This window comes from Terrabacter aeriphilus, from assembly GCF_039542985.1.
Taxonomy (GTDB): domain Bacteria; phylum Actinomycetota; class Actinomycetes; order Actinomycetales; family Dermatophilaceae; genus Terrabacter; species Terrabacter aeriphilus.
Genome location: NZ_BAABIW010000014.1, coordinates 334,380 through 449,722 on the forward strand (window position 1 = coordinate 334,380; position 115,343 = coordinate 449,722).

Annotated in this window: 101 protein-coding genes and 1 tRNA gene (2 of these 102 cut by a window edge); 62 read left to right on the top strand and 40 right to left on the bottom strand. The window is 73.9% G+C overall.

From position 1 onward, the window contains the following. Window positions 1-639: the 3' portion of a molybdopterin-synthase adenylyltransferase MoeB gene (gene moeB / locus ABD979_RS10800; protein WP_345507467.1), read on the top strand. It extends 540 nt beyond the left edge of the window; 639 of the gene's 1,179 nt are visible here — the last part of the coding sequence; its start codon lies off the left edge, out of view; it ends in the stop codon at window positions 637-639. Window positions 640-649: 10 nt separating this feature from the next. Next, window positions 650-1,417 (top strand): MGMT family protein, encoded by a 768-nt coding sequence (locus tag ABD979_RS10805; RefSeq protein ID WP_345507468.1) that lies wholly within the window; start codon window positions 650-652, stop codon window positions 1,415-1,417. Here the strand turns inward: ABD979_RS10805 and ABD979_RS10810 are convergent. Next, complete coding sequence (locus tag ABD979_RS10810) at window positions 1,414-2,760, bottom strand: FUSC family protein (protein WP_345507469.1); 1,347 nt, start codon at window positions 2,758-2,760, stop codon at window positions 1,414-1,416. The two genes, ABD979_RS10805 and ABD979_RS10810, sit on opposite strands and share 4 nt — an antisense overlap. A gap of 200 nt (window positions 2,761-2,960) precedes the next feature. On the opposite strand from ABD979_RS10810, the gene ABD979_RS10815 reads away from it, so the two are divergent. Further along, complete coding sequence (locus ABD979_RS10815; RefSeq protein ID WP_345507470.1) at window positions 2,961-3,458, top strand: Fur family transcriptional regulator; 498 nt, start codon at window positions 2,961-2,963, stop codon at window positions 3,456-3,458. 19 nt (window positions 3,459-3,477) lie between these two features. Beyond that, window positions 3,478-5,754: a catalase/peroxidase HPI gene (gene katG / locus ABD979_RS10820; protein WP_345507471.1), complete on the top strand. Its 2,277-nt coding sequence runs from the start codon at window positions 3,478-3,480 to the stop codon at window positions 5,752-5,754. A gap of 100 nt (window positions 5,755-5,854) precedes the next feature. On the opposite strand, the gene ABD979_RS10825 is transcribed toward katG, so the two are convergent. Beyond that, entirely contained in the window at window positions 5,855-6,175 is a 321-nt protein-coding gene (locus ABD979_RS10825; RefSeq protein ID WP_345507472.1) for a DUF1062 domain-containing protein, read from the bottom strand. Between the two features lie 324 nt (window positions 6,176-6,499). Between ABD979_RS10825 and ABD979_RS10830 the strand changes: the two genes are divergently transcribed. Together ABD979_RS10830 and ABD979_RS10835 are read left to right on the top strand one after the other, a co-directional pair. Next, on the top strand, window positions 6,500-9,739 hold the full coding sequence (locus ABD979_RS10830; protein WP_345507473.1) for an ATP-dependent helicase: 3,240 nt from the start codon (window positions 6,500-6,502) through the stop codon (window positions 9,737-9,739). Beyond that, on the top strand, window positions 9,736-13,290 hold the full coding sequence (locus ABD979_RS10835) for an ATP-dependent helicase (RefSeq protein WP_345507474.1): 3,555 nt from the start codon (window positions 9,736-9,738) through the stop codon (window positions 13,288-13,290). The genes ABD979_RS10830 and ABD979_RS10835 overlap by 4 nt, the downstream gene beginning before the upstream one ends. A 42-nt stretch (window positions 13,291-13,332) precedes the next feature. Here the strand turns inward: ABD979_RS10835 and ABD979_RS10840 are convergent, their stop codons facing one another. Next, on the bottom strand, window positions 13,333-14,910 hold the full coding sequence (locus tag ABD979_RS10840; RefSeq protein ID WP_345507475.1) for a phosphotransferase: 1,578 nt from the start codon (window positions 14,908-14,910) through the stop codon (window positions 13,333-13,335). Between the two features lie 85 nt (window positions 14,911-14,995). On the opposite strand from ABD979_RS10840, the gene nudC reads away from it, so the two are divergent. Then, window positions 14,996-16,144, top strand: a complete 1,149-nt coding sequence (gene nudC, locus ABD979_RS10845) for an NAD(+) diphosphatase (protein WP_345507476.1) — start codon at window positions 14,996-14,998, stop codon at window positions 16,142-16,144. Window positions 16,145-16,168: 24 nt separating this feature from the next. On the opposite strand, the gene ABD979_RS10850 is transcribed toward nudC, so the two are convergent. Next, complete coding sequence (locus tag ABD979_RS10850) at window positions 16,169-16,438, bottom strand: mycoredoxin (RefSeq protein ID WP_345507477.1); 270 nt, start codon at window positions 16,436-16,438, stop codon at window positions 16,169-16,171. A 94-nt stretch (window positions 16,439-16,532) separates the two neighbouring features. Between ABD979_RS10850 and ppk2 the strand changes: the two genes are divergently transcribed. The 6 genes from ppk2 (at window position 16,533) to ABD979_RS10880 (ending at window position 21,078) form a co-directional block, all read left to right on the top strand. Next, complete coding sequence (gene ppk2 / locus ABD979_RS10855) at window positions 16,533-17,372, top strand: polyphosphate kinase 2 (RefSeq protein ID WP_345507478.1); 840 nt, start codon at window positions 16,533-16,535, stop codon at window positions 17,370-17,372. Continuing rightward, a complete protein-coding gene (locus tag ABD979_RS10860; protein WP_345507614.1) occupies window positions 17,369-19,510 on the top strand; it encodes an ATP-dependent DNA helicase UvrD2 in 2,142 nt (713 codons plus the stop codon). Before ppk2 ends, ABD979_RS10860 begins: the two co-directional genes overlap by 4 nt. A gap of 142 nt (window positions 19,511-19,652) precedes the next feature. Next, window positions 19,653-19,913: a hypothetical protein gene (locus ABD979_RS10865; protein WP_345507479.1), complete on the top strand. Its 261-nt coding sequence runs from the start codon at window positions 19,653-19,655 to the stop codon at window positions 19,911-19,913. Window positions 19,914-20,207: 294 nt separating this feature from the next. Next, window positions 20,208-20,495: a WhiB family transcriptional regulator gene (locus ABD979_RS10870; protein WP_345507480.1), complete on the top strand. Its 288-nt coding sequence runs from the start codon at window positions 20,208-20,210 to the stop codon at window positions 20,493-20,495. A 74-nt stretch (window positions 20,496-20,569) separates the two neighbouring features. Beyond that, a complete protein-coding gene (locus ABD979_RS10875) occupies window positions 20,570-20,704 on the top strand; it encodes a hypothetical protein (protein ID WP_345507481.1) in 135 nt (44 codons plus the stop codon). A 134-nt stretch (window positions 20,705-20,838) separates the two neighbouring features. Then, on the top strand, window positions 20,839-21,078 hold the full coding sequence (locus tag ABD979_RS10880; protein ID WP_345507482.1) for a hypothetical protein: 240 nt from the start codon (window positions 20,839-20,841) through the stop codon (window positions 21,076-21,078). 11 nt (window positions 21,079-21,089) lie between these two features. Here the strand turns inward: ABD979_RS10880 and ABD979_RS10885 are convergent, their stop codons facing one another. The 3 genes from ABD979_RS10885 to ABD979_RS10895 form a co-directional block, all read right to left on the bottom strand. After that, on the bottom strand, window positions 21,090-22,421 hold the full coding sequence (locus tag ABD979_RS10885; protein WP_345507483.1) for an ABC1 kinase family protein: 1,332 nt from the start codon (window positions 22,419-22,421) through the stop codon (window positions 21,090-21,092). 188 nt (window positions 22,422-22,609) lie between these two features. After that, window positions 22,610-23,878 (bottom strand): hypothetical protein, encoded by a 1,269-nt coding sequence (locus ABD979_RS10890; RefSeq protein ID WP_345507484.1) that lies wholly within the window; start codon window positions 23,876-23,878, stop codon window positions 22,610-22,612. Between the two features lie 214 nt (window positions 23,879-24,092). Beyond that, window positions 24,093-24,254 carry a DUF5679 domain-containing protein gene (locus ABD979_RS10895; RefSeq protein WP_020143053.1) on the bottom strand — a complete coding sequence of 54 codons (162 nt, stop codon included), beginning with the start codon at window positions 24,252-24,254 and terminating at the stop codon, window positions 24,093-24,095. Between the two features lie 179 nt (window positions 24,255-24,433). On the opposite strand from ABD979_RS10895, the gene ABD979_RS10900 reads away from it, so the two are divergent. Continuing rightward, window positions 24,434-24,985: a M48 metallopeptidase family protein gene (locus ABD979_RS10900; RefSeq protein ID WP_345507485.1), complete on the top strand. Its 552-nt coding sequence runs from the start codon at window positions 24,434-24,436 to the stop codon at window positions 24,983-24,985. Window positions 24,986-25,044: 59 nt separating this feature from the next. On the opposite strand, the gene ABD979_RS10905 is transcribed toward ABD979_RS10900, so the two are convergent. Both ABD979_RS10905 and ABD979_RS10910 read right to left on the bottom strand, forming a co-directional pair. Further along, window positions 25,045-25,611, bottom strand: coding sequence for an NUDIX hydrolase (locus ABD979_RS10905; RefSeq protein WP_345507486.1), 567 nt, complete (start codon window positions 25,609-25,611; stop codon window positions 25,045-25,047). A gap of 71 nt (window positions 25,612-25,682) precedes the next feature. Beyond that, window positions 25,683-27,494: a zinc-dependent metalloprotease gene (locus ABD979_RS10910; protein ID WP_345507487.1), complete on the bottom strand. Its 1,812-nt coding sequence runs from the start codon at window positions 27,492-27,494 to the stop codon at window positions 25,683-25,685. A 119-nt stretch (window positions 27,495-27,613) separates the two neighbouring features. Between ABD979_RS10910 and ABD979_RS10915 the strand changes: the two genes are divergently transcribed. Together ABD979_RS10915 and ABD979_RS10920 are read left to right on the top strand one after the other, a co-directional pair. Continuing rightward, the gene (locus ABD979_RS10915) at window positions 27,614-28,072 is read left to right on the top strand and encodes a molybdenum cofactor biosynthesis protein MoaE (RefSeq protein ID WP_345507488.1); all 459 of its coding nucleotides are present in this window, start codon (window positions 27,614-27,616) and stop codon (window positions 28,070-28,072) included. Between the two features lie 14 nt (window positions 28,073-28,086). Next, entirely contained in the window at window positions 28,087-29,199 is a 1,113-nt protein-coding gene (locus ABD979_RS10920) for a YlbL family protein (protein ID WP_345507489.1), read from the top strand. Between the two features lie 18 nt (window positions 29,200-29,217). Here ABD979_RS10920 and ABD979_RS10925 read toward each other — a convergent pair whose 3' ends face one another. Continuing rightward, window positions 29,218-29,757: a PPA1309 family protein gene (locus ABD979_RS10925; protein ID WP_345507490.1), complete on the bottom strand. Its 540-nt coding sequence runs from the start codon at window positions 29,755-29,757 to the stop codon at window positions 29,218-29,220. A gap of 230 nt (window positions 29,758-29,987) precedes the next feature. Here ABD979_RS10925 and ABD979_RS10930 point away from each other — a divergent pair, with 230 nt between their 5' ends. Both ABD979_RS10930 and ABD979_RS10935 read left to right on the top strand, forming a co-directional pair. Then, a complete protein-coding gene (locus ABD979_RS10930) occupies window positions 29,988-33,029 on the top strand; it encodes a UPF0182 family membrane protein (RefSeq protein WP_345507491.1) in 3,042 nt (1,013 codons plus the stop codon). A 138-nt stretch (window positions 33,030-33,167) separates the two neighbouring features. Continuing rightward, window positions 33,168-33,244: transfer RNA gene (locus tag ABD979_RS10935), tRNA-Met, on the top strand. Window positions 33,245-33,352: 108 nt separating this feature from the next. On the opposite strand, the gene ABD979_RS10940 is transcribed toward ABD979_RS10935, so the two are convergent. After that, window positions 33,353-35,050 carry an aminotransferase class V-fold PLP-dependent enzyme gene (locus ABD979_RS10940; protein WP_345507492.1) on the bottom strand — a complete coding sequence of 566 codons (1,698 nt, stop codon included), beginning with the start codon at window positions 35,048-35,050 and terminating at the stop codon, window positions 33,353-33,355. A gap of 81 nt (window positions 35,051-35,131) precedes the next feature. Beyond that, on the bottom strand, window positions 35,132-35,548 hold the full coding sequence (locus ABD979_RS10945) for a hypothetical protein (protein WP_345507493.1): 417 nt from the start codon (window positions 35,546-35,548) through the stop codon (window positions 35,132-35,134). Window positions 35,549-35,665: 117 nt separating this feature from the next. On the opposite strand from ABD979_RS10945, the gene ABD979_RS10950 reads away from it, so the two are divergent. Together ABD979_RS10950 and ABD979_RS10955 are read left to right on the top strand one after the other, a co-directional pair. Beyond that, complete coding sequence (locus tag ABD979_RS10950; RefSeq protein ID WP_345507494.1) at window positions 35,666-36,970, top strand: M16 family metallopeptidase; 1,305 nt, start codon at window positions 35,666-35,668, stop codon at window positions 36,968-36,970. Next, window positions 36,967-38,355: a M16 family metallopeptidase gene (locus ABD979_RS10955; RefSeq protein WP_345507495.1), complete on the top strand. Its 1,389-nt coding sequence runs from the start codon at window positions 36,967-36,969 to the stop codon at window positions 38,353-38,355. The genes ABD979_RS10950 and ABD979_RS10955 overlap by 4 nt, the downstream gene beginning before the upstream one ends. A gap of 27 nt (window positions 38,356-38,382) precedes the next feature. Here the strand turns inward: ABD979_RS10955 and ABD979_RS10960 are convergent, their stop codons facing one another. The 5 genes from ABD979_RS10960 to ABD979_RS10980 are packed head-to-tail and all read right to left on the bottom strand — an operon-like array spanning window position 38,383 to window position 42,719. Further along, window positions 38,383-38,955 carry a GNAT family N-acetyltransferase gene (locus ABD979_RS10960; protein ID WP_345507496.1) on the bottom strand — a complete coding sequence of 191 codons (573 nt, stop codon included), beginning with the start codon at window positions 38,953-38,955 and terminating at the stop codon, window positions 38,383-38,385. Next, window positions 38,956-39,744: a histidinol-phosphatase gene (gene hisN / locus ABD979_RS10965; protein ID WP_345507497.1), complete on the bottom strand. Its 789-nt coding sequence runs from the start codon at window positions 39,742-39,744 to the stop codon at window positions 38,956-38,958. 35 nt (window positions 39,745-39,779) lie between these two features. After that, a complete protein-coding gene (rsgA, locus tag ABD979_RS10970) occupies window positions 39,780-40,823 on the bottom strand; it encodes a ribosome small subunit-dependent GTPase A (protein WP_345507498.1) in 1,044 nt (347 codons plus the stop codon). Continuing rightward, the gene (gene aroA, locus ABD979_RS10975; RefSeq protein ID WP_345507499.1) at window positions 40,820-42,157 is read right to left on the bottom strand and encodes a 3-phosphoshikimate 1-carboxyvinyltransferase; all 1,338 of its coding nucleotides are present in this window, start codon (window positions 42,155-42,157) and stop codon (window positions 40,820-40,822) included. The genes rsgA and aroA overlap by 4 nt, the downstream gene beginning before the upstream one ends. A gap of 31 nt (window positions 42,158-42,188) precedes the next feature. Next, the gene (locus ABD979_RS10980) at window positions 42,189-42,719 is read right to left on the bottom strand and encodes a DoxX family membrane protein (RefSeq protein WP_345507500.1); all 531 of its coding nucleotides are present in this window, start codon (window positions 42,717-42,719) and stop codon (window positions 42,189-42,191) included. A gap of 172 nt (window positions 42,720-42,891) precedes the next feature. Here ABD979_RS10980 and ABD979_RS10985 point away from each other — a divergent pair, with 172 nt between their 5' ends. From ABD979_RS10985 to rsrA, 4 genes are read left to right on the top strand one after another with little or no spacing between them, the layout of a single operon-like run. Continuing rightward, complete coding sequence (locus tag ABD979_RS10985; protein WP_345507501.1) at window positions 42,892-43,725, top strand: SOS response-associated peptidase; 834 nt, start codon at window positions 42,892-42,894, stop codon at window positions 43,723-43,725. Continuing rightward, entirely contained in the window at window positions 43,722-44,363 is a 642-nt protein-coding gene (locus ABD979_RS10990) for an alpha/beta hydrolase family protein (RefSeq protein ID WP_345507502.1), read from the top strand. The genes ABD979_RS10985 and ABD979_RS10990 overlap by 4 nt, the downstream gene beginning before the upstream one ends. Before the next feature lie 17 nt (window positions 44,364-44,380). Next, on the top strand, window positions 44,381-45,223 hold the full coding sequence (locus tag ABD979_RS10995) for a sigma-70 family RNA polymerase sigma factor (RefSeq protein ID WP_425583962.1): 843 nt from the start codon (window positions 44,381-44,383) through the stop codon (window positions 45,221-45,223). Continuing rightward, the gene (gene rsrA / locus ABD979_RS11000) at window positions 45,220-45,498 is read left to right on the top strand and encodes a mycothiol system anti-sigma-R factor (protein WP_345507504.1); all 279 of its coding nucleotides are present in this window, start codon (window positions 45,220-45,222) and stop codon (window positions 45,496-45,498) included. Before ABD979_RS10995 ends, rsrA begins: the two co-directional genes overlap by 4 nt. A gap of 120 nt (window positions 45,499-45,618) precedes the next feature. On the opposite strand, the gene ABD979_RS20085 is transcribed toward rsrA, so the two are convergent. Then, a complete protein-coding gene (locus ABD979_RS20085) occupies window positions 45,619-45,693 on the bottom strand; it encodes a 50S ribosomal protein bL37 (protein ID WP_369791897.1) in 75 nt (24 codons plus the stop codon). Between the two features lie 448 nt (window positions 45,694-46,141). On the opposite strand from ABD979_RS20085, the gene ABD979_RS11010 reads away from it, so the two are divergent. The 3 genes from ABD979_RS11010 to ABD979_RS11020 all read left to right on the top strand — a co-directional run bounded on the left by ABD979_RS11010 (window position 46,142) and on the right by ABD979_RS11020 (window position 50,156). Then, window positions 46,142-47,461 carry an HD-GYP domain-containing protein gene (locus tag ABD979_RS11010; protein WP_345507506.1) on the top strand — a complete coding sequence of 440 codons (1,320 nt, stop codon included), beginning with the start codon at window positions 46,142-46,144 and terminating at the stop codon, window positions 47,459-47,461. After that, window positions 47,458-48,753 carry an HD-GYP domain-containing protein gene (locus ABD979_RS11015; protein ID WP_345507507.1) on the top strand — a complete coding sequence of 432 codons (1,296 nt, stop codon included), beginning with the start codon at window positions 47,458-47,460 and terminating at the stop codon, window positions 48,751-48,753. Before ABD979_RS11010 ends, ABD979_RS11015 begins: the two co-directional genes overlap by 4 nt. A 197-nt stretch (window positions 48,754-48,950) precedes the next feature. Beyond that, window positions 48,951-50,156, top strand: coding sequence for an NAD(P)-dependent malic enzyme (locus ABD979_RS11020; protein ID WP_345507508.1), 1,206 nt, complete (start codon window positions 48,951-48,953; stop codon window positions 50,154-50,156). A 26-nt stretch (window positions 50,157-50,182) separates the two neighbouring features. Here ABD979_RS11020 and ABD979_RS11025 read toward each other — a convergent pair whose 3' ends face one another. From ABD979_RS11025 to ABD979_RS11035, 3 genes are read right to left on the bottom strand one after another with little or no spacing between them, the layout of a single operon-like run. Continuing rightward, window positions 50,183-50,806, bottom strand: coding sequence for an energy-coupling factor transporter transmembrane component T family protein (locus ABD979_RS11025; RefSeq protein ID WP_345507509.1), 624 nt, complete (start codon window positions 50,804-50,806; stop codon window positions 50,183-50,185). Then, window positions 50,803-51,513 (bottom strand): energy-coupling factor ABC transporter ATP-binding protein, encoded by a 711-nt coding sequence (locus ABD979_RS11030; RefSeq protein ID WP_345507510.1) that lies wholly within the window; start codon window positions 51,511-51,513, stop codon window positions 50,803-50,805. The genes ABD979_RS11025 and ABD979_RS11030 overlap by 4 nt, the downstream gene beginning before the upstream one ends. After that, window positions 51,510-52,178 (bottom strand): biotin transporter BioY, encoded by a 669-nt coding sequence (locus tag ABD979_RS11035; protein ID WP_345507511.1) that lies wholly within the window; start codon window positions 52,176-52,178, stop codon window positions 51,510-51,512. The genes ABD979_RS11030 and ABD979_RS11035 overlap by 4 nt, the downstream gene beginning before the upstream one ends. Before the next feature lie 102 nt (window positions 52,179-52,280). On the opposite strand from ABD979_RS11035, the gene ABD979_RS11040 reads away from it, so the two are divergent. Beyond that, entirely contained in the window at window positions 52,281-53,255 is a 975-nt protein-coding gene (locus ABD979_RS11040) for a zinc-binding dehydrogenase (RefSeq protein ID WP_345507512.1), read from the top strand. Between the two features lie 15 nt (window positions 53,256-53,270). On the opposite strand, the gene ABD979_RS11045 is transcribed toward ABD979_RS11040, so the two are convergent. Together ABD979_RS11045 and cofD are read right to left on the bottom strand one after the other, a co-directional pair. Then, window positions 53,271-54,419, bottom strand: coding sequence for a coenzyme F420-0:L-glutamate ligase (locus tag ABD979_RS11045; RefSeq protein ID WP_345507513.1), 1,149 nt, complete (start codon window positions 54,417-54,419; stop codon window positions 53,271-53,273). Further along, window positions 54,416-55,399 (bottom strand): 2-phospho-L-lactate transferase, encoded by a 984-nt coding sequence (gene cofD, locus ABD979_RS11050; protein WP_345507514.1) that lies wholly within the window; start codon window positions 55,397-55,399, stop codon window positions 54,416-54,418. Before cofD ends, ABD979_RS11045 begins: the two co-directional genes overlap by 4 nt. A 241-nt stretch (window positions 55,400-55,640) precedes the next feature. Between cofD and ABD979_RS11055 the strand changes: the two genes are divergently transcribed. Genes ABD979_RS11055 through ABD979_RS11065 form a run of 3 tightly spaced genes read left to right on the top strand, consistent with a single transcriptional unit; the run spans window position 55,641 to window position 60,767 of the window. Continuing rightward, complete coding sequence (locus ABD979_RS11055; RefSeq protein WP_345507515.1) at window positions 55,641-55,910, top strand: WhiB family transcriptional regulator; 270 nt, start codon at window positions 55,641-55,643, stop codon at window positions 55,908-55,910. A 49-nt stretch (window positions 55,911-55,959) separates the two neighbouring features. Next, a complete protein-coding gene (locus ABD979_RS11060; protein ID WP_345507516.1) occupies window positions 55,960-59,304 on the top strand; it encodes a glycosyltransferase in 3,345 nt (1,114 codons plus the stop codon). Next, window positions 59,301-60,767 carry a DUF5719 family protein gene (locus ABD979_RS11065; protein ID WP_345507517.1) on the top strand — a complete coding sequence of 489 codons (1,467 nt, stop codon included), beginning with the start codon at window positions 59,301-59,303 and terminating at the stop codon, window positions 60,765-60,767. The genes ABD979_RS11060 and ABD979_RS11065 overlap by 4 nt, the downstream gene beginning before the upstream one ends. Window positions 60,768-60,825: 58 nt before the next feature. Here ABD979_RS11065 and ABD979_RS11070 read toward each other — a convergent pair whose 3' ends face one another. Beyond that, window positions 60,826-61,260, bottom strand: coding sequence for a metallopeptidase family protein (locus tag ABD979_RS11070; protein WP_345507518.1), 435 nt, complete (start codon window positions 61,258-61,260; stop codon window positions 60,826-60,828). 103 nt (window positions 61,261-61,363) lie between these two features. On the opposite strand from ABD979_RS11070, the gene ABD979_RS11075 reads away from it, so the two are divergent. The 7 genes from ABD979_RS11075 (at window position 61,364) to ahcY (ending at window position 68,817) form a co-directional block, all read left to right on the top strand. Then, complete coding sequence (locus ABD979_RS11075) at window positions 61,364-61,771, top strand: DUF3499 domain-containing protein (protein ID WP_345507519.1); 408 nt, start codon at window positions 61,364-61,366, stop codon at window positions 61,769-61,771. 8 nt (window positions 61,772-61,779) lie between these two features. Continuing rightward, on the top strand, window positions 61,780-63,267 hold the full coding sequence (locus ABD979_RS11080; protein ID WP_345507520.1) for a phosphomannomutase/phosphoglucomutase: 1,488 nt from the start codon (window positions 61,780-61,782) through the stop codon (window positions 63,265-63,267). Beyond that, complete coding sequence (locus ABD979_RS11085; protein ID WP_345507521.1) at window positions 63,264-63,473, top strand: Trm112 family protein; 210 nt, start codon at window positions 63,264-63,266, stop codon at window positions 63,471-63,473. Before ABD979_RS11080 ends, ABD979_RS11085 begins: the two co-directional genes overlap by 4 nt. A 5-nt stretch (window positions 63,474-63,478) precedes the next feature. Beyond that, window positions 63,479-64,663, top strand: coding sequence for an SIS domain-containing protein (locus ABD979_RS11090; protein ID WP_345507522.1), 1,185 nt, complete (start codon window positions 63,479-63,481; stop codon window positions 64,661-64,663). 60 nt (window positions 64,664-64,723) lie between these two features. Next, complete coding sequence (locus ABD979_RS11095; protein WP_345507523.1) at window positions 64,724-66,121, top strand: mycothione reductase; 1,398 nt, start codon at window positions 64,724-64,726, stop codon at window positions 66,119-66,121. A gap of 42 nt (window positions 66,122-66,163) precedes the next feature. After that, window positions 66,164-67,102, top strand: a complete 939-nt coding sequence (locus ABD979_RS11100; RefSeq protein WP_345507524.1) for a DUF808 domain-containing protein — start codon at window positions 66,164-66,166, stop codon at window positions 67,100-67,102. A 278-nt stretch (window positions 67,103-67,380) separates the two neighbouring features. Continuing rightward, window positions 67,381-68,817 (top strand): adenosylhomocysteinase, encoded by a 1,437-nt coding sequence (gene ahcY, locus ABD979_RS11105; RefSeq protein WP_345507525.1) that lies wholly within the window; start codon window positions 67,381-67,383, stop codon window positions 68,815-68,817. Window positions 68,818-68,916: 99 nt separating this feature from the next. Here ahcY and ABD979_RS11110 read toward each other — a convergent pair whose 3' ends face one another. Beyond that, window positions 68,917-70,395, bottom strand: a complete 1,479-nt coding sequence (locus tag ABD979_RS11110) for a hypothetical protein (protein WP_345507526.1) — start codon at window positions 70,393-70,395, stop codon at window positions 68,917-68,919. A gap of 129 nt (window positions 70,396-70,524) precedes the next feature. On the opposite strand from ABD979_RS11110, the gene ABD979_RS11115 reads away from it, so the two are divergent. The 9 genes from ABD979_RS11115 (at window position 70,525) to secA (ending at window position 82,372) form a co-directional block, all read left to right on the top strand. Then, window positions 70,525-71,085, top strand: a complete 561-nt coding sequence (locus ABD979_RS11115) for a hypothetical protein (protein ID WP_345507527.1) — start codon at window positions 70,525-70,527, stop codon at window positions 71,083-71,085. Window positions 71,086-71,211: 126 nt separating this feature from the next. Further along, window positions 71,212-71,889, top strand: a complete 678-nt coding sequence (gene mtrA, locus ABD979_RS11120; protein ID WP_345507528.1) for an MtrAB system response regulator MtrA — start codon at window positions 71,212-71,214, stop codon at window positions 71,887-71,889. Window positions 71,890-71,891: 2 nt separating this feature from the next. Continuing rightward, window positions 71,892-73,646, top strand: a complete 1,755-nt coding sequence (gene mtrB / locus ABD979_RS11125) for an MtrAB system histidine kinase MtrB (protein ID WP_345507529.1) — start codon at window positions 71,892-71,894, stop codon at window positions 73,644-73,646. Continuing rightward, window positions 73,643-75,451 (top strand): LpqB family beta-propeller domain-containing protein, encoded by a 1,809-nt coding sequence (locus ABD979_RS11130; protein ID WP_345507530.1) that lies wholly within the window; start codon window positions 73,643-73,645, stop codon window positions 75,449-75,451. The genes mtrB and ABD979_RS11130 overlap by 4 nt, the downstream gene beginning before the upstream one ends. A 136-nt stretch (window positions 75,452-75,587) precedes the next feature. Continuing rightward, window positions 75,588-76,403 (top strand): ComF family protein, encoded by an 816-nt coding sequence (locus ABD979_RS11135; protein ID WP_345507531.1) that lies wholly within the window; start codon window positions 75,588-75,590, stop codon window positions 76,401-76,403. 269 nt (window positions 76,404-76,672) lie between these two features. Beyond that, entirely contained in the window at window positions 76,673-77,311 is a 639-nt protein-coding gene (gene hpf, locus ABD979_RS11140; RefSeq protein WP_345507532.1) for a ribosome hibernation-promoting factor, HPF/YfiA family, read from the top strand. Window positions 77,312-77,463: 152 nt separating this feature from the next. After that, complete coding sequence (locus ABD979_RS11145) at window positions 77,464-78,150, top strand: response regulator (RefSeq protein WP_345507533.1); 687 nt, start codon at window positions 77,464-77,466, stop codon at window positions 78,148-78,150. Window positions 78,151-78,160: 10 nt separating this feature from the next. Next, a complete protein-coding gene (locus ABD979_RS11150) occupies window positions 78,161-79,366 on the top strand; it encodes a winged helix-turn-helix domain-containing protein (RefSeq protein WP_345507534.1) in 1,206 nt (401 codons plus the stop codon). Window positions 79,367-79,543: 177 nt separating this feature from the next. Continuing rightward, on the top strand, window positions 79,544-82,372 hold the full coding sequence (gene secA / locus ABD979_RS11155; RefSeq protein ID WP_345507535.1) for a preprotein translocase subunit SecA: 2,829 nt from the start codon (window positions 79,544-79,546) through the stop codon (window positions 82,370-82,372). A 27-nt stretch (window positions 82,373-82,399) separates the two neighbouring features. On the opposite strand, the gene ABD979_RS11160 is transcribed toward secA, so the two are convergent. Together ABD979_RS11160 and ABD979_RS11165 are read right to left on the bottom strand one after the other, a co-directional pair. Next, entirely contained in the window at window positions 82,400-82,897 is a 498-nt protein-coding gene (locus ABD979_RS11160; RefSeq protein ID WP_345507536.1) for an Rv3235 family protein, read from the bottom strand. Further along, window positions 82,887-83,825, bottom strand: a complete 939-nt coding sequence (locus ABD979_RS11165; protein ID WP_345507537.1) for a LysM peptidoglycan-binding domain-containing protein — start codon at window positions 83,823-83,825, stop codon at window positions 82,887-82,889. The genes ABD979_RS11160 and ABD979_RS11165 overlap by 11 nt, the downstream gene beginning before the upstream one ends. 100 nt (window positions 83,826-83,925) lie before the next feature. Here ABD979_RS11165 and ABD979_RS11170 point away from each other — a divergent pair, with 100 nt between their 5' ends. Further along, window positions 83,926-84,477 (top strand): hypothetical protein, encoded by a 552-nt coding sequence (locus ABD979_RS11170; protein ID WP_345507538.1) that lies wholly within the window; start codon window positions 83,926-83,928, stop codon window positions 84,475-84,477. Between the two features lie 18 nt (window positions 84,478-84,495). Here the strand turns inward: ABD979_RS11170 and ABD979_RS11175 are convergent, their stop codons facing one another. Further along, window positions 84,496-84,723 (bottom strand): helix-turn-helix domain-containing protein, encoded by a 228-nt coding sequence (locus ABD979_RS11175; RefSeq protein ID WP_345507539.1) that lies wholly within the window; start codon window positions 84,721-84,723, stop codon window positions 84,496-84,498. 322 nt (window positions 84,724-85,045) lie between these two features. On the opposite strand from ABD979_RS11175, the gene ABD979_RS11180 reads away from it, so the two are divergent. Beyond that, window positions 85,046-85,708: a CpaB family protein gene (locus ABD979_RS11180; RefSeq protein ID WP_345507540.1), complete on the top strand. Its 663-nt coding sequence runs from the start codon at window positions 85,046-85,048 to the stop codon at window positions 85,706-85,708. Then, the gene (locus tag ABD979_RS11185; protein ID WP_345507541.1) at window positions 85,705-87,300 is read left to right on the top strand and encodes a CpaE/TadZ family protein; all 1,596 of its coding nucleotides are present in this window, start codon (window positions 85,705-85,707) and stop codon (window positions 87,298-87,300) included. Before ABD979_RS11180 ends, ABD979_RS11185 begins: the two co-directional genes overlap by 4 nt. Here the strand turns inward: ABD979_RS11185 and ABD979_RS11190 are convergent. Then, window positions 87,290-88,639, bottom strand: coding sequence for a hypothetical protein (locus tag ABD979_RS11190; protein ID WP_345507542.1), 1,350 nt, complete (start codon window positions 88,637-88,639; stop codon window positions 87,290-87,292). The genes ABD979_RS11185 and ABD979_RS11190 overlap by 11 nt on opposite strands. A 2-nt stretch (window positions 88,640-88,641) precedes the next feature. Continuing rightward, window positions 88,642-89,040: a hypothetical protein gene (locus tag ABD979_RS11195; RefSeq protein ID WP_345507543.1), complete on the bottom strand. Its 399-nt coding sequence runs from the start codon at window positions 89,038-89,040 to the stop codon at window positions 88,642-88,644. 40 nt (window positions 89,041-89,080) lie between these two features. On the opposite strand from ABD979_RS11195, the gene ABD979_RS11200 reads away from it, so the two are divergent. The 6 genes from ABD979_RS11200 to pruA all read left to right on the top strand — a co-directional run bounded on the left by ABD979_RS11200 (window position 89,081) and on the right by pruA (window position 94,632). After that, window positions 89,081-90,502 carry a WS/DGAT/MGAT family O-acyltransferase gene (locus ABD979_RS11200; protein ID WP_345507544.1) on the top strand — a complete coding sequence of 474 codons (1,422 nt, stop codon included), beginning with the start codon at window positions 89,081-89,083 and terminating at the stop codon, window positions 90,500-90,502. Further along, a complete protein-coding gene (locus ABD979_RS11205; RefSeq protein ID WP_345507545.1) occupies window positions 90,502-90,945 on the top strand; it encodes a DUF6912 family protein in 444 nt (147 codons plus the stop codon). Before ABD979_RS11200 ends, ABD979_RS11205 begins: the two co-directional genes overlap by 1 nt. A 6-nt stretch (window positions 90,946-90,951) precedes the next feature. Then, window positions 90,952-91,470, top strand: coding sequence for an NUDIX domain-containing protein (locus ABD979_RS11210; protein ID WP_345507546.1), 519 nt, complete (start codon window positions 90,952-90,954; stop codon window positions 91,468-91,470). Between the two features lie 89 nt (window positions 91,471-91,559). After that, complete coding sequence (locus tag ABD979_RS11215; RefSeq protein ID WP_345507547.1) at window positions 91,560-92,273, top strand: SGNH/GDSL hydrolase family protein; 714 nt, start codon at window positions 91,560-91,562, stop codon at window positions 92,271-92,273. A 128-nt stretch (window positions 92,274-92,401) separates the two neighbouring features. Then, on the top strand, window positions 92,402-92,812 hold the full coding sequence (locus tag ABD979_RS11220) for a DUF4870 domain-containing protein (RefSeq protein WP_345507548.1): 411 nt from the start codon (window positions 92,402-92,404) through the stop codon (window positions 92,810-92,812). Between the two features lie 191 nt (window positions 92,813-93,003). Further along, window positions 93,004-94,632, top strand: coding sequence for an L-glutamate gamma-semialdehyde dehydrogenase (gene pruA / locus ABD979_RS11225; protein ID WP_345507549.1), 1,629 nt, complete (start codon window positions 93,004-93,006; stop codon window positions 94,630-94,632). 110 nt (window positions 94,633-94,742) lie between these two features. On the opposite strand, the gene ABD979_RS11230 is transcribed toward pruA, so the two are convergent. From ABD979_RS11230 to ABD979_RS11240, 3 genes are all read right to left on the bottom strand, one after another. Further along, complete coding sequence (locus ABD979_RS11230) at window positions 94,743-95,240, bottom strand: DUF2505 domain-containing protein (protein WP_345507550.1); 498 nt, start codon at window positions 95,238-95,240, stop codon at window positions 94,743-94,745. A gap of 407 nt (window positions 95,241-95,647) precedes the next feature. Next, window positions 95,648-96,127 (bottom strand): hypothetical protein, encoded by a 480-nt coding sequence (locus ABD979_RS11235; protein ID WP_345507551.1) that lies wholly within the window; start codon window positions 96,125-96,127, stop codon window positions 95,648-95,650. After that, window positions 96,124-96,357, bottom strand: coding sequence for a hypothetical protein (locus ABD979_RS11240; RefSeq protein WP_345507552.1), 234 nt, complete (start codon window positions 96,355-96,357; stop codon window positions 96,124-96,126). The genes ABD979_RS11235 and ABD979_RS11240 overlap by 4 nt, the downstream gene beginning before the upstream one ends. Window positions 96,358-96,514: 157 nt before the next feature. Here ABD979_RS11240 and ABD979_RS11245 point away from each other — a divergent pair, with 157 nt between their 5' ends. Further along, window positions 96,515-101,707, top strand: coding sequence for an NAD-glutamate dehydrogenase (locus ABD979_RS11245; protein WP_345507553.1), 5,193 nt, complete (start codon window positions 96,515-96,517; stop codon window positions 101,705-101,707). A 122-nt stretch (window positions 101,708-101,829) separates the two neighbouring features. Next, complete coding sequence (locus ABD979_RS11250; RefSeq protein ID WP_345507554.1) at window positions 101,830-103,317, top strand: sensor histidine kinase; 1,488 nt, start codon at window positions 101,830-101,832, stop codon at window positions 103,315-103,317. A gap of 87 nt (window positions 103,318-103,404) precedes the next feature. On the opposite strand, the gene ABD979_RS11255 is transcribed toward ABD979_RS11250, so the two are convergent. Continuing rightward, window positions 103,405-103,653 carry a WhiB family transcriptional regulator gene (locus ABD979_RS11255; RefSeq protein ID WP_030194844.1) on the bottom strand — a complete coding sequence of 83 codons (249 nt, stop codon included), beginning with the start codon at window positions 103,651-103,653 and terminating at the stop codon, window positions 103,405-103,407. A gap of 340 nt (window positions 103,654-103,993) precedes the next feature. Here ABD979_RS11255 and ABD979_RS11260 point away from each other — a divergent pair, with 340 nt between their 5' ends. Continuing rightward, window positions 103,994-104,395 (top strand): hypothetical protein, encoded by a 402-nt coding sequence (locus ABD979_RS11260; protein ID WP_345507555.1) that lies wholly within the window; start codon window positions 103,994-103,996, stop codon window positions 104,393-104,395. Here ABD979_RS11260 and ABD979_RS11265 read toward each other — a convergent pair. The 5 genes from ABD979_RS11265 to ABD979_RS11285 all read right to left on the bottom strand — a co-directional run bounded on the left by ABD979_RS11265 (window position 104,388) and on the right by ABD979_RS11285 (window position 111,568). After that, window positions 104,388-105,275, bottom strand: a complete 888-nt coding sequence (locus tag ABD979_RS11265) for a GDSL-type esterase/lipase family protein (protein WP_345507556.1) — start codon at window positions 105,273-105,275, stop codon at window positions 104,388-104,390. The two genes, ABD979_RS11260 and ABD979_RS11265, sit on opposite strands and share 8 nt — an antisense overlap. 4 nt (window positions 105,276-105,279) lie before the next feature. Continuing rightward, window positions 105,280-105,456, bottom strand: a complete 177-nt coding sequence (locus ABD979_RS11270) for a DUF6104 family protein (protein WP_345507558.1) — start codon at window positions 105,454-105,456, stop codon at window positions 105,280-105,282. A gap of 157 nt (window positions 105,457-105,613) precedes the next feature. Then, complete coding sequence (locus ABD979_RS11275) at window positions 105,614-109,507, bottom strand: multifunctional oxoglutarate decarboxylase/oxoglutarate dehydrogenase thiamine pyrophosphate-binding subunit/dihydrolipoyllysine-residue succinyltransferase subunit (RefSeq protein WP_345507559.1); 3,894 nt, start codon at window positions 109,505-109,507, stop codon at window positions 105,614-105,616. 214 nt (window positions 109,508-109,721) lie between these two features. After that, on the bottom strand, window positions 109,722-110,534 hold the full coding sequence (locus ABD979_RS11280) for an ABC transporter permease (RefSeq protein ID WP_345507560.1): 813 nt from the start codon (window positions 110,532-110,534) through the stop codon (window positions 109,722-109,724). After that, on the bottom strand, window positions 110,531-111,568 hold the full coding sequence (locus ABD979_RS11285; RefSeq protein ID WP_345507561.1) for an ABC transporter ATP-binding protein: 1,038 nt from the start codon (window positions 111,566-111,568) through the stop codon (window positions 110,531-110,533). Before ABD979_RS11285 ends, ABD979_RS11280 begins: the two co-directional genes overlap by 4 nt. 174 nt (window positions 111,569-111,742) lie before the next feature. On the opposite strand from ABD979_RS11285, the gene ABD979_RS11290 reads away from it, so the two are divergent. Together ABD979_RS11290 and ABD979_RS11295 are read left to right on the top strand one after the other, a co-directional pair. After that, window positions 111,743-113,119 carry a hemolysin family protein gene (locus ABD979_RS11290; protein WP_345507562.1) on the top strand — a complete coding sequence of 459 codons (1,377 nt, stop codon included), beginning with the start codon at window positions 111,743-111,745 and terminating at the stop codon, window positions 113,117-113,119. Then, window positions 113,116-114,153 (top strand): hemolysin family protein, encoded by a 1,038-nt coding sequence (locus ABD979_RS11295; protein WP_345507563.1) that lies wholly within the window; start codon window positions 113,116-113,118, stop codon window positions 114,151-114,153. The genes ABD979_RS11290 and ABD979_RS11295 overlap by 4 nt, the downstream gene beginning before the upstream one ends. Window positions 114,154-114,181: 28 nt before the next feature. On the opposite strand, the gene ABD979_RS11300 is transcribed toward ABD979_RS11295, so the two are convergent. Further along, entirely contained in the window at window positions 114,182-114,802 is a 621-nt protein-coding gene (locus ABD979_RS11300; RefSeq protein WP_345507564.1) for an ASCH domain-containing protein, read from the bottom strand. 267 nt (window positions 114,803-115,069) lie between these two features. Here ABD979_RS11300 and ABD979_RS11305 point away from each other — a divergent pair, with 267 nt between their 5' ends. Continuing rightward, window positions 115,070-115,343: the 5' portion of a hypothetical protein gene (locus ABD979_RS11305; RefSeq protein WP_345507565.1), read on the top strand. It continues 215 nt past the right edge of the window; 274 of the gene's 489 nt are visible here — the first part of the coding sequence; the start codon lies at window positions 115,070-115,072; its stop codon lies beyond the right edge, outside the window.

Sequence of the window (115,343 nt, forward strand, 5' to 3'; positions counted from 1 at the left end):
TACCGCTGCGTCTTCCCCGACCCGCCGCCTCCCGGGTCGGTGCCGAGCTGCGCGGAGGGCGGCGTGCTCGGCGTGCTCTGCGCGGCCATCGGGTCGATCCAGTCGACGGAGGCGATCAAGCTCCTCCTCGGCATCGGCGAGCCGCTCGTCGGGCGGCTCATGGTGCACGACGCGCTCCGCCAGACCTGGGACTCGCTCACCGTCCGGGCCGACCCGCAGTGCCCGGTCTGCGGCGAGGATCCGACCGTCACGGAGCTCGTCGACTACGTCGAGTTCTGCGGCGTCCCCGGCGCCGCGACCGCCCACGAGGGCGACCTGCCGAGCGTCACCGTGCTCGAGATGGTCGACGAGCTCGCGGCCCCGCAGCCGCCCCTGCTCGTCGACGTGCGCGGCGAGGAGGAGCGCTCCATCGCGTCGATCCCCGGCGCGGTGCCCATCCACCTCGACCGCTTCCGTTCTGGCGAGGCGTTCGGTGAGCTGCCCACGGACAGAAGGGTGCTCATCCACTGCAAGGTCGGCGGACGTTCCGCGGAGGCGACGCGACTGGCCCTGCGCGCGGGCTTCACCGACGTCGCGAACGTCGAGGGCGGCATACTCGCGTACCTGCGGGAGGTCGACCCGAGCCAGCCCGAGTACTGAGAGGATCGCCGTGCCGCTGGAGGACCACGCCGGGCGCGTGCTCGACCTCGTCGCGACGATCCCCGAGGGGAGGGTGCTCGCCTACGGCGACATCGCCGGGCACCTGGGCGGCATGGGGCCGCGCACGGTGGGCACGGTGATGAGCCGCTACGGCTCCGAGGTGCCGTGGTGGCGCGTCATCCGGTCGGACGGACGCCCGCCGCAGGGCCTCGAGGACGAGGCGCTCGAGCACTGGCGGGCCGAGGGCACGCCCATGGTGCGCGGGCTCGTCGCGGGTGGGCGCGCCGACATGTCCCGCGCCCGCTGGGACCTCGGCGGGGCCGCGGCGACGTCCGCGCCGGCCGGCGTGACCGGCGGGGGCGACCCGGCCCGGCGTGGTGGGCTCCACCACGTGGAGATCTGGGTCGACGACATCGCTGCCGCCAAGCGCGAGTGGGGCTGGCTCCTCGCGCGGCTCGGCTACCACCTGGGCGACGACTGGGGCCACGGCCAGGCCTGGGAGCTCGGCTCGCTCTACGTGGTCGTCGAGGCCGGCCCCGACATCGTCGCGGGCCGCCACGAGCGCACGCGCGCAGGCCTGAACCACCTGGCCTTCCACGGCGGTTCGCGGGTCGAGGTCGACGCGCTCGTCGACGCCTGCGGCGCCGGAGGGTGGACCCTGATGTTCCCCGACACGCACCCGTATGCCGGTGGGTCGCAGCACTATGCCGCCTACCTCGAGAGCGGGGAGGGCTTCGAGGTGGAGCTCGTCGCGGAGGATCCCGGGGCGGCGCGCTAGTCGCCGCGGGTCCGTCGACCGGCCCGACGGTCGGCCCGCCGGTCGGACCGGCGGGCGCGCCCGCGTTCGACCCCTCGGGGGTACGGGCGGTCGGGGTGCAGGAGGACGTCGTCGACGATCCGCGGGAGCTGCGCGAGCCGGCGGTGGCGCTGCTGCTCCTTCCACCGCTCGTGCACGCGGGCGCGGTCCTCGAGGTCGAGCCGCGCGAGCACCTGCTCGACGGCGGCGAGGATCGAGCCCCGGAGCAGCCACGACGACGCGTCCTCGCGGGCCCGCACGAGGATGAGCTCGGTGAGGATGGCCTGCGTCTCACGCAGGATGTCGAGGCTCTGCGCGAGCGCCTGCTCGGTGTCCTCCTCGCGCCCGTCGGCCTCGGCGAGCACGAGCCCGGCGAACGCGCGCACGCACTCGGCCGTGTCGGTCAGGACGACCCCGAACGCCTGCCGCAGCTCGTCGCCGTAGGGGTCGTCGGGCGCGTCGCGGGGAGGCAGCTCTGCGAGGAGCACCGCGAAGAGCGCCCGGATGGCGAGCAGGCAGTGCTCGAACGTGTCGAGGGCCGAGGACAGCACCGGCCCGACGTCGAGCGTGCCCAGGGCGCGCGGGTTGAAGCGGCGGCTGTCGTCGAGGCGGCGGATGGCCTCGGTGGCCCGGGCCACCTCGCGGTTCGCCGACCGCACCCGGTCGATCCAGTCGCCCACGTCGCGACGGCTCAGTGGTCCCGAGGCGAGCGCCTGGGCGGCCGCGCCGAGGGCGGAGGCGGCGGCCTCCGAGACGCGCAGCAGCGCCTGGCGGGCCGCCGCGATCGGCATGGCGGGCGGGTAGAGCAGGTTGAAGGCGACCCCGACGGCAGCGCCGACGAGCGTGTTGACGATGCGCGTCTCGGACGCGATGTCGTGGTTGCTGACGCCGAGGATGAGCATCGCGCTGATCGGCGTCTCGAGCGCCTGGTCGCCGAGCCGGAGCACCTTGGCGAGCAGCAGCGAGGCGGCGATCGCGGCGGCGAGGCTCCACCACGTGAGCCCGCTCCACGTGGAGAGCAGGGTCGCCACGAGGATGCCGCAGAGGACGGCGCCGACGCGCACCGTGCCCATCTTGATCGTCGAGTAGGCCGAGGCCTGGACGACGAGCAGGGCCGTCAGCGGGCCGGTGAGGTCGAGGGTGCCGCCCGTGACGGCCTGCGAGAGCAGGTAGGCCAGCACCGCCGCGGCCGTGAGGCGCAGCACGGTGGCCAGGGTGGGCCGCACACGGGCCGGGACCTCGCCCCACCGGGAGGGCCGGCTCGGCCAGGCCCACGTGGCCAGCTGGTCCCACGTCGGGACGCCGGTGCGCTTCGCTCGTGCCATCGCTGCCCCCGGAGTGCTGCGCTCGAGGCGGTCCGTCGGGCGGCCGGCCCGACCCCGACGCGGCCACCCCCGTCCCAGGCCGTCTCCTCGCATCGTACGAGGCGAGACCCCGCTCCGGCAGGTGGACCCGTCGGCCCACGGTCCCGGCGAGTCCACCCACAAGACTTGATTTGTTCCAGAAAGATCGGAAGACTCGCGGCATGAGCGGTACGGACCTGGAGACGGCGCTGCGCGGCTCCGGCCTGCGGGTGACGCGCCAGCGCGTGGCCGTGCTCTCCGTGCTCCACGACCACCCGCACACCGACACCGACACGGTGATCCGCCGGGTGCGGGCGGTGGCGGGCGACGTGTCGCACCAGGCCGTCTACGACGTGCTGCGGGCCCTCACCGACGCCGGGCTGGTGCGCCGCATCCAGCCGACCGGCTCCGTCGCCCGCTACGAGGTGCGCGTCGGCGACAACCACCACCACGTCGTGTGCCGTTCCTGCGGCGCCATCGCCGACGTCGACTGCGCGGTCGGCGACGCCCCCTGCCTCACGGCATCCGACAGCGGTGGATTCGTGATCGACGAGGCCGAGGTGACGTACTGGGGCACCTGCCCGGCCTGCCGGAGCACCCTCGACCGCCTCGACGGACCTCCGGCCGCACCGGCCCCGACACCCCACCGAACCGACCGACCCGTACGTGACCCCGAGTGACACCCGGAAGGACCCATCCATGACCGACAGCCCGAACGACGTCGCACCCGAGAGCCCCCAGGGGGTGGACCGCAAGGCCGAGGGCGGCTGCCCGGTCATGCACGACTCCGCGACCGCGAGCGGCAGCGAGAGCGAGAACCCGGCGATCGACGCGCCCACCCCGAAGTCCGGCGGTCGCCCGCACGGCCTCAAGGACTGGTGGCCGGACTCGCTCGACCTCACGGTGCTGCGCGCCCACTCGCCGCGGAGCAACCCGCTCGGCGCCGACTTCGACTACGCCGCGGCGTTCTCGCAGCTCGACCTCGACGCCCTCAAGCAGGACGTCGTCGACGTGCTGCACGACTCCCAGGACTGGTGGCCCGCCGACTTCGGCCACTACGGCGGCCTCTTCATCCGCCTGAGCTGGCACGCGGCCGGCACGTACCGCATCTACGACGGCCGTGGCGGCGCGGGCGACGGCGCCCAGCGCTTCGCCCCCCTCAACAGCTGGCCCGACAACGCCAACCTCGACAAGGCCCGCCGCCTGCTGTGGCCGGTCAAGCAGAAGTACGGCCAGAAGATCTCGTGGGCCGACCTGCTCGTCCTCGCCGGCAACGTCGCGCTCGAGGACATGGGCTTCGAGACGTTCGGCTTCGGCTTCGGCCGCCGCGACGTGTGGGAGCCGGAGGAGATCTTCTGGGGGCCGGAGGACACCTGGCTGGGCGACGAGCGGTACGCGGGCGACCGTGAGCTCGACGAGGTGCTCGGTGCCGTCCAGATGGGGCTCATCTACGTCAACCCCGAGGGCCCCAACGGCAACCCCGACCCCGTCGCCTCGGCGCGCGACATCCGCGACACGTTCGCGCGCATGGCGATGAACGACGAGGAGACCGTCGCCCTCATCGCCGGCGGCCACACCTTCGGCAAGACCCACGGCGCCGGCGACCCCGACCTCGTCGGTCGCGAGCCCGAGGCCGCCCCGCTCGAGCAGCAGGGCCTCGGTTGGAAGAGCGAGTTCGGTTCCGGCAAGGGCGCGGACGCCATCACCTCCGGCCTCGAGGTGACGTGGACCCGCACCCCGGTGCGCTGGAGCAACGACTACTTCGAGTTCCTCTTCGCCCACGAGTGGGAGCTGGAGAAGAGCCCGGCCGGCGCCCACCAGTGGGTGGCCAAGGACGCCGAGGCCGTCATCCCCGGCCCGACGCCGGAGTCGCCGAAGCGCCGGCCGACGATGCTGACGAGCGACCTCGCGCTCCGGTTCGACCCGGAGTACGAGAAGATCTCGCGCCGCTTCCTCGAGCACCCCGACGAGTTCGCGCTGGCCTTCGCCAAGGCCTGGTACAAGCTGCTCCACCGCGACATGGGCCCGGTCTCGCGCTACCTCGGCCCGTGGGTGCCGGAGCCGCAGCTGTGGCAGGACCCCGTGCCGCCCGTGGAGGGTCAGCTCGTCTCCGACGCCGACGTCGCGACGCTCAAGGAGAAGGTGCTCGCCTCCGGCCTGTCGGTGAGCCAGCTCGTCTCCACGGCGTGGGCCTCGGCCGCGACGTTCCGCTCCACCGACAAGCGCGGTGGAGCCAACGGCGCCCGCATCCGCCTCGAGCCGCAGCGCGGCTGGACGGTCAACCAGCCCGAGCAGCTGGCATCCGTGCTGGAGACGCTCGAGGGCGTCCAGCGTGACTTCAACGCCGCCGGTGGCGCCCAGGTGTCCCTCGCGGACCTCATCGTGCTCGCCGGCTCGGCCGCCGTCGAGAAGGCCGCGGGCGACGCCGGCGTGCCCGTCACGGTGCCGTTCCACGCCGGTCGCACCGACGCCACCCAGGAGCAGACCGACGTCGAGTCCTTCGCCGTGCTCGAGCCGCGCGCCGACGGCTTCCGCAACTACCTGCGGGAGGGCGTCAAGCTGCAGCCGGAGACGCTCCTCGTCGACCGGGCGTACATGCTCGGCCTCTCGGCCCCCGAGATGACGGTGCTCGTGGGCGGGCTGCGTGCCCTCGGCACCAATGTCGGCGGCACGGCGCACGGCGTGCTCACCGACCGTCCCGGCGTGCTGACCAACGACTTCTTCACCAACCTGCTGTCCGCGGGCACGCAGTGGAAGGCGTCGGCCACCGAGGAGAACGTCTACGACATCCGCGACGTGAAGTCGGGCGAGCTGCGGTGGACCGCGACCCCGGTCGACCTCGTCTTCGGCTCGAACTCCCAGCTGCGTGCGCTCTCCGAGGTGTACGCGAGCTCCGACGCGACGGAGAAGTTCGTCCACGACTTCGTCGCCGCGTGGACGAAGGTCATGGAGGCAGACCGCTTCGACCTGTCGTGAGCTGAGCACGCCGATCGGGCCCGGGACGAGCAGGTATGCCGTCCCGGGCCCGACGCGCGCCCGCGGGCCCTCGGCGGGGCTGGGCCCGAGATCCCCGCGCTCACCGCCGCAACGTGCAGGCGAAGTCGCTCGCGCGCCGGGCGCGCAGCGGGACCGACGGCACGAGGTCGCCCGCGTCGAGCAGGCGCACCACCTCGGCCCGCGGGAGCACGAGTCCCTCGGCGACGAGCCGCACCGGCCGCACGGGGATGCGTGCGGTGAAGCGCACCCGCACGTCGGCGCAGACGGCGGGATCGCGGTGCTGCGGCGGGCCGGTGTCGAGCCGCCAGGCACCGTCCCAGCCGAGAGCGATGCGGTTGCGCCGCCCGGACGGTCCCGTCCTGCAGCACCGCCGGTCGTGCGGAAGCGGTCCCCGGTGCACGCGTGGCACCAACGGACGACCCTGGGCAGGCAGGTGGGCACGACGGCCCAGTGAGTGGGCACGGAGAGGCACCGGTTTCCTGTGAGGAGTTCGAAGGCAGAAGGAGCACGACGCGCGGGCGCCGTACGACGGTTCAGCGGTCGAGGGGTCTCACAGGAGGTGCATCGGCAGGTCCTCGGGACGCAGGGGCTGGGGCAGCAGCACCGTAGCCACGTCGGCCACCCGGGCTCCACCCCTTTTCCGTCGCTGCCGGGCGGCGGTCGCGGCGGTCGCGGGTGTCGGCGGGTGTCGGCAGGTGTCGGCAGGGCGTGATGGAATCCGGAGGTGGTCATCCTGCGTCGCGCTCCTGCCCTCGCCCCGGCGACGGTGCGCCTCGACGAGCGCCAGCAGGCCGCCCTCGACTCGCGGGCGCGCGTGCTGCGCGTGCTCGGCGGCCCGGGCACGGGCACCTCGACGCTCGCCGTCGAGCTCGTCGTCGACGCGGTGCGGCGGCAGGGGCTGCGCGCCGACTCGTGCCTCGTGCTCACGTCGAGCCGCAGCGCGGCCGCCCGCCTGCGCCAGGACGTCACGGCGCGTCTCGGCGGCACCTCGACGGAGTCGCTCGCCCGCACCTGGCAGGCGTTCGGCTTCGGGGTGCTCCGGGCCGAGGCCGCGCTTCGCGGCGACCCGCCGCCGCGGCTGCTCAACGGCCCCGAGCAGGACGTCATCCTGCGCGACCTGCTCGCCGGGCACGCGGCCGGCGACGTGCCCGGGCCGGCGTGGCCCGCGGGGCTGCACGAGGCGCTGACGACGCGGGGCTTCCGCAACGAGCTGCGCGACCTGCTGATGCGTGCGGTCGAGCTGGGGCAGGGGCCCGACGAGCTCGACCGGCTGGCCACGGAGCACTCCCGCCCGGAGTGGGCTGCGGCCGCCCACGTGCTGCGCGAGTACGACCAGGTCACCGCGTTCAGCCGTCACGGGTCCTACGACCCGGCCTGGGTGCTGACCGCCGTCGCCGAGCTTCTCGACGACGACCCCACGGCGCTCGACCGGCTCAACGAACGCATCCGCCTCGTCGTCGTCGACGACGCCCAGGAGCTGACGTCCGCCGCCGCACGGCTGCTGCGCGTCGTCGCGCGGCCCGGCGGTCCGCGCATCGTGCTGCTCGGTGACCCGGACGCCGCCGTGCAGACCTTCCGCGGCGCCGACCCCCGCTTCCTCGCCGACGGCTGGACCGAGCTGGCGACAGCGGGCCGCGACCCCCGGCTCGCCGGGGGCCTCTTCGACCTGCTCGACGACACCGACGACAGCGAGACCGTCGTGCTCGACCGCGGGCACCGCTTCGGCGCGGCGCTCGCCGGGGTCGCCGACCGGGTCTCGCGGCGCATCGGCGCCCTCGGCGGCGGCGAGCAGCGCCGGTTCGTCCCGGCAGCACCCGGTGGACCGGCGTCCGACCGGGGCTCGGTGGAGGTCGCGCTGCTGCGGTCGGCCGCCCAGGAGACCGCGCACGTGGCGGCCGTGCTGCGTCGCGCGCACCTCGTGGAGGGCCTGCCGTGGACCGACATGGCCGTCGTGGTGCGCGGCTCGGCCCGCGCCGACACGATGCGTCGGCTGCTCGGCCAGGCGGGCGTGCCGGTCGAGGCCGGCTCCGCGGAGGCACCGGTCCGCGACGAGAGCGCGGTGCGACCGCTGCTCGTGCTGCTCGAGGAGGCCATCGCCGTCGCGCGCGCCGAGCACCGCGGCGACGTCCACGCGCTCGACCCCGTGCGCGCGACCGACCTCGTCCTGTCACCCGTCGGCGGCTCCGACACCGTGGCCCTGCGACGGCTCCGACGGTCGTTGCGTCAGGACGAGCTCGCCTCGGGCGGTGGGCGATCCAGCGACGAGCTGCTGGCGGAGCTGCTGCAGCACCCGGCCCGCGCCGCGCTGCTCGGCAGCACCGCCCGTCCGGCGGCCCGTGTGGCCGCAGCGCTCGCGGCCGGGGTGGCCGCGGCCCGCGTCGCCGACGACGGGAGGTGGGCGCGCGGCGTCACGGCCGAGTCGGTGCTGTGGGCGATCTGGGAGGGCGCCGGCGTGGCCGAGGGGTGGCGTCGGCAGGCCCTCGCGGGCGGAACCTCGGGCGAGCGGGCCGACCGCGACCTCGACGCCGTCCTCGCGCTCTTCGATGCCGCGGGCGCCTTCGTCGACCGGCTGCCGACGGCGGGACCCGACAAGTTCCTCGAGCACATCCAGGGCCAGGACGTGCCGGGCGACACCCTGCTCGTCGGCGGCCAGTCCGGTGGGCGGGTCGCCCTGCTCACGCCCCAGACCGCGGCCGGCCGCGAGTGGCGGCTCGTCGTCGTCGCCGGCGTGCAGGAGGGCGTCTGGCCCGACCTGCGGCTGCGCGGCTCGGTGCTCGGCTCGGAAGACCTCGTCGACGTCGTGGCCCGGCGCCCGCTGGGCTTCCGCGCCGCGCAGGCCGCCGTGCGCTACGACGAGACCCGCCTCTTCCTCGTCGCCGTCACCCGGGCGACGGAGCGGCTGCTCGTCACCGCGGTCGGCAACGAGGACGAGCAGCCATCGGTCTACCTCGACCTCGTCGACCCGCCCGCGACGACCCGCCTCGCCGACGAGGTGCGCCCCCACGCCGAGGTGGCGCGCACGATGACGCTGCCGGGACTCGTCGGCGAGCTGCGCCGCGAGGTCGTGAGCCCCGACCCCGGCGTGGCCGAGCCCGCCCTCAACCTGCTCGCCGCGGCCGCGCGCGCCGGCGTGCGCGGCGCAGACCCCGCGACGTGGTGGGCCCTGCGTCCGGTGACGAGCGACCGGCCGGTGCGCCGCCCCGACGAGCCCGTGCCGGTGTCGCCGTCGAAGGTCACCTACTTCTCCGAGTGCGGGCTGCGCTGGTTCCTCACCTCGGTCGGCGGCGAGGGCGTGTCGCTCGGGGCCGCGTCGGTCGGCACCTTCGTGCACGACATCGTGGCCGAGCTGCCCGACGCGCCGCTCGACGTGCTGCACCGTGAGGTCGACGAGCGCTGGGGTCGGCTGGGGCTGCGCCCGGGGTGGGTCACCGAGCGCACGCGCGGGGAGGCACACGACATGGTGGCCCGCTTCGCGGCCTACCGCGACGGGAGCGCGGGGGAGTGGGAGCCCGTCGGCATCGAGACCCCCTTCCGCGTCGAGGTGGGGCGCGCAGTCGTGGCGGGGCGCGTCGACCGCATCGAGCGCGACGCCGAGGGTGGGCTGCGGATCGTCGACCTCAAGACCGGCAAGTCGAAGCCCACGCGCGCCGAGCTCGCCGAGCACGGCCAGCTCGGCGCCTACCAGGTCGCGGTCGAGGAGGGTGGCTTCGGCGACCTCGGGGACCGCAGCGCGGGTGCCGCGCTCGTCTTCATCGGCAAGGGCGGCCTCTCCGGGCTCAAGCCGGGGGTCCTGCCGCAACCGCCGCTGGCCCGCAGCGACGACCCGGGATGGGCCCGCACCCTCGTCGAGCAGACGGCCGAGGGCATGGGCGGCGCGCAGTTCCGGGCGTCGCAGGGCAAGGCGTGCGAGACGTGCCCGGTGCGCTCGTCCTGCCCGGTCCAGCCCGAGGGAGACGCCCTGTGAGCGCCGGGACCGTCGGCGTCGCAGGCGCCGCCGCAGGGTCGCCGTCGGCGTCCAGGTCGCCGGAGTCACAGGGGTCCCCCGGGTCGCCCGGGTCGCCGGGGTCGCTCCCGCAGCACAGCGCCCTCGACATCGCGGCGGCGCTCGAGATGCCGCCGCCCACCGACGAGCAGGCGGCCGTCATCGAGGCCGGCGCCCGCCCGCTCCTCGTCGTCGCGGGGGCGGGCTCGGGCAAGACCGAGACGATGGCCGCCCGCGTCGTCTGGCTCGTCGCGAACGGCCTCGTCGATCCCGACCAGGTGCTCGGCCTCACCTTCACGCGCAAGGCCGCGGCCGAGCTGTCCCAGCGCATCGCCAAGCGCCTGCGTGGGCTCGAGCGCGCCGGCATCTGGACGCCGCCCGCCGACGACGGCACGGGCGCCGAGGTGCTGGGCGGCACGCCGACCGTCTCGACCTACCACGCGTATGCCGGCCGCCTCGTGCGCGAGCACGCCCTGCGCGTCGGCATCGAGCCGGAGTTCCGGGTGCTGACGGAGGCCGGGGCGTGGCAGCTGGCGGCCGAGGCCGTCTCGCGCTGGGACGGGCCGATGGACGACGTCGTCAAGAGCGAGGCGACGGTCATCCAGGCCGTCATGGCGCTCGCCGGTGAGATGGCCGAGCACGTGCGCACGCCCGGCGAGGTGGCCGAGCACCTGGACGCCGTGCTCGAACGCCTCGACGCCCTGCCCGACGGTGAGGGCCGGGGCTCGCTCACGGCCGCCCGCGACGCCGTGGCCGTGCTGCGCGAACGGCGCACCGTGCTGCCCATCGTCGACGCCTTCCTCGCCCTCAAGCGGGAGCGCGAGTCGCTCGACTTCGCCGACCAGATGGCGATCGCGGCCCGCCTCACCCGGGCGGTGCCCGCGGTGGGAGACATCGAGCGCGAGCGGTTCCGAGCCGTGCTGCTCGACGAGTTCCAGGACACCTCGGAGGCCCAGCTCGAGCTGCTGCGCTCGCTCTTCCACCACCCGGGGGTCGCGCTGACGGCGGTCGGCGATCCCAACCAGTCCATCTACGGCTGGCGAGGGGCGAGCGCGACCACCCTGCTGCGCTTCCCGACCGAGTTCGCGGGGGAGCAGGGCCCGGCCGACGTGCTGCCGCTGTCGACGAGCTGGCGCAACGACCGGCTCGTCCTCGAGGCCGCGAACGTCGTCGCCGCGCCGCTCGCCACCGAGCACGTCGTGCCGCTGCGGGCCCGGCCCGGCGCGGGCGAGGGGACGATCGAGACGGCGCGGCTCGACACCGCCGAGGCGGAGGCCGACCACCTCGCCGCGTGGGTGGCCGGGCACTGGTTCAGCCCGAGCGGCCGCCGCACGGGCCGCAGCGCGGCGGTGCTGTGCCGGCGGCGCTCGAGCTTCCCCCTCGTGCTCGAGGCGCTGCGCCGGCGCGCACTGCCGGTCGAGGTCGTCGGGCTGGGCGGGCTCCTCGTCACCCCGGAGGTGAGCGACCTCGTCGCGGCCCTCTGGGTCGTGCAGGACCCGACGCGCGGCGACCAGCTGATGCGCCTGCTCACCGGGCCCGTCCTGCGTCTGGGCGCAGCCGACCTCGCCGGGCTGTGGGCGTGGGCGCGGGAGCTGCACGCGCGAGCCACCCGTGCGGCCACGCCCGCCCCGGCGGAGGCCGCCGGCGACCCGGCGCCCGCGGACGCGGGCACGCCCCCGACGGGCCCTGGCGCGGCGGGGGCGAGCGCCGCGGGAGACGGTGACGGTGTCGCGACCGGCGACACGGAGGCGGTGACGGCCGACGCGTCGTGCGACCGGCACGGCTCCGACCTCGCGGCCGACAGCGCCGACACGGCCACCCTCGTCGAGGCCCTCGACGACCTGCCGCGGCCGGGCTGGGTGGGGCGCGACGGCGCGGGCATCGGCGACGAGGCGCTCGCCCGCCTGCACGGCCTCGGCGAGGTCGTGCGGCGCCTGCGCCGCCTGACGGCCCTGCCGCTCGTCGACCTCGTGGCCGAGGCCGAGGTCGCCATCGGCCTCGACGTCGAGGTGCTCTCGCGCGCCGAGCACACCGCGTCGACCGCACGCGTGCACCTCGATGCCTTCGCGGACGTCGCTGCGCGGTACGCCACGAGCGCCGACCGCCCCACCCTCTCGGGCTTCCTCAGCTGGCTCGACGCCGCGCGCGACCAGGAGCGCGGGCTCGATGCGGGCCACGTCGAGTCGGACGCCGACGCGGTGCAGGTGCTCACCGTCCACGCCGCCAAGGGCCTCGAGTGGGACGTCGTCGCGGTGCCGACCCTCGTCGAGGGCGTCTTCCCGGCCCACGGTGCGACCGCGGTGGCGCCCGTCGCCGACAGCGACCCACCCGCCTACGCCTGCGCGGGTGAGGTCAAGGACAAGGGGTGGCTCGTCGGGCTCGACTCGCTGCCCTACGACCTGCGCGGCGACCGGGCGGGGCTGCCGCACCTGGACTGGCGCGGCGTCCCGGACCGCAAGGCCCTGGGCGTCGCCATCGAGGCGTTCGTGCGCGACGGCGGCCGGCACGCCGTGGCCGAGGAGCGCCGGCTGGCCTACGTGGCGCTGACCCGGGCGCGCACCGCCATGCTGCTGACGACGCACCTGTGGGGCGCGTCCAAGAAGACGCTCTCCGTGCCGTCACGCTTCCTCGGCGAGGTGGAGGCCGCGCTGCCCCACACGGTGCGGCGCACGGTGTGGGCACCCGACCCCGAGCCGGTGGTCGACGCCAAGGGCAAGGCGTCCGCGCCCTCGAACCCCCACCTCGCCGTGCCCGTCTCGCAGCTGTGGCCCCACGACCCGATGGGCGAGCGGCGCTCGGGCCTGCTCGAGGCGCACCGTCGCGTGTCGGCCCTCGTCGAGGCGGGACCGACCGTGCCGCGCGGGGACCCACGAGTCGACGACCTGCGGCTGCTGCTCGCGGAACAGGCCGCCCGTCGGTCGCGCGGCGAGCCGGTGGTCGACGTGCCACGGCACCTCTCCGCCTCCGCGGTGGTGTCGCTCGCCCGCGACGCCGAGGCGTTCGCGATGTCGCTACGCCGCCCGATGCCCAGCGCTCCCGCGGTCGCGGCGCGGCAGGGCACCGCTTTCCACGCGTGGGTGGAGGAGCACTTCGCCCGCGCCGCGATCGTCGACCTCTTCGACCTGCCGGGCAGCGCCGACGAGGGGGCCGCCGACGACGCCGACCTCGACGCGATGAAGCAGCGCTTCCTCGACAGCGAGTGGGCCGACCGCAGGCCCGACGAGGTCGAGCTGTCGATCGAGACCGTCATCGACGGGATCGCCGTCCGCGGCCGCGTCGACGCGGTGTTCCCGCGCGACGACGGCGGGTGGACCGTCGTCGACTGGAAGACCGGCGCCCGTCCCACCGGCCAGGACGCCCGGGTCCGCGCGCTGCAGCTCGGGGCGTATGCCGTCGCCTTCGCCCGGCTGCGCGGGGTGGACGCCGCGCTCGTCGACGCGGCCTTCTACTACGCGGGGGAGGGCGTGACCGTGCGCCCCGACCTGCCGGGCGAGGCCGCGCTCGTCGACCTGCTCCGGACCCTCCCCGACTGACCACCCGTCGAGTGGGCACGGCCCGTCGACGAGGTGGGCGGGTCAGCGGTCCTTCGGGTGCTCGGCCGGGGTGACGGGGACGAAGTCCGAGGCGCCCTCGTGCAGGTCGAGCACGCCGTCGGCCTCCTCGGGCAGCGCCTCGACCTCGTCGATCTCGAAGGCGGAGTCGTCGGCGTCCGCGGCCACGACCGGGACCGGCTGCGACTCCTCCGCGGCGGGCTCCTCGGATCCCTCGGGCTCCGCGGCGCGAGCAGCCGGGTCGGCAGGTTCCGCAGGCGCTGCGTGCGTCTCGGGGGTCTCGGGGGTCTCGAAGGTTTCGGTGGGCTCGGGGGTCGTGGTCGGGCCGTCCGAGGGGTCGGCAGCCGTGACGTCGTCGTCCGACCCGGGCGCGGTGGTCGTCGTCGACGGGTCGGGCTCGCCCAGCTCGTCGACCATCGGGACGGCCTGCGTCTCGCCCAGCATCGGGAAGGGCACGTGCGGCGCGGTGGCGTCCCAGGCCGGCTCCGGCTCGCGGTGCGCGTCGTCGGCACCCGGGGCGGAACCGGCGCCGGGGCCCGAGCCGGGTGGCGAGCCAGCTCCCGTGCCGGGGGCGGTGGCCGGTGGGACGACAGCGGCGGACGACGCTGCCGCGGCCGCCCTCTCCTGGGCGAGCCGGGTGCGCTCGCTGCGACGGGCGTCCTCGGCCGCGCGGCGACGGTCGTCGTCCTCGACCCGTGCGTCGAGGGCGCGCAGCTGCTCGGCCGTGCGCTCCACGACCTCGATCTGGCCCGCGGCGAGCGCCCGGAGCAGGACGCGCAACGGCGTCATCTCCGCGGCGAGGCGGGCCCGGCGCACGAGGGACGCGTCGGGGCGCTCGACGCGCGAGCGCGCGTAGGCCTCGAGCACGGCGTCGAGCGCGGCGGGCGCGGCGACCTCGGCCAGCTCGGCGACGTCGTCGGCAGGGTCGCCGACGCGGCTCTCCTCCCAGCCGAGCACGCCGCGCACCCGGCCGGTCGAGGAGTCGTCGTCGTCGTCGAAGGAGGCGAGCACGTTCTCGCCCGTGAAGGTGCCGTGCACCGCGGTCGGCGCGAAGCGCCACATCGAGACGTCCTCGAGGGCGTGCTCCCAGCGCGTCAGCAGCCCGGTGGGCACGTGCCCCGTGGCCGCGGCGCGGTCGAGCTCGGAGAGCTGCCGGCGCCGGTGCGACTCCGCGTCGTAGGTGGGCCGGCCGGCCTCCTCGAAGACGAGGTGCTCGACGTTGTGGATGTGCGCCAGCGCGCGACCGACGTCATCGGCGAGGGCCCCCGGCGTGAGGCCCGCGAAGTCGAGCGGGCGGCCCGGCAGCCGGAGGTAGACGGCCGCCCGGCCCTCCGGCACGGGGGCATGCCCCCGGACCATCGGCATCGCGACGTCGAGACGGCGCCCGAGGAGGGCCCCGAGCGCGACGCTGTCGTCGAGCATCGCCCCGGCCGCAGGTGTCCGCGGAGCCTTGACGACCCACCGGCGGTGCTGGCTGTCCTGGACGTAGGCGATCTCGAAGAGGTCGCCGGGCCGGGTCACCACGCCCTCGACGTTCACCGGGTCGAGCCCGGGCACGGCCGAGCTCGCCAGCGCGGCGAGGACAAGCGGGCTGCGGGTCACCCCTCCACCGTATGCGGCACGGCGTGCTGAGCGTGGGAGGCGACGCCCGTGCCGGGCCCGTTCGTCGCCGTCCTAGTCTGATCGGGTGGCCCTGACCGACGAGACGTCCGAGACGACCGATACGACGAGCCCGACCAGCCCGACGAGCCCGACGAGCCCGACCAGCCCGACCAGCCCGGCCAGCGCGACCGGCCCGGCACCTGCCGTCGGCTCGCACGCGGGCGACACGGCATCCGGGATCGCTGCCGCGCCGGGCCCGGTTGCCGCCGGTCCCCTCCCGCACCTGGCCCTCGCGCGCCCCTCGCTCGACCGGGTGGCCGACGAGCGCCGTCGGCCCGACGTGCTCGCCGCCCTGCTGGCCGACCCCGCCACCCGGGTGGCCGAGCTGCGGGGCGACCGCCTCGAAGTCACCTCCGAGGGTGCCGACGGGGACGGCGGCCTGGCCCTCGTGCTGCGGGCCCCCGAACCGGCCGACCCGGCCCGGCTGGCCCTGCACCTCGGCCGCGGACCCGACGGCACGGCATACGTCGGCGTCGTCGGTGACGAACCGGACGACGAGGGCGAGGACGCGGCGGACGGGGGAGCCGGCGTGCGCCGGTGGCTCGCGCTGCGGCAGGCGGGGGAGACCCTGGGCCCGCTCGACGCGGGGATCTTCACGACGGTGCTCGCCCTCGCCAACTGGCACGCGACGCACGCGCACTGCCCCCGCTGCGGGTCGGTGACGACGCCCACGCAGGCCGGTTGGGTGCGCCGTTGCGAGCGCGACGGCACCGAGCACTACCCGCGCACCGACCCCGCGGTCATCATGTCGGTCGTCGACCCGGACGACCGCCTCCTCATCGGGCGCGGTGCGCACTGGCCCGAGGGCCGCTTCTCGGTGCTCGCCGGCTTCGTCGAGCCGGGGGAGTCGTTCGAGGCGGCGGTCGCCCGCGAGGTCGCGGAGGAGGTCGGCATCGCCGTGCACGACGTGCGCTACCTCGGCAACCAGCCGTGGCCGTTCCCGTCGTCCGCGATGATCGGCTTCGCCGCCCGGACGACCGAGACCGAGCTGACCCTCGACCCCCTCGAGATGGCCGAGGCGCGTTGGGTGACGCGGGCGGAGTACCGCGCGGCGCTGCGCGACGGCTCGGTGCGCACGCCGAGCGGCATCTCCATCGCCAAGCGCATCATCGAGCACTGGCTCGGCGAGACGGTCGAGTCGGCCGCGGCAGTGCCGGACGGCCGCCGTCACTGACGTCGCTGGAGTCGCCGGGGGTCGTCAGCCGGCGAGGCGGGCGCGCACCTCGGCGAGCGAGGGGTTCGTCGCCGCGCTGCCGTCGGGGAAGACGACGGTCGGCACGGTGCGGTTGCCCCCGTTGACCTGCTCGACGAAGTCGACGTGCTCGGGGCTTCCCTCGATGTCGATCTCGGTGAACGGCACGCCCTCGCGCGTCAGCTGGCCCTTGAGCCGTGCGCAGTAGCCGCACCACGAGGTCGTGAACATCGTGACCGAGCCCTCCGCGGGCGTGACGTCGGGCGTGGCGGGCATGGTGCTCCTCGTGGGTCCGGTGGTCCGACCCGTGCGGGGTCGGACGGTGGGGACGCCCCCTCCGGGCGTCTCCCCTCGGTGCAAGGATGGCTCCATGGCGACGCGCGGTGCAAAACGATCCCCGAAGATGGACCTCGCCGTCTACGAGGCGGAGGTGCGACGCCTCCAGGCCGACCTCGTCGCGTTCCAGGAATGGGTCCGCACGACGGGCCAGCGCGTCGTCGTCGTCTTCGAGGGGCGGGACGCGGCCGGCAAGGGCTCGGCGATCAAGCGCATCACCGAGTACCTCAGCCCCCGCGTGGCCCGCATCGCGGCGCTGCCGGCGCCGACCGACCGGGAGCGCTCGGAGTGGTACTTCCAGCGCTACGTGGCCCACCTGCCGGCCGCCGGCGAGATCGTGCTGTTCGACCGGTCCTGGTACAACCGCGCCGGTGTCGAGCGGGTCATGGGCTTCTGCACCGACGAGCAGCACGCGCGCTTCCTCGAGCAGGCGCCGGTCTTCGAGCGGATGCTCGTCGACGACGGCATCATCCTGCGCAAGTACTGGTTCAGCGTCTCCGACGTGGAGCAGGAGCGCCGGTTCCGCGCGCGCGCGAAGGACCCGATGCGGCAGTGGAAGCTCTCGCCGATGGACCTCGAGTCCATCACCCGGTGGGAGGACTACTCCGAGGCCAAGGACGTCATGATGGCCGCGACGAGCACCGACTGGGCGCCGTGGCACGTGGTGGAGTCCGAGGACAAGCGCCGGTCGCGGGTCAACGTCATGCACCACCTGCTCTCCTCCATCCCGCACGAACAGGTCCGCCCCGACGTCCCGCCCGTGCCCGCGCGGCCCGCGCCCCGTGGCTACGAGCGCCCGCCGCAGGCCGACCAGAACTACGTTCCCGACCACGCCGCGAGAGTGCTCGCCGCAGCGAAGGGTGATCGCTCCTGAGCGCCGCACCGACCGCCGACCAGATCCTCGACGGCCTCGACCCCGAGCAGCGCGAGGTCGCGATGGCCCCGCCCGGCCCGCTGTGCATCCTCGCCGGCGCCGGTACCGGCAAGACCCGCGCCATCACGCACCGCATCGCGTATGCCGTCCACTCCGGGGCGCAGCAGCCGCAGCGCGTGCTCGCCCTGACCTTCACCGCGCGCGCGGCCGGCGAGATGCGCTCACGCCTGCGCGGGCTCGGCGTGCAGGGGGTGCAGGCGCGCACCTTCCACGCCGCGGCCCTGCGCCAGCTGCACTTCTTCTGGCCGCAGGCCATCGGCGGAGCCGCTCCCGAGGTGATGAGCCACAAGGCGCCGGCCGTCGCCGAGGCGGCGAGCCGGCTGCGCCTGCAGTTCGACCGCACCACCATCCGCGACCTCGCCGCCGAGGTCGAGTGGGCCAAGGTCAACCTGCTGACGCCGCAGTCGTATGCCGCCCGGGCCCGCGAGCAGCGCCGCGAGCCGCCCGGCCTCGACCTCACCGCGATGGCGCGCCTCTTCGAGGCCTACGAGGACGTCAAGCAACGGCGTGGCGTCATCGACTTCGAGGACGTGCTCCTGCTGACGGTCGGCATCCTCGACGAGCGCGAGGACATCGCCCGGACGGTGCGCGGGCAGTACCGCCAGTTCGTCGTCGACGAGTACCAGGACGTCAACGACCTGCAGCAGCGCCTCCTCGACCAGTGGCTCGGGGAGCGTGACGACCTCTGCGTCGTGGGCGACCCGGCCCAGACGATCTACTCCTTCACCGGTGCCAGCCCCCGGCACCTCGTGGGTTTCCCCCAGCGCTTCGCCACGGCGCACGTCGTGCGCCTCGTGCGCAACTACCGCTCGACGCCCCAGATCGTGGCGCTCGCGAACACCATCGTGGCCTCGGGCACGCAGGCGGCCCGCGACGGCGCCGTGCGCCTCCTCGCGCAGGGCGAGGCGGGGCCCGAGCCGGAGCTGACCGGTCACCCCGACGACCCGGCGGAGGCCTCGGCCGTCGCCGAGCGCATCCGGGCGCTCGTGGCCGCGGGCCACCCCGCCGGGGAGGTCGCGGTGCTCTTCCGCACGAACGCCCAGTCCGAGGCCTACGAGTCGGCCCTCGCCGACGCCGGCGTGCCCTACCTCGTGCGGGGCGGCGACCGCTTCTTCGCCCGCAAGGAGGTGCGCGACGCCATCCTGCTGCTGCGCGGCGCCGCCCGCAGCGACGACGGCGAGAAGCCGCTGGGCGAGCTGGCCCGCGACGTCATCACGGGAGCCGGCTGGTCGCACGAGCCGCCCGCCGGCGCCGGGGCCACCCGGGAGCGGTGGGAGTCGCTGCTCGCGCTCGCGACCCTCGCCGACGACCTCGCGGCCGCGGTGCCCGACGCCCGGCTGCCCGAGCTCGTCGCGGAGCTCGACCGCCGCGCGGCCGAGCAGCACGCGCCCACCGTCCAGGGCGTCACGTTGGCGAGCCTGCACGCGGCCAAGGGCCTCGAGTGGGACACCGTCTTCCTCGTCGGGGCCTCCGACGGGCTCATCCCGATCTCGATGGCCGAGGGCCCCGACGCCGTGGAGGAGGAGCGGCGCCTGCTCTACGTCGGGCTGACGCGGGCTCGGCGCCAGCTGTTCATCTCGTGGTCCGGGGCCCGCACCCCCGGGGCGCGGTCGACGCGCCGGGTCTCCCGCTTCCTCGCGCCCGCGGCCGGCATCCTCGGGCAGGGCGCCCGCACCGAGGGGCGGCCCGGTGGGTCGCGACGCGCCGCCCCGAAGGTGGCCCGCATCGCGCACTGCCGCAGCTGCGGGGCCGAGCTCGTGCCGGCCGCGCAGCGCAAGACGGGCCGGTGCGACACCTGCCCGCCGACGTACGACGAGGCGACGTACGAGCGGCTGCGCACCTGGCGCATGGCCGTCGCCCGCGAGGCGAGCGTGCCGGCCTTCGTCGTCTTCACCGACGCGACGTTGACCGCGATCGCCGAGAACGAGCCCGCCGACGAGGGTGCGCTGTCGACGATCAGCGGGGTGGGGGCACGCAAGATCGAGCAGTACGGCGCCGACATCCTCGCCATCCTCGGCGGTGCCGACCCGCAGGAGCTGCTCGAAACCCGTTCTGCCGCAGAGGAATCGGGCGCCTGATGGTGGCGAAGGAAAAAGTTTCGGAAAACTTCGTTAAATGAGTTGTTCGGCTCGGAGGCGCACGCGTACCCTTGTCGGAGTCAAGCCCGGTGACCTAGGTGGTCAGCTGGGGCCCGTGAGCAGAAGTGAGGAGGTCGGCCTGATGGACAACACCACGATGACGATGAACGCAGTCTCCTGCGTCCTTTCCGTGCGTCTGCGGCCGACCACCGGCGATGTCCGCCTCGCGGCCGTGCACGCTCCGGAGCAGGGGACCGCTGTGTCCGCCGCCGTCCTCGGCGGCCGCCTCGGCGCCTTCATCGCCCCGACCACGGGAGACGTCTCGGTCGACGACCGCACGTCCGCCCCCTCGTACAAGACCACCGATGTCGCACGCTCCCGTCCTGGGAGGCCCCCGGTCTGACCAGACCTGACGCCTCACAGGCCGCGAACCCGACATCACCGGGTCCGCGGCCTTTTTCGTGTCCCAGCACCGTCTGAGCACCGATCGCCGCTCCGCCCGAAGCACGCACCACACCGCAGAGGAAGCACCCGACCGGGTGCCTGACAGATCAGGGAACAGGGACACGACATGACTCCCCGGATGCCGAGCAGCAGGACCGAGACGCGCACCACCGGTGCCGGTCTGCGGACCAGGCCAGACACGAGTGAGCAGGGGCACCCCGCGACGGGCGCCCTCGAGACGGAGGTGAGAACGATGCAGCTGAGCGAGTTGATCGACATGAGGACCGAGGCCGAGCAGGTCGGCGAGACCATCCCGTGCCGCGACTACGACGCGGAGCTCTGGTTCGCCGAGCGCCCGGAGGACGTCGAGTTCGCCAAGACGCTCTGCGGGCTCTGCCCGGCACGGACCCAGTGCCTCGCCGGGGCCCTCGAGCGACAGGAGCCGTGGGGCGTGTGGGGCGGGCAGCTGCTCGTCCAGGGCGCCATCGTGGCCCGGAAGCGGCCGCGGGGACGTCCGCGCAAGCACCCCGTCGCTGCCTGAGCGTGCGTGACCGCGCATGACCCCCGTGCGGGCAGCCAACGACACCAACCTTTTTCACAGACCAGGAGATCGTCATGAACCAGCTCGAGATGCTGGCTCGCGAGCGCATCACCCAGCGCAGTCAGCGCGAGGACCGCAGCGGCATCCGTCGCAGCGCCCGCCTGATCGCGCAGGAGATCCGCGCCAGTCGACGCCACAGCCAGAAGTGAACGACAGCGCCGAGCGGCGCACTGCAGGACAACTGAATCGAGTGAGCGAGCCGCGGGTGACGCGCACGTCACCCGCGGTTTCGCATGTCCGGGCCCGTCCGGGCGGATACTGCGAGTCAGCGGAAGGAGACGACATGGACGCCCCGAGCACCCCACCCACGGGCCGGACCCCCGACCCCGAGGCCGGACCCGACCCCGACGCGGAGCTCGTCTGCGCCACCTGCGGTGCCACGCCGGCACCCGAGCAGCGGGCGGCCGCCCGGCTGACGTGGAGCCGGGGCAGCGACGGGGGACGCTCCCGCTGGACCTGCGACCGCTGCAGTCGCGAGCACCTGCGCTCCATCGAGGGCAAGCTCGACCCGGCCTGGTGGTGAGCCCGGTCGGCTCAGACCGCCGTGCCGACCGGCGGGAGGTCTGCCCCCGGGAGCAGCTCGTCGACGATCGCGCGGCCGTGCACCGTGCCGCCGAGCTGGCTGAGCACGCCGATGCCGCCGCCCCACACACGATGGATGAGTAGGTACTCCGGCGGCAGGTTGAGCTTGTAGGCCACCGCGTAGTTCGGCTGCCGGGGGTCGTTGATGTGGGCGAAGACGCCGCGGAGCCAGTCACGGCTGAAGGTGAACGTGTCGTCGCGGAACGGGGCCATGAAGGGCTCGAGGTAGTCGAGCAGCCGCTCCGGGTCGAGGTCGATGGTGTTCTTGACGAAGCCGATCTCGCGCAGCCCCTCGAGCACCTGCTCGGCGCTGCCCTCGAGCCCGGTCGTGAGCAGCGGCCCGATCTCCGGCGGCATGCCGTCGGGCAGGCGGTTGACCGCGCCGAAGTCGATGATCCCGAGCCGACCGTCGGGAGTCATCCGGAAGTTGCCCGGGTGCGGGTCGGCGTGGAGCAGCCCGGCACGGGCCGGGCCGGCGAGCAGGAAGCGCAGGTAGAGCTGCGAGGAGCGGTCGCGCTGCTCCGGGGTGCCCTCGGCGATGATCCGCGACAGCGGCACGCCGTCCATCCACTCGGAGACGATGACGTGCTCGCGGCCCTCGACGACCTCGGGGACGTGGAAGTCGGGGTCACCCGCGAAGGCGGCGGCGAAGGTGGCCTGGGAGTCGGCCTCGAGGCGGTAGTCGAGCTCTTCAGCCATGCGGTCACGCAGCTCGTCGAGGATGGGCCCGAGCTCGATGCCCGGCACCCAGCCCGCGGCGACCTTCGCGACGCGACTGATCTGTCGGATGTCGCTCATCAGGGCGGCGCCGGCCCCGGGGTACTGGATCTTGACCGCGACGTCGCGCCCGTCCTTCCAGACGGCCCGGTGCACCTGGCCGATCGAGGCGGAGGCCACCGGCTGGTCGTCGAAGGACTCGAAGCGGCTGCGCCACCGCGTGCCGAGGGAGGTTCGCAGGACCCCGTGCACCGAGCTGGTCGGCATCGGCGGCGCGCTGTCCTGCAGCTTGGTCAAGGTCGCGCGGTAGTGCACCGCGAGCTCCTCGGGCAGGGCCGCCTCGAAGATCGAGAGGGCCTGGCCGAACTTCATCGCGCCGCCCTTGAGCTCGCCGAGCACTTGGAAGAGCTGCTGCGCGGTGCGCGCCTGCAGCTCCGCGGCGACGAGCTCGGCGGGGCGCCCACCGAGCCGTTTGCCGAGGCCGAGGGCGGTGCGCCCGGCGAACCCGAGGGGCACCGCGGCGAGCCGCGCGGAGCGCACCACGGCCTTGCGGGGCAGGTCGGTCATCGGGGGCACCTCCTCGGGTCGTGGGTGTCGGTGTCGGTGTCGTGGCGCTGTCAGGGTCGGTGTCGGCGTTGCCGCCGGCCCGTGCACGTTCGTGGTGGCACGAACGAGCGCGGTCACGGGCCGTGCGGGCCGTGCGGGCCCGCCTCGGCCTCCTCACCCGACTCTATGCGCACGGCCCTGCCGCCACGTCACGGGCGCTCCCCGCGTGCCCCGCTTGTCGAGGGTTGGGCTGTCGAGGGTCGGACGATGAGGTGGCCCGTGCAGAGCGGGTGCACCGGCCACCGCCGGTGGTCGAGCCGGGGCCACGGCGGGCTCACCTCCACCGAGACACCCGGCGGGGGCAGCCGCCCCTGGAGCGCGCCCGAGACGAGCAGCGTGACGCTGCCGACGACGAGCTGGGCCAGACCCGGGGCGAGCGCGTCGTGCGTCCCGTCCACGTCGACGGCGACGGCGACGGACGCCGGGTCTGCCGGGTCTGTTGGATCTGCCGCCTCGTCCGTCTGGGCGGCATCCGTGCCGTCCGGGCCGGTCGCGACGTCCCGGGGCGCCGGCGTCGACGTGCGGCCCTGACCGCCCCACGGGTGCGTCGCCGACGCGACCGTCGCCGACGCGATCGTCGCCACGGACTGGCTCATCACCGTCGGCCACGCCTCGTCACGATCGGCGCGGTGGTGCTCGAGGCACCAGAGGCAGGGCGCGGAGGCGGAGCCGTCGACGACGGGCCCGATGACGGTGCGTGGAGCGGCCGGGGTGACCGGCAGGTGGACGATGCCGCGGCGCAGCCACGGGTCCGCCCGCCGTGGGTCGACCACCGGGGAGCCGACCAGCACCACGAGGTCGGGCCGCGGCCGGTCGGGGGAGGCGAGGGCCCGGTCGACCGCCGCGCGTCCGTGCACGACACGGACTCCGGTGCGGGCGAGGGCCGCGGCGATCTCGGACGCGACGGGCCCGCAGCCGTCGACGACGACGCGCGGCAGCCCGCCCGTCCCGTCCGGTCCCTCCCGGGGCGTCGCGAGGACGCCCGCCCCGAGGTCCGTCCCCGACGGCCGTGCCCGCGTCGCGGCCGGGTTCGCGCCCGGGATCTGGAGCGGGCTCGTGGTCGGGGGTGCTCCCGGGCTCGTTGCCGGGCTCGTTGCCCGGCGCGGGGTGTGGGCCGGGTCGTCGGCGTCGTGCGTGCCGGGACCCGCGCTCTCGGTCAGCACGCCGAGGCGCGCCAGCAGCTCGAGCAGGGTGCGCCACCGCTCGTGGGGGATCCCGGCGTCGAGGGCGAGGTGGTCGACGACGTCGAGGGGGAGGGCGCCGTCGAGCCGGCGCAGGAGGAGGGCCTCGACCGTGTCGATGCCCGAGACCACCGGGCCGTCGGCCAGCACGCCGAACTGGACCTCACCCGGTCGTCGGGTGAGGGGCCGCAGCCAGACGGGGACCCTCGGGTGCGGCGGGATGGGGGCAGCGGACATGGGACCTCCAGACCCGGCGGCGCCCGGCGGGCGCCGACCTCGAGGTCAGGCTCGCACCGCGCGTGACGACGCGAGCGCGTCGTCCACAGCCCCGCCCGAGGGGGCGTCCGGCATCCGGCGGCGGGGGAGCGGGCCGCCGGGCACGCACGAGGGGGCGGGACCGTGTGGTCCCGCCCCCTCGATGGACGGCGTCGGTGACGCCGTCAGGACCTGGTCAGGCCTTGCCCAGGATGCGGTTGAGGTTCGTGCCACAGACGGGGCACTGGCCCTTGGCCATCCGACGGCCGTTGTCGGAAACGACAACCTTGCCCTCGGCCTCGCGCTTCTCCTTGCACTTCACGCAGTAGAACTCGCCCTTGTAGGTCTCGTCAGCCATTGGTGTCTCCTTGATGCTGGCACCCATCCGACGGGTGCCTCGACTCGTTCAACCCTAGAGCACGCTGAGCACGAAATCATGCTCATCCCCCGCTTGGCGCGCCTCGCGCCGATGGGGTATGCCGCGGGCGCGCGGCCGCGCTGCGCGCCGGTGTCGGCCCTCGGGCCTACCCTGCCCTCATGGCGACGGAGCGGCGTGAGGTGGTGCAGACGGTGGTCGACGGCGTGACCGTCGAGGTCCGCCGCAGCGTCCGGCGGCGCCGCACCGTGTCGGCCTACCGCCAGGAGGGGCGGCTCGTCGTGCTCGTGCCGGCTCGCATGAGCCGGGCGGAGGAGGGCGAGTGGGTGCGCACCATGGTGGCCCGGGTCGCCGCCTCCGAGCAGCGCCGCCGGCGCACCGACGGCGACCTCGAGCAGCGGGCGCTCGCGCTCTCCCGCGAGCACCTCGGCGGGCGGGCCGTGCCGACCACCGTGCGGTGGGTGTCCAACCAGAACTCGCGGTGGGGCTCCTGCACCCCGGCCGAGGGCTCGATCCGCTTGTCCGACAAGCTCCGTGGCATGCCCGGGTGGGTCGTCGACTACGTGCTGCTCCACGAGCTCGCCCACCTGCTGCAGCCCGGTCACGGGCCGGAGTTCTGGGCCCTGCTGCAGGACTACCCGCGGCTCGAGCGGGCGCGCGGCTACCTCCAGGGAGTGTCCGCGACGGCGGGCCTCGACCTCAGCGACGACTGAGCGGATCGCCCGGCCGACGCCAGCACGACGGTCAGGACGCGACGGTCAGGACGCGACGGTCAGGACCGGGTCGCCCGGAGGCCGGCCGCGACGAGCGGCGCCAGCTCGTCACGTGTGCCGATGGGCAGCTCGTCGACGGGCCACCAGCGCACGTCGATCGACTCGGTGCTGACGCTCGCCCGCGTGTCGCGCGCCGTCACGGCGGCGAAGCGGATGTCGAGGTGCTCGCGGCAGGTGCCGAAGTCGCCGACGAGCACGTGCCGGTCGAGCTGGACGATCTCGGGCAGCGCCGCGATGTGCGCGATCCCGGACTCCTCGCGTGCCTCGCGCGTGGCGGCGTGCCACACCGACGCGTCACCGGGCTCGTAGTGGCCACCGAACTGGAACCACTCGCGCGCCCGCCGGTGCAGCGTCAGCAGCGCCGACCCGCCGGCCTCGTCGAGGACGATGACGCTCCCGGTGAGGTGGGCGGGCGGCCCGGCCTTGCTCATGGCATCGGGGTGGGCGGCGAGGTGCGCGAGGAAGTCGAGGCGCAGCTGCTCCTGACGGGCGTCGGGCGCGGCCCAGGACTCGAGCCGGGCCACGGCGTCCGCGTGCAGGGTGGCCCACGCCGCGCCTGCGTCCACCGCGCCGGAAGCCGTCGTCGCCGGCCCCGGCGACGAAGACGGATCCGGACACGCGCCTGTGGTGGCGCCCGTCACCGCGGGTCGTCGCCGGGGCGCTCGTCGCGCTCGCCCCCGGCGCCGCGCTCGCGGTCGGCCTCCTCGAGGATGTCGCGCAGCACGGCGTCGAGGTCGGCGCTGATCGTGTCCTCGTCGCCGCCCGTGGGGTCGGACGCGCCCGGGCTGCCCGCCGAGTCGGTCGCACCCGTCGAACCCATCGAGTCCGTCGAGCCTGCCGGCGCGCCGGGCGAGGACTCGCCGGCGGCGCGCTGGACGAAGCCGATCGGGTCGTCGAGGTCGGCCGAGGTGGGCGCGAGGTCGGGGTGCGCCCACCGTCCGTCGCGCAGGTCCGGCCCACCGGCGTTCTCGAGCGCGGCCCAGAGGTTGGCCGCGTCGCGCAGGCGGCGCGGGCGCAGCTCGAGGCCCACGAGCCCGGCGAACGTCTTCTGCGCGGCGCCGCCCACGCGGCGGCGGCGGATGGTCTCGGCCAGGGCAGCGGACTGCGGCAGGTGCCGCGCCGTGGCCCGGTCGGTCACGTGGTCGACCCAGCCCTCGGCGAGGGCGAGGAGGGTCTCGAGCCGGCCGAGGGCGGCTCGCTGGGCCGGCGTGGGCTGGGGCCGGAAGAGGTTGCCCTGCAAGGCCTCCCGCAGTGCCTCGGGGTCCGAGGGGTCGATCGTCGACAGCGCCGACTCGATGGCCTCGGTGTCGATGGTGATGTTGCGGGCGTAGTCCGACACGGCCGAGAGCAGCTGCGGCCCGAGCCACGAGACCTCGGCGAAGAGCCGCACGCGAGCGGCCTCGCGCACCGCGAGGTAGAGGCGCACCTGCGCCACGTCGATCTCGAGCGACTCGGCCAGCTGGGCCACGTTGCCGGGCAGGAGGGCGACGAGGCCGGGCTCGGTCAGGGGCAGGCCCACCTCGGTGCCGCTGACGACCTCGGTGGCGAGGGTGCCGACGGCCTGGCCGAGCTGCGCCGAGAACATCTGCCGGCTGAGGTTGCCGAGCATCGGCGCCCACTGCTCCACCATCTCGCGCGGGTCGAAGCCGGCCGGGAGCCCCTCGGGCAGCGCTTCGCCGAAGGCCTCCGGGCCGAGCTCGCCGACCTGCTTGCGCATCGCGTCGGACGTGGCCGAGGTGACCCCGTCCGAGACCGGCTCGATGAGCTCGAACCAGCGCGGCATGGTCGCGTCGACCCACTCGGCGCGGCTGAACCCCGTCGCCCGCCACGCGGGTGCGGCGAGGGTGGTCTGCTCGTCGAGCCAGAGCGTGGCCACGGCCACGGCGTCGGCGACGACGCGGTCGGCCGCGGGGTCGTGCACGTCGTTGCCGTCGACGGTGAGCACGTGCCGGCGCGCCACCTCGGTGGCGAGGTCGCGCGAGCCGGTCGGCGACTGCTGCGCCGCCATGAACGTGCCGAGCTGGGCACGCATCGCGGCCTGGGTGGCCGGGTCGGTCGGGTCGACGCCCATGCTGCGCATCGCCTCGGCGAGCTCGGGGTTGTCCGCGGCCTCGCCGAGCACCTTCTCGAGCATCGCGCCGAGGTCGGAGGCGTCCATGCCGCCGACGTCGGGCAGGCCACCGAACCCGCCGAACCCACCGAACCCACCGCCGGCACCCGTGCCGGGTGCGGCACCGAAGCCGGCCCCCGAACGGTCCAGCGGGAGCCCGAAGGGGGACTCGCCCGGGCGGCGGCCCTGCGACCCACCCGCACCGGTGTCGCCGGCCGGCCCGGCGCCCCCGGTGTCTCCGGCGCCGGTCTCGCCGGCCCCGCTCGAGGCGTCGGGCTCGCGGGGCTCGTCGTCCCGGTCGCTGCGGTTGTCGTCACCGCGTCCACGGTCGTCGGCCATGCCTGCTCATCCCCACTCGTGCGCGTCACCTGCGGCCGGACGGCCACACACCAAGACAACCACGGATCACCGCCGTTGGTTCCCGGCCCGCGACGCACCCCGGGGCGACCCGGCCTACGATGGCGGGCGTGACGGTCACCCTTGCCGAGATCCGCGAGACACCCCTGTCGGTCGACGAGGTGCTCGCCGGCGTCTCCTCCCCCCGGGCGGGCGGGGTGTGCCTCTTCATCGGCACCGTGCGCGACCACGACCGGCCGGCGCACGCCGACGGCGCCGGGACGACGGATGCCCCGGTCGCCCACCTCGACTACTCCGCCCACCCGCAGGCGGCCGAGGCCGCGCGGGCCCTCGCCGAGCGGCTCGCCGCCGACGGGCGGGCCGTGCGCATCGGCCTCGTCCACCGCGTCGGGCACCTCGAGGTCGGTGACGTCGCCGTCGTCGTCGGGGTGAGCGCCGAGCACCGGGCGGAGGCCTTCGAGGTCTGCCGCGAGCTGATCGACGAGCTGAAGGCCACGGTGCCGATCTGGAAGCACCAGCTCTTCGCCGACGGCGCCGACGAGTGGGTCGGGCTGCCGTGAGGACGATCAAGCGGGTGCCCGAGCAGTCACCCGAGACCGGCACCGCCGTCGGCGCGCCGCAGGCCCGGTCGGCCCGCCTGACGCGCGGCAACAAGGCGGTCCTCGCCGCCTTCTTCCTCTTCCTCGCGATCATGGTGGCCGGCTCGCTCGTGCACCTGCCGTATGCCGTCATGAGCCCCGGCCCGACGCAGAACACCCTCGGCACCTCGCCCGACGGCAAGAAGACGCCGGTCATCTCGATCTCGGGTCTGCCGACCTACCCCACCGAGGGCGCGCTGCGCTTCACGACCGTGCGGGTCGAGGGTGGCCCGGGCTACCCGGTCGACGCCTGGGACGTGCTGCAGGCGTGGATCGACCCGGCCCGCGAGGTCCTGCCCGTCGACGACGTCTTCGACCCCGCGGTCACCCAGGAGCAGGTGGCCGAGGAGAACGCCATCCAGATGGAGGGCTCGCAGGAGGAGGCCACGGCCGTCGCCCTGCGCGCCATCGGTCAGGACGTGCCGACCCACATCGCGGTGGCCGGCCTCGCCGACACCTCGCGGGCCAAGGGCCTGCTGAAGCCCGGCGACCGGTTCGAGCGCATCGGCGACGTGCCCATCACGTCCGCCCAGACGGTCCGTGACGCCCTGCAGAAGGCCAGGCCCGGCGAGTCGGTCACCATCGTCGTCTCGCGGGCCGGCACGGACGTCTCGCTCGAGGTGCCGACGGTGACCGGTCCGGAGGGGCGCACGGCGCTCGGGGTGATCCTCGGCCTCGACCACGACTTCCCGGCCAAGGTCACCATCGACGCGGGCTCGATCGGGGGGCCGTCGGCCGGCCTGATGTTCTCCCTCGGCATCTACGACAAGCTGACGCCCGGGGCGCTCGTCGGCGACCACGAGGTGGCCGGCACCGGCACCATCGACGACGCCGGCACGGTCGGGCCCATCGGCGGCATCCGGCAGAAGCTCGCCGGGGCGCGCGCCGACGGCGCCACCTTCTTCCTCGCCCCCGCCGCGAACTGCGGCGAGGTCGTCGGCCACGAGCCCGACGGGCTCACCGTGCTCAAGGTCGGCACGTTCGACGAGGCCCGCACCGCCGCCGAGGGCATCGCCGCCGGCCGCGCCGGCACGCTGCCCCGCTGCTGACCCGCCGAGCGGGTCGTCTCAGTCGGTGAGCGTGGCGCGGAGCGCCTCGACGAGACCGGGGGCGATGTCCTTGCCCGTGGCCACCGCGTCGTCGGAGTCGTGCTCGCGCTGGCGCAGCAGGCAGATCGACCGACCGTCGCGCAGCACCGCGACGACGAGCCGCACGTCCTTGCGGTCGGGGTGGGCAGCGAGCAGGTCGACCGCCTCCTCGCCGCGGGAGGGCAGCTCACGCTCGGCCTCCGGCGGCACGACCATCCGCTCGATCGCGAAGGCGCACCCGTCGACCTCCGCCGGCCAGGCGATCCGCCCGAGCAGGGTCTCGAGCGAGCTCGTCGCCTGCAGGCCCTCCTGCTCGATGGCCGTCAGGGCCCCCTCCGCGAGGTCCGAGGGGCCCATCTGCGCGCGCAGCTGCGGCTCGCGCTCGAGCAGGTCGGCCGTGCGCACGAGCGCGAAGAGGCGGGCCGGCTGGTCCCAGCCCGCGGCCGCGACGTGGCGCTCCGTGTCGAGGGCGGCGATGGCGAGGGGGTCGATGACGGGCTGCGCGTTCACGGCCCCCATGCTGCCGCATCCGGGCGTCGCGGCTCGCCACCGGTCCGGATGTGACGGCCGGGGGGTCACGTTGCGGTATCGCCCCGGGGGTTGCGGCGCGAGCGCGGGTTATGGTTGCCGCAGGCGGCCACCGGCGGTCGCCCCGGGTCCGTTGCAGGCGCTCCCGAGCGCCCGAGCCGGCCCGCGAGCACCCGAGTCCATCTGAGCCCCTGACCGCCCCAGCACCCAAGGCACTCCACGTGAGCGACAGCAACTTCGGCCCCCCTCCGGGCAACTTCAACGACGACGACTCGGGCAGGCCCCGGCGACCGGACACCGTGGCGCTCCCACCCACGCGACGCCCGCTCGTCACGGCGCTCGTGGTGGCGGCGGCGCTCCTCGTCGTCATCGCCATCGCCGCGCAGTTCTGGACCGAGGTGCTGTGGTACCAGTCGGTCAGCTTCTCGGGCGTCTTCAGCACCCAGGTCATCACCAAGGTGCTCCTCGGCCTCGTCGGGGGGCTGCTCACCGCGGCCATGGTGTGGTCGAGCATCCACCTCGCCTTCCGCAGCCGGCCGATCTACGCGCCGTCGCCCGACACGCAGGCCATGGAGCACTACCGCCAGCTCGTCGAGCCGATGCGCCGCACCGCGACCATCGCGGCACCGCTCGCCGTGGGCCTCTTCGCCGGGCTCTCGGCCGCCACGCAGTGGGACACCTTCCTGCTGTGGCGCAACGGCAGCCCGTTCGGCACGACCGACCCCGAGTTCGGCCTCGACATCGGCTTCTTCGTCTTCGACCTGCCGTGGATCAACTTCGTCGTCGCGTTCCTCACGATGATCCTCGTCATCGGTTTCATCACGGCAGCCTTCACGCACTACCTCTACGGCGGCATCGTCGCCGGTCAGAAGATGCGCTCGACGCAGGCCGCGCGCGTGCACCTCTCGGTCATCGCCGCCGGGCTCGTGCTCGTGCGCGCCGTGGCCTTCTGGGTCGACCGCTACAACCTCGCCACGGCCCAGTCGACGCGCATGACCGGCATCCAGTACACCCAGGCGCACGCGGACATCCCCACCAAGGGCATCCTCGCGATCGCGGCCGTCATGTGCGCGCTGATGTTCCTCACCGTCATCTGGACCCGCACCTGGCGGCTGCCGCTCGTCGGCGTCGCGGTGCTCGCCGTCATCGTCGTGGCGGTCGGCGGCATCTACCCGGCGCTCATCCAGTCGCTCAAGGTGCGCCCGTCGGAGAAGTCGCTCGAGATCCCCTACATCCAGCGCAACATCGACGCGACGCGCGCGGCCTACGGCTTCGACAAGATCGACGTCAAGCCCTACGACTCGAAGACCGTGGCGGCTCCCGGGCAGCTGCGCGGCGACGCGGCGACCGTGCCCGGCATCCGGCTCATCGACCCCAACATCGTCAGCCCGACGTTCAAGCAGCTCGAGGCGAGCAAGGGCTACTACCAGTTCGCCGACGTGCTCGACGTCGACCGCTACAAGATCGACGGCAAGTCGCAGGACACCGTCATCGCCGCCCGCGAGCTCGACCTCACGGGCGTGCCCGACGGCCAGCGCAACTGGCTCAACGACCACACCGTCTACACCCACGGCTACGGCGTCGTCGCGGCGAAGGGCAACACCCGCGAGGACGACGGCCGCCCGACGTTCTTCGAGTCGCAGATCGGCAGCGAGGGCGCGCTCGGCAAGTACGAGCCGCGCATCTACTTCGGCGAGAGCTCGCCGGAGTACTCCGTCGTCGGCGGGGGCAAGCGTGAGTTCGACTACCCGGACCCGCAGGGCACCGGGCAGATCACCTACAGCTACGCCGGCACCGGCGGTGTCGCCCTCGACGCCGTCCGTCGCCTCGCGTATGCCGTCAAGTACCGCGAGATCAACTTCCTCCTCTCCGACGCGGTGACCAACGACTCACGCATCCTCGACCACCGCACGCCGCGGGACCGCGTCCAGCGCGTCGCCCCGTGGCTGACCCTCGACGGCAACGCCTACCCCGCCGTCGTCGACGGCCGCGTGATCTGGGTGCTCGACGGCTACACGACGTCGGCGAACTACCCGTACTCGGAGATGACGACGCTCGACACCGCGACCGAGGACGCCGTGACGAGCACGCGCACCTCGGTGCGCGCCGTGCAGGGCGGGCAGGTCAACTACGTGCGCAACTCGGTCAAGGCGACCGTCGACGCCTACGACGGCACGGTGACGCTCTACCAGTGGGACGAGACCGACCCGGTGCTCAAGGCCTGGATGTCGATCTTCCCCGGCACGGTCAAGCCGCTCACCGACATCAAGGGCTCGCTCATGGAGCACCTGCGCTACCCGGAGGACCTCTTCAAGGTGCAGCGCAACCTGCTCGTGAAGTACCACGACACCGACGCCGCCTCGTTCTACGGCGGCCAGAACTTCTGGCGCATCCCGGACGACCCGACCCAGCAGGGCGCCGACCTGCTGCAACCGCCCTACTACCTGTCGCTCGCCATGCCGGGCCAGCCCGCGCCGGCGTTCTCGCTGACGTCGACGTTCATGCCGACGGGTGACCGCAACGTGCTCTCGGGCTTCCTCGCCGTCGACGGCGACGCCGGCACCGCGGACGGCAAACGGTCGTCGACCTACGGGACGATGCGGCTTCTCGAGACGACGGGTGGCTCGGTCAACGGCCCGGGTCAGGTCTACAACGACATGCGCACCTCGGCGGTGACGTCGAACGACGCCTCGCTCGGCCGTCAGCTGACCCTCGCGCAGTTCATCTCGACGACGTCGTCGACCGGCGCCAACGTCATCTTCGGCAACCAGCTGACCCTGCCCGTCGGCGGTGGGCTGCTCTACGTGCAGCCGATCTACGTCCAGGCGAGGTCGACCGGCTCGGGCACCTACCCCCGCCTGTCGGCGGTCGCCGTCGCCTTCGGCGACAAGATCGCCTGGGCGGGCTCGCTCGACGCCGCGCTCAACGACCTCTTCGGCGGCTCGTCGGGCGCCCAGGCAGGCGACAACGGCGCGTCGGCCCCCACGACGCCCACGCCGGGCTCGACGCCGACCACGGGCGGCACGGGCGGCACGGGCGGCACCCCGACGCCGTCGCAGACGCCCACGTCCGGCGCGACCGGCACGCCGAACTCGGCCGCGCTCACCCAGGCGCTCAAGGACGCGCAAGCGGCCTACACCGAGGGGGAGGCCGCCCTGAAGCGGGGCGACTTCACCGCCTACGGACAGGCGCAGACGCGCCTCAAGGCGGCGCTCGAGCGGGCCGTGGAGGCGTCGCCGCGCTCGGTCGGGTCAGGCAACTGACTGAGGGGATCGAGTCGAAATGACTTGCGGCAGCACGCGATTCGCGTGCTGCCGCTCGTCGTTCGCGCCGAGGCCAGGCGTGCCGGAGCACCCCGATTTGGACCTCTGCGCCCTTTCGCGTAACGTTGCTCTTGCCGACGCGGGGTGGAGCAGCTCGGTAGCTCGCCGGGCTCATAACCCGGAGGTCGCAGGTTCAAATCCTGCCCCCGCTACCAGATGATGTCGGCAGACATCGACACCGATGGCCTCACAGAGATGTGGGGCCATCGGTGTTTTCTGCCTGCTCCCGCCGAGCCGGTCGGGACCGGTCGGGAGGCTCGGGCTCAGCGCGACAGGCTCGCGGCGGGCAGCTCGAACCAGCGCAGGTGGTCGAAGTCGGCGTTGACGTGCGCCGCGTCGCAGCGCTCGCGCGTCGCGGCCGCGAGGACCGCCCGGCCCTCGGCGAGGTGCTCCGCCAGGACCTCCTCGCCGGCCACCTCGGTGCGCGCGGGATGGGTCAGCCGGCCGCCGGAGAACGAGACGTCGTCGAGGCGCAGCGGTGGCTCCACGGGCCCGTTGCGGTGTCGCCACAGGCCGCTCGCCGGCTCGAAGGTGTAGTCGCCGAGGAGGCGCCACCCCTCACGCGCCACGAGGCGCACGGCCTCGATGACGTAGTCGGCGACGACGTCGGAGATGAAGTAGTTGAAGTTGACGCGCACCCAGCCGGGCTTGATGCCCTCGCAGCCGCGGCCGATCTCGCGCTCGAACTCGTGCGACCGCTCGAGGTCGATGCCGAGCAGGTGGTGGCCGTAGGGGCCGGCGCAGGAGCAACCGCCGCGCGCCTGGATGCCGAAGAGGTCGTTGAGGACGGCGACGACGAAGTTGTGGTGCAGGTGGCGCCCACCGTCGGAGCGCACGACGAACGAGACGATCGACAGCCGCTCGGCATCGAGGTTGCCGAGGATCTCGATGGCCGGCTCCTCGCTCCAGGCCTCGACGGCGCGGCGCAGGAAGCGGTCCTCGTGGGCGCGGATCGTCGGGGTCCCGACGGCCTCCTTGAGCTTGAAGACGAGGCCGGCCCGGATCGACTCGATGATCGCCGGGGTGCCGCCCTCCTCCCGGTGCGCCGGGTCGGTGAGGTAGTCGTGCCCGGCCGGGTTGACGTAGGCGACGGTGCCGCCGCCCGGCACGTCGGGCACCCGGTTGGTCATCAGCTCGCGGCGGACGACGAGCACGCCCGGGGTGCTGGGGCCGCCGATGAACTTGTGGGGGCTGAGGAACACGGCGTCCTTGTAGGCGGTCGGCTCGGCGACCCCCCGCCCGCCGCGGCCGTACATCTCGATCTCGACGTAGGGACCGGCCGCCGCGAAGTCCCAGAAGGCGAGGGCGCCGAACTCGTGCAGGAGCGAGGAGATGGCGTCGGTGTCGGTGACGATCCCGGTGACGTTGCTGGCCGCCGAGAAGGAGCCGATGAGCAGCGGGCGGTGCGCGTGCTCGGCCAGGCGCCGGCGCAGCACGTCGAGGTCGACGTGGCCGTCGAGGTCCTGGGGGATGACGACGACGTCGGCCACGCACTCGCGCCACATCACCTCGTTGGAGTGGTGCTCGTAGGGCCCGATGAAGACGACCGGCCGCTCGTCGCGCGGGACGAGCCGCGAGGCGTGCCAGCGGTCCTCGAAGGTGGACGGGACGCGCAGGCCCAGGATGCCGACGAGCTTGTCGATGGCGCCGGTGCAGCCCGAGCCGGCGAAAACGACGACGGTCTCGTCGTCACCGCCGACGGCGTCGCGGATGGTGCGCCGCGCGTCCTCGCGCAGGCGCGTCGTCTGCAGGCCCGTGCCCGAGCTCTCGGTGTGCGTGTTGGCGTAGCGGGGGAGCACCTCGTCGCGGATGAAGTCCTCGATGAAGCCGAGCCCGCGGCCGGATGCCGTGTAGTCGGCATACGTGACCCGGCGCGGCCCGTAGGGCCCGTGCATCACCTGGTCGTCGCCGATGACGCTCGCACGGATCGTCGCCAGCAGGTCGCTCGAGGGTGCGCTCATGCGCAGAACATAGCGCAAGATGATGCTAAATCGCAGTTCAATAACCTGATGTTATCCCGGCGAGAAGGGCGACGAGTGGGCTCACGGGCGCACGCAGAGCACCGTCCCGCGGTCGCCGGCGGCGAGGGCCGAGGTGAAGGCCCGGTCGGAGCCGTGCGCGGCGCAGAGGGCGCGCACCCTCGTCTCGTCCGTGAAGACGTCGCGCTCGACGAGCACGACCCGGCCCGCCGACGAGCCGTCCGAGCAGTCGACGACCCGGACGTCGCCACCGTCGCCGCCTGCGACGCACTGGCCGACGCGGACGTCGCGGGTGCCGTCGTCGTCGGTGAGCGCGCGCACCACGAGGAACGCGAGCACGGCGAGGACGAGGACGCCGTACCGGCGCGCCCCCGACCCGACCCGGCGGGCGAACGTCTCGGGCGCCTCGGGGGGCTCCGGGGTCCCGTGCGGCTCGGGCGGCCCGGGTGGCTGGTCGGGACCCGGTGCGGGTGTGCTCATCGGTGCGGCTCCTCGGGGTCCGGTGGACGGGGTGGACCCGCATTCTCGCCGAGGCCGCGACCGGCACGCACCCCCGTCCGTGCTCACGGGCGCCCCCGGTCGCATAGGGTCGAGCCCGTGACAGCGATCTCCTACCCGCTCGCGCAGCGCACGCTGGCCAACGGCCTGCGCGTCATCGTCAGCGAGGACCACACGGTGCCCAACGTCGCCGTGAACCTGTGGGTCGGCGTGGGGTCGCGCCACGAGACGCCGGGTCGCACCGGCTTCGCGCACCTCTTCGAGCACCTGATGTTCCAGGGCAGTCGCAACGTCGCGTCGGGGGAGCACTTCTCGGCGCTGATGGACGAGGGCGCGCGCCTCAACGCGACGACCTGGTTCGACCGGACGAACTACTTCGAGACGGTGCCGACGGGCGCGCTCGAGCTGGCGCTCTGGCTCGAGGCGGACCGCCACGGCGACCTGCTCGACGCGGTCACGCAGGAGAACCTCGACAACCAGCGCGACGTCGTGAAGGAAGAGAAGCGCCAACGCTACGACAACGTGCCCTACGGCTCGGCGCTCATCGACATCTACGCGACGGTCTTCCCCGAGGACCACCCGTACCACCACCCGACCATCGGCTCGATGGAGGATCTCGACGCCGCCACGCTCGAGGACGTGCACGCCTTCTACCGCGCGCACTACGGGCCCAACAACACGGTGCTCACGCTCGTCGGCGACGTGACGCCGGAGGAGGGCTTCGCGGCCGCCGAGCGCTACTTCGGCCGGTTGCCCGCAATCGAGCTCGAGGCCCGGCCGCGCCACGACCAGCTGCCGCCGCTCGACGGCCCGGTGCGCGTGGACCGCGTCGGCGAGGTGCCCAACGACCGTCTCTACATCGCCTTCCGCCTGCCGGTCGACACGACGCCCGACTACCTCGCGTGCCAGGTCGCCGTCGACGTGCTCGGCGGCCTCGCGAGCTCGCGGCTCATGCGTCGGCTCGTGCGCACCGACGAGACCGCGGTCGCCGTCGGGGGCTGGACGATGGGGCTCGTGGACGGGGTCGGCCTCGGCACCATCACCGTGGACGTCTCGGCCGGAGCCGACGTCGACGCCGTCGAGGCGGCGGTGTGCGACGAGATCGAGCGCTTCGCGGCGGGGGGCCCCGACGCCGCCGAGCTCGAGTCGGTCATCGCCGACACCGAGCGGTCGTGGCTCAGCGCCCTGGCGAGCATCGAGGAGCGCGCCGACCACATCAGCCACCACGCGATGCTCACCGGCGACCCGGCCTACGTCAACACCTTCGTCGAGCGCATCAGGGCCGTCACGGCCGAGCAGGCGCGCGCCGCCGCGGCCCGGTGGCTCGACCCGGCCTCGCGTGCCGTCGTGCGCTACCTCGCCGCCGACACCAGCGACCAGACCGATCCGGAGGAGGTCGCATGACCGCCGTCGCCCGCCCCGTCGTGGCTCCGCCCGAGCCGTGGGCCTTCCCGCCGTCGACGACGCACGACCTGCCGAACGGGCTGCGCCTCGTCACCTACGACGTGCCGGGGCAGTACGTCCTCTCGGTGCGGCTCGGCCTGCCGGTGTCGCTGCGCGACGAGCCGCGCGAGCGCGAGGGCGTCGCCTCGATCATGGCGCGCACCCTCGACGAGGGCACGGAGCGCCACACGGCCGAGGAGTTCGCCCGCCTGCTCGAGCGCAAGGGCGTGAGCTTCGGTGCCGGGATGGCCGACGCCGGCCTCTCGATCGACCTCGACGTCGTCAAGGGCAACGTCGAGCCGGCGCTCGACCTGCTGCGCCAGATCCTCACCGAGCCGGCCTTCCCGCAGCCCGAGGTGGCCCGCCAGGTGCGCACCCGGATCGCGGAGATCGAGCAGGAGCGCTCGGTCGCCTCGCACCGCGCCGGCCTCGAGTTCGTGCGCACCTTCTACGCCCCCGGCGACCGGTCGTCACGCCCGACCGCGGGCACGCGCGAGACGGTCTCGGCGATCAGCCGCGACGACGTCGCCGCCTTCCACGCCCGGCACGTCGTCGCCGCCGGTACCACCATGGTCGTCGCCGGCGACCTCGAGGGCCTCGACGTGCGCGCCCTCGTCGAGGGCGCGCTGGGGGAGTGGGCGTCCGGCCCGAGCCACCGCGACCGCTTCCTCACCCACGCGGCCGCGCTCGCGCCGGACCGCGGCCGCATCGTCCTCGTCTCCCGGCCGGGCTCGGTGCAGACCGAGCTCGTCGTGGGCGCGCCCGGGCCCGACCGCTCCGTCGAGGGCGGGTGGGCTCCCTACCCCGTGCTCGGCTTCGTGCTCGGCGGCTCGCCGAACGCCCGGGTCGACGCGGTGCTGCGCGAGGAGAAGGGCTACACCTACGGCATCCGCTCGAGCTTCCGCCCCCGGCGGCGCGGTGGCGTCTTCCTCACGTCGGGCTCCGTGCGTGCGGACTCCACGGCGGAGTCGCTGCGCCTGCTCCTCGAGATCCTCGAGAGCGGCCGCGAAGGTTTCTCCGACAAGGAGATCCGTTCGGGTGTCGACTTCATCTCCAAGACGGCGCCGGGACGCTACGCGACGGCCGACACGATCGCCGACGAGGCCGTCGGCATGGCGCTCGACGGCCGCACGACCGACTTCACGACGACGAACCTGCGCGACCTCGCCACCGTCGACCGCGCACGCGTCGAGGCGGCCTACGCCCGCTTCGCCGACGGCGCGGGAGTGGGCGCGTCGGGGCCCGGCTCCGGGTGGACGGTCGTCATGGTCGGCGACGCGGCCGCGCACCTGGCTGCGGTGGAGGCGCTCGGCATCGGCGACGTCACCGTCGTGACCGACGCCTGACGCCCGCCCGACCGACGGCTCGTGTCGTCAGTCGTGGGCCGCGACCGGGCGCTCGAGGACGAAGTCGTCCTCGTACGCGCCGCCGACGAGGAAGCGTTTGACGCCCACGCGCTCGAAGCCGCTCTTGCCGTAGAAGCGCTGGGCCCGCTCGTTCTGCTGGTTGACGCCGAGCCACACCCCGGCGGCCCCCCGCGAGCGCGCCCACGCGAGCGAGCTCTCCATGAGCAGCCGCGCGGCGCCCGACCCGTGAGCGTCGGGGACGACGTAGATCTTCGACAGCTCGACCGTGGGCCGGTGTCGGATCGCCCGGCGCACGTCGTCGTCCGACGGCTCGCCGTCGACGAGCATCGCGTAGCCGAGCGGCTCCGTGCCGGACTCCGCGAGGAGCACGAGGCGGCCGGGGTCCGTCACGTGGTCGGCGAAGCGCTCGGCCGAGAGCACGTCCGCCACGAACGCCTCGATGCGCTCCGGGGTCATCGACGGCGGGCACGCCAGCGCGAAGGTGCGCGCGGCGACGTCGGCGAGCGCCGGCACGTCGTCGGCGGTCGCCGTCCTGACGCTCGCTGGAGCGGGCGCCGCGTCCCTCGGTGCCGCACCCACCTACGGCCGCGTCCCGATGCGCCCGAGCACCTCGTCGTGCAGCAGCCCGTTCGTCGCGACCGCGTTGCCGCTCCAGCACCCGTCGCGCCCGTCGAGGCCGGTGAACCGGCCACCCGCCTCCTGCACGATCGGCACGAGCGCGGCCATGTCGTGGACGGCGAGCTCCGGCTCGGCGGCGATGTCCGCCGCGCCCTCGGCGACGAGCATGTAGGACCAGAAGTCGCCGTAGGCGCGGGTGCGCCAGCAGTCGTCCATGAGGTCGAGGAAGTCGTCCCGCCGGCCCCGCGTGCGCCACCCCGCCAAGGAGGAGTACGACAGCGACGCGTCACCGAGTCGGCCCACCTGCGAGACCGAGATCCGCCGGGCCGACGAGATCGAGCGACCGGTCCACGCGCCCGAGCCGCTCGAGGCCCACCACCGACGGTGCAGGGCCGGTGCAGCGACGAGTCCGAGCACCGGCGTCGTGTCGACCACGAGGGCGATCAGGGTGGCCCACACCGGCACCCCGCGCACGAAGTTCTTCGTGCCGTCGATGGGGTCGACGACCCAGCGCCGCGGGCCGTGGCCCGTCGTGTCGAACTCCTCGCCCTGCACGGCGTCGCGCGGCCGGGTGCGCTTCAGCTGCGAGCGCACGAGCTCCTCTGCGGCCCGGTCGGCGTCGGTGACCGGGGTGAGGTCGGGCTTGCTCTCGACGACCAGGTCGGCGGCCCGGAACCGCGACATCGTCACGCGCTCGACGGCATCCGCGAGGACGTGGGCCAGCCGGAGGTCGTCGTCGTAGGAGGTCACCGGGTCAACCTAGCGAACCGCTCTGCGCCGCGTGGTCAGTGCTCCTCGCCGGCCCGGCTCGAGAGGAGCCGCCGCAGCGAGGCGAGGCGCGACGGACCGGCGGCTCCGGCCCTGCCGTCGGCCACCCACGCGTCGAGCGCGCACTCCTCCTCGTCGTGCGTGCAGCCGCGCGGGCAGCCGTCCGTGCCGGCCGCGAGGTCGGGGAAGTGGTCGATGATGCGGTCGACGTCGATGTGGGCGAGACCGAACGAGCGGATGCCCGGAGTGTCGATGACCCACCCGTCGTCGGCGCCGTCGGGCCCGCGCAGCCGCAGCGCCACGGCGTTCGTCGACGTGTGCCGACCCCGTCCCGTGGTGTCGTTGACGACCCCGGTGGCGCGGAGCGCGCCGGGCACGAGGCCGTTGACGAGCGTGCTCTTGCCGACGCCGGAGTGCCCGACGAGCACGGAGACCTTGCCGGAGAGGCGCGCCCGCAGCTGCTCGAGGCCGGTGAAGTGGTCGTCGGCGTGCGAGGTGACGACGTGCTCGACCTCGAGCGGGGTGTAGTTGGCGAGGAACGGTGCCGGGTCGACGAGGTCGGCCTTCGTCAGGGCCAGCAGCGGCTCGAGGTCGGCGTCGTAGGCCGCGACGAGGCAGCGGTCGACCATGCGCGGGCGCGGCTCCGGGTCGGCGAGGGCGGTGACGATGACGATCTGGTCGGCGTTGGCGACGATGATCCGCTCGTAGGGGTCGGTGTCGTCGGCCGTGCGGCGCAGGACAGAGCGCCGTTCCTCGATGCGCACGATGCGGGCGAGGGCATCCGGTCCACCGGCGAGGTCGCCGACGAGCGCGACGTCGTCACCGACGACGACCCGGGTGCGGCCGATCTCGCGCGCCTTCATGGCGGTGACGACCCGCTCCGGCTCCTTGCGGCCCAGCGAACCCTTCGGGATGAGGCAGGTGTAGCGACCGCGGTCGACGCCGATGACCATGGCGACGACGGCGTCGGCGTGCGCCGGCCGCTCCTTCGTGCGGGGCCTCGATCCCTTGCGGCTCGGGCGGACCCGGACGTCACCCTCGTCGAGGTCGCGCCAGCTCATCGGACCGGCACCCCTGGTGCCGCACCCTCGAGCATGCCGGCCCACAACCCGACGAAGTCGGGCAGCGTCTTGCCCGTCGTGCCGATGTCCTCGACGAGGACCCCCGGCACGCGCAGCCCGAGGATGGCGCCGGCCGTCGCCATGCGGTGGTCGTGGTAGCTGCGGAACCGTCCGCCGTGCAGGGCGGCCGGCGCGATCTTCAGGCCGTCCTCGGTCTCGGTCACGGCCGACCCGATGCCGCTCAGCTCGGCGGTGAGCGCCGCCAACCGGTCGGTCTCGTGGCCGCGGATGTGGGCGACCCCGCGGATCCACGTCGGCGTGGACGCGAGCGCCGCGAGCGCCGCGACGGTCGGCGTCAGCTCGGCGGCGTCGTGCAGGTCGATGTCGATGCCGACGAGCTCGTCGCCGCCGACGACGGTCAGGCCCGAGCGGTCGAGGCGAACGTCCGCCCCCATCGTGTCGAGGATCTCGCGGAGCAGGTCGCCGGCCTGGGTCGTGTGCTGCGGCCACCCGGGCACGCGCACCGTGCCTCCGGCGACGAGCGCAGCGGCCACGAACGGCCCGGCGTTGGAGAGGTCGGGCTCGACCGACACGTCGAGCGCGTTGATCTCCGACGGCTCGACCCGCCACGTGTTCGGCTCGCTGTCGTCGACGATCGCCCCGGCGTCGCGCAGGGTCTCGACGGTCATGAGGATGTGCGGCTCGCTCGGCACGGGCTCGCCGTCGTGGTGCACGGTGACGCCCTCGTCGTAGCGGGCTCCCGCGAGGAGCAGGGCCGAGATGAACTGCGAGGACGCCGACGCGTCCAGCGTCACCGCGCCACCCCGCACCCGGCCCCGACCGGCGACGCTGAGCGGCAGGTGGCCGTCCTCGTCGTCGATCGTCACGCCGAGCGTGCGGAGCGCGTCGACGACCGGACCCATCGGCCGCACGCGGGCCTGCGGGTCCCCGTCGAGACGCACGGTCCCGTCGGCGAGGGCGGCCACGGCCGGCAGGAAGCGCATGACGGTGCCCGCGAGGCCGCAGTCGACCGTCACGTCGCCCCGGAGCGACGCCGGCTCCTCGGGCGGCGTGACGACCCAGTCCGCGACGGCCCCGGGCGCCACCTCGCCCTCCGGGGCGACGTCGTCGATCCCGACGCCGAGCGACCGCAGCGCCTGCGCCATGAGCAGCGTGTCGCGCGAGCGCAGCGGTGACCGGAGCCGCGACCGGTCGCTCGCCAACGCGGCCAGCACGAGGTAGCGGTTCGTCAGCGACTTGCTCCCGGGGAGCACGACCGTCGCGTCGAGCGGGCCGGGGGCGAGGGGGGCGGACCAGTCCGCGTCGGTGGGCACGGGGTGGGGCGATGGATGGGCGGGACTCAACTCAGCTCACGACGTCCTGGGCTCGGTGGGCGAGGAGGCGGGCCTCCCGCTTGGCGGTGCGCTGGGCGTGGCGGGCCTCGCGGCGCGTGGTCTTCGTCGCGTGCTGGGCGCGCCAGGCCAGGCCGGGCTTGCCCTCGGTGTCGACGGCGGCGAGGAGCAGTCCGCCGAGCAGGCCGACGTTCTTGAGGAAGAGGCTGCGGCTCGCGGCCTTGCGCGTCGGGTCGCCCTCCTCCCAGAACGCGTGCTCGATGGCGGTCGTCGGCACGATCGACGCGGCGAGCACCGTGGAGGCGAGGCGCGGCATCCGTCCCGTGGCGAGCAGCAGGCCACCGCCGAGCAGGGCGGCGCCGTTGACGCGCACGAAGAGGTCGGGGTCCTTGGCGGCCACCTCGGCTCCCGGCACCTGGCCGGGCACCTTCTGCAGGAGGTGGGCGGCCTGGTCGGTGCGCTCGGCCGGGTGGCGCAGCGCGTCGACCCCCGCGGCGACGAAGACGGACGCGAGCAGCGGACGGGCGAGACGACGGACGATCATGGATGTTCCTCCTCTGGCCGGCGGCGGACGTGCGTCCGCCGGGCCCCTGTGGACGAGTGGAGACCTACGGTAGCGACATACCCCGGGCGCGGTCGTCGGCGCCCGCCACCGCTCGCCGCCGGTCACCGCCGCTCGCCGTCGGGCGGGCCGCCCGCCGCATACGCTGTGGCGCATGTGCGGGAGGTATGCCGCGAGTGCGCGGCCGGACGAGCTCATCGAGGCCTTCGACGTGGACGAGGACCACACCGGCGAGCCGACCCGCAGCGTGCTCAAGAACCCGCAGGACCCGCCGGTCGGGGCCCCGGACTGGAACATGGCGCCCTCGAAGCAGGCACCCGTCGTGCTGACCCGGGCGCCGCGCGGCGATGCCGACGCCGAGCCCCGGCGCCAGCTGCGGCTGCTCACGTGGGGCCTGGTGCCGGCGTGGTCCAAGGACGTGAAGATGGGCCTGCGCATGACGAACGCCCGCGCCGAGTCGGTGCTCGGCACGGGTGCCTTCGCCCGGGCGGCCCGGTCGCGGCGGTGCCTCGTGCCGGCCGACGGCTGGTACGAGTGGCAGGTGTCGCCGACGGCCGTCGACGCCAAGGGCAAGCCGCGCAAGCAGCCGTTCTTCATCCACCGCGCCGACGGCGCCCCCGTCGCCTTCGCCGGGCTCTACGAGTTCTGGCGCGACCGTGAGCTGCCCGACGACGACCCGGACGCCTGGCTCACGACGTTCACGATCGTCACGACGGCCGCCGACCCCGGCATGGACCGGATCCACGACCGTCAGCCGCTCGTGCTCGAGCCCGACCAGTGGGACGAGTGGCTCGACCCGACCGAGACCGACCCCGAGGTCGTGCGGCACCTGCTCGAGTTCGCGAGCCCCGGGCGGTTCGAGGCCCACCCGGTGGGTCGGGGTGTGGGGGCGACGCGCAACAACGGGCCGGGGCTCCTCGAGCCCGCGCCGGCGGAGGAGCTCGAGGGCGTCGTCGACCCGATGACGGGAGAGGTGATCGGCACGTGAGCGGCGCGAACCGCGAGACGGTGCGGGAGGTCGAGACCCCCGGCGGCCCCGGGCGGGTGCACGTGCACCGCCCGCCCAACCCCCGCGGCACCGTCGTTCTCGGGCACGGGGCCGGGGGAGGGCTCGGTGCGATCGACCTCGCCATCGCCCGCGAGGTGCTCGTCGGCGCCGGGTGGGCGGTCGCCCTCGTGGAGCAGCCGTGGCTCGTGGCCGGACGCCGCGTGGCCGGTCGACCGCCTACGCTCGACGCCGCCTGGGTGCCCATCGTCGAGGCCCTCGTGACGGGCCGCGGGCGGCTGCCGCGACCGCTCGTGGTGGGCGGCCGCAGCGCGGGCGCCCGGGTCGCGTGCCGCACCGCGGGCCCCCTCGAGGCGGATGCCGGCCTGCTCCTCAGCTTCCCGCTCCACCTGCCGGCGCGGCCCGAGAAGCTGCGTGCCGACGAGCTCGCCCTCGCCCCCGACCCCTCGTGGGTCGTCCAGGGCGCCGCGGACGCCTTCGGCACCCCGACCGAGCTGCGGGAGCACCTCGCGCCCGGCACCACCCTCATCGAGGTGCCCGGTGGCCACAGCTTCCCGAAGGGGTCGCGCAGCGCGCTCACCGCCGCCGTGACGCAGGTCGCGGGAATGCTGCCCGGCTAGGGGTCGTTGGACCGCACATGGCCACCTGCTCCCTCCCCGCTCCCGAGCGCGCGACGACCCCGCCGTCACGGCTGGGTCATGCGCCGCAACCAGCCGGTCTAGGCTGGGAGGCGATGGCAAAGGACAAGAAGACCGACCCGACGGCCGCGGTGCTCGCCGCCGCGCCCGCAGCCGACCCCGACGACGTCGCCACGCGCGACGCGACGGTCGACGTGACGGCCGAGGCCGAGCACGAGCGCCGCTCGCGGTTCGAGCGGGAGGCGATGCCGCTCCTCGACCAGCTCTACAGCGCGGCCCTGCGCACGACGCGCAACCCGAGCGACGCCGAGGACCTCGTCCAGGAGACGTTCGCGAAGGCCTACGCGGCGTTCCACCAGTACCGGCCCGGCACCAACCTCAAGGCGTGGATGTACCGCATCCTCACCAACACCTACATCAACAGCTACCGCAAGAAGCAGCGCCAGCCGCTCGAGTCGGACGCCGCGCAGATCGAGGACTACCAGCTCGCGCGCGCCGAGTCGCACACGTCGGTGGGCCTGCGCTCGGCCGAGGCCGAGGCGCTCGACCACCTGCCCGACAGCGACGTCAAGCGTGCCCTGCAGCAGATCCCGGAGGAGTTCCGCCTCGCGGTCTACTTCGCCGACGTCGAGGGCTACGCCTACAAGGAGATCGCCGAGATCATGGACACGCCGATCGGCACCGTGATGAGCCGGCTGCACCGCGGTCGCCGCCAGCTGCGCGAGCTCCTCTCGGAGTATGCCGCCGACCGCGGCTTCGTGGCCGCGGGCGCCACGAGCACGGCGAGCACGGCCAAGACGGCGAGCGCGACCGGCGCGCGGACGGAAGGAGCCCGGTCATGAACGAGCCGACGACGGGTGCGGACGCGCGCACCGACTGCTCCGAGGCGCTGCTGCGGGTCTACGAGTACCTCGACGGCGAGCTCGGCCCCGACGACTGCGCGAAGATCCAGGCGCACCTCGACGAGTGCGGCCCGTGCCTGAAGGAGTACGACCTCGACACGACGCTCAAGTCGCTCATCAAGCGCTCGTGCGGGAGCGAGCAGGCGCCCGAGACGCTGCGGCTGACGATCATGTCGCGCATCTCGACGACCGTCATCCGCGTCGACCGCGGCTGACGGACCGGGTCGGACGACGGCATACGGCGTCGCACGGCGTCAGACGACGGCGCGCGCGCCCCCGGACACGACGAAGGCCCGCCCCGAGCTTCTCGGGTGCGGGCCTTTGACGTCTGCGGCTCAGGCGTTGGGCTTGCGGCCGTGGTTGGCGGCGTTGCCCTTGCGGGAGCGGCGCTTGCGGGCGCGCTTGCTCATCGTCGGCTCTCCTTGGTCCTGCGGTTGCTTCGCGCCCGTGCGGGCACGAAGCCCCGATTCTTCCACATCGCTTCGCTCCCACCCAATCGGCTGCGCTGATACGCTCGCGACGTTAAAATCTTGGTATAGATATGCCCACCCGGGGGTATATCTGCTGTTCCTCGATGAATCGGTGAGGCAGGCTACGCGCTGAGGGAAACCTCAATCGTTCTGTGCTGCCGCAACACGCCCCTCCATGGCGCACGCATCCGGAACACCGAGTATCAAGGAGCCCCCCAATGTTTGCTGCTCTGCTGTCTGCCCTCGCCACGAACGACTACGCCACCCGTGCCGTCGCGTACTTCGCCAGCACCTGGTCGTGGGGTGGCTGATTCCTCAGCACCCTTCCATGCACCAGTTCGGTCCTGCCATGTTGCAGGACCGAACTGTTGTCGGGCATGAATAGGTCGTGACCAGTCCCGCCGAGCAGCTGTCGCCCTCGCGGCTCCTGCCGTACTACATCGCCGTCGTCGTCCTCGTCGGGGTGGCGCTCGGGGTGCTCTCGTGGACGCACGGACGCCACCCCCAGCTGGCGCCGCTGCTGCTGCTCGCGGCCATGGGGATCCTCAGCTACAACCTGCGCGAGCCCACCGTCACCACCTCGCGCATCGGGTTCTCGTTCCTGTCGATCATCCTGCTCGCGTCCGGTGCGATCCTCGGGCCCTTCGGGACGTGGTTCGTCGGCGTCGCCTCGCAGCTGATCGAGCGCGACCCCAAGGTGCGGTGGTTCCAGCAGGTCTTCAACATGGCGATGATGGGCATCATCGGCGCGGCCGGGGCCTACGTCTACGTGCTCGTCGGCGGGGCACAGGACCTCGATGCCGTCGAGGGGTTCGGGCAGATCACCCGGGAGGTCGGGCTACCGCTCATCGTGGCCGACGTCGTCCAGTGCCTCACCAACGCCGTGCTGCTCGCCGGCGCCATCACGCTCTTCCGGGGCGTGCCCTTCGGCGTCTTCGCGCGCCGGGTGCTCGCGAGCTCGGGGGTGGCCTACATCGGCTACGGGGTCATCGGCTTCCTCTTCGTCGTGCTCTGGTACCCCGTCGACCTCGGTGCCTTCAGCGCCCTGCTCGTCATGGTGCCGCTCCTCGCTGCTCGCTGGGCCTTCATCCAGTACGGCGAGGAGCTGCGGTCGCACGAGCGCACCATCGACACCCTGGTCACCGCGCTCGGCACCAAGGAGCCGTCCGCCGTCGCCCGCAGCCGGCGTGCGGCCGGCCTCGCCGAGTGGGTCGCCGAGGAGCTCGGGCTCGGCCCGCACCAGATCGGCACCGTGCGGTATGCCGCGACCCTCCACGAGATCGGGCACCTCGGGGTGCCCACCCGACTGCTGCGCCGCGCGCCCGAGGCGCTGAGCGAGGCCGAGCGCCAGACCATCGACCGGCACTGCGTGCTCGGCGCCCGCATGCTCGAAGGCATCGACTTCCTCGAGGACGCGCGCTCCGGCATCCGCCACCAGCACGAGCGCTTCGACGGCGGCGGGCGCCCCGACGGCCTCGTCGGCGCCGACATCCCCATCGCGGCCCGGGTCGTGGCCGTCGCCGCAGCCGTCGAGGTGGTCGCCGGGGCCGACCCGCCCGACCACCGCCAGGAGCTCGTCGCCGACGTGGCCCGCGCCCTGCAGGCCGATCTCGGGCGCTACGACCCCGCCGTCGTGCTCGCGACCGTGGCGGTGCTCGAGAAGCACGGCTGGCCGTCCGCCGTCCTGACCACGGAGGCGGTCTCGTGAACGGCGTCGTGCGCCGCGACCCGATCGCCCTCGCGATCGGTCTGCTCGGCCTCGTCCTGTCGGTCGTCGTCACCATCGCCACCGGAGACGTGCCGGGCATCGACGACCAGGTCGGCGTCGGGGTGGTCGCCGCCTTCGCCGTCACCATCGTGCTCGGGGAGTGGTTCCACCTCTCGGCCTCCGGCTTCCGCGGCTCGGCCCCCATCGCCGCCGCGGCAGCCTTCGCGCTGGCCCTGACGACGGAGGTGCCCGGCGGGCAGCTCGTCGCCTACGGCGGCGCGTTCGTGCTCGCCGTCACCGCCATCGCCATGACCCTCGGGACCGCCACCCGGGTGCTCGCCGGGCGAGAGGTGAGCATCGTCGAGACGACGGGCCGGTTCGTCTCGATCGCCGTGCTCACCGTGCTCTACCGCGGCGTCCACCTCGGCCAGTCCCCGGGCGGGATCGCGCCCGTCGACGGGCTCGTGCCGTGGCAGCGGGCGCTGCTCATGCTGGGGCTCTGCGTCGTGGCCCTGCTCGCCGATGCCGTCTTCACCTCGCTGCTGCGCGCCGTCTCGGCCGCGGCCAACGTGCGGCGCACCCTCGTCGAGGAGCTGCGCTCCTCGCTCGCCATGTCGACCGCGGTCGCCGTCACCGGCGTGCTCGTCGCGCTCGCGGCGCCGTCCCTCGGGATCGCGGCGCTGCCGCTCTTCCTCATGCCGCTCGTGCTGACGCTCTTCGCGTTCCGTCGCTACGTCAGCATCCGCGCGACCTACCTGCAGAGCATCCGCACCCTCTCCCGCCTCACCGACGCCGCGGGCTACACCCCGTCGGGGCACTCCGAGCGGGTCGCCGAGCTCGCCGTGCGGATCGGCCGCGAGCTGGGCCTGTCGGAGCGTGAGCTGCTCGACCTCGAGTACGCCGCGCTGCTGCACGACATTGGCCAGGTCGCCCTCGTCGAGCCGATCCCGGGCGGCGCCACGGTGCTCGCCGCCCCGGCCGACCAGCGCCGCATCGAGGCCGACACCGTCGCCATCGTCCGCGAGACCGGCGTCTTCGAGGGCGTCGCGCACATCCTCGAGCACCAGACGACGCCCTACCGACAGGTGCGCGAGCTGGGGGAGGAGATCCCGCTGACGAGCCGCATCGTCAAGGTCGCCAACGCCTACGAGGACCTCACCGCGGGAGCCCGCAGCGCCCGCGCCCGGGAGGCGGCGGTCGAGCGGATCTACCTCGGGCTGGGCTACGAGTACGACCCGCGGGTCGTCGACGCGCTGCTCAAGTCGACCAGCAGCACCGGCGCGGGCGCCTGAGGGAGCTCCGGCCCGGGGCCGTGAGAGGCCCGTCACACCGGGCCCCGGGGCCTTGCCGTGGTGCACCCCCACCGTGCGAGAGTGGGAGCGCGGGCAACCCCCGTCGCGAGACCGAAGCACGCAGGCCAGACCCCCGGCTCTGTTCCACCAGCCAGGGCGCCTGCCCTTCCGTCCTCCGCGAACGAGGTGTCTCTCCCATGAGTGCGTTGCCGACCCGCCGACCCTTCGACCCGAGCGACGAGGTCTTCCGCGTGCACGAGGGCGGCAAGCTCGCCGTGCACGCGACGTCAGAGCTGCGCGACGCGGCCGACCTCTCGCTGCTCTACACCCCCGGCGTCGCCGAGGTGTCGCTGGCCATCGCCGCCGACCCGGGTCTCGCCCGGGCGTACACGAGCCGCCGCAACACGGTCGCGGTCGTCAGCGACGGCACCGCGGTGCTCGGCCTCGGTGACATCGGCCCCCTCGCGGCGATGCCCGTCATGGAGGGCAAGGCCGTGCTCTTCAAGCACTTCGCGGGTGTCGACGCCGTGCCGGTCTGCATGGAGACCGGCAGCATCGAGCAGATCGTCGACGCCGTGGCCCGGATCGCCCCCACGTACGGCGGGATCAACCTCGAGGACATCTCCGCGCCGCGCTGCTTCGAGATCGAGCGCCGGCTGCAGGAGCGCCTCGACGTCCCGGTCTTCCACGACGACCAGCACGGCACGGCGATCGTCGCCCTCGCCGCGCTGCGCAACGCGGCCGTCGTCGTCGAGAAGGAGCTGACCGGCCTGCGCGTCGTCGTGGCCGGTGCGGGCGCGGCGGGCGTGGCGGTGAGCCGCATCCTGCTCGCCGCCGGGGTGACCGACGTCGTCGTCACCGACTCGCAGGGCGTGCTCGGTCCCGACCGGGAGGGGCTCGCGCCGCACAAGGCCGAGCTGCGCGAGGTGACGAACCCCCGCGGGGTGACCGGCGCGCTCGGCGAGGCGCTGTCGGGCGCGGACGTCTTCATCGGGGTGTCCGGTGGCACGGTCGCCGAGCGCGACCTCATCCGGATGGCGCCACGTGCCGTCATCCTCGCCCTGGCCAACCCCGACCCCGAGGTGCACCCGGTCGTGGCGGCGCGCTTCGCCGAGGTCGTGGCGACCGGACGGTCGGACTTCCCGAACCAGATCAACAACGTGCTGGCCTTCCCGGGCATCTTCCGCGGCGCGCTCGACGCGGGCGCCCGTCGCATCACGGAGGCGATGAAGCTCGAGGCGGCCGCCGCCATCGCCGCTCTCGTCGAGCACCCGACCGCCGACCGGATCGTGCCGAGCGTCTTCGACGAGCGGGTGGCACCCGCCGTGGCCGCGGCGGTCGCCGCCCTCGTCCCGGCGTCGCCGGCAGGGGTGGTCCGTCCGGGACCGTATGCCGTGCGGTGACACCCGCGCGTCGGCGCGTCCGCGCGTCAGGCGTCCTCCGCCGGGTCGGTGAGGCCCCGGGCCGCGAGGGCCTCTCCCGTCGCGCGGGCGTAGGCGACGACGTGCACGACGGTCGGCACGACGACGGCGCGCGGGTCGCGCTCGAGCCCTCGGGCCCGGGCCGACTCGCGCACCGCCGAGAACGACCCGAGCACCCACGGCACCGACCGCACGACGATCCCCAGGGTGAGCGCGACGACCTCGGGGTCGACGAGCCGGCGCAGCGGCCGGGCCGCGCGCACCGCGCCGTCGAGCAGGTCGGTCACCGGCGTCGTCGCGGTGAGGATGCCGGCCGCGACGAAGGCGTTGACGATGCCGAGCACCACGCGGGCGGCATACGGCAGGCCCGTCGACCACCACTGGAAGGCGAGCAGCACGACGAGCACCGGGGCCAGCCCGCGCATCGAGCGGAGCAGCCGGCGCGCGGGCAGCTGCGCGACGAGGACGACCCCGGCGAGGGCGGCGGTGACGACCGCCAGCGGCCACGGCGACGCGACGAACCATGGCAGCAGTCCCACGACCACGACGCCGGCGAGCTTGGGCCACAACGGCATCCGATGAATTAGCGACGTGCCGGGCACGTGCGTGGTGAAGAGTCCCGGCGCGGTCACGGCTCGTCGACCAGGCCGCGGTAGTGGGCCACGGCCGCGGCCGGGTCGCCGTCGAAGACGACCGACCCGCTGTCGACGACGAGGGTGCGGTCGGCCACGAGCGCGAGGTCGAGGTCGTGCGTCGCGAGCACGACCGACTGCGGCAGGGCCTCGAGCACCCGCCGCAGCCGCAGGGTGTTGCGCCGGTCGAGCAGCGTCGACGGCTCGTCGAGCACGAGCAGCGCGGGATCGGTCGCGAGCACGACGGCGAGCGCGAGCAGCTGGCGCTCGCCGCCCGAGAGGTCGTAGACGCTCTGGTCGGCGAGGGCCGTCAGGCCGAAGCGGTCCAGCACGTCGTGGGCCGCGGCTCGGCGGGCCGCGCGGTCGCGGTGCACCCGCCGCAGCGAGAGCTCCACGTCCTCCCGGCCGGTGGGCAGCACGAGCTGCGAGAGCGGGTCGGTGAAGGCGAAGGCGACGCGGCGGCGGACGGCGGCGCCGTCACGCACCGTGTCGAGCCCGTCGACGGTGACGTGGCCCGTCGTCGGCGCCACGAGCCCGTTGAGCAGCCGGAGCAGCGTCGACTTGCCGGAGCCGTTGGCGCCGACGACGGTGACGCGGCGCTCGGTGAGCGTGAGGTCGAGCGGTCCGAGGATCGTGCGCGGGCGACGGTCGGGGGCGCCGTCGCACGGCACCTCGACGCTCGCCCCGGCGACCCGGACCGTCGTCACGCGCGGCGGCGGGCGGGGCGCACGAGGACGTCGGGGAAGGCGCGGTGCACGGCGACGGCCGCGACGACGGCCACGACGGCCTTGAGCAGGTCACCGGGCAGGAACGGCAGGTCGGCGCCGATCGCGGCCGAGAGCGGCAGCTTGAGGTTGACCATGAGCCCGGCGACCCCGAGGGCGTGCACGACGACGACGGAGGTCACGACCGCCGCGACGACGAGCAGCGGCACCCAGAGGGCGCGGCGCACGCGCCGGACGACCGTGCGCGCCGCGAGGCCGACGGCCACGGCGGCGACGACGAACGAGACGAGGTAGCCGGCCGTCGGACCGCTCAGCACCTGCAGCCCCGACTGGCCGGCGCTGAAGACGGGCAGCCCCACGAGGCCGAGGAGCAGGTAGACGAGGACGGCGACGCCGCCGCGGCCCGGGCCCAGCACGAGCCCGGTGAGCAGGACGGCGAGCGTCTGCAGGGTGATCGGCACGCCGAACCCACCGACGGGGATGCCCGGCACCACCGCCGCGGCGACGAGCAGGGCGGTGAAGACGGCGACGAGCGCCACCGAGCGGGGGTCGACGCCGCGCGACCGTCGCGCGCCGCCGGGCCCCGGTCGTGCGGCAGCCGTCGCGGTGCCGGTCGGCTCCGGGCGGACGTGGGTGTTGTCGGTCACGGGCAGGACCCTACCGGGGGTGGCGTGGCCCGCCGCACGCACGACCGGCCGGGCGCCCGCCTGCTCCGCCCGTGCGCCCGCGCCGGTCACTAGGGTGCAGGAATGCTTGCTGCCCACGCCGTCAGTCAGTCCGCCTCCGACCCGCTCTCCGGCCTCGTCGTCGGGGAGCGCCCCGACCCGCAGCCGCGACCCGGCTGGATCGTCGTCGACGTCAAGGCCGCCGCGCTCAACCACCACGACGTCTGGTCGCTGCGCGGTGTCGGGCTGCCGGCGGACCGGCTGCCGATGGTGCTCGGCTGCGACGCCGCAGGCGTCGACCCCGACGGGAACGAGGTCATCGTCCACGCCGTCGTGCCCTCGGAGGGTTGGCAGGGCGACGAGACGCTCGACCCGCGGCGCACCCTGCTGTCGGAGCTGCACGACGGCACGCTCGCCGAGAAGGTGCTCGTGCCTGCCGGCAACGTCGTGCCCAAGCCGGAGGGGATGGCGTGGGAGACCGCGGCGTGCCTCTCGACGGCGTGGCTGACGGCATACCGGATGCTCTTCACGAACTCGGGCGTGCAGCCCGGCGGCACCGTGCTCGTGCAGGGCGCCGGCGGCGGCGTCGCGACCGCGCTGCTCCAGCTCGGCGCGGCGGCGGGCTACCGGATGTGGGCGACCTCGCGCGACGAGGCCCGCGGGCAGCGCGCGCTCGGGATCGGCGCCGATCGCGTCTTCGCCTCGGGGGAGCGGCTGCCCGACCGCGTCGACGCCGTCATGGAGACCGTGGGCGCCGCGACGTGGTCGCACTCGGTCAACGCGCTCCGCCCGGGCGGCACCATCGTCATCTCCGGCGCGACGTCGGGCGACGCGCCCGCCAAGGCCGAGCTGACGAAGATCTTCTTCAAGCAGCTGCGCGTCGTCGGCTCGACGATGGGCACGCGCGAGGAGCTCGGGCGGCTGGCCCGGTTCGTCGGGCAGTCGGGCATCGAGCCGGTCGTCGACTCGGTGCTGCCGCTCGCGCAGGCCCGCGACGGCTTCGCGCGGATGGTCGACGGCGACGTCTTCGGCAAGGTCGTCTTCACCGTCGGCGGGTAGCCGGCGGGGCGCCGGTCAGGCCTGCTCGGTGACGCCCACGACGACGGAGAGCCCGTCAGCCGCGGGCGTGGCCGGGTCGCCGACGAGCCGCTCGCACCACAGCGCCGCCTGCAGCCGGGTGACGAGCGCCCCGAGGTCGTATGCCGTGTCGGCGCCCAGCGTCACCGTGTCGGGTCCCACGTCGGCCGTCGCGCCCTCGCGGTCGTGCACAGCGAGGCGCACGGCCCGCGAGACGGCGCCGATGCGCGTGTCGGGCGCCACGGGGGCGATGCCGACGGCGGCGGACTCGGGGCTGCCCGGCTGCACGCCGAGCGCGGCCCGCACCGCCTCGACCCGGCCGAGGGCGAACCAGTCGCCGGGACCGGTGCGCACGAGGTCGCGGCCGCCGGCGGTGCGGCCGCCGGCAGCGTCGGTGGCGGCGTCGGTGGCGGCGTCGGGGAGGACGACCCCACGCAGCCCGCGCACGACCGCGGCCGGCACGGCCGCGACCTTGCCCTTGACGAGGTCGGCCGCGGCGGCCACCTCGTCGGCCACGGCCCGGCTCGTCACCTCGAGCGGCCGGCCGTCGGCGTCGGTGGCGCCGCGCAGGTCGTCGAGCACGTGCAGCCCGTGGGCGCCGAGCGCGAAGTCGACCTGTCCGACGCGCCAGGGCCGCCCGGCGGTGTCGCTGAGCACGACACCGACGGCGACGCCGTGCCGGGCCCGCAGCGACGCGCACAGGCGCGCGCAGACCTCGTCGGGGTCGTGGGGGAGCAGCAGCCAGCCGCCCCGGTCGCCCGTGTTCGACCCGTCGACCCCGGCGGCGGCCATCACCGGGCCGGCGGTGGCCTCGACGACCCGGGTGACGCGGTCACCGACCGCGCGCTCGGCCACGACGCGACGGCTCTGCTCGCGCACGACGCGGTCCTTGTCGGTGTCGTCGGTGACGAGACCGAGCGACTTGCTCGCGATCTTGCTCGAGACGACGAGCACGTCGCCGTCGCGCAGGCGCACACCGGCGTGGGTCAGCCCGAGGCCGACGACGTCGGCGAGGTCGTCGCCCTCGTGCACCTCCGGGATCCCGGTCAGCGGTAGGAGGGTCACGACGCCCGGGGCCCGGGCGTCGGCCGCCGCGCCGGGGTCGGTCGGGCCGGGACCGGTCGACCCGGGGCCCGGGTCGGTCATGCCCGGCCCGACCCGGGGCGCAGGCGCAGCCCGAGGTCGAGGGCGGCACCGGCCATGGCCGCGGCCGCGTCGGTCGAGCTCATGAGCAGCGGACGGTGCACCACCTCGAGCCCCCGCCGCGAGGTCATCGGGTCGTCCTCGTCGACGAGCCAGCCGTCGAGGAAGTCGGCGTAGAGCCCGGCCACGGCCTCGCTCGTCTCGTCGACCCCGATGGTGCGCAGGCACACGTCGGCGTGGCCGCGGACGGGGCGGCCCCCGACGAGGGGCGAGACGCCGACGACCGGGGCCCGGCTGCCGCGGAGCGCGTCGCGCACCCCGGGCACGCCGAGGATGATGCCGATCGAGACGACGGGGTTGCTCGGCGGGAGCAGCACGACGTCCGCCTCACGGATGGCGTCGAGCACGCCCGGGGCCGGGGTCGCGCGGTCGAGGCCGGCCACGACGAAGCGCTCGGCCGGCAGCTCGGCGCGGTGGCGCACCCACCACTCCTGGAAGTGGATGGCGCGCTGCTCGCCGTCCTCCGACACCACGACGTGGGTCTCGACGGGGGTGTCGGTCATCGGGAGCAGGCGCACGCCCTGCTCGTCCAGCCCCCAGCGGGCGGACAGCCGCTCGACGACCCCGCTGAGCGGCATACCCCGGCCGAGCAGCTGCGAGCGGAAGACGTGCGTGGCGAAGTCCTTGTCGCCGAGGCCGAACCACGTCGGCTCGGCGCCGAGCGCCGCGAGCTCCTGGGCCATGTGGTGCGACTCGTCGGCGCGCCCCCACCCCTGGCCCTCGTGGATGCCGCCGCCGAGCGTGTAGAGGAGCGTGTCGAGGTCGGGGCAGATGCGCAGGCCGAAGAGGGTGATGTCGTCGCCGGTGTTGCCGATGACGGTCAGCTCGACCGGTTCGGTGGACGGGGCGGTGCGGGCGTGGTGGAGCAGGCCGCGGAGGAAACGGGCCCCTCCGACCCCTCCGGCGAGGGCGGTGATGCGCATGCGGCGATCCTCTCAGCCGGCCGTTCGCGGCGCGGTGCTGGGGGTGATCTGTCCGGTTCGTGTAGGCAAATATCACCTGCGGGCTTGACGTGAGGCATATGACACGCATGTAATTTCATCGTTGTCGTCGTCGGATCGCGTCGTTGGGGCACCCGGACTGGTTCGTCCGACGTGCCTGGGTCACGAGGTCGCCGGGTGCAACAAGTGCTGACACAAGTGCAGTCAGGGTCGAGGAGGGGTCATGCACGAGTTGATGGTGGTCTGGTCGGACACGAGCGGCGCAGAGGAGGGTGAGCTCTCCTGGCAGGAGCGTTCGCTGTGTGCCCAGACCGATCCGGAGGCGTTCTTCCCGGAGAAGGGCGGTTCGACGCGCGAGGCCAAGAAGGTCTGCGTGGGGTGTGAGGTGCGCTCCGAGTGCCTCGAGTACGCGCTGTCCAACGACGAGCGCTTCGGCATCTGGGGTGGCCTGTCCGAGCGTGAGCGCCGCAAGCTGAAGAAGCGCGCGGTCTGACCGTGTCGTCCGACCCCGGCATCGCCCAGGTGCCCGGGTGGGCAGAGCCGTGAAGGTGACCACCGTGCCCGACGAGCTCTCCCAGGACCTCCGCACCCCCGCAGGCGCGGGGCGTGCGCCGTCGCCGACGCGCGGGACGACGCCGACCGCACCGGCCGGCTCGTCGGCTCCGACGGCCACCGGCTCCGCCCCTCCCTCGGCGGGGCCCGCCGGGGCGTCGCGCCCCGAGACCGGCGACGCGACCGTCGCCGCCGTCGTCGTCGTGCACGACGGGGCCGACTGGCTCGCGGCGTGCCTCGACGGCCTCGCCGCGCAGACCCTGCCGCCGGAGCGGCTCGTCGTCGTCGACGTCGCGAGCACCGACTCCTCCGCCGCCATCGCGCAGGCGCACTCCGGCGTGCGACGGGCCGTCCCGTCCGTCGAGATCGTGCGCCTCGAGCGCCGCGTGCCGGTGGGGCGTGCCATCGAGGCCGGCATCGCGGCGCTGCCCGCACCGCCTGACCCCGCCTCGAGCTGGGTCTGGGTGCTCCACGACGACGCGGTGCCGCGCCCGACCGCGCTGGAGCGGCTGCTGCGGGCCGGGCTGCGCTCGCGCTCGGTCGGCATCGCCGGCCCCAAGATCGTCAGCGCGGACGACCCCCGTCGCCTCGTCGAGATGGGCATCCAGATCACCCGCACCGGGCGCCGCCTCGCCTCGCCGGCGCGCGGCGAGGCCGACCAGGGCCAGTACGACCACCGCGCCGACGTGCTCGCGGTGAGCACGAACGGCATGCTCGTGCGCCGGGCCGCCTACGACGACCTCGGCGGCTTCGACCCGGCGTTCGTCGACCACGGCGCCGACCTCGACCTCGGCTGGCGCGCGCAGCTGGCCGGTCACCGGGTCGTCGTCGTGCCCGCCGCCGTCGTCAGCGACGCCACGGCCGGGCTCGACGGCAAGCGCCCCGACGCCCCGCGTCCTCGCGAGCTCGAGCGCCGCGGCCGGCGGGCCGCCCGCCAGGTGACGCTCGCTCGGTGCTCCCCGCTGGCGGCGCCCTTCCTCGCGCTGTGGATGGCCCTGTCGGCGGTGCTCGCCTCCGTCATCCTGCTCGTGGCCAAGCGGCCCCGGCAGGCCTGGCGCGAGCTGACCGACGTCACGGCCCTGCTCCACCCCGTCGCCACGCTCGGGGCCCGCTGGCGCGGACGGCGCACCAAGCGCCTGCGCCGCGACCACCTCGGCACCCTCTTCGTCGCGCCCCTCGTGGCGGCGCGCACGACGATCGACCACATCCAGGACGCCATCACCCCGGAGCGCAGCCTGGCCCGTCGCGAGGCGGCGGCCACCACCGAGACCGGGCCCGTCGCCGACGAGTCGGAGTCGCTCGACCAGCTGCCCGCCTCGCTGCCGCGCCGCGTGCTCACGCACCCCGGCGTCCTCGCGACGGGAGTCGTCCTCGCCACCTCCGTGGCGGCCTGGCGCGACACGATCCGCGCCGGGGCCCTCTCACCGACCAACACCGGCGTCGCCGGCGGCGAGCTGCGCCCGGTGACGACCGGCTCGGCGGGGCTGTGGCACGCCTTCCGCGACGCCTGGCACGGTGCCGGTCTCGGCACCGGTGTCGACTCCGGCCCCCACCTCGCGGTGCTCTCCGCCCTCACCTGGCTCGCCGAGCGGGTGCCGGCCGTCGCCGAGAGCCGGTCGAGCGCGGGCGTCACCATCGCCTGGCTGCTCTTCCTCACACCGGCGCTCGCCACCTGGGCCGCCTACCTCGCGGCCCGGGTCGTCACGCCCTCGCGCGTCGCCCAGGCGCTCGCGGCGCTCGCGTGGGGCACCGCCGGCGTCGCCGCCGCCGCGGTCGCGCAGGGCCGGGTCACGGTCGCGGTCGCCCACGTGCTGCTGCCCTTCGTCCTCGCGGGCTTCTGCCTCGCCGCCCGCCGTGACGGCACCTTCACCGCCACCTTCGCGACGGCGCTCGCGGCCGCCGTGCTGGGGGCCTTCGCCCCGCCGCTGCTCGTGCTGACCACGGTGGCGGCCGCGCTGCTGCTGCTCCTCGGCCCGGGCCTGCGCCGGGCCCGCGCGCTCGTGCTGCTCGTCGTGCCGCTCGCCCTGCTGGGGCCGTGGGCCACGCGCTTCGTCGACGACTGGCGGCTCCTGCTCTCCGGTCCGGGGCTCGTCTCCACGACGGGGGAGCGCGGCCCGTGGGACGTCGTGGCGCTCGTCCTCGGCTCGCCCGGCAGCCCGGGCTGGGCCATGTGGCTGGGTGCCCCTGTCGTCGTCCTCGGGCTCCTCGGCCTCGGGGTGCGCGGACGCACCCGGTCGGAGTCGGTCGGCCTGGCCGCCGGCGGCCTGCTCGCGATTGTCGGCCTCGGCGTCTCGCTCCTCGCCGGCCGTGTGGTGCTCGGCTCGGCCGAGACCGGCGTCGGCACCTCGTCGCCCGCGCACCTCTGGTCCGGGATCGGGGTCCAGCTCTGGCTGGCCGGACTGCTCGTCGGCCTCCTCGCCGGCAGCCGCCCCGTGCTCGCCGCGCTGCGCCGCACCGATCGCCGGTGGCGCTTCGCCGCCGCCGTGGTCGTCACGGCCCTCGCCGCCGCACCCGTGCTCGTCGGTGCCGCCCTCTGGGGCGTGCAGGGCACCGGTCGCTCCCTCTCTGTCGGTCGTGCCTCGCTGCCCGCCGTCGCCCTCGAGCAGGCGGGCGGTCCGCTCGCGAACCGCCTCCTGCTGCTGCGCCCCTCGGACGACGTCGTCGACTTCGTGCTCGCCGGCCAGGAGCCGGGCGAGCTGCTGCGCGACCTCGACCGCGCCGGGGCGAGCGTCGACGACAGCCCGCTCGTCGGCGCCGTCGCCGACATCGTCGGCGGTCGCGGCGCCGAGAGCCTCGACGCCGGCGCGCTGGCCCGCCTCGGCATCGGCTTCATCCAGGTGCGCGGCTCGGCCGACACCCCCCTCGCCCGCCGGCTCGACTCCGCCGAAGGCCTCAGCCGCCTCGGCACGAGCGAGCACGGCGTGCTGTGGAAGGTGCAGCCCCTGCCCGCCGCGGCCGGTTCGGCCGCGGCGACGGCACCCTCCCGGGCCCGCCTCGTCGACGCCGACGGGGCCCTGCTCGCCGCCGTGCCCACCGTCGGCCCGCACGCGGCCGTCAGCACGACGCTGGCGACGTCGGCCGTCCCGCGCCGCCTCGTGCTCGCCGAGCCGCCCGAGTGGGCCGACTCGGCACGCGTGACCTTCGCCGGCACGGTCCTCCCGCGGGTGCCCGGCACCGACCAGCCGACGTATGCCGTCCCCGCGACCGCGGGCGACCTCGAGATCGACCTCGCGGCCGCCGAGCCGTGGTGGCGCATCGGGCAGGCTGCCCTGCTCGGCCTCGTCGTCTTCCTCGCCGTGCCCTTCGGCAACCGTCGCTCCAGGAGGCGCGCATGAGCACCCTCACCGGGGTCGTCCGGGTCGGCGCGGTGACGCTCGCCGCGGCGGCGCTCGCCGTCGGGGCCACCCGCGTCAGCGGGTCGGTACAGCTCGCCACCCCCGGTGAGCGCGCCGGGCTGCCGGAGTCCTCGAGCGTGCTCGTGGAGGAGTCCTCGCTCGTGTGCCCGGGGCAGCAGCGCCTCGGTGCCGTCGGCCTGCGCGACGTCCGCGGCAGCGTCACCGTCGCGGCCGCCGCCCCGGCCCCCGGAGTCGTCGACGGCCTCGCGAGCGGCGCGGGCACGGTGCAGCTGCTCTCCGGAACTCGCTCGACCGGTCTGGCGCAGGGTGCCACCCCGGGTGCTCCGGTGAGCGCCGCCGTGCCCGGCGCCGACCTCGTCATGGCCCGGGCCACGGGCACCCTCGCGCCGGGGCTCGTCGCGACCCAGGTCTGGCGCCACACGGGCGACGACGACCGCGGGCTCGCCGTGACCCCCTGCCAGCTGCCGTCCTCGGACGTGTGGCTCGTCGGCGGCGGGGCGGGCCCCTCGCGCACCGAGCGGGTGGTCGTGACCAACCCCGGGGCGAACGCCGTCACGGTGTCGTTCGAGGTGCTCGGCCGCTCGGGTCGGGTCGCCGCGGCCGACGACCGGTCCGTCTCGATCCCGCCGCTGTCGCGCACCGTCGTCTCCCTCGACGCCATCGCCCCGAGCGAGGCCGGCCCCGTCGTCCACGTGAGCGCCACCGGGGGCGTCGTCACCGCGGTGCTCGACGAGCAGTGGATCCTCGGAGCCACCGGGCGCGGCATCGACGACTCGACCCGTGCCGCCGCGCCCGCCACCGACCTCGTCGTGCCCGGCATCGAGACCGGCGGCAGGTCGCTCTGGGCGCGACTGGCCAACCCCGGCGACACCGAGGCCCTGGCCCAGGTGCGCCTCCTCACGGCCACCGGCGCCGTGCAGCCCGACGCCCTGCGCGCCGTGCGCGTGCCGGCCGGCTCGACCGTCGACGTCGCCGTGCCCGTGAACGCCGCCGCGATGGGGCTCGGCGTCCGGTCCGACCAGCCGCTCGTGGCGGCTGCGTGGACCGAGCTGCGGGCGACCACCGGCGACCGCATGGGCGACTTCGCCTGGACGGCGGCCACGCCGGCCCTGCACGGCGTCTCGGGCGTACTGCTCCCGGGTCTCGCCGGCACGAGCAAGCGCGTGCTGCTCACCGCAGGCCCCGCCGGAGCGCAGGTCCAGGTCCGCCTCGGCTCCGGACCCGGGGCGTCCGTCACGACGGTGTCCGTGCCCGCCGACGCCACCCGCGCCGTCGACGCCGGCTCGGCCGACGGCGTGTGGGTCGTGCCGCAGAGCGGCACGGTGCGAGGTGCCGTCTCCGTCGTCGGCGCGGACGCGGGGGTGCCGTTCTTCGGCGTGGCGGCCCTGTCCGACGCGCCGGTGCGGGCGCAGTCGGTGCCGGTGCGCCAGGTGCGCAACTGACCGACGCCGGGCGCGGCACCGGTCCCGGGCGGGTGGGCCACGCCGCGTGCGGCGCGGCCTACTCGCCGAACCCCGGGTCGAGCTCCTCGGGGGAGACCCCGAGCAGCCCGGCGACCTGCTCCGTCACGATGTCGGCGACGAGCGCCGCCACGTCGCGACGGTCCGTCACCCGGGTCTCCACCGGTCGCCGGTAGACCACGATCCGCGCCGGTCGCCCCTCGGTCGCGGGGTAGAGGCGGCCGAGCGGCACCTCGCGGTGGTCCCACGGCGCGGGCCCGGGGGGCACGTCCTCGACCGCGAACTCGACCGTGGGGAAGGCGCGTCCGCACGTCGCCTCGAGGCGGGCCGCTGCGTCGAGCACGTAGTCGTCGAAGGCGTCCCGCCGCGTCGTCATGGCCGGCACGGGCGGCCAGGCGAGCGGCCCGCGGCGACCACGACCGTGACGGTCGCGCACCCGACGGCGGGCCGGGGTGCGGGGCGGGGGACTGTCCACGGCCCCACTCTAGATCGTCGGTGCGGCGGGTCCGTCGACGATCTGCGGGCGGCCCGGCGTGGTGATTCGTCGTGTCACCGGTGGCCGACTAGAGTCGCCGATCGTGGGTCTGACACGTGGTTGCTCGAAGACGGGATGCGCTCGCCCGGCGGTCGCCACCCTGACCTACGCGTATGCGGACCGTGCCGTCGTCGTCGGGCCGCTCGCGACGTATGCCGAGCCGCACACCTACGACCTCTGCCTCGAGCACGCCGAGCGCATGACCGCCCCGCGCGGGTGGGACGTCGTCCGGGTGGGCGGCGAGTTCCCGGAGCCGGTGCTCGCGGCCGACGACCTGCTCGCCCTCGCCGACGCCGTCCGCGAGGCCGGACGGCCGCGGACCCGCCGCCCCGCCGAGTCGCGCCCCCCGGAGAGCCGCACGGCGTCCCGGGGGCAGGCGAGCGCCGAGGCCGAGTCCGGGGCCGTCGAGTCCGGTCGCCGGGGACACCTGCGCATCCTGCGCGACTCCTGACGGCTAGGGTGTTCGCCGTGCCTCATCTCGCTGACTTCGTCAAGGCGTACGACGTGCGCGGACTCGTGCCCGACCAGCTCTCCCCGGACGTCGCCCGGGCCCTCGGCGCCGCGTTCGCCGAGGTCGTCGCGATCCCCGACGGCTCGAGCGGCATCGTCATCGGGCACGACATGCGCCCCAGCTCGCCCGAGCTCTCGGCGGCCTTCGCGGCCGGGGTCACCGCGCGCGGCGTCGACGTCACCCTCATCGGGCTGTGCTCGACCGACGGCCTCTACTACGCCAGCGGTGCCCTCGACCTGCCCGGCGCGATGTTCACGGCGAGCCACAACCCGGCGCAGTACAACGGCATCAAGCTGTGCCGCTCGGCCGCGCGCCCGGTGGGCCAGGACTCCGGCCTCGCCGAGATCCGTGACCTCGCCCAGTGGATGCTCGACGGCGGCACCGGCCTCGCCGAGCCCGTCGGCGGCCCCGGTTCGGTCACGACGCGCGACCTGCTCGGCGACTACGCCGCCTTCCTGCGCGGGCTCGTCGACCTGTCGGGCTCGCGCCCGCTCAAGGTCGTCGTCGACGCCGGCAACGGCATGGGCGGGCACACGGTGCCCGCCGTGCTCGGCACGGGTGCCGGCCTGCCCGAGCTGCCGCTGACGATCGTCCCGCTCTACTTCGAGCTCGACGGCACCTTCCCCAACCACGAGGCCAACCCGCTCGACCCGGCCAACCTCGTCGACCTGCAGGCCGCGGTGCGCGAGCACGGCGCCGACATCGGGCTCGCCTTCGACGGCGACGCCGACCGCTGCTTCGTCGTGGACGCCGACGGCGAGCCGGTCTCGCCGAGCGCCGTCACCGGTCTCGTCGCCGTGCGCGAGATCGCCCGGGCCCGCGCCGGTGGCGACACCGACGTCTCCATCGTGCACAACGTCATCTCGAGCGCCGCGGTCCGCGAGATCGTGCTCGAGGCCGACGCCACCCCGGTGCGCACCCGCGTCGGCCACTCCTTCATCAAGGCCGAGATGGCCCGTGCCGGTGCCGTCTTCGGTGGCGAGCACTCCGCGCACTACTACTTCCGCGACTTCTGGTTCGCCGACACCGGCATGCTCGCCGCCATGCACGTGCTCGCGGCCCTCGGTGAGCAGGACGAGCCGCTCTCGCAGCTCTGCGCCGAGTACGAGCGCTACGTCGCCTCGGGCGAGATCAACTCGACCGTGCAGGACCAGGCCGGTGCCGTCGAGCAGGTGCGGGCGTGGGCGCAGGTGCGCAGCGCGCAGACCGACGAGCTCGACGGCCTGACCGTGCGCAGCCCCGAGGGCGAGGCGCCGACGTGGTGGTTCAACGTGCGCGCGTCGAACACCGAGCCGCTGCTGCGGCTCAACGTCGAGGCCGCCGACCGTGAGACGATGACGCAGGTCCGTGACGAGATGCTCGCCCTCATCCGGTCGGGCGCCGCCGGAGACGATGCGGGCGACCGCCCCGCCGACAGTGCAGGAGCCGCCTCGTGAGCCAGAGCCAGCAGACCATCGAGCCGTGGTTGCGCGGGATCCTGCGCTGCCCCCAGTGCAAGGGTGAGCTCGTCGACGTGCCGGCCGAGGCCGGTGCCGCCGCAGCGACCGAAGAGCTGCGCTGCGACGTGTGCCACCTCGCCTACCCCGTCGAGGGCGGCGTGCCCGTCCTGCTCGTCGACCTCGCCCGCCGCACCGACGGCTGACCGCCGTGGGCGCCGTGTTCGACGAGGGCCGGCTGGACGACGAGGACGCCCTGCGGGCGCTCGACCGCGGCGAGACCCTCCGGGCGCTCGCCGGTGCCGGCGCCCAGGTGCGCCGCACCGCTGCCGCGGCCGGTGAGGCCGGCCTCGACCGGCTGCGGGACGTCGAGCCCCGCGGCGTCGTCGTCGCGGCCGCCGGTGGCTCCGTCGCCGTCGCCGACCTCTTCGAGGCCGTCTCGCGCGGAGCCGCCGCCCTGCCCGTTCAGAGCTGCTCGTCGGGGTCGCTCCCCGGCTGGGTGGGCGCCCTCGACGTCGTGCTCGCCGTCTCGCAGTCGGGTCGAGCGGCCGGCACCCTCGCCCTGGCGGCGGAGGCGGCCCGCCGTGGCGCCTTCCTCGTGACGGTGGGGGCCGCCGACTCGCCCCTCGCCGACGTCTGCGCGCGCGCCCACGGCGTGCACGTGCCCATCGCCGTCGAGGGCTCCTCGTCGCGCACGTCGATGTGGGCGCAGGCGACCCCCGCGCTGCTCGCCGCCGACGCCATGGGCATCGCCTCGACCGGCCAGGCGACGCTGGGGGAGCTCGCCGACGTGCTCGACGCCGCGGCCACCGACGCGCGGCCCGGGTCGGAGTCGTTCGTCAACCCGGCCAAGGTGCTCGCCGTCGAGCTCGCCGAGTCGACGCCGATCGTCCTGGGCGACGGGCCGTTCGGTGACGTCGCGGCCCGGCGCGCCGCGGCGATGATCGGCCGCACCGGCCGCCTCCCCGTCGCGCACGGCTGCCTGCCGGACGCCGCGAGCCAGATCGTCGCCTGCTTCGACGGCCCGCTCGCGCCCGGCGACGCCGGCGACCCTCGCGACGTCGGCGGCTCGAGCGGTTCGGGCTCGCGTCGGGTCGACGACATCTTCGCCGACCCGTTCCTCGACGGGCCCTCGCGGCCCCCGCTCCGGCTCATCATGCTGCGCGACTCCTCGGAGGGTGCCTCGCACCGGCTGGCCGACACCGTCGTCTCGGTCGCCGAGGACGCGGGGGTGCGCGTCTCGCTCGTCGACGCCCCGTCGGCCCACCCGCTGCTGCGGCTCGCCCACCACGTCGCGCTGACCGACTTCGCGGCGAGCTACCTCGCCCTCGGCTTCGGCTTCGACCCGGCCACCTCACCGCACGTCGGCATGCTCCGGGGCGCGCGCGGCGCCTGAGCACGGCACCGGTTGCCGCCTGCGCGCAGCGTGGTCTCCGGCGGCACGTACGCTGCCACCGTGACCTCGCACTTCGACCTCGCCATCATCGGCAGCGGCTCGGGCAACTCGCTCGTGACGCCCGACTTCGACGACAAGCGCGTCGCCGTCATCGAGCACGGCACGTTCGGTGGCACGTGCATCAACGTCGGCTGCATCCCCACGAAGATGTTCGTCTACGCCGCCGACCTCGCCCGGGAGGTGCGCGAGGCGGGTCGCTACGGCGTCGACGCCACGCTCGAGGGCGTCCGCTGGGCCGACGTGCGCGACCGCATCTTCGGGCGCATCGACCCCATCAGCGAGGGCGGCCTGCGCTACCGCGCGGAGGGACCCAACACCACGGCGTTCCTCGGCCACGCGCGCTTCACCGGCGACCGCCGGCTGACGATCGACCTGACCGACGGCGGGGAGGAGACGATCACCGCCGACCAGGTCGTCGTCGCCACCGGCGCGCACCCCGTCGTGCCCGAGGTCGTCACGGCCTCCGGGGTGCCGTTCCACACCTCCGACACCGTGATGCGCATCGACGAGCTGCCCCGCCGCCTGGCCATCGTCGGCGGCGGCTACATCGCGGCCGAGATGGCCCACGTATTCTCCTCCTTCGGCGTGCACGTGACGCTCGTCGCCCGCAGCCCGCAGCTGCTGCGCCACCTCGACGCGGAGATCTCCGAGCGCTTCACCGACCTCGCGCGCGAGCAGTGGGACGTCCGCACCGGCGCGACGGTCGTGAAGGTCGAGCCGCTCGAGCCGAACGGTGGTGCGGGAGTGCGCCTGAGCCTCGACGACGCGTCGACGGTCGAGGCGGACCTGCTCCTCGTCGCCACCGGACGCGAGCCGAGCAGCGCCGGCCTCGACCCGGCCGCCGGCGGCATCCGGGTGCGGGAGGACGGCCGCGTCGAGGTCGACGCCTACGGCCGCACGAGCGCGCCCGGCGTCTGGGCGCTCGGCGACGTGAGCGCGCCCCTGCAGCTCAAGCACGTCGCCAACGCCGAGGCGCGGACCGTCGCGCACAACCTCGTGCACCCCGACGACCTGCGAGCCTTCCCGCACGACCACATCCCGTCGGGCGTCTTCAGCCACCCGCAGATCGCGACCGTGGGGCTCACCCAGGGGGAGTGCATCGACCAGGGACTGCCCCACGTCACGTACGTCCAGAAGTTCGGTGACACCGCATACGGCTGGGCGATGGAGGACACGACGAGCCTCTGCAAGCTCGTCGCGGACCCCACGACGGGGCGGCTGCTCGGCGCGCACCTCATGGGGCCCCAGGCGACCACCCTCATCCAGCCGCTCATCCAGGGGATGTCGTCCGGCACGACGGTGCACGATCTCGCGCGCGGCCAGTACTGGATCCACCCGGCCCTCAGCGAGGTCGTCGAGAACGCCCTGCTCGGGCTGCCCCTCGACGCGCCCACCTGAGCCCGTTCCCAGCGGACTCCCAGCCCACCCTAGGATGACGCCATGGCAGGCGGACTCGTAGCACTCCTCGACGACGTCGCGGCGCTCGTGAAGCTGGCCGCGGCCTCCGTCGACGACGTGGGCGCGGCAGCGGCGAAGGCGAGCGTCAAGGCGACGGGCGTCGTCGTCGACGACACCGCGGTGACGCCGCGCTACGTGCAGGGGCTCTCGCCCGACCGCGAGCTGCCGATCATCAAGCGCATCGCGCTCGGGTCGCTGCGCAACAAGCTGCTCGTCATCCTGCCGATCATCATGGTGCTCAGCCAGTTCGTGCCGTGGCTGCTGACGCCGATCCTCATGGTCGGCGGCACCTACCTCGCCTACGAGGGTGCCGAGAAGGTGTGGGAGATCGTCTCCGGCCACCGCGAGGCCGAGCCCGAGCCCGGCGAGGTCGACGAGAAGGCCGTCGTCTCGGGCGCCGTGCGCACCGACTTCATCCTCTCGGCCGAGATCATGGTGATCGCCCTCAACGAGGTCGACACCGAGCCGTTCGTCTCGCGACTCATCATCCTCGTCATCGTGGCGCTGCTCATCACGGCGCTCGTCTACGGCGTCGTCGGCCTCATCGTCAAGATGGACGACGTCGGCCTGCACCTCGCGCAGCGCGAGTCGGGCGCCTCGCAGCGCATCGGTCGTGGGCTCGTCAAGGGCATGCCGAAGCTGCTGTCCGTGCTCTCGACGGTCGGCATCGCGGCCATGCTCTGGGTCGGTGGGCACATCCTGCTCGTCGGCGTCGACGAGCTCGGCTGGCACGCCCTCTACGACCTCGTGCACCACCTCGAGGAGGGGGTCGCAGGGGTGGCCGGCGTCGGCGGCCTGCTCGCCTGGGTCGTCAACACCCTCGCGTCCGCGCTCATCGGCCTCCTCGTCGGCGCCGTCGTCGTCGCCGTCCTGCACGTCCTCCCGCGACGCAAGCACGACGGGGCGGCGACCGCCCACTGAGGCCCGGGGCGCCACGACGCCGGAGCCACCCCCGGGGGCCGGAGCCAACCCGTCAGCACCGAGGCCGCGGTACGCGCGTGGCTCCGTGCCGCGGGGCCGGCTCGACCCGTCACGGGTGGCTCGGGCCACCGGGAGCGCCCAGGGCTCGACACGGCGGTTCGAGTCCTGCGCAGCCCACCGCTAGACTGGGCGACTGCCGGCGTGGGTGATGACCCGCCAGATGAGCCCAGAGGGGCGCGCCGGGTCTGCAGACCGACGATCAAAGGAATCGATCACTCATGTCCTTCGACTACAAGGTTGCCGACCTGAGCCTCGCCGAGGCCGGCCGACACCAGCTCCGTCTCGCCGAGCACGAGATGCCCGGCCTCATGGCGATCCGTGAGGAGTACGCCGCCGCGCAGCCGCTCAAGGGCGCGCGCATCGCCGGCTCGCTCCACATGACGGTCCAGACGGCCGTGCTCATCGAGACGCTCACCGCGCTCGGCGCCGAGGTCCGCTGGGCCTCCTGCAACATCTACTCGACGCAGGACGAGGCCGCTGCGGCCGTCGTCGTCGGCCCGCAGGGCTCGGCCGACGACCTCCAGGGCGTGCCGGTCTTCGCCTGGAAGGGCGAGACGCTCCCCGAGTACTGGTGGTGCACCGACCAGATCCTCACCTGGCCCGGCGGCGAGGGCCCGAACATGATCCTCGACGACGGTGGCGACGCCACGATGCTCGTCCACAAGGGCCTCGAGTGGGAGAAGGCCGGCCAGGTGCCGCCGACCACCGACGAGGACTCCGAGGAGTTCGGCGTCTTCAAGGAGCTCGTGCGCCAGACGATGGCGACCGAGCCGCAGAAGTGGACGACCGTGGCCGCCGGCATCCAGGGCGTCACCGAGGAGACCACGACGGGCGTGCACCGCCTCTACCAGCTCGCCGAGGCCGGCGAGCTGCTCTTCCCGGCCATCAACGTCAACGACGCGGTGACCAAGAGCAAGTTCGACAACACCTACGGCTGCCGCCACTCGCTCATCGACGGCCTCAACCGCGCCACCGACGTCCTCATCGGCGGCAAGGTCGCCGTCGTCGCCGGCTACGGCGACGTGGGCAAGGGGTGCGCCGAGTCGCTCCGTGGCCAGGGCGCGCGCGTCATCGTCACCGAGATCGACCCGATCTGTGCGCTGCAGGCCGCCATGGAGGGCTTCCAGGTCGCCCGCCTCGAGGACGTCGTCGCGAGCGCCGACATCTTCATCACGACGACGGGCTGCTACGACGTCATCACGGCCGAGCACATGACGCAGATGAAGAACAAGGCGATCGTCGCCAACATCGGCCACTTCGACAACGAGATCGACATGGCCGGCCTCGCCCGCGTGCCCGGCGTGCAGAAGACGCAGATCAAGCCGCAGGTGCACGAGTGGACCTTCGAGAGCGGCAGCTCGATCATCGTGCTGTCCGAGGGTCGCCTGATGAACCTCGGCAACGCCACGGGCCACCCGAGCTTCGTCATGAGCAACAGCTTCAGCAACCAGACCATCGCGCAGATCGAGCTCTTCACGAAGCCCGGCGAGTACGACAAGAAGGTCTACACGCTGCCGAAGCACCTCGACGAGAAGGTCGCGCGCCTGCACCTCGACGCCCTCGGCGTCCAGCTCACCGAGCTAACGAAGGGCCAGGCCGAGTACCTCGGCGTCGACGTCGCGGGCCCGTACAAGCCCGAGCACTACCGGTACTGACGGCCCGCCCCCTCGGGGGCCGAGCCCACCGCCGACGGATGCCGTCCGCCCTCACCGGGCGGGCGGCATCCGTGCGTCCGGTGCCGGTGCCGGCGCGACTCAGCCCGGCGCGCGCAGCAGGAGGTGGTCGCTGCCCCTGGCGGCCACGGTCCAGTGCGTCTGCGCGACGAGCGCCTCGGCGACGGGCAGGTCGGCGGGCACGAGGGCCCAGCGGCAGCCGGTGCGCGCGAGGTAGGCCGTCCAGCCCGGTGCGGCCCGGTGGAAGGCCATGTAGGACTCGACGTGCGCGAGGGAGTAGATCTCCGTGCGCCCGTCGATGGCCGGTCGCACGTTCGGGTGCTTCCAGATGAGCCAGCCGCCGCTGCCGTAGTCGTTGCACACGACCGTGCCCGCAGGCAGGGCCGCGATGGGGCGGTCGAGGTCGTTCGGGCCCCACTGCGGCTGCGCGGCGCGCGCGGGCGCCAGGGCGCCGGCCACCGCGAGCCCGACCGCCGTGAGGGCGAGGGTGAGCGCCACCTCGCGGCGCCGCAGCGGCTCACGGGGCAGGCCCGCGGCGCGCGCGAGGGTCGGGGCCGCGACCGGGGCGAGCACGGCCGCGCCGACCGCGACCGTGCGCACGTAGAGCAGGGCGAGCCCGATGGCGAGGGCAGCGAGGGCGAGCTCGGTCCACGACACCCGGCGGCGGGCGCGGGACCACACGAGCACGGTGATCCCGGCCAGCGCGAGGAAGGCGACGAAGCCGATGTCGCTCAGGGCGGGCGGGCGCCACTCGGTGACGTACTGCGCGTACTCGCGCACCGACGACGGGGCCGCGAGCAGCTCGGGCCCGACCGGGGTCAGCGCCGCCGCGGCGAGGGAGGCCAGCGGCACGAGGGCGAGCCGCAGCCAGGCGCGGCCACGGGCGACGCCGTCGAGGAAGAGCCCGACGAGCGCGGCGACGCCCACGGCGACGCCGACGAACCACATGCCGTGGCTGCAGGCCCACACCCAGGTGAGCGGGACGAGCCACCAGCGGGCCCGGCCGTCGTCCCGGGTGCGCAGCCACGCGCCGGTCGTCACCGTGGCGAGCGCGAAGGAGACGAGGTGGGGGCGCAGCGTCAGGCTCGAGCTCATCGCGACGACGGCGACGAGCACGACGACCGCGGTGACGAGCAGTGGCGCGTGCCGGCGCACGGCGAGCCAGAGGGCGAGGGCGATGCCGGCGCCGCCGAGGGGGAGCAGCCACGAGACGCCGGGCAGCCCGAAGGCCTGCTGGGCGAGGCTCATGACGACCTCGGGGAGCCACTCGTGCAGGCGCCACGGGAGGGTCGACATCGTGCTCCACGGGTCGGCGCCCGAGAACGACCACGTCTCGCGCAGCCGGTCGCCCGCCGCCAGGTGCCAGAACGTGTCGGGGTCGCTCACCGGGCGGGCGAGGGCCACGACGACCGAGAGCACCGCGAGCCCCGGCAGGACCTGCCGCACGAGCAGCGGCAGGGCCGAGCGGCGGGCGGGTCCGGTGGGAGCGACGGGCCCGTCGTGGGTGACGGGCTCGGCGTCATCGCGTCGCGCGTCGCGGGTCGAAGGGGTCGTCGTCACCCGTGAATTCTCGCCGCTGCACGACGGCTCCGGGGGTTTTCGGGTGAATTGCCCCGACCGGCAGCCGATCAGCCGAGCGTGACGGCATGCGACGATGGGATTCCACCGACGTGCACGCAGGGACGACCCATGACCAAGCTTGTGACCGCAGCCCTGGCGCTGGCCCTGACCGTCACGGTGGCCGGGTGCTCACCGGCGGCGGACCCGGCCGGCACCACCGGGACGGGGGGAGCAGGAGTCTCGTCCGGCGCCTCGGTCCCGAGCGACCCGATGTCGTCGGGGACCGTGCCCGACGACGGCTCGTCGGCGACCGCCGGGGTGACCAGCGGGGCGAGCTCCACCCCGGTGCCCGTCGACCAGAGCACGCCGGAGACGGCGATGAGCTCGTGGCTCGGCGCCATGGTGGCCGGCGACGGCGAGACCGTCTGCGCCCTCATGGCGGCCAAGGGCAGGGCCATCCCGAGCATCCCGGGTGCGGCGAAGGCGTGCGGCACCTCGATCGCCCCGACGCTCGAGCAAATCAAGCAGCTCGGGGCCGTCTTCACCGGCCTCACCATCGACGGTGCGACCGTCACCGGTGACGCGGCCACGTTCGAGCGGGCCACGGCGGTGCCGCCCATCGCGGCCACGGTGGTCAAGAACTTCAAGGCCGTGCGCATCGGCGGCAAGTGGTACGTGACGCAGGGCTGACCCGGACGTGGCGCGAGCGGCCCTGAGGGGCCCGCAGCCGTCGGGTGGCCACGGACGGGTGTGTGAAGATGTGGTCATCGATGCACGGGGTCCGCGGTCCGCGGGGATCCCGGGGAGGAGCATGTGGTGAAGGGTCGGGTTCTGGTCGTCGACGACGACCTCGCACTCTCGGAGATGCTCGGGATCGTGCTGCGCAACGAGGGCCTCGAGGTCAGCCACGTGGCCGACGGCTCCGAGGCGGTCGGCGCGTTCCGCGAGTCCCGACCGGACCTCGTGCTGCTCGACGTCATGCTGCCGGGCCTCGACGGCATGGAGGTGTGCCGCCGCATCCGCGCCGAGAGCGGTGTGCCCATCGTCATGCTGACGGCCCGCACCGACACCGTCGACGTCGTCGTCGGGCTCGAGTCGGGGGCCGACGACTACGTCGTCAAGCCGTTCAAGCCGCAGGAGCTCATCGCCCGGGTGCGCGCGCGCCTGCGGCGCGGCGACGAGCCGGCCCCGGAGAAGCTGTCCATCGGGGACCTCGAGATCGACGTCGCGGGCCACTCGGTCAAGCGCGCCGGGCAGGCGCTGTCGCTGACGCCCCTCGAGTTCGACCTGCTCGTCGCCCTCGCCCGCAAGCCGTGGCAGGTCTTCACCCGCGAGGTCCTCCTCGAGCAGGTGTGGGGCTACCGGCACGCCGGCGACACGCGCCTCGTCAACGTCCACGTCCAGCGACTGCGCTCGAAGATCGAGCACGACCCCGAGCGCCCCGAGATCGTCGTCACGGTGCGCGGCGTCGGCTACAAGGCCGGTCCGTCCTAGCCATGAGCGGGCGCGCGGCCCCGAGCGGACTCGCGGGCGTCGTCTCGCGGGTCGGCGCCGTGCTGCGCGCGGGCTGGCAGCGGCTGCTCCACCTGTGGCGGGCCTCCCTCGGCTTCCGCGTCGTCGTCGTCACGATGCTGCTCGGCGTGCTCGTGCTCACCGCCGTCGGCACCTACCTCTACGGCTCCATCGCCCAGGGGCTCGTGGACGGCCGCCAGCGGATCGCGGCCGAGGACAGCCTGCGTGACGCCACCGACGCCCAGCGCAACTTCGACATCACCGACCAGAACGGGTCGGCCGAGGAGCTGACGCAGTTCGCGACGACGCTCGTCAAGCAGTACCGACGGGACGCCGGCAACGAGACCCGCTACGTCGTGCTCTCGCGCCTCGCGAACAACAACGACGGCCTCGTCGTCATGAACGCCATCGAGAGCGGCAGCGTCGGCGTGCGCTTCATCCCCGACGAGCTGCGTGCGCAGGTGGCCGCCCAGCCCAACCGCCAGCACCTGCAGGTGGCCACGATCGAGGAGGGCACCGACACGATCTCGGCCGTCATCGTCGGGCAGCGCATCGACACGGGCGTGGCGGGCGACTACGGGCTCTACTTCATCTACCCGATGCACCGCGAGCGCGAGATCATCAGCTTCATCGGTCAGACCTTCCTCATCGGTGGCGCTGCCCTCATCCTGCTCGTCGGTGCGATCGCCTTCGTCGTCACCCGGCTCGTGGCCGACCCGGTGCGTCGGGCCGCGATCGTCGCCGAGCGCTTCGCGGAGGGCAACCTCAACGAGCGCATGCGCGCCAAGGGGGAGGACGACCTCGCGCGCCTCGGCAACTCCTTCAACGCCATGGCGGCCTCGATCCAGCAGCAGATCGCGCAGCTGGAGAACCTCTCCCGCGTGCAGCAGCGCTTCGTCTCCGACGTCTCGCACGAGCTGCGCACGCCGCTGACGACGATCCGCATGGCGGGCGACCTCATCCACGACTCACGTGGCGACTTCGAGCCGACGGTCGCGCGCTCCGCCGAGCTGCTCCGCGGCGAGCTCGACCGCTTCGAGGAGCTGCTCACCGACCTCCTCGAGATCTCGCGGTTCGACGCGGGCGCCGCCGTGCTGGAGGTCGAGGCGAGCGACCTGCGGGCCTCGGTCGAGCGGGCGGTCGACGCGCACCGCACCCTGGCCTCCCGGCGCGGCACCCAGCTCGTCGTGGTGGCGCCGGCCGACCCGGTCGTGGCCGACATGGACTCGCGCCGCATCGAGCGCATCCTGCGCAACCTCGTCTCCAACGCGATCGAGCACGGCGAGGGCAAGCCGGTCGAGGTGACGGTCGGCGCGAACGACTCCGCCGTCGCGGTCACCGTGCGCGACCACGGGGTCGGGCTGCGGCCCGGCGAGGCCGCGCTCGTCTTCACCCGCTTCTGGCGCGCCGACCCGGCGCGGGCCCGCACGACCGGGGGCACCGGACTCGGCCTCGCCATCGCGCTCGAGGACGCCCGCCTGCACGCCGGGCGGCTCGAGGCGTGGGGGGCCCGCGGCGAGGGGTCGTGCTTCCGCCTCACCCTGCCGCGCAAGGCCGACGCCACGATCACGAGCTCGCCGCTGCCGCTCAGCCCACTCGCCATGGAGGCGGCCCGGGCGCGCGCGGCCGACGACGACGGCTCGGCGCGTGGTGGCCCGGGCGGCGACGGCACGTCCCGTCCCGTCGCCGACGACGACACGGTGCGCCTGCGTCGCATCGTCGTGGAGCGCGCACCGTGAGACGAGGCCGGCACGGCGGACGGCTCGCGGCGCTCGCGGCCGTGGTGCTCCTGCTCGGGGCGTGCGGCTGGGGCGGGCTGCCCGGTACCGGTGACGTCATCGAGGGCCGCGCGCTCGGCGACGTCAACAACGAGCAGGTCCGCGTCATCGCGGTGGGGCCCCTCGACGGTGCGAGCCAGGAGTCGATCGTGCGCGGGTTCCTGCGCGCCGGCGAGGACAACGACGACACGCACGCGACCGGCAAGCTCTTCCTCGAGCCCGCCAGCGTGGACCGCTGGCGCTGGTCGAGCCAGGAGGTCGTCGTCTACGGCGGCGAGCTGACGCTGACCAGGCGCAAGGGCGACCGCGTCGACGTCTCCGCCCCGGTGCTCGCCCGCGTGGCGCCGGACGGCCGCTACGTGGAGCAGCCCCCGGGCGCCCGCGCGCAGCTCAGCCTCGGCCTGACGAAGGTGGGCGGCGAGTGGCGCGTCGAGCTGCCCCGCGACGGTTTCGGTTTGTGGCTCGACGCCGACCAGTTCGCCCGGGTCTACACCAACCGCTACGTCTACTACGTGACGCCGAACGGGCGCGACCTCGTGCCGGACTCGCGCTGGTTCCCGAGCGGCAGCCGGCTCGCGACGACCCTCGCTCGGGCCCAGCTGAGCGCGGTGCCCGAGCACCTCGCGGGCGCGGTGACGACGGGCGTGCCCGGGGGCACCCGGCTCGCCGTCAACGCCGTGCCCGTCGTCAACGGCACGGCGCAGGTCAACCTCAGCAGCCAGGCCCTCTCGGCCGACCCGGCCCGGCGCACGGCCATGTGGGCGCAGCTGACGAAGACGATGCTGCAGATCCCTGCCGTCACGGCCGTCTCGCTCTCGGTCGACACGACCCCGCTCGAGCTGCCCGGCGGGGTCACCACGGTCTCGACGTCGTCGGAGCTCGGCTACGACGTCGTGCCGCGCACCGCGCTCGAGACCGTCCTCGTGCGCCGCGGCGACCTGCTGCGCCGTCTCGACCCGCGCTTCGTGCCGGACGTCAAGTCGGCCAAGCGCCCCGACCTCAAGGCACGTGACGGTGACGTCGACCGCATCCCCGACACATGGCGCAGCCTCGCGCTCTCGGTGGACGGCAAGCAGGTCGCCGCCGTGTCCGACACGCGCGCCGAGCTCTCGCTCTGGCGCTCGACCGAGCCGACGAAGTCGATCGCCCCCTTCGCCACGTCGCTGACGAGGCCCGTCTACGACGCGGACGGTTACCTCTGGGTCGCGGGAGCCGACGCCGCCGGGGACGACCAGGTCTTCGTCCTCGACACCGTCTCGAGCGACCCCCGCGCGACGCCGGAGCCGATCCGCACCCCGTGGCTCGGCGACCGGAGGGTGACGGCGATGGCCGTGGCCGCCGACGCCTCCCGGGTGCTCGTCATCACGACCGACCGTGACGGGCGCGACGTGCAGCTCGGGCTGAGCGGCATCGTCCGCGCCACGAACGGCCAGCCGCTCGCGCTGTCGCCGCCGCTGCGACAGGCGCAGTCGCTGACCCGGATTCAGGACGTCGCCTGGCTCGACTGGGTCAACTACGCCGTGATCGGCCAGGTGCGCGCGGGCGAGCCCATGCGGCCCTGGCTCGCGACGCTCGGGGGAGCGGTCGACGGCACGATGCAGGAGGTCGGCCGGCTGAGCCCGGTGCCCGGTGCGGTCACCATCACGACCGTGGGCGGGCCGCGTGGCCTCGTCATCGTCACGAGCGACGAGCGGGTGCTCGCGCGGGCGGGCTCGACGTGGCGCCAGACGGCCCGCGGCAGCGACGTGCTCGCCCCGGGCGGCTGACCACCCGCCTTACCGCCCGCCCGGCACCCGCCGGGCACCCCGCGTCCGTCCACACCCCCGGTCCGCACGGCGCCGTCGTCCACAGGCGCGGCCGGTCCGGTGCCGCACGACGTCGTCCCGTGGTCTGCTGCCAGGCATGGACCGACTCCGCGCGCTGCCCGGTGCGCTGCCCGGTGCGGTGCTCGACCTCGTGCTGCCTCGCGAGTGCGGCGGGTGCCGGCGCGCCGGCACCCGCTGGTGCGCACGCTGCGCGACCGCCCTCGCCTCCCTCGCCCTCGCGGGTCCCGCCGCCCCTCACTGCCCTTCCGGCTCTTCCGCCTCGCCCGGTACGTTCGGGCCCGCCTGGGTGGTGCCGCACCGACCACCCCCGGGCCTGCCGCCCGTGCACGCCTGGGGCCTCTACGCCGACCCGTTGCGCGCGGCGGTGTCGGCCTGGAAGGACGCGAGGCGCCGCGACCTCGTGCGCGTGCTCGCCCCGCTCCTCGCGGCGTCGCTGGCGGGCGCGCTGGCGGGGTGCGGCTGGCCCGACGGGGTCGTGCTGGTCGTGCCGGTGCCGTCGTCGCGACGGTCGGTGCGAGCGCGGGGCGACACGCCGATGGTCGACCTCTGCGCGGCGGCCGTCGACGCCTGTGCCGCGTCCGTCGAAGCGGGCGCCACGCCCGGGCACGGGGTGGGGGAGCGGGCGCTCCGGCTGGCCCCTGCGCTGCGCCACGCGCGCGGGGTCGCCGACCAGTCCGGTCTCGACACCGCGCAGCGGCGCCGCAACCTCGACGGCGCACTCGCGGTGAAACCGCTGTGGGAGAACGTGATCCGTGGTCGACGCTGCATCCTGGTCGACGACGTGGTGACGACGGGAGCGACGCTCGCCGAGGCAGCCAGGGCCCTGCGCCAGGCCGGCGCGGCGGACGTCGTGGGCGCCACGATGGCGGCCGCGCACCGGACCCGGACGTGACGGGACGCCCGGCGTCGCGGTGTGTCCCGTGTGACTGCTGTGAGGTCGGTCCGGGTTGGCCGGCACGCCTTCCCGCGGGCGGGCGGCCCGACTAGGGTCGGGGCATGACCCCGTCCCACGAGGGGGCCCGACCTCCGGTCGAGTCCCCGGGGCGCGAGAGCGGAAGGGGTGGTGCCGCATCGACCGGCGGGCCCGTCCTAGGTGACGAGAGCCCGGAGCCACACCGAAGCGCACCGCACGCCGAAGACGTGCGCGAACAAGGAGGAACCGTGGAGATCGTCGTCACTGGGCGCCACGTCCAGATCCCCGACCGATTCCGTGAGCAGCTCGACGAACGCCTGGCCAAGGTCCAGGCCCTCGCCCCCAAGGTGCACCGCATCGACGTCGTCGTGACGCACGAGCGCGTGGCGCGGGGCTCGGAGAAGGTCGAGCTCACCTGCCACGCCAAGGGTCCCGTCATCAGGGCGGAGGCGTGTCTCGACGACAAGTACGCCGCCCTCGACGCGGCCGTGGACAAGCTCATGGAACGCCTGAGGCGGGTGCACGACAAGCGGCGCGTCAGCCGCGGACGACGGATCCCCGAGTCGGTGGCGCGCGCCACCGCCCGCATCGACGCCTCCGACGAGCCGACCGCCGAGGCCGAGCCCGCGGCCGGCGACGGCCAGGTCGACGATCTCGAGCGCTTCGGCGCCCTCGGCAACTCGCCCATCGAGGTCCGCGAGAAGGTGCACACGGCCGCCCCGATGTCGCTCGAGGACGCCGTCAACCAGATGGAGCTCGTCGGCCACGACTTCTTCCTCTTCCACGACGCCGACACCGACCGGCCGAGCGTCGTCTACCGCCGCCGTGGCTGGAGCTACGGCGTGCTGCACCTCGAGACCGACTCCGACGTGGCCGCCACCGGGTAGGCCCCGCCGGCAGGACCGCCACACCCGGACGACGTCGGGGCGCCCCCACCGGGCGTCCCGACGTCGTGCGTGCGGGGGAGGGCGCAGGGGGCCGGCGCGCCGCTGGACGGCTCGCCGGGCGCGGTGCCGCCGGTCTTTGCCAAGATGGGCCCGTGACCCCGCCCCCCGACGTCATCCGCGTGCTCATCGTCGACGACCACGCCCTCTACCGGCGCGGGCTGCAGACCGTGCTGGGCACGGAGGACGACATCGACATCGTCGGCGAGGCGGCCGACGGGGTCGAGGCGGTCGACGAGGCGGAGGAGAAGCTGCCCGACGTCATCGTCATGGACGTCGGCATGCCCAAGCGGGGCGGCATCGACGCGTGCCGGGTCATCAAGCAGCGGGTGCCCTCGGCCCGCATCCTCATGCTGACGAGCTCCGACGACGAGTCCAACCTCTTCGAGGCCGTCCGCGCCGGCGCCAACGGCTACCTCCTCAAGGACGTGCCGCCCGAGGAGGTCGCGGCCGGCATCCGGGCGGTCTTCCACGGGCAGTCGCTCATCTCGCCGATGATGGCCTCCAAGCTGCTGACCGAGTTCGCGCAGATGAGCCAGCGCGCGAGCGCCCCGGTGTCGGGGCCCGGCCTCGAGCTGCCCCGCCTGACCGACCGCGAGCTCGGCATCCTGCGGCTCGTCGCGCGCGGCCGGCTCAACCGCGAGATCGCGGGCGAGCTGTTCATCTCCGAGAACACCGTGCGCAACCACATCCGCAACATCCTCGACAAGCTGCAGATGCACTCGCGGATGGAGGCGGCCATGTATGCCGTGCGCCAGCGGCTCATCGACCCCGACGAGTGAGCGGACGGGAATGAGCACGACGGCGCGCACGCTGACGCGCGGCCAGGCGCGCCGGGTCGCCATCGCGGCCCAGGGATTCCTCGACCCGCGCCCGGCTCCCTTCGCGGCCACGACGCGTCATCTCCAGCGCGTCGTCGACCGGGTCGGGGTCGTGCAGATCGACAGCGTCAACGTGCTGGCCCGCAGTCAGTACCTCCCGTTCTTCTCGCGGCTCGGCCCCTACGACACGGCGCTGCTCGACCGGGCCCGCGACCGGGCGCCGCGTCGCCTCGTGGAGTACTGGGCCCACGAGGCGAGCCTCGTGCCTCCCGAGACGTGGCCGCTGCTCGACTTCCGCATGCGCGCGGCCGCCGAGAAGGCGTGGGGCGGCATGCGGCGGATCCTCGAGGAGCGGCCCGGCTTCGTCGACCTGGTACGGGCCGAGGTCGAGGCCGGCGGCCCGATGACCACCCGGGAGGTCGAGACCGCCCTGGCCCACGACCAGCCCCGGCGGACCGACCACTGGGGCTGGAACTGGTCGGAGGTCAAGAACGCCCTCGAGTACCTCTTCTGGGCGGGTCAGATCAGCTCGGCGGGTCGAACGACGCAGTTCGAGCGTCGCTACGCGGCCCTGTCGGCGACGGCCCCGCTCCCGCTGCGGACGGCCTGGACCGACCGCCCCGGCCCGGAGGCCGACCCGGACCGCTTCGTCGAGCTCGTCCGCATCGCGGCTCGTGCGCACGGCGTGGGCACCGAGCTGTGCCTCGCCGACTACTTCCGGATCAAGCGCGAGGACGCGCGCCCGGCCATCGCCCGGCTCGTCGCCGACGGCGAGCTCGTGCCCGTCACCGTGCCCGGCTGGAAACCGGCCTGGCTGCACGCGGAGGCCCGCGTGCCCCGGCGCGTGCACGCGGAGGCGCTGCTCAGCCCCTTCGACTCGCTCGTGTGGCAGCGCGAGCGCATCCTCGCCCTCTGGGACTTCCACTACCGCATCGAGATCTACACGCCGGCGCCGAAGCGGGTGCACGGCTACTACGTGCTGCCGTTCCTGCACGGGGAGTCGCTCGTCGCGCGCTGTGACCTCAAGGCCGACCGGGCCGCCGGCGTGCTGCGCTGCCACCGGGTGACGTGGGAGCCGGGGGCGCCGGCCGAGGCGCGCCCCGCGCTCGTGGCCAACCTCGAGTCCATGGCCGCGTGGCTCGGGCTGGGCCGGGTCGACCTGCCGCCGCCGGGGTGAGCGGGAGGACGCACCCGGCACACGGGCTCGTCGGTCGACGGAACCGCGCCGGCGGGCGGTGCGTTGGTCGTTGTGTCCGGAAGGCGGCTAGCCTAGGCGGGTCCCGTGACCCATCGCGGGCGATGGAGCCCGCCCACCGGGCGAGTCCACACGTTCAGTCGGGAGTGAGATCACCAGATGGCCGTCATCGAGAAGCTGCTTCGCGCCGGCGAAGGCCGGACCCTGAAGAAGCTCCAGGGCATCGCCAAGCAGGTCAACGCCCTCGAGGCGGACTTCGAGAAGCTCACCGACGAGGAGCTGCGCGAGGAGTCCAAGGGCTTCCGCGAGCGGCTCGACAACGGCGAGACGCTCGACATGCTGCTGCCCGAGGCCTTCGCGGCCGTGCGCGAGGCGAGCAAGCGCACCCTCGGCAAGCGCCACTTCGACGTGCAGATCATGGGTGGCGCAGCGCTGCACATGGGCAACGTCGCCGAGATGAAGACCGGTGAGGGCAAGACGCTCGTCGCGACCCTCCCGAGCTACCTCAACGCCCTCTCGGGCAAGGGCGTCCACGTCATCACCGTCAACGACTTCCTCGCCGAGTACCAGTCCGAGCTGATGGGCCGCGTGCACCGCGCGCTCGGCATGGAGACCGGCTGCATCCTCAGCCAGATGACACCCGAGCAGCGTCGCGCCGAGTACGCCAAGGACATCACGTACGGCACGAACAACGAGTTCGGCTTCGACTACCTGCGCGACAACATGGCGTGGGATCCCGCCGAGCTCGTGCAGCGCGGCCACAACTTCTGCATCGTCGACGAGGTCGACTCCATCCTCATCGACGAGGCCCGCACGCCGCTCATCATCTCGGGGCCGGCCGACCTCGCGACGAAGTGGTACGTCGAGTTCGCGCGCATCGCGGCCCGCCTCAACCGCGGTGAGGACGGCCGCGGCGACTACGAGGTCGACGAGAAGAAGCGCACCGTCGGCGTGCTCGAGTCCGGCATCGCGCGTGTTGAGGACCTCCTCGGCATCGACAACCTCTACGACACGGTGAACACGCCGCTCATCGGCTACCTCAACAACTCCATCAAGGCCAAGGAGCTGTTCAAGAAGGACAAGGACTACGTCGTCATGGGCGGCGAGATCCTCATCGTCGACGAGCACACCGGCCGCATGCTCCCCGGCCGTCGCTACAACGAGGGCATGCACCAGGCCATCGAGGCGAAGGAGGGCGTCGAGATCAAGAACGAGAACCAGACGCTCGCCACCATCACGCTGCAGAACTACTTCCGTATGTACGACAAGCTCTCGGGCATGACGGGCACGGCCCAGACCGAGGCCGCCGAGCTCAACTCGATCTACAAGCTGGGCGTCATCCCGATCCCGACGAACCGTCCGATGATCCGCAAGGACCAGGCCGACCTCGTCTACCGCACCGAGGTCGCCAAGTACGACGCCGTCGTCGACGACATCGCCGACAAGTACGCCGTCGGCCAGCCCGTGCTCGTCGGCACCGTCTCGGTCGAGAAGAGCGAGTACCTCTCCCAGCAGCTGAAGAAGCGCGGCATCAAGCACGAGGTGCTCAACGCCAAGCAGCACGAGCGCGAGGCTGCCATCGTTGCGGACGCCGGGCGCAAGGGCGCCGTCACGGTGGCCACGAACATGGCCGGCCGAGGCACCGACATCATGCTCGGTGGCAACTCCGAGTTCCGGGCCGTCGCCGAGCTGAAGAAGCGTGGCCTCGACCCGCACGAGACGCCGGAGGAGTACGAGGCCGCCTGGGACGAGGCGCTGGCCGCGGCCGAGCAGGAGGTCGCGGCGGAGCACGAGGAGGTGACCGCCCTCGGCGGCCTCTACGTGCTCGGCACCGAGCGCCACGAGTCGCGGCGCATCGACAACCAGCTGCGCGGCCGCTCGGGTCGACAGGGAGACCCGGGGGAGTCCCGCTTCTACCTCTCGCTCAACGACGACCTCATGCGGCTGTTCAACTCCGCACTCGTCGACCGGTTCATGCAGACGGCCGGCATGGAGGACTCCGTGCCGATCGAGAGCAAGATGGTCACGAACTCGATCCAGAAGGCCCAGGGCGCGGTCGAGGCGCAGAACTACGAGATCCGCAAGAACGTCCTCAAGTACGACGACGTCATGAACCGCCAGCGCCAGGTCATCTACGACGAGCGCCGCGCCGTGCTCGAGGGCGAGGACCTGCACGAGCAGCTGCGCCTCTTCGTCAACGACGTCGTGAACTCCTACGTCGACGCCGCGACGGCCGACGGCTTCGCCGCCGACTGGGACCTCGAGAAGCTCTGGGACGCGATGCGCCAGGTCTTCCCGCTCTCGCTCACCGTCGCCGACGTCGAGGACATGGCGGGCGGCCGGCAGGCCGTCACGGCCGACCTGCTGCGCGAGCAGCTGATGTCGGACGCGCACCACGCCTACGACCGCCGCGAGGAGTCGCTGGGCTCCGAGACCATGCGCGAGGTGGAGCGCCGCGTGGTCCTCTCGGTGCTCGACCGCAAGTGGCGTGAGCACCTCTACGAGATGGACTACCTCCAGGAGGGCATCGGCCTGCGGGCGATGGCGCAGCGCGACCCGCTCATCGAGTACCAGCGCGAGGGCTTCCAGCTCTTCGAGGCGATGATGGAGTCCATCAAGGAGGAGTCGGTGGCCCACCTCTTCTCCGTCGAGGTGCAGGTGCCCGAGACCGCGCCCGCCGTCGGGGCCTCGCCGATGACCGTCGGGGCGCTCGTCGGCGGCCTCGCCGCCGCGAACGGCGACGCCGCGGCCGACGACGTGACGGGTGCCGCGGCGCCCGCCGGTGCCGGCTCGGCCGGTTCCGACGGATCGGGTGGCTCGGGGGTTCGCGTCTCCGGCGTCGACCTCGACGAGCCCGCCCAGCGGCCGGCCACCCTGCACTACAGCGCCCCGGGCGAGGACGGCCGGGCGGTCGAGACCGGCGGCCAGGAGACGGTCGAGCGCAAGGCCGACCGCCGCGGCAAGAAGGTCAAGCGCAAGCGTCGCTGACGCCGGCCCGATGGCTCGTCCGGTCGCTCACCCGATGGTGAGGGCCGTGACGAGCCATCGGCCGTCCAGCCCCTCGAGGCGCAGCGCGAGTGCCCGCACGCGGCCGTGCGCCACGACGACGGCGCACGCCTCGACCACGCCGTCGGCGGGTTCGCACACGCGGACCCGCCGCACCACGGCCGCACGCTGCGGACCGGGGGCGCGTCGCCGCCCCGCCACCATGGCCTGGCGCGCGAGCACGGCATAGACCGTCGGTGCCGCGTGCCGGATGAGCTGCGGCGCCGGCCGCTGCCCCGACACCACCTCGACGACGGCCTGTGCGAGCCGGGCGACGAAGGGGCCGGGCTCGGGCAGCATCCCGCTGCGCGTGGGCCGGGGGCCGAAGTCCTCGTCGTGCGCCCCGTGGAAGTCGAGGGCGAGCGCGTCCTGGGCGTACGGCGCCTCGCCGTGCCAGGCCTCGTCGGCGGAGATGATCCGCGGCGCCGTCTGCGGGATGCGACGCACCGCGAAGTCGTCAGCCCCCACGGTCGGGCTCCGGAGGGCGCAGCTGCTGCCCGGGCAGCAGCAGGTCGGGGTCGTCGCCGATGACCTCGCGGTTGGCGGCGTACCAGCGGGGCCACTCGCGGGCCGTGCTCGTGGGCGTGGCCCCGGACCCCAGGTGGTGCGCCGCGATCGACCACAGGGTGTCCCCGCGCCTCACGGTGACGAGGTCGTGCACGGCGACGGTCGCGCGCGGGGTCGGGGCGAGCAGCCGGGACCGGTCGCCGTCGTGGGTCCGCAGGGGTCGGGTGGGCACGAAGCCGGGGCCGACCGTGGGGGCGGGATGCGCGCTCGGCGCGACCGTGACGACGGTCGCTGGACGGGTCGGCGGCCGGGTCGGTGAGGGTGCCGCTGAGGGTGCCGGTGAGGGCGTCGGTGTCGTCGTCGGGGTGAAGCCCGGGTCGGGGCCGGGCCGCGGGGCGGGGGGCGAGCCCTCGTGGCCCGCGGACGCGCGAGTCGTGGTCGGAACGACGGCGCCGAGACCCGAGACGGGTGCGGCGGGGAGGACGACCGAGCCGACCGACGCGCTCAGCACGAGGGTCAGGGCGCGGCGGACGACGAGGGGCGTCACCCGCGCCGCCAGGTCCTCGGCGGCCCGGCCGGCCGTGCCCGGCAGCAGCGACGCGACGACCAGCGCCGAGCCGACGGCGAGCCAGCAGGAGAGGCCGGCGCCGACCCAGGCCAGTGCGGTGAGCAGTACGTCGTCCACCCGGGGCGTGGCGCCCGGAGGCCGTGGAGCCCGCGCGAGGGGGAGCAGCACGCTCAGCGTCGCCACCGCGACGGCGACGCCCGTCAGGCCGCCCAGCAGCTCGCCGGTGCGGGACCGGTCGCCCGCACGTCGACGGTGGGCCCGGGCGCCCGCCTCCCACCGGCGTGGCTCGAGCCTGCCCGACGTCGTTCTCGATCGCTGCATGCCTTCATTGAAGGCCGTTTGCCTTCGTTTGGTCAACGGTGCGTGTGCTGGCTTGTGGATTCCGGTGGTGCGAGTCCCCGGGGCGGAGCACAGTGGCCCCATGCGGTGGGACCTGCTCTTCGACGACCTCGAGGCCCAGCTCGGGACCGGTGACGCCCTCGAGCGTGACGCCGAGGTCGCCGACCGCACCCGACGCGAACGGGCCCTGCTCGACCTCCAGGCCAGGCTGCTCGCCCAGACGGGCCCCGGTGCCAAGCCCCTCGGCGTCGTGCTCGGGCCCCGTGAGGTGGCCGGTCGGCTGCTCGACGTCGGCCCCGACTGGGCGCTGCTCGAGACCGGCCCGGGCAGGGAGCTCCTCGTGGCCCTGGCGGCCGTCCGCGCGGTGCGCGGTGCCCGCCCGGGTGCCCGACTGCCCTCGGTGGTGGCCCGACGGTTCACCCTGGGGGCGGCCCTGCGCGCCGTGAGTCGCGACCGGGCGCCGGTGGAGCTGACCGACGTCGACGGGCGCGCGCGGACCGGCACCGTCGACGTCGTGGGTGCCGACCACTTCGACCTGGCCGAGCACCCGGGGGACGAGGTGCGTCGCCCGGGCAACGTCACGGGAACCGTGCTCGTGCCGTTCTCCGCGATCGCGTCGGTGCGCCGGCTCTGAGCGAGCGGCGCACGCGGCTCACTCGTCGCCGGCCGTGCCGAAGGGGTGCGCCTCGACGAACGACTTCGTCTCGGCATACATGCGCTGGATGTAGTTCTCGAGCTCGACCGTCTCGACGCGCCACTGGCCCCGACCGCCGATCTTGATGGCCGGCAGCTCACCCGAGCGGACGAGTGCGTAGGCCTGGGCGGAGGAGATGTTGAGGATCTCCGACACCTCGGTCAGCTGCAGGAACCGCTGTGCCACGTGAACTCCTCATCCGGGCCGCCCAGCGACGGCCTCGACCCCTCCGTACCCTGCGGTACGCCCGCGTGCACGGCCGACCCGGCCGCGGTCGCCCGCCGTGCGACCCGTCCATCCTAGGGAGCCTCGGGGCGGGTCCACGCGGGTTGTCCCCAGATTTGCGCAGTCCGGCACGCGCGCGCTCCACCTGCTGCAAGATGTTGGCGAGCCGTGCGTGACCGCGGCGCCCGGGTCCGGCCGCCGCGGCGGCCTCCCCCCGGCGTCGGGGTGGCGGCGGTGCGGAGCGTTCCGGCGCGTCGCCGGGAGCAGATTCTCAGGGGGCCCCATGACCGAGCTCGTCACCCCGACGGCGGGGCGGCTGCGCCGCCCGTCCTGGCGCGAGCGCCGCCTGCTCGTCGGGCTGCTCCTCGTCGTCGTGGCGACGGTGCTCGGCGCCCGGGCCGTGGCCGGCGCCGGCGACCGCGTGCCCGTCTGGGTCGCTGCCGACAACCTCGTGGCGGGCGACGCCGTGGGCTCTGGGTCGTTCGTGCGGGCGGACGTGCGGCTGGCGGAGGGCACGGCGTCCTACCTCGGGGCCGACGCGCCGCCGCCGGTGGGCTCGTTCCTGCTGCGAGACGTGCGGGCGGGGGAGCTGGTGCCCACCTCGGCGGTGGGGGCGGCCGACGCGGTCGGCGTGCAGCGCGTCACCGTCCGGGTGGACGCCATGGCGACGACGGGACTCGTGCGGGGCAGCCGCGTCGACGTCTTCGTCACCCCCAAGGCGTCGACGACGGCCGGGCGGAGCGTCCCGGCGACGACCAAGGTGCTCTCCTCGGCCGGCGTGGCCGCCGTGCTGACCAGCAGCGGCGGCTTCGGGTCCGGCTCGTTGACCTCCGTCCAGATCTACGTCCCGTCCGAGAAGGTGCAGGCGCTCGTCGAGGCGGTGGACGGGGAGGCGCGCCTCACCCTCGTGCCCTCGGTCGGCGCGGCCACCGGCGGTGCCGGGTGAGCGCCGTCCTCACCGCGCTCGGCCACCGCTGGGAGTCGGTCGTCGCGACGGTGCTCGAGGACGTGCCCGACGTGACGATCGCGCGGCGCTGCGCCGACGTGGCCGAGCTGCTCTCGGTGGCGGAGGCCGGGCTCGGCGAGGTCGCGGTCGTGTCGGCCGACCTGCGCGGCCTCGACCTCGACGTCGTGCACCGCCTCCGGGCCCTGCGACTCCGGGTCGTCGGTGTCCACCCGGCCGAGGACGAGGCGGCCGAGCGCCGCCTGCGCCAGCTGTCCGTCACGACGACGGTGTCGACCGACGCCGACGCGCAGCGGTGGGCCGAGGCGCTCGCCGGCGACGGAGACGGCCGTCAGGCGCCGCAGGACCCGGAGCGCCCCGGTGGTGACGCAGCCCCGTCCTCCGGAAGGGCGGACGCCCTCGCCGGGCCGTCGGGGTGGCGCCCGGCAGGAGCCGGGCCCGTCACGGACCCGTCGGAGGGCGACGGGGAGGGCGCAGGCCCTGCCGGTCCCGATGATCGACGCCGCGCGAGCGGCGCCGGTGGCGCGGGCGGTGCTCCCGACGGGGGCCCGGAGCGAGGCCACGACGGCGACGTCCACGACGGCGACGTCCGCGACGGCAGGGACGACGCCTGCGGCGCTGACATGCGGGGTGGCTCGGCTGGCGACGACGGCGAGGAACGAGCTCGCCGCACGCCCGTCCTCGCGGTGTGGGGGCCGACGGGCGCCCCGGGACGCACGACGATCGCCACGACGCTTGCGGCCGAGCTCGCGGCCCGGGGCGTGAGCTGCCTGCTCGTCGACGCGGACACCTACGGCGGCAGCGTGGCCCAGACCCTGGGCCTGCTCGACGAGGCCCCCGGCATCGCGGCGGCCTGCCGGGCCGCCGACCACGGCACCCTCGACCTCCCCGCCCTCTCGCGGGTGGCGCCGGAGGTGACGGCGGGCCTGCGCGTGCTGACCGGGCTGCCCAAGGCGGAGCGGTGGCCGGAGCTGCGCGCGGCCGCCCTCGAGCGCGTGCTCGAGCTCAGCCGCCTGCTCGTGCAGGTCGTCGTCGTCGACTGCGGCTTCTGCCTCGAGGACGACGCCGAGCTCAGCTACGACACGCTCGCGCCGCGGAGGAACGAGGCCACCCTCACCGCGCTGTCCGTCTCGGACGTCGTCGTGGCCGTCGGCGGGGCCGACCCCGTCGCCCTCCAACGGCTCGTCCGCGGCCTGCAGGAGCTCGGCACCGTGCCCTCGGGCACTCCGGTGACCGTCGTCAACCGCGTGCGCAGCGGCGCCGTGGGCTCCCGGCCCGAGGCTCGCATCGCCGACTCCCTGCTGCGCTTCGCGGGGCTCACCGGGGTGCGGTTCGTGCCCGACGAGGCCCGGGTGCTCGACGACGCCCTGCTGGCGGGGCGGTCGGTCGTCGAGCACGCGCCCGACTCCGCCGTGCGCCACGCGGTGGCCGAGCTCGCGACCGCCCTGCTGCCGTGGACGGCACCCGGTCGCGGCGCCACCTCGGGCAGTCGTGGCGACCGTGCCGACCGCGGCAGTCGTGGCCGGCGCTGGGCGTGGCCGTCGGGCGCCGTGGCGCGGCGGGTCAGGGCGTGAAGAGGATGGTGAGGCCGCCGAGGGTGTAGACGACCATGACGACCATGAGCGGCAGCTGGCCGATGACCGCGGCCCGCCGCTCGAGCACGGTGATGGCGCGCTCGTGCGCGGCGAGCACCCCGAGCAGGTGCCCGACGACGATGCTGACGGCCTGGATGGTGGCGACGAGCGTGGGCCGGATCAGGGTGTCGTCCGGCACGAGGTCCGCGGTGCCGAGCAGGTCGGCGCCCGTCCCCAGGGGGTCGGTGAGCAGCACCCACGCGTACTGCCCCTGGTAGACCCAGAGCGACCAGTAGTGCGCCACGACGTAGCCGCCGGCGATCGGCACGAGCGAGGGGGCGATGTCGCTGACGAACGGGATCGAACGTCGCAGCGGTTCGCCGGCCAGGCGCACCGACAGCGCGGACGCGAGCCAGATCGTCAGTGCCACGAGCCCGAAGAAGCCGAGCAGCGTGGCCGTCTTGAGCAGCGACGACGGCACGGCCGACGACTGGACGAAGGTCGCCCACGACAGGTTCGCGGAGAAGCCGTCGTAGGCGGTGCCCCCGAGCATGACGGCGACCGTGGGCACGAGGCCGCGCTGGCCCCGCAGCTCGTTGATGCCGTGGAGCGGCGTGCGCAGCACCCACCGCCCGTCGGCGCGCCGCCCGAGCGGGGAGAGCCGCCCGAGCAGCGCAGACCACACCTCGAACGGGTCCGCGTGGTCGAACCACGTGCGGCCGAAGACGGCCGCCCCGAGGAGCGACACCGCGACGAAGCCCGCGACGAGCAGCCGGAGGAAGCCGAGGGAGGTGTTCTCCTGGGCGACGAGCTCGACCGAGGTGAAGGAGGCGAGCCCGACGGCGGCCGGCCAGAGGCCCCAGCGGTAGGGCAGCGCCGCGAGGTCGGGCGAGACCCGGGCCAGGCGCAGCAGCCCGGCGTGCAGCGCCCGCAACGGGTTGACGACCCGCCACACCGGGCCGAGCAGCATCGAGGCGAAGGCGAGCCCCACCCAGAGCCAGACGTAGACGACGTGCGGGACGGGGTTGCGGGCCGAGTCCGGGCCGACGACGAGGGCGAGCAGCGTCCAGAGCGTGAGCAGCCCGGCGAGGGCGCGGGCCAGGCCGCGGAACCAGCGCGCGTCGAGGAGGCCGGCGAGCGGGGAGGGGAGGAGCCACCCGTCGGTGGCGCGCAGCCGCGGCTCACGCCAGAGCACCCCGATGGCGACGAACGAGATGAGCAGGGCCGCGGCGGCCGCGACGACGAGGGCCGTGAAGGGCAGCGGCAGGTCGCCCCGGTTGCCGACGCCGTGCGCCGGCAGCAGGGCGGGCAGGAGGGCTGGCAGGACGGCTCCGGCCACGGTCAGCGGACCGCGACGGTGAGCAGCGTCAGGGCCGGCTCGTGGGTCTCGACCTCGAAGCTCCCGGTCTGCGTCGCGGTGAGCCGCAGGGTCGTCGGCACGCCGGCCTTGAGCTGCTCCTCCACGTCGAAGCCGTGGGCGTGCAGCTCGTCGTCGTGGTCGCTCGTCACCACGAGCTCGAGCGTCGCCCCCACGGCGAGGTCGACGAGCGCGGGCGGGGGCGTCACCGTGGTGCCGGTGATGCCCACCTCGAGCCGCGTGACGGCGCCGGAGGTCGCCGCGACCCCACCGCCGCCCGACCCCCCGCCCGAGCCACCGGCCGGTGACGACGCCGAGCAGGCGGTGACGCCGGCGAGGGCGAGGACGCACACGGCATACGGAAGGGCTCGGATCGCACGCATGGCTCCGATCCTAGGTGGGGCCGTCTGGCAGAGTGTCCCCATGTCCGACCGGCTGACCTCGCTCGATGCGTCGTTCCTCTACCTCGAGGAGTCGACGACCGCGATGCACGTCGGGTCGGTCATGGTGTTCCAACCGCCGCGCGAGGGTTTCGACTACGACCAGCTCGTGCGCATCATCGAGAGCCGCATCGGGGCGATCCCGCGGTTCCGGCAGAAGGTGCGCGACGTGCCCGGGCGGATCGCCAACCCGGTGTGGGTCGACGACGAGGCGTTCGACATGAGCTACCACGTGCGCCGGGCCGGCCTGCCCCGACCGGGCAGCGACGAGCAGCTGCAGGACTTCGTCGCCCGCGTGCAGCCGCGCAAGCTCGACCGCACGCGCCCGCTCTGGGAGGTCTACCTCGTCGAGGGCCTCCACGACGGCCGCTTCGCCATCGTGACGAAGACGCACCACGCCCTCATCGACGGGGTCAACGCCCTCGACATCGCGCACGTCATCGTCGACGCCGTCAAGGGCGAGGAGCTCGACGAGGGGGTCGTGCCGTGGGAGCCGGGCCGGTCGCCATCGTCGGTGGAGCTCGTGACCGGCGCGCTCGTCGACGCCGTGCGCCGGCCGACCCAGGTCGTCGACCTCGTGCGCGGCGGCCTCAACGACGCCCTCAACGTCGGCCTGCGGGCGGCCGAGTCGGCGGGCCAGGTGCTCTCGACGGTCGCGCGCACCGCCGCCCGCCCGGCGCCGGACTCGCCGCTCAACGCCGAGGTCGGCTCGGCGCGGCGCTGGGTCATGGTCGCGACCGACCTCGACGACTACCGCGTCGTGCGCCGCCGGCTCGCCCGGGGCGCGTACGCCGAGGACGTGACGATCAACGACGTCGTGCTCGCGACGATCGCCGGTGGCCTGCGCGCCTGGCTGCTCGGACGCGGTGAGGCCGTCAGTCCCCACACGGCGGTCCGTGCCATGGTGCCGGTCAGCATCTACGGCGACGACCCCGCCGGCATGTACGCCAACCAGGTCATGGCCTGCGTCGTCAACCTGCCCGTCGGCGAGCCCGGCGCGTCGATGCGGCTGCACCAGATCGCGTTCGCGATGCGCCAGCAGATGGAGGGCGGGCAGGCCGTCGGCGCGACGTCGCTCGCCAACCTCGCGGGCTTCGCGCCGCCGACGCTGCACGCCCTGGGTGCCCGCCTCGGCTCGGCCATGTCGCGGCGGCTCTACAACGTCATGATCACCAACGTCCCCGGTCCGCAGTCGCCCCTCTACGCCGGCGACGCGGAGATGCTCTCGACCTACCCGGTGACGCCGCTCGCCAAGGGCCAGGCGCTCTCGATCGGCATCACGTCGTACAACGGGGGCGTCTACATCGGGCTCAACGCCGACCGCGACGCGATGCCGGACGTCGACGTGCTCGGACAGTCGATCGTCGACTCGCTCGCCGAGCTGACGAGTGGGAGGGAGTCCTGATGCCCGTCGTCCGCGTCTACGTGCCGCTGGGTCGCGAGTCACTCGAAAAGCTCGTCGTCACAGGCTCGCTCGCTGCCGGGCCCGGAACACCGCGCGTCGCGTATGCCGTCACGCCGCGTCTCGCGTCCAGCGCGCCGGGCCTCGACGTCGAGGACCTCGAGTACGCCGCGTTCTGCGACGCGGTCGAGGCGGCGTCCGGGCTGCGCGCCGCCCCGGCCGACCGTCGCGTCGTCGCCGCGGCGGACGTCGACCCCGGCGCCGTCGTGCCGCGCGACGCGTCGCCGGTCTCGAAGGTGGCGCTGACGGCGGCGGTGCCGCTCTCGCGGATCGCGTCGTTCCACGTCGACGACGAGGTCACGGTCGGGCAGGACGACGAGGCCGACGAGCTGCTCTGGTACGACGTCACCGAGCTCGACGACGTCCACGCCTTCTTCGGCGGCTGACTCCTCGTGGCGCTCGACGAGGTGGTCGCGCTCTACGACGCCGACGGCGAGGTCTGCGGGGCCGCCCCGCGCTCGGTGGTGCGGGCCGACAACCTCCGGCACGCCGCCTCGTCGGTCGTGGTGCGTGACGGTGTCGGCCGCGTCTACGTCCACCGCCGCACCACGACGAAGGACGTTTACCCCGGGCTGCTCGACCTCGCGGCCGGCGGCGTGGTGCTCGCGGGGGAGGACCCCGCCGACGGCGCCGTGCGCGAGGTGGACGAGGAGCTCGGCGTCCACGGGGTGCCGCTGGAGCCGTGCGGGGTGCAGGACTACGCGGACGAGGTGACGCGCTACCGCGCGTTCCGCTTCGTCGTCACGTGGGGCGGGCCGATCCGGTGGCAGCCGGAGGAGGTCTCGTGGGGCGAGTGGGTGACGGTGGCCGAGCTCGTGCGCCGCCTCGACAAGACGCCGCAGGACCTCGTGCCCGACAGCGTCGCGGTGTGGGGTCCCCTCGTGCGGTCCTGGCTCGACGCGCCGGCCTGAGGGGCGTCCCGAGGCGCCGCGCACGGCGACCGTCCCACGTGCTGGGCCGGGGGAGTTGCCGGGCCGGGGTCCCTTGTTACGTTGCGCGGATGGACTTCACCGCTGACGAGTACGCCCGCCGCGACGCCGACCGGGTGCGCGAGATCCTCTCCGGCCCGCCCGTGACGTGGGTGTTCCTCGGCGACAGCATCACCCAGGGCGTGACGCACACGCACGGCTACCGCGGCTACGTCGAGCACGTCACCGAGCGGGTGCGCGGCGAGCTCGGCCGCCGGGGCGACGCCGTCGTCAACTCCGGGGTCTCCGGCGCGACGACCGAAGACCTGCTGCCCGAGTTCCACTGGCGCGCAGGCCGATTCGCGCCTGACATCGTCGTGGTGATGTTCGGCACCAACGACATCGTCGCCGGTGCCGACGGGGTGCGCGCCTTCCGCTACCGCCTCGACCAGATCGTCCAGCGCTCCCGCGACGTCGGCGCGACGGTGGTGCTCCAGACGCCCCCGCCCGTGCTCGCGGAGGGGGCTCGCACCCCGGAGCTCATCGCCCTCTACGCCGAGGCCGTGCGCGAGGTGGCCCGCGACCTCGGGGTGCTCGTCGTGGACCACGCCGCGGCCTGGGCTGCTGCCGCGGCCGAGCAGGACGCGGAGGTCGCGCCCGACGGCTGGCTGAGCGACTCCTTCCACCCGGGCGCCCGCGGCCACCACGAGATGGCGCTCACCCTGCTCGATGCGCTCGGGCTCGCCGCCCACGACAGCGCGGTCTGCTCGCTCTCGATCGACGACCCCGTGGGCGTCTCCGCCTGAGCCGACCCCGTCGCGCGCCCGCACGCACGCCCGGACACCCGGACCCCGCCGCGGGTCAGGGGCGGTTCAGGGTCGGATCAGGGCCGACCCGGGCAGCGCGCGGGCCCGGTCGGCGACAGGATGGACCCATGACAGATCCGATGCACACCCCCTACGGCCAGGGCCTCCCGGCCACCCCCGCGACCACGGGCGAGGAGCGCACGTGGGCCGTGCTCGGCCACCTCGCCGCCATCGTCGCCGCCGTCATCTCCGCCGGTTGGCTGAGCTTCGTCGGGCCCCTCGTCATCTGGGCCATCTACAAGGACCGCAGCGCCTTCGTCCGGCAGGCCGCCGCGGGCTCGTTCAACTTCAACCTCGCGGTCTGGGCGGCCATCGTCGTCGGCTGGGTCATGTTCTTCACGGTGATCCTCATCCCGGTCGCGATCATCGTCTGGGGCGTCGCCGTCGTCGCGGCCCTCGTCTTCCACGTGCGAGCCGCCATGGCGGCCAACCGGGGTGAGCTCTACCGCTACCCCTGGGGCATCACCGTCCTGCGCTGACGCCCGGCACGTGGCCGTCCGGCGCCGACCGTCCGGCGCTGACCGTCCGGCGCTGACCGTCCGGCGCTGACCGTCCGGCCCTGACGGGGCCGGTCGCGGACGTGGAACGATGGGGTGGCCCGCCCACGAGGCGGGCCACCCCATCGCGCCCCCCGTGGGGGCGCACACCGTGCCAACCGCAGGAGAACTTGATGGACGCCGTGACCCACGTGCCCGCCCCGGCCAACGAGCCGGTGCTCGACTACGCGCCCGGCTCGACCGAGCGTGCTGCGCTCGAGGTCGCGCTCGCCGAGCTGGGGTCCACCCAGACCGAGCTGCCCCACACGATCAACGGCGAGCGGGTCGTCGGCACCGGGCGCAAGATCGCCGTCCGGCAGCCGCACGCGCACCGCAAGGTGCTCGGCTCGATGCGCAACGCCACCGTCAAGGAGGGTCGCGCGGCCGTCGAGGCCGCCAAGGCCGCCGCCCCGATGTGGCGCGCCCTGTCGTTCGACGACCGGGCCGCCATCCTGCTCAAGGCGGCCGAGCTGCTCTCCGGCCCGTGGCGCGCGCGGCTCAACGCGGCGACGATGCTCGGCCAGAGCAAGACGGCCTACCAGGCCGAGATCGACGCGGCGTGCGAGCTCATCGACTTCTGGCGGATCAACGTCCACTTCGCCCGGCAGATCCTCGAGCAGCAGCCGCCGCTCAACGCCAAGGGCATCTGGAACCGCTCCGACTACCGCTCGCTCGAGGGCTTCGTCTACGCGATCACGCCCTTCAACTTCACCGCCATCGCCGGCAACCTGCCGACGGCGCCCGCGCTCATGGGCAACACGGTCGTGTGGAAGCCGAGCCCGACGCAGCAGCTGGCCGCCCAGCTGACGATGGAGCTGCTCGAGGAGGCCGGCATGCCGCCGGGCGTCATCAACATGGTGACGGGCGACGGCATCAACGTCAGCAAGGCCGCCCTCACCGACCCCGACCTCGCGGGCATCCACTTCACCGGGTCCACCCCGACGTTCAAGCACCTCTGGCACGAGGTCGGCACGAACCTCGACCGCTACCGCACCTATCCCCGCCTCGTGGGCGAGACCGGCGGCAAGGACTTCATCCTCGCGCACCCGAGCGCCGACCCGGCCGTGCTGCGCACCGCGATGATCCGCGGCGCGTTCGAGTTCCAGGGCCAGAAGTGCTCGGCCGCCTCCCGCGCCTACGTGCCGGCGTCGGTCTGGAAGAAGATCAAGGCCGACCTCGTCGACATCACGAACGGCCTGTCGCAGGGCGACGTCACCGACCTGTCCAACTTCATGGGTGCCGTCATCGACGACCGCGCCTTCGCCAAGCACAAGGACGCCATCGACCGCGCGCACGCCCACCGCGGGATCGACGTCATCGCGGGTGGCACCTACGACGACTCCGTCGGCTACTTCGTGCGCCCGACCGTGCTCGAGATCACGGATGCCGCCGACGAGTCCTTCCGCACCGAGTACTTCGGCCCCATCCTGTCGGTGCACGTCTTCCCGGATGCCCAGTACGACGCCGTGCTCGACCAGATGGAGAGCTTCGCGCCGTACGGGCTGACCGGCTCGATCATCGCCCAGGACCGTCGGGTCATCGCCGACGCCACGGCCCGCCTGCGCTACGCGGCCGGCAACTTCTACGTCAACGACAAGCCGACCGGCGCGGTCGTGGGTCAGCAGCCCTTCGGCGGTGGCCGCGCGTCGGGCACCAACGACAAGGCGGGGGCGGCGCAGAACCTGCTCCGCTGGACGAGCGTCCGCTCGATCAAGGAGACCTTCGTGCCCCCGACGACGCACGCCTACCCGCACATGGGCTGAGGCTCCGAGCAGGTATGCCGCTGGGCCCGTCTCCGGGAGGAGGCGGGCCCAGCCGCGTGTGGGGCGTGTGGGGCGAGTGGCCCTTGTAGCGGCCGTCGACCGTTTCCGCGTCAGGCGCGCTCGGCGAGCCAGGCGGTGCCCGTGCGGCGCTCGCTGCGGATCGAGCTGACGACGGCCGGGGTGGCCGCCTTCTCGACCTTGCCGCCGAAGAGCGGGATTGAGGCCTTGAGGTCACCGTCGACGGCGACCTGGGTGCCGGTACCCGTGGCGATGATGCGGATGACGCCGCGCATGGCGACCGGGGCGCCGGCGACCTCGACCGTCATGGTGCCGTCGCGTGAGCCGTCGGCGGTGGGGCCGCCCCACTCGTAGGTCTCCGTGATCGTCAGGGTCGAGCCGATGACGGACCGGGCGAAGTCGGGCAGGCCGTCGGCGGGCAGGTCACGCTTCGTGACGACGCGGGCGCCATCGGCGACCGGGGTGACGGCGGCCTCGTGGTGCAGCGCGCCGGCGTCGACGCACTTGCGTGCCTGGAATTCCGGGTCGGTGAGCATGGCGTACACCGCGTGGGGCGCCGCGGCATACGTGATCGTCTCGGAGATCTTCATGGCGACACGCTATTGCACGCCCCGACAGCACGCCCCGCCGTGTCGGGCGCCCCGCCGGACCGGCGGCGACGCTCGCCGGGGCCCCCCGCCGCCTGCCGAGGTCGGGCCGCCGGAACCCGGGCCCGCGCGGCTGGACGTGCGCCACGGCGCAGGTGCAGCCGTCGTCGGGCGCGGATGGTGGCTGGAAGTGCGCCACGGCGCACGTGCAGCCGTGTTTGGGCGCGGATGGTGGCTGGAAGTGCGCCACGGCGCAGGTGCAGCCGTGTTTGGGCGCGGATGGTGGCTGGAAGTGCGCCACGGCGCAGGTGCAGCCGTCTTTGGGCGCGGATCGTGGCTGGAAGTGCGCCACGGCGCAGCTGGGGTCTGCCGGGTGGCTCGGCCGGCAGCGTCGTGCGGTTCGCGGGTGGTCAGGCCCCGGTGCGGGCTCGGGCCGAGAGGGCGGCGAGGCGACTCGTCGACGACTCGAGCTCGCGGCGCAGGTGGGCGAGCTCGCGCGAGCGCACCGCGGTGACCCGGTTGAGCCGCTCCTGCAGTCGCTCCCGCTCGCGCAGCCGCGCCCGGGGGTCGGCGCCGCTCGGTCCGGGCCGCTCGACGACGAGGTGGCCGTCGACGACGAGGTCGTGGCGTTCGAGCTCGCCGTCGAGGGCGCGCACGCGGGCAGCAGCCTCGGCCGCCGTCGTCGTCCACGCCTGCAGCAGGCGGCCCACGGCGTCGAGCTCGGTCGCGACCCGCAGCAGCAGCTGCCGCTCGTGGTGCGTCGGGTCGGCGTCCGACCCGCGGGCGGCGCCCTCGAGCTCGCCGATGAGGTCACCGAGCCCGGCGGCCTGGCTCACGAGCGTGCCGCCGAGGGCCGACGTGGCGAGCGGGTCGCCGGGGGAGGGGGTCACCGGAGCCCGTCCCCGAGCAGGCGCTCCTCCGCGGCGTCGGAGAGGGCCCGCAGGGCGTCGGCCGCCTGCTCGACCCAGGCGTCGAGGGCGCGCTGGGTCGGGAGGTCGCCGAGGTCGGGCACGTGCGTCAGGAGCACGTCCGACATGGCAAGCGTCGACGTCCGCACGCGAGCCAGGGCCGCGTCCGTGGCGCGACCGGCGCCGCGCGGCCGGCGGCCTGGCTCGTCCATGGCACCACTCTAGGGACCACGCCGACACGCCCCGCGACGTTCTCCACCGGGGCAGGTGCGGCGGGCGCGGCCGACGGCGCTAGGCTCACATGGTGAGATGCGCGGCACAACGACGTGTCGCCGCACAGGCCACACGGTGAGGAATCCGACAACCGCAATGACTGCGTCACTCGAACAGTCTCGTATCGACGTCCTGAAGGCCGCCGCCGCGGCCGTGGCGCCGCCACCACGACGGGGAAAGGGCCGCTCCACCCCGGACGGCCTGCGGGAGCTCGAGGACTTCCTCTTCGCCTACTACCGCATCGTCGCGACGGAGGACCTCCTGGCCCGCCCGGCCCGTGAGCTCGCGACGATCGCCACGGTGCACCGCGCCTTCGCGCAGGAGCGACCGGTCGGCTCGTTCAACGTGCACGTCTTCAACCCGACCGCCGACGACGAGGGCTGGTCGACGAGCCACACGGTCGTGCAGGTCGTCGTCGACGACATGCCCTTCCTCGTCGACTCCGTCGTCGCCGCCCTCGGTGGCTTCGACCGCGGGGTGCACCTCATCGTCCACCCGCAGATGACCGTGTCACGCACCATCACCGGTGAGCTGCGCTCGGTCATCACCGACGGGTCGACGACCGTCGAGTCGTCGTCCGTCGGGCTCGTGCGCGAGTCGTGGATGCATCTCGAGATCGACCGACTGCCCGCCGATGCGCTGCCCGAGGTCGAGACCCGGCTGCGGCACGTGCTCGAGAACGTGCGCGACTCGGTCGAGGACTGGCCGAAGATGCGCGCGCACGCCCTGACGATCGCGAGCGAGCTGCGCTCCGCGACGCCCCCCGGCACCGACCCGCACCACGCCCGTGAGGCCGCCCGCTTCCTCGAGTGGCTCGCCCACAACAACTTCACCTTCCTCGGCTACCGCGAGTACTCCCTCACGCACGAGGACGGCAACGACGTCTCGCGGCAGGTCCCCGGCACGGGGCTCGGCCTGCTGCGCTACGACCGGCCTTCTGCCGGAACGGGACTCGTGCTGACCCCGGCCGCCAGCCGGGCTGCCCGCGACTCGAGCATCCTCATCATCACGAAGGCCAACTCGCGCGCCACCGTGCACCGCGACGTCTACCTCGACTACATCTCGATCAAGCGCTTCGACGCCCGCGGCGTGTGCGTGGGCGAGCAGCGCTTCCTCGGTCTCTACGCGTCGGCGGCGTACAACGACACGATCCACGACATCCCGCTGCTCGACGTGCGCGCGCAGGAGGTGCTGCGCCTCACCGGCCTCAGCGCCGACAGCCACTCGGGCAAGGACATCCTGCAGATCCTCGAGACCTACCCGCGCGACGAGCTCTTCCAGACGACGCCGGCCCAGCTCGCCGAGATCGCGACGAGCGTCCTGCACCTGCAGGAGCGTCGCAAGACCAAGCTCTTCCTGCGCCGCGACGAGTTCGGCCGCTTCGTGTCGTGCCTCGTCTACCTGCCCCGCGACCGCTACAACACGACGGTGCGGCTGCGCATCGAGTCGATCCTGCTCGAGGCCTTCGGCGGCGAGAACATCGACAACACGACGCGCGTCAGCGAGTCGACCCTGGCCCGCCTGCACTTCGTCGTCCGGATGCCGGCCGGTGCGGACATCCCCGACGTCGACGAGGTGGCCCTCGAGCGCCGCGTCATCGACGCGACCCGCACGTGGGACGAGGACCTCTCCGAGGCGCTCTCCCAGGCTCGTGGGCTCGAGGGGGCGGCGCGCACGATGGCGGCCTACGCGAAGGCGCTGCCCGAGGCGTACAAAGAGGACTTCGACGTCACGACGGCGGTCGACGACCTCGACCGCATCGACGCGCTCGGCGACGGCGACCGCACGACGGCCCTGCACCTCTACGACGACCCGGCGTCCGACGACCCGCGCGAGCGGCGGTTCAAGCTCTACCGCCGCGCCGACCTCTCGCTGACGCAGGTGCTCCCGCTCTTCACCCACCTCGGTGTCGAGGTCACCGACGAGCGCCCCTACGAGGTGCCGGGTCCCGACGGTCGCACGCTGCACATCTTCGACTTCGGCCTGTGCGCCGACGCCACGACGTGGGGCTCCGGCGCCGCCTCTGTGGCCGACGTGCGCGAACGGTTCGAGGAGGCCTTCCGGGCCGTCTGGGACGGTCGCGCGGAGTCCGACGGCTTCAACGCCCTCGTGCTCGCCGCCGGTCTGACGTGGCGCCAGGTCGTCATCCTGCGCACCGTCGCGAAGTACCTGCGCCAGACCGGTTCGACGTTCTCGCAGGACTACGTCGAGTCGGCGCTCGCCGCGAACACCGGCATCGCCCGCAACCTCGTCGAGCTCTTCGAGGCGCGGTTCGACCCGGACGCGTTCCCCGACACCCCGGCCGGTCGCGACAAGCGGGCGGCGCGCGAGAAGGTGGTCGTCGCCCGGGTCAAGGACGCCCTCGACGACGTCGCCAGCCTCGACCACGACCGCATCGTGCGCGCCCTGCTCGGCGTCATCCAGGCGAGCCTGCGCACGAACTTCTACCAGCCCGACGAGAACGGCCACGACAAGTCGTACGTCTCGCTCAAGCTCAACCCCAAGAAGGTGCCCGACCTCCCGGCGCCGCGCCCGATGTACGAGATCTGGGTCTACAGCCCCCGCGTCGAGGGCGTGCACCTGCGCTTCGGCAAGGTCGCGCGTGGCGGCCTGCGCTGGTCGGACCGGCGCGAGGACTTCCGCACCGAGATCCTCGGCCTCGTCAAGGCGCAGATGGTCAAGAACGCCGTCATCGTGCCGACCGGCAGCAAGGGCGGCTTCTACGCCAAGCAGCTGCCCGACCCCGCCGTCGACCGCGCGGCCTGGATGGACGAGGGCATCGGGTCCTACAAGCTGTTCATCTCCGGGCTGCTCGACGTCACCGACAACCTCGTGTCGGGCGAGGCCGTGCCGCCGCACCGCGTCGTGCGCCACGACGAGGACGACACCTACCTCGTCGTCGCCGCCGACAAGGGCACGGCGAAGTTCAGCGACATCGCGAACGGCCTGTCGTCGGACTACGGCTTCTGGCTCGACGACGCCTTCGCCTCGGGCGGCTCGGCCGGCTACGACCACAAGGGCATGGGCATCACCGCCCGTGGTGCGTGGGAGTCGGTCAAGCGCCACTTCCGCGAGCTCGGGCTCGACACGCAGTCGGAGGAGTTCACCGTCGTCGGCGTCGGCGACATGAGCGGCGACGTATTCGGCAACGGCATGCTGCTCTCGGAGCACATCCGGCTCCTCGCGGCCTTCGACCACCGCCACATCTTCGTCGACCCGAACCCCGACGCCGCCGTGTCGTTCGCCGAGCGGCGCCGGATGTTCGACCTGCCGGGCTCGTCCTGGGCCGACTACGACGAGAGCCTGATCAGCGCGGGCGGCGGCATCTTCCCCCGTTCGGCCAAGTCGGTGCCCGTCTCGCCGCAGATGGTCGCGGCCCTGGGTCTGCGCGCCAACACGAAGTCGATGACGCCGGCCGACCTCATGCGCGCCATCCTGCTCGCACCGGTCGACCTGCTCTGGAACGGCGGCATCGGCACCTACGTCAAGGCGACCGGCGAGACGAACACCGAGATCGGCGACCGCGCCAACGACGCGATCCGCGTCAACGGGACCGACCTGCGCTGCAAGGTGATCGGCGAGGGCGGCAACCTCGGGATGAGCCAGCTCGGGCGCATCGAGGCCGCCCTGGCCGGCGTGCGGGTCAACACCGACGCGATCGACAACAGCGCCGGCGTCGACACGTCCGACCACGAGGTCAACATCAAGATCCTGCTCACCGAGCTGACCCGCTCGGGCGAGCTGACGATGAAGCGGCGCAACACGCTGCTCGCGTCGATGACCGACGAGGTCGCCGAGCACGTGCTGCGCGACAACTACGAGCAGAACGTGCTGCTCGGCAACGCCCGCGCGCAGCAGCACGGCATGCTCGGGGTGCACGAGCGCCTCATCCAGTTCCTCGAGGCCCACGGCGACCTCGACCGGTCGCTCGAGTTCCTGCCGAGCGACGCCGAGATCGCCCGCCGCCAGAAGGACGGGCTCGGCCTCACGTCGCCGGAGTTCTCGGTGCTCGTCGCCTACGCGAAGCTCTACCTCAAGAACCAGCTCATCGCCACCGCGCTGCCCGACGACCCGTGGTTCGAGACGACGCTCGCCGACTACTTCCCGAAGCCGTTGCGCGGCAAGTACGCCGAGCAGATCGCGGCCCACCCGCTGCGCCGCGAGATCATCACGAACTCCGTGGCGAACTCGATGGTCAACCGGGGCGGTATCACCTTCGCCTATCGGGCCGGTGAGGAGACCGGGGCGACGCCCGAGCAGGTCGCCCGCGCCTACGTCGTGTGCCGGGAGGTCTTCGACCTCGCAGGCTTCGTCCGGCGCGTCGAGGCCACCGACAACGTCGTGAGCACGGCGGCGCAGACGGCGCTCTACCTGGAGTTCCGCCGTCTCATCGACCGTTCCGTGCGGTGGTTCCTCACGTCGCGGCCGGCGACCCTCGACATCGCGGCCGAGGTCGCGCGCTTCGGTCCCGGCATCCGGGCGTATGCCGACCGGTTGCCCGAGCTGCTCCAGGGCACCGAGCGCACGCGCCTGACGCGACGGGCCCGCGAGCTCGAGGGCAAGGGCATCCCGGACGAGCTCGCCCTCGGCGCGGCCTCGCTGCTCGACACCTACTCGCTCCTCGACTGCATCGAGATCGCGGAGGACGCGGGGGAGCAGCTCGGCGACGTCGTCGCGCTCTACTTCCTCACCTCCGAGACCTTCTCGATCGACGCGATGCTGACGCGCGTCACGGCGCTGCCGCGTGACGACCGCTGGGACGCGATGGCCCGTGGCGCCCTGCGCGACGACCTCTACGCCGTGCTCGAGAGCCTGACCCGCTCGGTGCTCGAGGTGACCGGCTCCGCGCGCGCGCCCGAGGCCCGGCTGCAGGAGTGGTCGGAGCTCAACGCGGACGCGCTGGGCCGGGCTCGTGCCGCGCTCGGTGGCATCGAGCGGATGAGCCACGCCGGCATCGCTGCGCTGTCGGTCGCCCTGCGCACGCTGCGCACGGTGACCCGGCCGGCGACGTCGACCGTCGCGGCCCCGGGGGAGGTGCCCGTGCCCTCGAACGGGTCGCCGTCGAAGGGGATGTCGTCGAACGGGTCGTCGTCGAACGGGACGGCGAAGAGGGCGGCGAAGAAGGCACCGGCCAGGAAGGCGTCGGCCAAGAAGGCGTCGGCTGCGAAGGCGACGACCGCGCCGGCCACCGGGGCCTCAGCCCCGGCGACGCAGGCCCCCGCGAAGCAGGCCCCTGCGAAGAAGGCCGCCGCCAAGAAGGCCCCGGCGAAGAAGTCCGGCTCCCGATAGGCAGGCACCGCGCGACCGGCCGGCCGGCCCCCGTGTCCCGGGGGCCGGCCGCCGTGCTGCCGGCCGCCGTGTCATCGGGGCCGGACGCCGGGACGGTCGACGCGCCCGATTAGGCTCGTGCCGTGGCGACACTGAGCGAGCTCCTGCGGGGTCGGACCGACCTGCCCGACCACGACGTCGAGTGGCTCCAGCTGCTCGTCGGCGACTGGCAGCTCGTGGCGGACCTCTCGTTCGCCGACCTCGTGTTGTGGGTGCGCACCGTGACCGACCGGTGGGAGGCCGTGGCGCACGTGCGGCCGACGACCGGCCAGCTCGTCTTCGTCGAGGACCAGGTGGGCCGCGCGGCCGACCCCGCCCGCACCCGTGACCTGCTCGACGAGGCGGCGGCCGAGCAGCGCATCCTCCGGGTGCGCCAGGTGACCGTCACCCACGAGCACGGGCCCGACCAGTCGGTGCGGGAGGAGTACATCCCCGTCGTGCGGGGCGGGCACGTGGTGGCCGTCCTCACGCGGCACACGAACCTCTGGACCACCCGCACCCCGAGCCGGCTCGAGCTGACGTACCTCGCGACCGCCGACGCGCTGTGCCGCATGGTGACCGGGGGGGAGTTCCCGCACAGCAGCGCCCCGACGGGACTGCGCCGCGGGGCCCCGCGGGTCGGCGACGGCGTCATCCGACTCGACGTCGACGGGGTCGTGACCTACGCGAGCCCCAACGCGGTGTCCGCGCTGCACCGGCTCGGCCACCTCGGCGAGGTCGTCGGCGCCAGCCTGGCCCAGATCGTCACCGACAACCTGCGGGACGCGTCGCCGGTCGACGAGGGGCTGCCGCTCGTCGTCACGGGCCGCCAGCCGTGGCGCACCGAGGTCGTGGCGGGCGGCACCACCGTCTCGATGCGGGCCATCCCGCTCACCGAGGCCGGTCAGCGCTTCGGGGCGATCGTGCTGCTGCGGGACGTCGGCGAGCTGCGCCGCCGCGAGCGCGAGCTGCTGACGAAGGACGCGACGATCCGCGAGATCCACCACCGGGTCAAGAACAACCTGCAGTCGGTGGCCGCGCTGCTGCGTCTCCAGGCCCGGCGCCTGCCCGACGGCGAGGCGCGGGCCGCGCTGGCCGAGGCCGAGCGCCGCGTCGGCACGATCGCGATGGTCCACGACCAGCTGAGCCAGGGGGTCGACGAGACCGTCGACTTCGACCCGATCGTCCAGCGCGGCCTCAACGCCGTCGTCGAGGTGTCCTCGAACGGGGCGGCGGTGCACACGGCGACGGAGGGGTCGTTCGGGCGGCTGCGGGCCGAGGACGCGACCTCGCTCGCGATGATCATGAACGAGCTCGTGCAGAACGCCATCGAGCACGGCCTGGGCGACGCGGGAGGTCAGGTGCGGCTGCGCATCGGCCGCGAGACCGACGACCGGGGCCAGTCGGTGCTCGCCGTGTCGGTGGAGGACGACGGTGCGGGCATCGACCCCGCCCGCCGGCCCGGCAGCGGGCTCGGCACGCAGATCGTGCAGTCCCTCGTCGCCGACCTCCAGGGACGCATCACCTGGGAGCCGGTGAGCCCGCACGGCACACGGGCCCGCTTCACCGCGGTCCTGCGCCCCCTCACCTGAGCGCCCGCGGCCTCCCCGGGCAGCCAAAAGCCCGGCGACCGTGGTCGGTCACCGGGCTCGCGGACGGTGGTGCAGGTCGGTGGAGCGTCAGCCGGCGCGGCGGGCCCGCGCGTTGCGGCGCTTCAGGGCTCGGCGCTCGTCCTCGGAGAGGCCACCCCAGACGCCGGCGTCCTGCCCGGTCTCCAGGGCCCACTTGAGGCAGGTGTCGATGACCGGACAGGTCCGGCACACGGCCTTCGCCTCTTCGATCTGCAGGATGGCCGGGCCGGTGTTCCCGATCGGGAAGAACAGCTCCGGATCGGCCTCCAGGCAGGCAGCGCGGTCGCGCCAATCCATGGATCGTGCTCCTTCATGTATGTGGTTCGGCACCGACGTTCGGGTATCGGTCGCGGTGCATGTTCTCGGGCGCCATCGTCGTTGTCGGAGCCTGGTCATGGGCCGTGGGTCACGGGGGATGCCCCCTGACCAACGGAAACGCGCACGAAGTTGTTCCGTACGCGCCGCCGTCCATGATCGAGTGTGACGGGATCCATGTCCGTGTTCAACGCGCGGGAGCCGATCACACCAAGGATTGAGTCTATCGGCAGACGGCTCCCAGTTCCATACCTCAGCGGCCGTGGCGCGCGCGGCGACGGTCCGCGGCCGGTCGAGCGCCGCGGATCGGTAGGGTGACGGGGTGGAAGAACCGACGTCCCAGACCCGAGAGGTCCGCGGATCGCACCGTGCCGCAGGCCTGCTCACGCTCCTCGAGGCACTCGTGGTGCTCGGCTTCGCCGGCTTCTACGTCTACGAGATGGTGACCGGCGCCACAGACGACCTGACCCGCGCCGCGACCTCCGGCGTGCTCATCCTCGTCTTCGGCGCCGCCCTGCTCGTGCTCGCCCGTGCCTGGGCCCGTGCCTCGGACTGGGCGCGCACCCCGACGGTGCTCTGGAACGCCCTCCTGCTGCCCGTCGCGTGGTCGCTCCACGAGTCCGACCGCACGCCCGTGGCGCTCGGCGTGGCCGCCGTCGCCCTGGCGAGCATCGTGGCGGCCGTCGCGGCACCGGGCCGCCGGGCCACCGACGTCGTCAGCTGAGCGAGAGCCAGTCGTTCCAGCCGTTGTGCAGCACGAGCCACGCGATGAGGCCGTAGCCGGCCTGGCCGGGGTGCACGCGGTCGGGGCTCGCCGCGAGATCGGCCATCCACTGGTCGTGCGTGGCGAGCGGCCGGTAGCAGTCGACGTAGGTGATGCCGCGGCGCGCGCAGACGTCGGCCTGGGCCTCGGCGAGGGCCTCGATGCGCCGGTTGAGCTCGTCGTCGAGCGTCGGGGTGAGGCCGACGACGAAGACGCCGATGCCGGCGTTCGTGGCCTCGTCGAGCACGTTGGCGAGGTTGAGCCGCGAGCGCGCCATCGTCAGCCCCGACACGAGGTCGTTCGTGCCCACGGAGAGCACGAGCCGGCGCTCGCCGCGTCCCGCCCAGCGCGGGTGGCACTCGGCGTTCCAGCGGGCCACGACGTCGCCGGAGGTGTTGCCCCGCACGCCGAGGTTGTATGCCGTCAGGTCGAGGTCGGGGTGCTGCGTGCGGGCCACGACGCGGCCCACCCAGCCGAGCCCCTTGGGGTCCCCGTAGCCGGCGGTCATCGAGGAGCCGAGGAAGATCATGCCGACGTCGCGCACGCCGTCCGAGACGGTCAGCTCGGCGCTGGGCGCGTAGTAGGGGTCGTCGCCCGCGGCTCCCGTGGCGCCGCTCGCGGCCGCCCGGGGCGCGCCGGACGCGGTCGGGACGCCCACCGTGGGCGTGCCGGCGGGCTCGGCGGCGGCGTACCGGCCGGCGCGGGTGGGCGCCTCGTCGATGAACTGGGTGTGCGAGGACGGGTAGGCCGGACCGACGCCGTACGGTTCGCGGGGGATCTCCCCGGTGGGGGTGCGGTCGGTGCTTCTCGTGCCGCTGGTGCGGTCGTTGCGGTCGCTCACGTGCTCAGTCCTCGTCGTCGTCCAGTCGGGCGAGCCACGTCGCGAGTCGCTCGACCGGCACCTCGAACTCCGGGTTGAGGTCGACGAACGTGCGCAGCTGGTCGGCGAGCCACGAGAGCGTGACCTCCTCCTCGCCGCGGCGAGCCGCCAGCTCCTCGATGCCCCTGTCGGTGAAGTACACGTAGCGAGGCTATCGCGACCGTCGGCACGCCCGGTGCAGGCGCCCCGGGAGCGGGCCGGGGGAACGCGTGAGGGGCCCCGCCGTCGTGGCGGGGCCCCTCACGGTTGCGGCCCGTCTGGCCGGACGGACGGCATCCGTCGGCGTCGGTCGGCGTCGGTCAGCGACCGAAGGCACGATCCATCAGCTCGGCCTGCTCGACCGCGTGCTTCTTCGACGACCCGGTGGCCGGCGACGCCGAGGCCTTGCGGGCCACGACCCGCCACGGCCGGGTCTCGCCGAGGTCGCAGAGGTCCTCGTGCAGCCACTGCGCCATGAGCGGCCACGCACCCTGGTTGCGCGGCTCGTCCTGGACCCACACGAGCTCGGCGCCGGGGTACTTCGCGACGGCGTCGACGATCTCCTGCTCGGGGATCGGGTAGAGCTGCTCGACGCGGATGATCGCGGTCGAGGTGTCGCCGCGCTTCTCGCGCTCGGCGTCGAGCTCGTGCACGACCTTGCCGCTCGCGAGCAGCACACGGGTGACGTCCTTCGTGGCGCCCTCGTGGTCGGGCAGGACGGGCCGGAAGCCGCCCGCCGTGAAGGCCTCGACCGGGCTGGCCGCGGCCTTGCTGCGCAGCATCGACTTCGGGGTGAAGACGACGAGCGGCGTGCGCGGGCGGGCGTAGGCCTGCCGGCGGAGCAGGTGGAAGTAGCTCGCCGCGGTCGACGGGTAGGCGACGGTCATGTTGTTCTCCGCGCACAGCTGCAGGTAGCGCTCGATGCGCGCCGAGCTGTGGTCGGGTCCCTGGCCCTCGTAGCCGTGGGGGAGGAGCAGCACGACCGAGCTGCGCTGGCCCCACTTCTGCTCCGAGCTGGAGATGAACTCGTCGACGATCGTCTGGGCGCCGTTGCCGAAGTCGCCGAACTGGGCCTCCCACAGCACGAGCGCGTCGGGGCGCTCGACGGAGTAGCCGTACTCGAAGCCCATCGCGGCGTACTCCGAGAGCAGCGAGTCGTAGACCCAGAAGCGGGCCTGGCCCTCGCCGAGGTAGAGCAGCGGGGTCCACTCCTCCGCCGTGTCCTTGTCGATGAGCACGGCGTGGCGCTGGACGAAGGTGCCGCGGCGGCTGTCCTGGCCGGCCAGGCGGATCGGCGTGCCCTCCTTGAGCAGGGTGCCGAAGGCGAGCAGCTCGGCCATCGGCCAGTCGATGCCGCCGTCGTGGACCATCTGGGCGCGCTTGTCCATCAGCTGCTTGAGCTTCGGGTGGATCGTGAAGCCTTCGGGCGGGTTCGCGAAGGTCTCGCCGATGTGCACGATCTCGCTGGCCGGGACGCCGGTCTCGGTGGCCGAGCGCGACGGCGCGACGTCGTCCTCGACCTGGGCGGTCGGCCGCTCGAGGCCGGCGTTGTCGGGGGCGTCGGAGTCGCCGTCCGTGGCGGCGGCGGCCGCCTCGGCCGCGGCCGCCTTCTTCGCCTCGCGGGTCTCGATGAAGACGCGCTCGAGCTGCTGCTGGTAGTCGCGCAGCGCGGCCTCGGCGTCCTCGACGCTGATGTCGCCGCGCCCGATGAGCGACTCCGTGTAGAGCTTGCGCACGGACCGCTTGGCCTCGATGAGGTTGTACATGAGCGGCTGCGTCATCGACGGGTCGTCGCCCTCGTTGTGACCGCGGCGGCGGTAGCACACCATGTCGATGACGACGTCCTTGTTGAACTCCTGGCGGAACTCGTAGGCGAGCTCGGCCACGCGCACGCAGGCCTCGGGGTCGTCGCCGTTGACGTGGAAGATCGGCGCCTGGATCATCCGTGCGACGTCGGTCGAGTAGACCGACGAGCGCGAGCTGCTCGGCGACGTCGTGAAGCCGACCTGGTTGTTGATGACGATGTGGATCGTGCCGCCGGTGCGGTAGCCGCGCAGCTGCGAGAGGTTGAGGGTCTCGGCCACGACGCCCTGGCCGGCGAAGGCCGCGTCGCCGTGCATGAGCACGGGCAGCACGGTGAACGACTCGCCGGCGAGGTTGAGCCGGTCCTGCTTGGCGCGCACGATGCCCTCGAGCACCGGGTTGACCGCCTCGAGGTGGCTCGGGTTCGCCGCGAGGTAGACCTTGGTCTTGCTGCCGTCCTCGGAGACGAACTGGCCCTCGGTGCCGAGGTGGTACTTGACGTCGCCGGAGCCCTGCACCGACTTGGGGTCCTGGGTGCCCTCGAACTCGCGGAAGATCTGCCCGTACGACTTGCCGGCGATGTTCGCGAGCACGTTGAGGCGCCCGCGGTGCGGCATACCGATGCAGACCTCGTCGAGGCTGTCGCTCGCCGACCGCACGAGGATGCGGTCGAGCAGGGCGATGACCGACTCGCCGCCCTCGAGGGAGAAGCGCTTCTGCCCGACGAACTTCGTCTGCAGGAAGGTCTCGAAGGCCTCCGCGGCGTTGAGGCGGCGCATGATGCGCATCTGCTCGTCGCGGTTGGCCTTCTCGTAGGGCCGCTCGACCTTGTTCTGGATCCACTTGCGCTGCTCGGGGTCCTGGATGTGCATGTACTCGATGCCGACGGTGCGGCAGTACGAGTCACGCAGGATGCCGAGGATCTTGCGCAGCTTGAGGAACGGGTAGCCGCCGAAGCCGCCGGTGGCGAACGTGCGGTCGAGGTCCCACAGGGTCAGGCCGTGCGTCGTGACGTCGAGGTCGTGGTGGCGGCGCTGCTTGTACTCGAGCGGGTCGGTGTCGGCCATCAGGTGGCCACGCACGCGGTACGCGTGGATGAGCTCCTGCACGCGGGCGACCTTGTTGATGTCGTCGTCGTGCGAGGAGTCGATGTCCTGGATCCAGCGGACCGGCTCGTAGGGGATGCGCAGCGACTCGAAGATCTCGTCGTAGAAGCGGTTGTCGCCGAGGAGGAGCTGGTGGATGATCCGCAGGAAGTCGCCGCTCTGGGCGCCCTGGATGATCCGGTGGTCGTAGGTCGAGGTGAGCGTGAGGATCTTGCTCACGGCGTTCTTGTTGAGCGTCTCGTGGCTCGCGCCCTGCCACTCGGCCGGGTAGTCGAGCGAGCCGACGCCGATGATGGCGCCCTGGCCCTTCATGAGGCGCGGGACCGAGTGCACGGTGCCGATGCCGCCGGGGTTGGTCAGCGAGATCGTCGTGCCCTGGAAGTCCTCGACCGTCAGCTTGTTGCCGCGGGCCTTGCGCACGATGTCCTCGTAGGCGGTCCAGAAGTGGACGAAGTCCATCTCCTCGGCCGACTTGATGGACGGCACGACGAGCGTGCGGCTGCCGTCGTCCTTCTGCAGGTCGATGGCGAGGCCGAAGTTGACGTGGGCCGGCTGCACGAGGGCGGGCTTGCCGTCCTTCTCGGTGAAGCCGTTGTTCATCTCCGGCATGATCGCCAGGGCCTTGACCATGGCGTAGCCGATGAGGTGGGTGAAGCTGACCTTGCCGCCGCGCGAGCGGGCGAGGTGGTTGTTGATGACGACGCGGTTGTCGATGAGCAGCTTGGCCGGCACGGCGCGCACGCTCGTGGCCGTCGGGACCGTGAGGGAGACCTCCATGTTGGCCACGACCCGCGAGGAGGCGCCACGCAGGGGCGACACGACGTCCTCGTTGACCGGGCCGGTGCCCTTGACGGCCGGGATGTCACGCGGCTTCGGCGTCTCCGCATCGGCCGGCTTCGCCTCGGTCGGCCGGGCCTCGGTCTTCGCGGCCGGAGCAGCCTCGCTCTTCGCGGCAGGAGCCGCCTTCGCGGCAGGGGCCGGAGCGGCCTTCGCGGCGGGGGCAGGGGCGACCTTCGCCTCGGGCGCGGGCGCGCTCTTCGTGTCGGCGCCGGCGCTGCCGTTCGCGCTGCCGTTCGCGGTCCCGTTGGCCGTGCTGCCCGCGGGGGCGGCCGTCGGCGCCGGGGCCGTGCGACGCGGGGTCGCACTCGCGTCAGCCTCACCCGGCCGGTAGTCCTCGAAGAACCCCCACCAGGCCTTGTCGACCGACGACTTGTCGGTCAGGTACTGCTGGTAGAGCTCGTCGACGAGCCATTCGTTCGGCCCGAATGCTGCAATCGGGTCACCGGACGTGGACTGATCGGACACGGCGAATGCGCCTCTTTCGTTGGCTGGGGAGCGACTCCTGCGTATACAGGGGTCAAGCCTAGCCCTCCGCGTGCTGATACCGGACGAGGGCTCGGATGTCGAACCCGCGTCGGCAGGAGGCGTTCGTCACGTTCGGTGGCGGGGACCGTGGGCCTGCCGACGTGGCCGGCACGGTCCGGGCGGGAAAACCCCGGAACGGGACGAAGCGGACGCGTCAGCTGATGTCGGCGCGCACGGTGCGCCACGTGCCGAGACCGGCCATGACGACGGCATACGCCGTCAGCACGAGGGCGCCGGCCCACCAGGAGAGCTGGGCGACGGGCTGGTTGTCGAAGCCGCCCGTCGACGTGTCGAGCATCGCCGTCGTCGCCCGGCTCGGCAGGTAGGGCGAGACGCTCTTGCCCCAGTCGGTGAGGGCGAGCACGAGTCCGAGCACCGGCTCGACGATCCAGGCGACGGCGACCGAGATGAGCAGCGCGGCCACCTGGTTCGGGATGAGGATGCCGGCGCCGAGTCCGATGAGCGCCCAGAGCCCGAGCACGAGCAGGGACAGGGCGAGGGTGCGCCAGATCGTGCTGTCGGCGAACGGCGCGTGGCCCTTGGCCGAGAGCGCGAGCGAGCCGGCCCCGACCGCACCGGCGAGCGAGAGCACGCCGTAGAAGGCGCCGATGACGAGCAGCGCGGCCACCTTCGCGGTCATGACGCGCACCCGGCGCGGCACGGCGAGGAAGGTCGCGGTGATCGTCTGGTGGCGGTACTCCGACCCGATCGTCAGCACCCCGACCGACAGCGTGAGCAGGTAGCCGATCTGCAGGCCGCCGGTGAAGACCGACTTCGCGAGCGCGCCGTCGGTGGTCGGGGCGCCTGCGCCCTGGGGGCCCTCGACGGCGGCGCTGGTGAAGACGAAGGCGAAGAGGAGGGCGAAGGCGGCGCCGCTCAGCAGCACGGCGATCGCCATGCCCCACCACAGCCGGGTGGTGAAGAGCTTGCGCAGCTCGGCGCGCACGGCGCGGGTCCACAGGTTCACGGCCGGCTCCCTTCGCGGTTCGGGGGCGGGAGGTCGACGGGCGGACCGGTCGGCGCGGGCGCCCCGGCCGGCACGTCGCCACCGAGGTCACCGACGAGGCCGCCGGCGAGGTTGCCGAGGTTGCGGTTGCGGTTCGCCTCGGTCTCGGTGAGGTTGAAGAAGAGCTCCTCGAGGTGGGTCTGCTCGCTCCGCAGCTCGTGCACCGCGACGTCGCTCGCGTGCGCGATGTCGCCGACGACGGCGAGGTCCTCGGTCGTGACGCGCAGGCCCGCGCCGCTGGCGACGACCGTGAGCCCCCGCTGCCGCAGGGCGTCGGCGAGCCGGTCGGGGTCGGAGGTGCGCACGTATGCCGTCGCGTCGCCCCGCAGGTCGGCGACGGTGCCCTGGGCCACCCGGCGGCCGTTGGCGATGATGACGACGTCGTCGACCGTCTGCTCGACCTCCGAGAGCATGTGGCTCGAGATGAGCAGGGTGCGCCCCTCGTCGGCGAGGTGGCGCAGGAAGCCACGCAGCCAGCGGATGCCCTCGGGGTCGAGGCCGTTGGCGGGCTCGTCGAGGATGATGACGCGCGGGTCGCCGAGGAGCGCGCCGGCGAGGCCGAGGCGCTGGCGCATGCCCATCGAGTAGCCGCCCGCCCGCTTGCGCGCCGCGGCGGGGATGCCGACGAGCTCGAGCAGCTCGTCGACGCGGGTGTCCGGCACGCCGGCGACGGCCGCCTGCACGCGCAGATGGTTGCGCCCGGTGCGGCCGGGGTGGAAGTTCGTCGCCTCGAGGGCGGAGCCGACGACGGTGAGCGGGTTCGGGATGTCGACGTAGCGGCGGCCGTCGATGGTCGCGGTGCCGTCGCTCGCGCGGACGAGGCCGAGGAGCATGCGCAGGGTCGTCGTCTTGCCGCTGCCGTTCGGGCCGAGGAAGCCGGTGATGCGGCCGGGCTCGACGTCGAAGTCGAGCCCGTCGACGGCCGTGAAGGACCCGAATCGCTTGGTCAGCCCCCGCACCTCGATGTGCCCGGCGACGTCGGGTCGTGCGCCCATCTCCCGTGCTCCCTCGCTCGTCCCTCCCCGAGCGGGAGGGGCCTCGTTGACGTCAACTCAACCACACGGCAGACGTCCTCGGCGGGCGACCCGGCCGGGCCCACGGCGCGCTCCCTATAGTGGGCCCACCATGACCTCCTCCCACGACCACGAGGCCGGACGGCGGGCGCACCGGTGACCGAGTGGCTCCTCGTCCTCGGCGCCGTCCTGCTGACGGCGGCGACCGCCGTGTTCGTCGCCGCGGAGTTCTCGCTCGTCGCCATCGACCGGCCCACCGTCCAGCGCGCGATCGACGAGGGCGACTCGCGCGCCCGCGTCGTGCTCCAGTCGCTCAAGCAGCTCTCGACGCAGCTGTCGGCCGCGCAGGTGGGCATCACGATCACCACCCTCGTCGTCGGCTACCTCGCCCAGCCCTCCATCGGCGTCCTCGTCTCCGGGCCGCTCGAGGGGCTCGGGCTGGGCACGGGCGCCGTCGAGGCGGTCTCGAGCGCGCTCGCCCTCCTGCTGGCGACGGTCTTCTCCATGGTCTTCGGCGAGCTGCTGCCGCAGTTCCTCGGCATCTCGGCGCCGCTCGCGACGGCCAAGGTCGTCGCGCTGCCCGTGCGCATCTTCGCCGTCATGGCCAAGCCGCTCATCGTCGTGCTCAACGGCTCGGCCAACGGCTTCCTGCGTACGCTCGGCATCGAGCCCCAGGAGGAGCTCTCCGGCGCGCGCACCCCCCAGGAGCTCGCGAGCCTCGTGCAGCGCTCGGCCGAGGCCGGCACCCTCGACGTCACGACCGCCCGGATGCTGACCCGCTCGCTCGGCTTCGGGGAGCGCACCGCCGACGACGTCATGACGCCGCGCGTGCGCTGCACCGGCATCCACCGCGACGAGTCGGCCGACGACGTGCTGCGGCTCTCGCGGCGCACCGGCCACTCCCGCTTCCCGGTGCTCGGTGACGACTGGGACGACATCGACGGGGTCGTGCACGTCAAGAAGGCCATGGCCGTGCCGCACGAGCGCCGCAAGGACGTGCCCGTGTCGGCGCTCATGTCCGACCGCCTCGTCGTGCCCGAGACGATCCGGCTCGACCCGCTCCTGCGCGAGCTGCGCGAGGGCGGCTTCCAGATGGCCGTCGTCGTCGACGAGTACGGCGGCACCTCCGGCATCGTGACGCTCGAGGACGTCGTCGAGGAGATCGTCGGCGAGGTGTCCGACGAGCACGACCGCAGCCGCCAGGGCGGGCGCGAGCTCGTCGACGGCTCGTGGACCGTGCCGGGCCTGTGGCGGCCCGACGAGGTGCGCGACGCGTTCGACGCGGAGGTGCCGGACGGGTCGACCTACGAGACGATGGGCGGCTTCGTCATGACGAGCCTCGGCCGGGTGCCGGTCGTCGGCGACGTCGTGCAGGTGCCCGGCTGGCGCATCCACGTGGTCGGCATGGAGGGGCGGCGCGTCGACCGGCTGCGCTTCGTGCCGGACCCCGACTCGCTGCCGTCGACGACGCCCGCGCCGGAGGCCGGTGCCGCCGCGTCCCGTGACGACGTGACGACGGGGGAGCGGTCGTGAGCGGGGGCTGGGTCTACGTCGTCTCGGTGCTGCTGCTCCTCGGCAACGCCTTCTTCGTCGGTGCCGAGTTCGCGGCCATGGCCGTGCGCCGGTCGTCGCTCGAGCCGCTCGCCGACGCCGGCAGCAAGCGGGCCGTGTCGTGCCTGCTCGCCCTCGAACGGCTCGGCTCGATGCTCGCGACCGCGCAGCTCGGCATCACCGTCTGCTCGGTGGGCCTCGGTGCCCTCGCCGAGGCGGCCCTGCACCACCTGCTCGAGCCCGTCTTCCATGCCTGGGGCCTCGGCGACGCGTGGGCGAGCGGGGTGGCGCTCGCGCTCGCGCTGCTCATCGTGTCGTACCTGCACGTCGTCGTCGGCGAGATGATCCCCAAGAACCTCGCCATCGCCGGACCCGACCGGGCGGCGCTCGTCCTCGTGCCGCCGCTCTTCTTCATCGCGAGCGCCCTGCGCCCGATCATCCACGCCATGGAGACGATCGCGAAGGCCCTCGTGCGCCTCTTCGGCGTCGAGCCCAAGGACGAGATCACCTCGGCCTTCACGGTCGAGGAGGTCGCCCACATCGTCGGCGAGTCGCGCCGTGAGGGCCTCATCGAGGAGGAGCGCCACGGGCTCGTGGCCAAGACCCTCGAGTTCTCCGACAAGCTCGCCCGCGACGTCGCGCTCGACGTGCACGCCCTCACGACGGTGCAGCTGGGGGCGACCCCGTCCGACATCGAGCGGCTCGTGGCCAAGCAGGGCTTCTCCCGCTACCCGGTGCGCGACGCGGCCGGCGACATCGCGGGCTACCTCCACCTCAAGGACGTGCTCTACGCCGACGACGAGCGGCACGACGAGCCGATCCCGCCCAAGCGGGTGCGGCGCCTCGCCACCGTCCGCGCCGGTGACGAGGTCGAGGACGTGCTCGCCACCATGCAGCTGACCGGCTCGCACCTCGCGCGGGTCATCGACGACGACGGCGAGGTGACCGGCGTCGTCTTCCTCGAGGACGTGCTCGAGGAGCTCGTCGGCGAGGTCACCGACAGCACGCAGCGCTGACCGCGTATGCCGGCGACGGCCGCCCGCGTCACGCGCGGTCGGCGTCGGCGAGCCACGTGAGGTAGGCCGCGCCCCGTCGTGAGAGCTCGTAGCCGACGTCGTGGCTGATCGTCAGGCCGAGCGCCTTGAGCTTGCGGATGTCGACCTTCATCGGCAGCAGCTCGACGCCGCGCTCGGCCGCGAGCTCCTTCGAGACGACGTGGGGGTGGTCCCTGATCCACTCGAGGATCTCGCGCGTCCACGGACCGCTGGGCCGGGCGTCGAGCCGGCCCAGCCGCCGCTGCAGGTCGGTCAGCTCGTCGTCGTCGGGAAGCTTCTCGCGCAAGGCGATCCGCGGGTCCTCGCCGACCCAGCTGAGGCGGATGCGGAAGATGGTGTCGCCCCCTCGGCCCCCTCGCGCTGACGGTGCGCGGGTCGAGGGGGCGAGTGCCTTCTGCAGCGCCGCGAGGTCGCGTAGCCCCGCCCTGCGGGCGTCGCGCTCGGTGAGGCGGTCCGGGTCGCGGACGGTGGTCACGGCGTCGAACCGGACGAGCCCGGCCGAGGTCAGCTGGGTGCCGCCGACCGTGACGCGGGGCGTGTCCCAGCGGCGGAAGGCCTGGGTGACGCTGCCGGCGCGGATGCCCTCGGCGACCGGCTTGGAGATGAGCACCTCGCCACTGTGGCAGACGCGACGGATCCCGGGGCGAGCGGCGAGGGCCGCACGTCCCCGCGCCACGACCCATCGAAACCGTGTGGCCGCCACAGCGACCGCGGGCGTACGAACGGGACGGTGGTGACGACGAAGCACGGGAGGTCCGGGTCATTGACACTCGATACGTGCCTCGTCAGGATGAGCCGTGCCCGGCTCGCCCGGAGTCGAGGCGTTACCAGACAGGGGAAACTCGTGGACGTTCGCATTGCTTCGCGTCAAGGCCTGGTGGCCAAGGGAATCACCTTGGTGCTCGCGGTTCCTGCGGCGGCCGTCGTGACGGCACCGTCCAGCTACGCCGCCTGTGCCGAGGTCGGCAACGTCTACTACTCCACGACGCAGTCCCCGACCTACCGTGGCGACCGTGACACCCGGACCTACGGACGGAGCGGCGGCACCCTCACGATCTCCCTCGGGGAGTCCGTGACGACGGGAGGCTCGATCACGGGAACGACCTCGGCGGAGGCCGGCGTGATCTTCGCCAAGGCGAGTGTCTCCGTGG

Coding starts and splice junctions, on each gene's coding strand:
- ABD979_RS10810 (WP_345507469.1), bottom strand. CDS start 2,760: ATGGCACGAGCGAAGCGCACCGGCGTCCCGACGTGGGACCAGCTGGCC.
- ABD979_RS10815 (WP_345507470.1), top strand. CDS start 2,961: ATGAGCGGTACGGACCTGGAGACGGCGCTGCGCGGCTCCGGCCTGCGG.
- katG (WP_345507471.1), top strand. CDS start 3,478: ATGACCGACAGCCCGAACGACGTCGCACCCGAGAGCCCCCAGGGGGTG.
- ABD979_RS10850 (WP_345507477.1), bottom strand. CDS start 16,438: ATGCCCGCCACGCCCGACGTCACGCCCGCGGAGGGCTCGGTCACGATG.
- ppk2 (WP_345507478.1), top strand. CDS start 16,533: ATGGCGACGCGCGGTGCAAAACGATCCCCGAAGATGGACCTCGCCGTC.
- ABD979_RS10865 (WP_345507479.1), top strand. CDS start 19,653: ATGGACAACACCACGATGACGATGAACGCAGTCTCCTGCGTCCTTTCC.
- ABD979_RS10870 (WP_345507480.1), top strand. CDS start 20,208: ATGCAGCTGAGCGAGTTGATCGACATGAGGACCGAGGCCGAGCAGGTC.
- ABD979_RS10875 (WP_345507481.1), top strand. CDS start 20,570: ATGAACCAGCTCGAGATGCTGGCTCGCGAGCGCATCACCCAGCGCAGT.
- ABD979_RS10880 (WP_345507482.1), top strand. CDS start 20,839: ATGGACGCCCCGAGCACCCCACCCACGGGCCGGACCCCCGACCCCGAG.
- ABD979_RS10885 (WP_345507483.1), bottom strand. CDS start 22,421: ATGACCGACCTGCCCCGCAAGGCCGTGGTGCGCTCCGCGCGGCTCGCC.
- ABD979_RS10890 (WP_345507484.1), bottom strand. CDS start 23,878: ATGTCCGCTGCCCCCATCCCGCCGCACCCGAGGGTCCCCGTCTGGCTG.
- ABD979_RS10895 (WP_020143053.1), bottom strand. CDS start 24,254: ATGGCTGACGAGACCTACAAGGGCGAGTTCTACTGCGTGAAGTGCAAG.
- ABD979_RS10900 (WP_345507485.1), top strand. CDS start 24,434: ATGGCGACGGAGCGGCGTGAGGTGGTGCAGACGGTGGTCGACGGCGTG.
- ABD979_RS10910 (WP_345507487.1), bottom strand. CDS start 27,494: ATGGCCGACGACCGTGGACGCGGTGACGACAACCGCAGCGACCGGGAC.
- ABD979_RS10915 (WP_345507488.1), top strand. CDS start 27,614: ATGGCGGGCGTGACGGTCACCCTTGCCGAGATCCGCGAGACACCCCTG.
- ABD979_RS10925 (WP_345507490.1), bottom strand. CDS start 29,757: ATGGGGGCCGTGAACGCGCAGCCCGTCATCGACCCCCTCGCCATCGCC.
- ABD979_RS10940 (WP_345507492.1), bottom strand. CDS start 35,050: ATGAGCGCACCCTCGAGCGACCTGCTGGCGACGATCCGTGCGAGCGTC.
- ABD979_RS10945 (WP_345507493.1), bottom strand. CDS start 35,548: ATGAGCACACCCGCACCGGGTCCCGACCAGCCACCCGGGCCGCCCGAG.
- ABD979_RS10955 (WP_345507495.1), top strand. CDS start 36,967: ATGACCGCCGTCGCCCGCCCCGTCGTGGCTCCGCCCGAGCCGTGGGCC.
- rsgA (WP_345507498.1), bottom strand. CDS start 40,823: ATGAGCTGGCGCGACCTCGACGAGGGTGACGTCCGGGTCCGCCCGAGC.
- ABD979_RS10980 (WP_345507500.1), bottom strand. CDS start 42,719: ATGATCGTCCGTCGTCTCGCCCGTCCGCTGCTCGCGTCCGTCTTCGTC.
- ABD979_RS10985 (WP_345507501.1), top strand. CDS start 42,892: ATGTGCGGGAGGTATGCCGCGAGTGCGCGGCCGGACGAGCTCATCGAG.
- ABD979_RS10995 (WP_425583962.1), top strand. CDS start 44,381: ATGGCCACCTGCTCCCTCCCCGCTCCCGAGCGCGCGACGACCCCGCCG.
- rsrA (WP_345507504.1), top strand. CDS start 45,220: ATGAACGAGCCGACGACGGGTGCGGACGCGCGCACCGACTGCTCCGAG.
- ABD979_RS11020 (WP_345507508.1), top strand. CDS start 48,951: ATGAGTGCGTTGCCGACCCGCCGACCCTTCGACCCGAGCGACGAGGTC.
- ABD979_RS11040 (WP_345507512.1), top strand. CDS start 52,281: ATGCTTGCTGCCCACGCCGTCAGTCAGTCCGCCTCCGACCCGCTCTCC.
- ABD979_RS11045 (WP_345507513.1), bottom strand. CDS start 54,419: ATGACCGACCCGGGCCCCGGGTCGACCGGTCCCGGCCCGACCGACCCC.
- cofD (WP_345507514.1), bottom strand. CDS start 55,399: ATGCGCATCACCGCCCTCGCCGGAGGGGTCGGAGGGGCCCGTTTCCTC.
- ABD979_RS11055 (WP_345507515.1), top strand. CDS start 55,641: ATGCACGAGTTGATGGTGGTCTGGTCGGACACGAGCGGCGCAGAGGAG.
- ABD979_RS11065 (WP_345507517.1), top strand. CDS start 59,301: ATGAGCACCCTCACCGGGGTCGTCCGGGTCGGCGCGGTGACGCTCGCC.
- ABD979_RS11100 (WP_345507524.1), top strand. CDS start 66,164: ATGGCAGGCGGACTCGTAGCACTCCTCGACGACGTCGCGGCGCTCGTG.
- ahcY (WP_345507525.1), top strand. CDS start 67,381: ATGTCCTTCGACTACAAGGTTGCCGACCTGAGCCTCGCCGAGGCCGGC.
- ABD979_RS11115 (WP_345507527.1), top strand. CDS start 70,525: ATGACCAAGCTTGTGACCGCAGCCCTGGCGCTGGCCCTGACCGTCACG.
- mtrB (WP_345507529.1), top strand. CDS start 71,892: ATGAGCGGGCGCGCGGCCCCGAGCGGACTCGCGGGCGTCGTCTCGCGG.
- ABD979_RS11135 (WP_345507531.1), top strand. CDS start 75,588: ATGGACCGACTCCGCGCGCTGCCCGGTGCGCTGCCCGGTGCGGTGCTC.
- ABD979_RS11150 (WP_345507534.1), top strand. CDS start 78,161: ATGAGCACGACGGCGCGCACGCTGACGCGCGGCCAGGCGCGCCGGGTC.
- secA (WP_345507535.1), top strand. CDS start 79,544: ATGGCCGTCATCGAGAAGCTGCTTCGCGCCGGCGAAGGCCGGACCCTG.
- ABD979_RS11165 (WP_345507537.1), bottom strand. CDS start 83,825: ATGCAGCGATCGAGAACGACGTCGGGCAGGCTCGAGCCACGCCGGTGG.
- ABD979_RS11170 (WP_345507538.1), top strand. CDS start 83,926: ATGCGGTGGGACCTGCTCTTCGACGACCTCGAGGCCCAGCTCGGGACC.
- ABD979_RS11180 (WP_345507540.1), top strand. CDS start 85,046: ATGACCGAGCTCGTCACCCCGACGGCGGGGCGGCTGCGCCGCCCGTCC.
- ABD979_RS11195 (WP_345507543.1), bottom strand. CDS start 89,040: ATGCGTGCGATCCGAGCCCTTCCGTATGCCGTGTGCGTCCTCGCCCTC.
- ABD979_RS11200 (WP_345507544.1), top strand. CDS start 89,081: ATGTCCGACCGGCTGACCTCGCTCGATGCGTCGTTCCTCTACCTCGAG.
- ABD979_RS11205 (WP_345507545.1), top strand. CDS start 90,502: ATGCCCGTCGTCCGCGTCTACGTGCCGCTGGGTCGCGAGTCACTCGAA.
- ABD979_RS11215 (WP_345507547.1), top strand. CDS start 91,560: ATGGACTTCACCGCTGACGAGTACGCCCGCCGCGACGCCGACCGGGTG.
- ABD979_RS11220 (WP_345507548.1), top strand. CDS start 92,402: ATGACAGATCCGATGCACACCCCCTACGGCCAGGGCCTCCCGGCCACC.
- pruA (WP_345507549.1), top strand. CDS start 93,004: ATGGACGCCGTGACCCACGTGCCCGCCCCGGCCAACGAGCCGGTGCTC.
- ABD979_RS11230 (WP_345507550.1), bottom strand. CDS start 95,240: ATGAAGATCTCCGAGACGATCACGTATGCCGCGGCGCCCCACGCGGTG.
- ABD979_RS11240 (WP_345507552.1), bottom strand. CDS start 96,357: ATGGACGAGCCAGGCCGCCGGCCGCGCGGCGCCGGTCGCGCCACGGAC.
- ABD979_RS11245 (WP_345507553.1), top strand. CDS start 96,515: ATGACTGCGTCACTCGAACAGTCTCGTATCGACGTCCTGAAGGCCGCC.
- ABD979_RS11255 (WP_030194844.1), bottom strand. CDS start 103,653: ATGGATTGGCGCGACCGCGCTGCCTGCCTGGAGGCCGATCCGGAGCTG.
- ABD979_RS11285 (WP_345507561.1), bottom strand. CDS start 111,568: ATGGGCGCACGACCCGACGTCGCCGGGCACATCGAGGTGCGGGGGCTG.